At 31.3% G+C, this 108,219-nt stretch carries 107 protein-coding genes, 1 other RNA gene and 2 riboswitches (1 of these 110 running past the window's edge); of the genes, 90 read left to right on the forward strand and 18 right to left on the reverse strand.

Annotated elements, in window-relative coordinates; translation table 11 throughout:
- The 8 genes from comGC to gcvPB all read left to right on the forward strand — a co-directional run.
- On the forward strand, window positions 1-270 hold the 3' portion of the coding sequence (gene comGC / locus LQ609_RS04880) for a competence type IV pilus major pilin ComGC (protein WP_107509991.1). Its footprint begins 48 nt before the window's first position; 270 of the gene's 318 nt are visible here — the last part of the coding sequence; its start codon lies off the left edge, out of view; it ends in the stop codon at window positions 268-270.
- On the forward strand, window positions 270-695 hold the full coding sequence (comGD, locus tag LQ609_RS04885; RefSeq protein WP_078356559.1) for a competence type IV pilus minor pilin ComGD: 426 nt from the start codon (window positions 270-272) through the stop codon (window positions 693-695). The genes comGC and comGD overlap by 1 nt, the downstream gene beginning before the upstream one ends.
- Window positions 685-963, forward strand: coding sequence for a competence type IV pilus minor pilin ComGE (gene comGE, locus LQ609_RS04890; RefSeq protein ID WP_237687667.1), 279 nt, complete (start codon window positions 685-687; stop codon window positions 961-963). The genes comGD and comGE overlap by 11 nt, the downstream gene beginning before the upstream one ends.
- The gene (gene comGF / locus LQ609_RS04895; RefSeq protein ID WP_078356561.1) at window positions 938-1,372 is read left to right on the forward strand and encodes a competence type IV pilus minor pilin ComGF; all 435 of its coding nucleotides are present in this window, start codon (window positions 938-940) and stop codon (window positions 1,370-1,372) included. The genes comGE and comGF overlap by 26 nt, the downstream gene beginning before the upstream one ends.
- Before the next feature lie 237 nt (window positions 1,373-1,609).
- Window positions 1,610-2,098 (forward strand): shikimate kinase, encoded by a 489-nt coding sequence (locus tag LQ609_RS04900; protein ID WP_239734389.1) that lies wholly within the window; start codon window positions 1,610-1,612, stop codon window positions 2,096-2,098.
- A 16-nt stretch (window positions 2,099-2,114) separates the two neighbouring features.
- A riboswitch (glycine riboswitch) is annotated at window positions 2,115-2,210 on the forward strand.
- A gap of 80 nt (window positions 2,211-2,290) precedes the next feature.
- On the forward strand, window positions 2,291-3,379 hold the full coding sequence (gene gcvT, locus LQ609_RS04905) for a glycine cleavage system aminomethyltransferase GcvT (protein WP_078356564.1): 1,089 nt from the start codon (window positions 2,291-2,293) through the stop codon (window positions 3,377-3,379).
- 11 nt (window positions 3,380-3,390) lie between these two features.
- Window positions 3,391-4,734 carry an aminomethyl-transferring glycine dehydrogenase subunit GcvPA gene (gcvPA, locus tag LQ609_RS04910; RefSeq protein ID WP_078356565.1) on the forward strand — a complete coding sequence of 448 codons (1,344 nt, stop codon included), beginning with the start codon at window positions 3,391-3,393 and terminating at the stop codon, window positions 4,732-4,734.
- Complete coding sequence (gcvPB, locus tag LQ609_RS04915; protein ID WP_078356566.1) at window positions 4,727-6,202, forward strand: aminomethyl-transferring glycine dehydrogenase subunit GcvPB; 1,476 nt, start codon at window positions 4,727-4,729, stop codon at window positions 6,200-6,202. Before gcvPA ends, gcvPB begins: the two co-directional genes overlap by 8 nt.
- A 39-nt stretch (window positions 6,203-6,241) precedes the next feature.
- Here the strand turns inward: gcvPB and LQ609_RS04920 are convergent, their stop codons facing one another.
- Complete coding sequence (locus LQ609_RS04920) at window positions 6,242-6,622, reverse strand: rhodanese-like domain-containing protein (protein ID WP_239734390.1); 381 nt, start codon at window positions 6,620-6,622, stop codon at window positions 6,242-6,244.
- A gap of 120 nt (window positions 6,623-6,742) precedes the next feature.
- Between LQ609_RS04920 and LQ609_RS04925 the strand changes: the two genes are divergently transcribed.
- The gene (locus LQ609_RS04925; protein ID WP_078356568.1) at window positions 6,743-7,573 is read left to right on the forward strand and encodes a lipoate--protein ligase family protein; all 831 of its coding nucleotides are present in this window, start codon (window positions 6,743-6,745) and stop codon (window positions 7,571-7,573) included.
- A gap of 121 nt (window positions 7,574-7,694) precedes the next feature.
- On the opposite strand, the gene LQ609_RS04930 is transcribed toward LQ609_RS04925, so the two are convergent.
- The 3 genes from LQ609_RS04930 to LQ609_RS04940 form a co-directional block, all read right to left on the reverse strand.
- On the reverse strand, window positions 7,695-7,886 hold the full coding sequence (locus LQ609_RS04930) for a hypothetical protein (protein WP_182476993.1): 192 nt from the start codon (window positions 7,884-7,886) through the stop codon (window positions 7,695-7,697).
- A 207-nt stretch (window positions 7,887-8,093) separates the two neighbouring features.
- A complete protein-coding gene (locus tag LQ609_RS04935) occupies window positions 8,094-8,306 on the reverse strand; it encodes an SA1362 family protein (protein ID WP_078356570.1) in 213 nt (70 codons plus the stop codon).
- 55 nt (window positions 8,307-8,361) lie between these two features.
- A complete protein-coding gene (locus LQ609_RS04940; RefSeq protein ID WP_078356571.1) occupies window positions 8,362-8,952 on the reverse strand; it encodes a hypothetical protein in 591 nt (196 codons plus the stop codon).
- A gap of 99 nt (window positions 8,953-9,051) precedes the next feature.
- Here LQ609_RS04940 and LQ609_RS04945 point away from each other — a divergent pair, with 99 nt between their 5' ends.
- The 13 genes from LQ609_RS04945 (at window position 9,052) to LQ609_RS05005 (ending at window position 20,850) form a co-directional block, all read left to right on the forward strand.
- Complete coding sequence (locus LQ609_RS04945; protein ID WP_119634231.1) at window positions 9,052-10,107, forward strand: M24 family metallopeptidase; 1,056 nt, start codon at window positions 9,052-9,054, stop codon at window positions 10,105-10,107.
- Between the two features lie 25 nt (window positions 10,108-10,132).
- The gene (efp, locus tag LQ609_RS04950) at window positions 10,133-10,690 is read left to right on the forward strand and encodes an elongation factor P (RefSeq protein ID WP_078356573.1); all 558 of its coding nucleotides are present in this window, start codon (window positions 10,133-10,135) and stop codon (window positions 10,688-10,690) included.
- 146 nt (window positions 10,691-10,836) lie between these two features.
- On the forward strand, window positions 10,837-11,286 hold the full coding sequence (gene accB / locus LQ609_RS04955; protein WP_078356574.1) for an acetyl-CoA carboxylase biotin carboxyl carrier protein: 450 nt from the start codon (window positions 10,837-10,839) through the stop codon (window positions 11,284-11,286).
- A gap of 1 nt (window position 11,287) precedes the next feature.
- The gene (accC, locus tag LQ609_RS04960) at window positions 11,288-12,646 is read left to right on the forward strand and encodes an acetyl-CoA carboxylase biotin carboxylase subunit (RefSeq protein WP_107510049.1); all 1,359 of its coding nucleotides are present in this window, start codon (window positions 11,288-11,290) and stop codon (window positions 12,644-12,646) included.
- Between the two features lie 12 nt (window positions 12,647-12,658).
- On the forward strand, window positions 12,659-13,018 hold the full coding sequence (locus tag LQ609_RS04965; protein ID WP_078356576.1) for an Asp23/Gls24 family envelope stress response protein: 360 nt from the start codon (window positions 12,659-12,661) through the stop codon (window positions 13,016-13,018).
- Window positions 13,019-13,076: 58 nt separating this feature from the next.
- Window positions 13,077-13,466 carry a transcription antitermination factor NusB gene (gene nusB, locus LQ609_RS04970; RefSeq protein ID WP_078356577.1) on the forward strand — a complete coding sequence of 130 codons (390 nt, stop codon included), beginning with the start codon at window positions 13,077-13,079 and terminating at the stop codon, window positions 13,464-13,466.
- A 15-nt stretch (window positions 13,467-13,481) separates the two neighbouring features.
- The gene (xseA, locus tag LQ609_RS04975; protein ID WP_239734391.1) at window positions 13,482-14,807 is read left to right on the forward strand and encodes an exodeoxyribonuclease VII large subunit; all 1,326 of its coding nucleotides are present in this window, start codon (window positions 13,482-13,484) and stop codon (window positions 14,805-14,807) included.
- Between the two features lie 31 nt (window positions 14,808-14,838).
- Complete coding sequence (gene xseB / locus LQ609_RS04980; protein WP_237687672.1) at window positions 14,839-15,030, forward strand: exodeoxyribonuclease VII small subunit; 192 nt, start codon at window positions 14,839-14,841, stop codon at window positions 15,028-15,030.
- The gene (locus tag LQ609_RS04985; RefSeq protein ID WP_208143786.1) at window positions 15,011-15,889 is read left to right on the forward strand and encodes a polyprenyl synthetase family protein; all 879 of its coding nucleotides are present in this window, start codon (window positions 15,011-15,013) and stop codon (window positions 15,887-15,889) included. The genes xseB and LQ609_RS04985 overlap by 20 nt, the downstream gene beginning before the upstream one ends.
- A 60-nt stretch (window positions 15,890-15,949) precedes the next feature.
- Window positions 15,950-17,818 carry a 1-deoxy-D-xylulose-5-phosphate synthase gene (dxs, locus tag LQ609_RS04990; RefSeq protein ID WP_078356580.1) on the forward strand — a complete coding sequence of 623 codons (1,869 nt, stop codon included), beginning with the start codon at window positions 15,950-15,952 and terminating at the stop codon, window positions 17,816-17,818.
- A 149-nt stretch (window positions 17,819-17,967) separates the two neighbouring features.
- The gene (gene ahrC / locus LQ609_RS04995; RefSeq protein WP_078356581.1) at window positions 17,968-18,420 is read left to right on the forward strand and encodes a transcriptional regulator AhrC/ArgR; all 453 of its coding nucleotides are present in this window, start codon (window positions 17,968-17,970) and stop codon (window positions 18,418-18,420) included.
- 17 nt (window positions 18,421-18,437) lie between these two features.
- A complete protein-coding gene (gene recN, locus LQ609_RS05000) occupies window positions 18,438-20,114 on the forward strand; it encodes a DNA repair protein RecN (RefSeq protein ID WP_078356582.1) in 1,677 nt (558 codons plus the stop codon).
- Between the two features lie 22 nt (window positions 20,115-20,136).
- On the forward strand, window positions 20,137-20,850 hold the full coding sequence (locus LQ609_RS05005) for a response regulator (RefSeq protein ID WP_078356583.1): 714 nt from the start codon (window positions 20,137-20,139) through the stop codon (window positions 20,848-20,850).
- A gap of 9 nt (window positions 20,851-20,859) precedes the next feature.
- On the opposite strand, the gene LQ609_RS05010 is transcribed toward LQ609_RS05005, so the two are convergent.
- Entirely contained in the window at window positions 20,860-21,123 is a 264-nt protein-coding gene (locus LQ609_RS05010; RefSeq protein ID WP_078356584.1) for a DUF2627 family protein, read from the reverse strand.
- Window positions 21,124-21,243: 120 nt separating this feature from the next.
- Between LQ609_RS05010 and LQ609_RS05015 the strand changes: the two genes are divergently transcribed.
- The 9 genes from LQ609_RS05015 (at window position 21,244) to LQ609_RS05055 (ending at window position 30,707) form a co-directional block, all read left to right on the forward strand.
- Window positions 21,244-22,134 (forward strand): phosphate acyltransferase, encoded by an 891-nt coding sequence (locus LQ609_RS05015; protein WP_078356585.1) that lies wholly within the window; start codon window positions 21,244-21,246, stop codon window positions 22,132-22,134.
- A gap of 210 nt (window positions 22,135-22,344) precedes the next feature.
- Window positions 22,345-23,445 carry a Glu/Leu/Phe/Val dehydrogenase dimerization domain-containing protein gene (locus tag LQ609_RS05020; protein ID WP_078356586.1) on the forward strand — a complete coding sequence of 367 codons (1,101 nt, stop codon included), beginning with the start codon at window positions 22,345-22,347 and terminating at the stop codon, window positions 23,443-23,445.
- Complete coding sequence (gene buk, locus LQ609_RS05025) at window positions 23,445-24,506, forward strand: butyrate kinase (protein WP_239734392.1); 1,062 nt, start codon at window positions 23,445-23,447, stop codon at window positions 24,504-24,506. Before LQ609_RS05020 ends, buk begins: the two co-directional genes overlap by 1 nt.
- 11 nt (window positions 24,507-24,517) lie before the next feature.
- Window positions 24,518-25,930, forward strand: coding sequence for a dihydrolipoyl dehydrogenase (lpdA, locus tag LQ609_RS05030; RefSeq protein WP_239734393.1), 1,413 nt, complete (start codon window positions 24,518-24,520; stop codon window positions 25,928-25,930).
- A 14-nt stretch (window positions 25,931-25,944) separates the two neighbouring features.
- Window positions 25,945-26,943, forward strand: coding sequence for a thiamine pyrophosphate-dependent dehydrogenase E1 component subunit alpha (locus tag LQ609_RS05035; RefSeq protein ID WP_078356589.1), 999 nt, complete (start codon window positions 25,945-25,947; stop codon window positions 26,941-26,943).
- Window positions 26,936-27,919: an alpha-ketoacid dehydrogenase subunit beta gene (locus LQ609_RS05040; RefSeq protein ID WP_078356590.1), complete on the forward strand. Its 984-nt coding sequence runs from the start codon at window positions 26,936-26,938 to the stop codon at window positions 27,917-27,919. The genes LQ609_RS05035 and LQ609_RS05040 overlap by 8 nt, the downstream gene beginning before the upstream one ends.
- A gap of 11 nt (window positions 27,920-27,930) precedes the next feature.
- The gene (locus LQ609_RS05045) at window positions 27,931-29,211 is read left to right on the forward strand and encodes a dihydrolipoamide acetyltransferase family protein (RefSeq protein ID WP_239734394.1); all 1,281 of its coding nucleotides are present in this window, start codon (window positions 27,931-27,933) and stop codon (window positions 29,209-29,211) included.
- A gap of 74 nt (window positions 29,212-29,285) precedes the next feature.
- Window positions 29,286-29,723 (forward strand): BrxA/BrxB family bacilliredoxin, encoded by a 438-nt coding sequence (locus LQ609_RS05050; RefSeq protein WP_078356592.1) that lies wholly within the window; start codon window positions 29,286-29,288, stop codon window positions 29,721-29,723.
- An 18-nt stretch (window positions 29,724-29,741) separates the two neighbouring features.
- Window positions 29,742-30,707 carry an aromatic acid exporter family protein gene (locus LQ609_RS05055; RefSeq protein ID WP_078356593.1) on the forward strand — a complete coding sequence of 322 codons (966 nt, stop codon included), beginning with the start codon at window positions 29,742-29,744 and terminating at the stop codon, window positions 30,705-30,707.
- A 106-nt stretch (window positions 30,708-30,813) separates the two neighbouring features.
- On the opposite strand, the gene prli42 is transcribed toward LQ609_RS05055, so the two are convergent.
- Entirely contained in the window at window positions 30,814-30,915 is a 102-nt protein-coding gene (gene prli42, locus LQ609_RS05060) for a stressosome-associated protein Prli42 (RefSeq protein ID WP_157946502.1), read from the reverse strand.
- Window positions 30,916-31,010: 95 nt separating this feature from the next.
- Here prli42 and LQ609_RS05065 point away from each other — a divergent pair, with 95 nt between their 5' ends.
- Window positions 31,011-32,126, forward strand: coding sequence for a M20/M25/M40 family metallo-hydrolase (locus LQ609_RS05065; RefSeq protein WP_078356594.1), 1,116 nt, complete (start codon window positions 31,011-31,013; stop codon window positions 32,124-32,126).
- Between the two features lie 110 nt (window positions 32,127-32,236).
- Window positions 32,237-33,640 carry an NADP-dependent phosphogluconate dehydrogenase gene (gndA, locus tag LQ609_RS05070; protein ID WP_107509685.1) on the forward strand — a complete coding sequence of 468 codons (1,404 nt, stop codon included), beginning with the start codon at window positions 32,237-32,239 and terminating at the stop codon, window positions 33,638-33,640.
- Window positions 33,641-33,933: 293 nt separating this feature from the next.
- On the opposite strand, the gene LQ609_RS05075 is transcribed toward gndA, so the two are convergent.
- Window positions 33,934-34,794 carry an effector binding domain-containing protein gene (locus tag LQ609_RS05075; RefSeq protein WP_078356596.1) on the reverse strand — a complete coding sequence of 287 codons (861 nt, stop codon included), beginning with the start codon at window positions 34,792-34,794 and terminating at the stop codon, window positions 33,934-33,936.
- Between the two features lie 28 nt (window positions 34,795-34,822).
- Window positions 34,823-36,307, reverse strand: coding sequence for a glucose-6-phosphate dehydrogenase (gene zwf / locus LQ609_RS05080; RefSeq protein WP_078356597.1), 1,485 nt, complete (start codon window positions 36,305-36,307; stop codon window positions 34,823-34,825).
- A 194-nt stretch (window positions 36,308-36,501) separates the two neighbouring features.
- Between zwf and rnz the strand changes: the two genes are divergently transcribed.
- Entirely contained in the window at window positions 36,502-37,419 is a 918-nt protein-coding gene (rnz, locus tag LQ609_RS05085) for a ribonuclease Z (RefSeq protein WP_239734395.1), read from the forward strand.
- A gap of 107 nt (window positions 37,420-37,526) precedes the next feature.
- Here rnz and proC read toward each other — a convergent pair whose 3' ends face one another.
- Window positions 37,527-38,342: a pyrroline-5-carboxylate reductase gene (gene proC / locus LQ609_RS05090; protein WP_239734396.1), complete on the reverse strand. Its 816-nt coding sequence runs from the start codon at window positions 38,340-38,342 to the stop codon at window positions 37,527-37,529.
- Between the two features lie 139 nt (window positions 38,343-38,481).
- Between proC and LQ609_RS05095 the strand changes: the two genes are divergently transcribed.
- Window positions 38,482-39,237, forward strand: coding sequence for an SDR family NAD(P)-dependent oxidoreductase (locus LQ609_RS05095; protein ID WP_078356600.1), 756 nt, complete (start codon window positions 38,482-38,484; stop codon window positions 39,235-39,237).
- A 59-nt stretch (window positions 39,238-39,296) separates the two neighbouring features.
- On the opposite strand, the gene LQ609_RS05100 is transcribed toward LQ609_RS05095, so the two are convergent.
- A complete protein-coding gene (locus LQ609_RS05100; protein WP_208143793.1) occupies window positions 39,297-40,208 on the reverse strand; it encodes an aldo/keto reductase in 912 nt (303 codons plus the stop codon).
- A 76-nt stretch (window positions 40,209-40,284) separates the two neighbouring features.
- Here LQ609_RS05100 and LQ609_RS05105 point away from each other — a divergent pair, with 76 nt between their 5' ends.
- The 3 genes from LQ609_RS05105 (at window position 40,285) to xerD (ending at window position 42,374) form a co-directional block, all read left to right on the forward strand.
- Complete coding sequence (locus LQ609_RS05105; RefSeq protein WP_078356602.1) at window positions 40,285-40,827, forward strand: NUDIX hydrolase; 543 nt, start codon at window positions 40,285-40,287, stop codon at window positions 40,825-40,827.
- A gap of 100 nt (window positions 40,828-40,927) precedes the next feature.
- Window positions 40,928-41,368 carry a ferric iron uptake transcriptional regulator gene (fur, locus tag LQ609_RS05110; RefSeq protein WP_016912376.1) on the forward strand — a complete coding sequence of 147 codons (441 nt, stop codon included), beginning with the start codon at window positions 40,928-40,930 and terminating at the stop codon, window positions 41,366-41,368.
- 94 nt (window positions 41,369-41,462) lie between these two features.
- Entirely contained in the window at window positions 41,463-42,374 is a 912-nt protein-coding gene (gene xerD / locus LQ609_RS05115) for a site-specific tyrosine recombinase XerD (RefSeq protein ID WP_078356603.1), read from the forward strand.
- A gap of 89 nt (window positions 42,375-42,463) precedes the next feature.
- Here xerD and LQ609_RS05120 read toward each other — a convergent pair whose 3' ends face one another.
- A complete protein-coding gene (locus tag LQ609_RS05120; protein ID WP_203153300.1) occupies window positions 42,464-42,967 on the reverse strand; it encodes a DUF309 domain-containing protein in 504 nt (167 codons plus the stop codon).
- Window positions 42,968-43,064: 97 nt separating this feature from the next.
- Here LQ609_RS05120 and LQ609_RS05125 point away from each other — a divergent pair, with 97 nt between their 5' ends.
- The 9 genes from LQ609_RS05125 (at window position 43,065) to LQ609_RS05165 (ending at window position 51,915) form a co-directional block, all read left to right on the forward strand.
- Window positions 43,065-43,799: a segregation and condensation protein A gene (locus LQ609_RS05125; protein ID WP_078356605.1), complete on the forward strand. Its 735-nt coding sequence runs from the start codon at window positions 43,065-43,067 to the stop codon at window positions 43,797-43,799.
- Entirely contained in the window at window positions 43,786-44,343 is a 558-nt protein-coding gene (gene scpB, locus LQ609_RS05130; RefSeq protein WP_078356606.1) for an SMC-Scp complex subunit ScpB, read from the forward strand. Before LQ609_RS05125 ends, scpB begins: the two co-directional genes overlap by 14 nt.
- Window positions 44,344-44,345: 2 nt before the next feature.
- Window positions 44,346-45,083, forward strand: a complete 738-nt coding sequence (locus LQ609_RS05135; protein ID WP_078356607.1) for a pseudouridine synthase — start codon at window positions 44,346-44,348, stop codon at window positions 45,081-45,083.
- Between the two features lie 117 nt (window positions 45,084-45,200).
- The gene (gene resA / locus LQ609_RS05140) at window positions 45,201-45,737 is read left to right on the forward strand and encodes a thiol-disulfide oxidoreductase ResA (RefSeq protein WP_078356608.1); all 537 of its coding nucleotides are present in this window, start codon (window positions 45,201-45,203) and stop codon (window positions 45,735-45,737) included.
- A 13-nt stretch (window positions 45,738-45,750) separates the two neighbouring features.
- Window positions 45,751-47,394, forward strand: a complete 1,644-nt coding sequence (resB, locus tag LQ609_RS05145; protein ID WP_239734397.1) for a cytochrome c biogenesis protein ResB — start codon at window positions 45,751-45,753, stop codon at window positions 47,392-47,394.
- Window positions 47,387-48,604 carry a c-type cytochrome biogenesis protein CcsB gene (gene ccsB / locus LQ609_RS05150; protein ID WP_239734398.1) on the forward strand — a complete coding sequence of 406 codons (1,218 nt, stop codon included), beginning with the start codon at window positions 47,387-47,389 and terminating at the stop codon, window positions 48,602-48,604. Before resB ends, ccsB begins: the two co-directional genes overlap by 8 nt.
- 27 nt (window positions 48,605-48,631) lie before the next feature.
- A complete protein-coding gene (locus tag LQ609_RS05155) occupies window positions 48,632-49,339 on the forward strand; it encodes a response regulator transcription factor (RefSeq protein ID WP_107509695.1) in 708 nt (235 codons plus the stop codon).
- A complete protein-coding gene (locus LQ609_RS05160; protein ID WP_078356612.1) occupies window positions 49,339-51,078 on the forward strand; it encodes an ATP-binding protein in 1,740 nt (579 codons plus the stop codon). The genes LQ609_RS05155 and LQ609_RS05160 overlap by 1 nt, the downstream gene beginning before the upstream one ends.
- Window positions 51,079-51,155: 77 nt before the next feature.
- Window positions 51,156-51,289, forward strand: a riboswitch (FMN riboswitch).
- Window positions 51,290-51,366: 77 nt separating this feature from the next.
- Window positions 51,367-51,915, forward strand: coding sequence for an ECF transporter S component (locus tag LQ609_RS05165; RefSeq protein ID WP_119634241.1), 549 nt, complete (start codon window positions 51,367-51,369; stop codon window positions 51,913-51,915).
- A gap of 163 nt (window positions 51,916-52,078) precedes the next feature.
- On the opposite strand, the gene LQ609_RS05170 is transcribed toward LQ609_RS05165, so the two are convergent.
- The gene (locus tag LQ609_RS05170; RefSeq protein ID WP_016913182.1) at window positions 52,079-52,327 is read right to left on the reverse strand and encodes a ferredoxin; all 249 of its coding nucleotides are present in this window, start codon (window positions 52,325-52,327) and stop codon (window positions 52,079-52,081) included.
- A gap of 104 nt (window positions 52,328-52,431) precedes the next feature.
- Here LQ609_RS05170 and LQ609_RS05175 point away from each other — a divergent pair, with 104 nt between their 5' ends.
- The 5 genes from LQ609_RS05175 (at window position 52,432) to LQ609_RS05195 (ending at window position 58,243) form a co-directional block, all read left to right on the forward strand.
- Window positions 52,432-53,388 (forward strand): helix-turn-helix domain-containing protein, encoded by a 957-nt coding sequence (locus LQ609_RS05175; protein WP_239734399.1) that lies wholly within the window; start codon window positions 52,432-52,434, stop codon window positions 53,386-53,388.
- Window positions 53,369-54,742, forward strand: a complete 1,374-nt coding sequence (locus LQ609_RS05180; protein WP_239734400.1) for a RecQ family ATP-dependent DNA helicase — start codon at window positions 53,369-53,371, stop codon at window positions 54,740-54,742. The genes LQ609_RS05175 and LQ609_RS05180 overlap by 20 nt, the downstream gene beginning before the upstream one ends.
- Window positions 54,743-54,834: 92 nt before the next feature.
- Window positions 54,835-56,427, forward strand: coding sequence for a LysM peptidoglycan-binding domain-containing protein (locus LQ609_RS05185; protein WP_239734401.1), 1,593 nt, complete (start codon window positions 54,835-54,837; stop codon window positions 56,425-56,427).
- 24 nt (window positions 56,428-56,451) lie between these two features.
- On the forward strand, window positions 56,452-57,093 hold the full coding sequence (locus LQ609_RS05190) for a CBS domain-containing protein (RefSeq protein ID WP_078356617.1): 642 nt from the start codon (window positions 56,452-56,454) through the stop codon (window positions 57,091-57,093).
- Between the two features lie 163 nt (window positions 57,094-57,256).
- The gene (locus LQ609_RS05195) at window positions 57,257-58,243 is read left to right on the forward strand and encodes a YpdA family putative bacillithiol disulfide reductase (RefSeq protein ID WP_078356618.1); all 987 of its coding nucleotides are present in this window, start codon (window positions 57,257-57,259) and stop codon (window positions 58,241-58,243) included.
- A 46-nt stretch (window positions 58,244-58,289) separates the two neighbouring features.
- Here the strand turns inward: LQ609_RS05195 and LQ609_RS05200 are convergent, their stop codons facing one another.
- The gene (locus LQ609_RS05200) at window positions 58,290-59,258 is read right to left on the reverse strand and encodes an asparaginase (protein WP_078356619.1); all 969 of its coding nucleotides are present in this window, start codon (window positions 59,256-59,258) and stop codon (window positions 58,290-58,292) included.
- A gap of 75 nt (window positions 59,259-59,333) precedes the next feature.
- Between LQ609_RS05200 and cmk the strand changes: the two genes are divergently transcribed.
- From cmk to LQ609_RS05350, 30 genes are all read left to right on the forward strand, one after another.
- Window positions 59,334-59,987: a (d)CMP kinase gene (cmk, locus tag LQ609_RS05205; RefSeq protein ID WP_078356620.1), complete on the forward strand. Its 654-nt coding sequence runs from the start codon at window positions 59,334-59,336 to the stop codon at window positions 59,985-59,987.
- Window positions 59,988-60,065: 78 nt separating this feature from the next.
- Entirely contained in the window at window positions 60,066-61,223 is a 1,158-nt protein-coding gene (rpsA, locus tag LQ609_RS05210) for a 30S ribosomal protein S1 (RefSeq protein WP_078356621.1), read from the forward strand.
- A gap of 109 nt (window positions 61,224-61,332) precedes the next feature.
- A complete protein-coding gene (gene der, locus LQ609_RS05215; RefSeq protein WP_078356622.1) occupies window positions 61,333-62,643 on the forward strand; it encodes a ribosome biogenesis GTPase Der in 1,311 nt (436 codons plus the stop codon).
- An 18-nt stretch (window positions 62,644-62,661) separates the two neighbouring features.
- On the forward strand, window positions 62,662-63,666 hold the full coding sequence (locus LQ609_RS05220) for an NAD(P)H-dependent glycerol-3-phosphate dehydrogenase (protein ID WP_078356623.1): 1,005 nt from the start codon (window positions 62,662-62,664) through the stop codon (window positions 63,664-63,666).
- Window positions 63,667-63,683: 17 nt separating this feature from the next.
- Window positions 63,684-63,890 (forward strand): DUF2768 domain-containing protein, encoded by a 207-nt coding sequence (locus tag LQ609_RS05225; protein WP_078356624.1) that lies wholly within the window; start codon window positions 63,684-63,686, stop codon window positions 63,888-63,890.
- Window positions 63,883-64,608 (forward strand): hypothetical protein, encoded by a 726-nt coding sequence (locus LQ609_RS05230; protein ID WP_115337424.1) that lies wholly within the window; start codon window positions 63,883-63,885, stop codon window positions 64,606-64,608. The genes LQ609_RS05225 and LQ609_RS05230 overlap by 8 nt, the downstream gene beginning before the upstream one ends.
- 127 nt (window positions 64,609-64,735) lie before the next feature.
- Entirely contained in the window at window positions 64,736-65,008 is a 273-nt protein-coding gene (locus tag LQ609_RS05235; RefSeq protein ID WP_016912122.1) for an HU family DNA-binding protein, read from the forward strand.
- A gap of 131 nt (window positions 65,009-65,139) precedes the next feature.
- Complete coding sequence (locus LQ609_RS05240; RefSeq protein ID WP_078356626.1) at window positions 65,140-65,610, forward strand: hypothetical protein; 471 nt, start codon at window positions 65,140-65,142, stop codon at window positions 65,608-65,610.
- A 43-nt stretch (window positions 65,611-65,653) separates the two neighbouring features.
- The gene (locus tag LQ609_RS05245; RefSeq protein ID WP_078356627.1) at window positions 65,654-66,358 is read left to right on the forward strand and encodes a demethylmenaquinone methyltransferase; all 705 of its coding nucleotides are present in this window, start codon (window positions 65,654-65,656) and stop codon (window positions 66,356-66,358) included.
- A 12-nt stretch (window positions 66,359-66,370) separates the two neighbouring features.
- Window positions 66,371-67,333 carry a polyprenyl synthetase family protein gene (locus LQ609_RS05250; protein WP_078356628.1) on the forward strand — a complete coding sequence of 321 codons (963 nt, stop codon included), beginning with the start codon at window positions 66,371-66,373 and terminating at the stop codon, window positions 67,331-67,333.
- Window positions 67,334-67,408: 75 nt separating this feature from the next.
- Window positions 67,409-67,861, forward strand: a complete 453-nt coding sequence (gene ndk / locus LQ609_RS05255) for a nucleoside-diphosphate kinase (RefSeq protein ID WP_078356629.1) — start codon at window positions 67,409-67,411, stop codon at window positions 67,859-67,861.
- Between the two features lie 120 nt (window positions 67,862-67,981).
- Window positions 67,982-69,148, forward strand: a complete 1,167-nt coding sequence (aroC, locus tag LQ609_RS05260; RefSeq protein WP_078356630.1) for a chorismate synthase — start codon at window positions 67,982-67,984, stop codon at window positions 69,146-69,148.
- Window positions 69,149-69,156: 8 nt separating this feature from the next.
- Window positions 69,157-70,230 (forward strand): 3-dehydroquinate synthase, encoded by a 1,074-nt coding sequence (aroB, locus tag LQ609_RS05265; RefSeq protein ID WP_078356631.1) that lies wholly within the window; start codon window positions 69,157-69,159, stop codon window positions 70,228-70,230.
- A gap of 16 nt (window positions 70,231-70,246) precedes the next feature.
- A complete protein-coding gene (locus tag LQ609_RS05270; protein ID WP_078356632.1) occupies window positions 70,247-71,485 on the forward strand; it encodes a tetratricopeptide repeat protein in 1,239 nt (412 codons plus the stop codon).
- Window positions 71,486-71,497: 12 nt separating this feature from the next.
- On the forward strand, window positions 71,498-72,031 hold the full coding sequence (locus tag LQ609_RS05275) for a YpiB family protein (protein ID WP_078356633.1): 534 nt from the start codon (window positions 71,498-71,500) through the stop codon (window positions 72,029-72,031).
- Entirely contained in the window at window positions 72,031-72,471 is a 441-nt protein-coding gene (locus LQ609_RS05280) for a DUF2487 family protein (protein ID WP_203153295.1), read from the forward strand. The genes LQ609_RS05275 and LQ609_RS05280 overlap by 1 nt, the downstream gene beginning before the upstream one ends.
- 293 nt (window positions 72,472-72,764) lie before the next feature.
- A complete protein-coding gene (locus LQ609_RS05285) occupies window positions 72,765-73,268 on the forward strand; it encodes a Rieske (2Fe-2S) protein (RefSeq protein ID WP_078356635.1) in 504 nt (167 codons plus the stop codon).
- A gap of 13 nt (window positions 73,269-73,281) precedes the next feature.
- Window positions 73,282-73,956 carry a menaquinol-cytochrome c reductase cytochrome b subunit gene (gene qcrB, locus LQ609_RS05290; protein ID WP_016912349.1) on the forward strand — a complete coding sequence of 225 codons (675 nt, stop codon included), beginning with the start codon at window positions 73,282-73,284 and terminating at the stop codon, window positions 73,954-73,956.
- A 37-nt stretch (window positions 73,957-73,993) separates the two neighbouring features.
- The gene (locus LQ609_RS05295; RefSeq protein WP_078356636.1) at window positions 73,994-74,782 is read left to right on the forward strand and encodes a menaquinol-cytochrome c reductase cytochrome b/c subunit; all 789 of its coding nucleotides are present in this window, start codon (window positions 73,994-73,996) and stop codon (window positions 74,780-74,782) included.
- A 48-nt stretch (window positions 74,783-74,830) separates the two neighbouring features.
- A complete protein-coding gene (locus tag LQ609_RS05300) occupies window positions 74,831-75,424 on the forward strand; it encodes a DUF1405 domain-containing protein (protein WP_078356637.1) in 594 nt (197 codons plus the stop codon).
- A 53-nt stretch (window positions 75,425-75,477) separates the two neighbouring features.
- Window positions 75,478-76,164, forward strand: a complete 687-nt coding sequence (locus tag LQ609_RS05305; protein ID WP_078356638.1) for a zinc metallopeptidase — start codon at window positions 75,478-75,480, stop codon at window positions 76,162-76,164.
- Window positions 76,165-76,372: 208 nt separating this feature from the next.
- A complete protein-coding gene (locus LQ609_RS05310; protein WP_078356639.1) occupies window positions 76,373-76,687 on the forward strand; it encodes a nucleotide pyrophosphohydrolase in 315 nt (104 codons plus the stop codon).
- A 19-nt stretch (window positions 76,688-76,706) separates the two neighbouring features.
- The gene (gene bshA, locus LQ609_RS05315; protein WP_078356640.1) at window positions 76,707-77,828 is read left to right on the forward strand and encodes an N-acetyl-alpha-D-glucosaminyl L-malate synthase BshA; all 1,122 of its coding nucleotides are present in this window, start codon (window positions 76,707-76,709) and stop codon (window positions 77,826-77,828) included.
- A gap of 1 nt (window position 77,829) precedes the next feature.
- Window positions 77,830-79,041, forward strand: coding sequence for a CCA tRNA nucleotidyltransferase (locus tag LQ609_RS05320; RefSeq protein WP_078356641.1), 1,212 nt, complete (start codon window positions 77,830-77,832; stop codon window positions 79,039-79,041).
- The gene (locus LQ609_RS05325; RefSeq protein ID WP_107509660.1) at window positions 79,028-79,996 is read left to right on the forward strand and encodes a biotin--[acetyl-CoA-carboxylase] ligase; all 969 of its coding nucleotides are present in this window, start codon (window positions 79,028-79,030) and stop codon (window positions 79,994-79,996) included. Before LQ609_RS05320 ends, LQ609_RS05325 begins: the two co-directional genes overlap by 14 nt.
- A gap of 10 nt (window positions 79,997-80,006) precedes the next feature.
- The gene (locus tag LQ609_RS05330; RefSeq protein ID WP_239734402.1) at window positions 80,007-82,700 is read left to right on the forward strand and encodes a helicase C-terminal domain-containing protein; all 2,694 of its coding nucleotides are present in this window, start codon (window positions 80,007-80,009) and stop codon (window positions 82,698-82,700) included.
- A gap of 62 nt (window positions 82,701-82,762) precedes the next feature.
- Window positions 82,763-84,055, forward strand: a complete 1,293-nt coding sequence (asnS, locus tag LQ609_RS05335) for an asparagine--tRNA ligase (protein WP_078356644.1) — start codon at window positions 82,763-82,765, stop codon at window positions 84,053-84,055.
- A 76-nt stretch (window positions 84,056-84,131) separates the two neighbouring features.
- Window positions 84,132-84,824 (forward strand): DnaD domain-containing protein, encoded by a 693-nt coding sequence (locus LQ609_RS05340; protein WP_078356645.1) that lies wholly within the window; start codon window positions 84,132-84,134, stop codon window positions 84,822-84,824.
- Window positions 84,814-85,482, forward strand: coding sequence for an endonuclease III (gene nth / locus LQ609_RS05345; RefSeq protein ID WP_078356646.1), 669 nt, complete (start codon window positions 84,814-84,816; stop codon window positions 85,480-85,482). The genes LQ609_RS05340 and nth overlap by 11 nt, the downstream gene beginning before the upstream one ends.
- Entirely contained in the window at window positions 85,479-85,826 is a 348-nt protein-coding gene (locus LQ609_RS05350) for a YpoC family protein (protein ID WP_208143809.1), read from the forward strand. Before nth ends, LQ609_RS05350 begins: the two co-directional genes overlap by 4 nt.
- 592 nt (window positions 85,827-86,418) lie before the next feature.
- On the opposite strand, the gene LQ609_RS05355 is transcribed toward LQ609_RS05350, so the two are convergent.
- The gene (locus tag LQ609_RS05355; protein ID WP_078356648.1) at window positions 86,419-88,764 is read right to left on the reverse strand and encodes a transglycosylase domain-containing protein; all 2,346 of its coding nucleotides are present in this window, start codon (window positions 88,762-88,764) and stop codon (window positions 86,419-86,421) included.
- Window positions 88,761-89,387 (reverse strand): Holliday junction resolvase RecU, encoded by a 627-nt coding sequence (recU, locus tag LQ609_RS05360; RefSeq protein WP_239734403.1) that lies wholly within the window; start codon window positions 89,385-89,387, stop codon window positions 88,761-88,763. The genes LQ609_RS05355 and recU overlap by 4 nt, the downstream gene beginning before the upstream one ends.
- A 168-nt stretch (window positions 89,388-89,555) precedes the next feature.
- Here recU and LQ609_RS05365 point away from each other — a divergent pair, with 168 nt between their 5' ends.
- From LQ609_RS05365 to LQ609_RS05385, 5 genes are all read left to right on the forward strand, one after another.
- A complete protein-coding gene (locus LQ609_RS05365; protein ID WP_078356650.1) occupies window positions 89,556-89,885 on the forward strand; it encodes a DUF1798 family protein in 330 nt (109 codons plus the stop codon).
- On the forward strand, window positions 89,882-90,442 hold the full coding sequence (locus LQ609_RS05370; protein ID WP_078356651.1) for an SLOG family protein: 561 nt from the start codon (window positions 89,882-89,884) through the stop codon (window positions 90,440-90,442). The genes LQ609_RS05365 and LQ609_RS05370 overlap by 4 nt, the downstream gene beginning before the upstream one ends.
- A gap of 13 nt (window positions 90,443-90,455) precedes the next feature.
- Window positions 90,456-90,770, forward strand: coding sequence for a cell division regulator GpsB (gene gpsB / locus LQ609_RS05375; protein WP_078356652.1), 315 nt, complete (start codon window positions 90,456-90,458; stop codon window positions 90,768-90,770).
- Window positions 90,771-90,817: 47 nt separating this feature from the next.
- An RNA gene (gene rnpB, locus LQ609_RS05380) (RNase P RNA component class B) lies at window positions 90,818-91,187 on the forward strand.
- Between the two features lie 81 nt (window positions 91,188-91,268).
- Window positions 91,269-92,393 carry a THUMP domain-containing class I SAM-dependent RNA methyltransferase gene (locus LQ609_RS05385; protein ID WP_078356653.1) on the forward strand — a complete coding sequence of 375 codons (1,125 nt, stop codon included), beginning with the start codon at window positions 91,269-91,271 and terminating at the stop codon, window positions 92,391-92,393.
- Between the two features lie 83 nt (window positions 92,394-92,476).
- Here the strand turns inward: LQ609_RS05385 and LQ609_RS05390 are convergent, their stop codons facing one another.
- Together LQ609_RS05390 and LQ609_RS05395 are read right to left on the reverse strand one after the other, a co-directional pair.
- Window positions 92,477-94,129, reverse strand: a complete 1,653-nt coding sequence (locus LQ609_RS05390; protein ID WP_239734404.1) for a b(o/a)3-type cytochrome-c oxidase subunit 1 — start codon at window positions 94,127-94,129, stop codon at window positions 92,477-92,479.
- Window positions 94,126-94,605, reverse strand: coding sequence for a cytochrome c oxidase subunit II (locus LQ609_RS05395; RefSeq protein ID WP_239734405.1), 480 nt, complete (start codon window positions 94,603-94,605; stop codon window positions 94,126-94,128). The genes LQ609_RS05390 and LQ609_RS05395 overlap by 4 nt, the downstream gene beginning before the upstream one ends.
- Window positions 94,606-94,890: 285 nt before the next feature.
- Between LQ609_RS05395 and LQ609_RS05400 the strand changes: the two genes are divergently transcribed.
- Together LQ609_RS05400 and LQ609_RS05405 are read left to right on the forward strand one after the other, a co-directional pair.
- Window positions 94,891-98,319, forward strand: a complete 3,429-nt coding sequence (locus tag LQ609_RS05400; RefSeq protein WP_239734406.1) for a dynamin family protein — start codon at window positions 94,891-94,893, stop codon at window positions 98,317-98,319.
- An 11-nt stretch (window positions 98,320-98,330) separates the two neighbouring features.
- Window positions 98,331-99,215, forward strand: a complete 885-nt coding sequence (locus tag LQ609_RS05405; protein WP_078356657.1) for a 5'-3' exonuclease — start codon at window positions 98,331-98,333, stop codon at window positions 99,213-99,215.
- A 31-nt stretch (window positions 99,216-99,246) separates the two neighbouring features.
- Here the strand turns inward: LQ609_RS05405 and LQ609_RS05410 are convergent, their stop codons facing one another.
- Window positions 99,247-99,654, reverse strand: coding sequence for a ribonuclease HI family protein (locus tag LQ609_RS05410; RefSeq protein ID WP_078356658.1), 408 nt, complete (start codon window positions 99,652-99,654; stop codon window positions 99,247-99,249).
- 452 nt (window positions 99,655-100,106) lie between these two features.
- Between LQ609_RS05410 and LQ609_RS05415 the strand changes: the two genes are divergently transcribed.
- On the forward strand, window positions 100,107-108,219 hold an 8,113-nt coding region (locus tag LQ609_RS05415; RefSeq protein ID WP_239734407.1), incomplete at its 3' end, for a Rib/alpha-like domain-containing protein.

Here is a 108,219-nt window from a genome sequence, read left to right on the forward strand (position 1 = left end):
GAAATGTTGATAGTACTTTTAATCATAAGTATCTTGTTGATTATCATCATTCCTAACATTAGTAAGCAATCGGAAACAGTTAAAAGTACTGGTTGTCAAGCTCAAGTAAAGATGGTAGCTGGACAAGTTGAAGCTTATACGTTAAAGCATGATGCTAAACCGAATTCTGTAAATGATTTAGTAAGTGATGGTTATATCAATGATAAACAGCTTACTTGTAAATCAGGCGAAAGAATAACTTTGCAAAATGGCGAAGTAGTTGCTAATTAATGTGCAATAAAGGATTTACTTTAATTGAAATGATATTTGTAATTTCAATTTTAAGCATGATTATGATGTTAACAATGTTCTTATCAATTAATGCAATCGATAAAGTTGATTTAACAAATGGAATATATGATTTAGAAACAAAGTTAGAGTATTTAGAAACAAAATCTATTGCTACAAAAAAGCCGATTTTAGTTTGGTTTAAACCTAATTCAGAGAAAATTTATTATCAAATAGAAAGAAATCAAATTCAGACACTTACTTTATATAAAGGAAATATTTCAAAAGATAATAAGTTTACTACGTTAGTATATGATGGTGAAGGAAATATCAATCAGTTTGGTACTTTGAAAATCATTTTTAACAACAAAAAATATAAAATTATATTTCGGATTGAGAAAGGGAGATATAGAATTGTTGAAGAATAATAACGGGTATGTTTTTATAGATTTTATGCTTTCGATATTTATTATCATGTTATTGAGTGGAACTTTATTACCATTAGTGACTTCTTTAAATAAAAATATTGAAAAAGAACATAATAAAATAAAACTATATCAGTTGTTATATCAAACGATTCAATCTCCCAGCGATGATTTTAAATATGATGTAAATCGATATAAATATTTAAATTTAAAAAATCAAATTTGCTTGGAAGATGAAATGAAAAATGAAAAAGTTTGTGTTAAAAAATAATAAAGGGTTTACTATGATCGAGATGTTGCTGTCTTTATCATTTTTATTAATTATACTCGCGCTTATACCTATATTAATTAAAAGTATTTATACTTTAAAAGATAATGCTATCGACCATACTAATTACGAATTAATCATGTTTAGAAAAGATTTATCTGAAGAAATTGAAGATTGTAAGGTTATCATCGATTATTCAAACACGAGGATAAAATGTATTCGCAATAAAAACTCAACAGAATACACTTTATTAAATTCAAAAATTTTTAAAAGTATAAACGGTAAAGGTAATATTACATTACTAAATAATGTTGAAAGATTGAATATACAGCAATTACATCAAAATACCCTCAAATTAGATTTACTGATTAGGAAGGGTGACAAAAAAGTTCATGAAGAAATTTATATTTAAAAATGAAGGATTTATTCTGCCTTTTGTACTAGGGATATTATTTATTTATTCAGCTTTTCTATCATTTTATTTAGTTCAATATAGTTATAAATTAAATATTTATCATAATTTAGAGCAGTACTATCAACGAGAAATAAAAATAATTTTAAATAATAAATAATATTAGACTTTTTATTTTCTGAATAATGAGATAGAATAAAGTTTAAGTTGAAATGTAACAACTAAGGAGTAGATTTAATGTCGATAGTGTTAGTTGGTTTTATGGGTGTTGGCAAAACAACGATAGGTAAATTGTTAAGTGAACATTATGACAGGCCTTTAGTAGATATAGATACTTATATCGTTGAAATTACACAATTACCAATTCCACAAATATTTGAAAATTTTGGTGAAGCATATTTTAGAGATTTAGAATATAAAGCTTTGCACAAATGGATTGGTAAAGATGTTATTATTTCAACTGGTGGTGGTATTATAGAATCTGAACTTTCGAAAGATATTTTGAAAGATAATTTGAATACATTCTGGTTAAAATGTGATATTGAAATACTATTTAATAGAATTAATCATGATAATAATAGACCGAATGCAAGAGGTAAATCTTTAAATGAATTAAAAACCTTGTATTCAAAACGAGAATTAAGTTATAATGAAATCGCATACAAACATATTGATGCAAGCAGACCTGAAGAAGTAGTTGCAAGTGAGATTATTGAATCTTTATAAGCATATATAATTGCGAATGATCAAAGTTAGAGAGAGTGAATGTTATATTCATCGCCGAAGGAGCAAACCATTTTTGAGTGAATCTCTCAGGCAAAAGGATAACTTTGTGACGCATTCCTGAAGAGTACTTCAACAGGGTAGCGAAAGCTACCCTGTTTTTTTATTATACATATTTAGAAGGGGAGAGGTATGATGACTACAGAATTAAAGAAAACACCTTTATATCAAACATATATCGATCAAGGTGCTAAAGTTATTGATTTTTCTGGTTGGGCATTACCAGTTCAATTTTCAAGTATTAAAGAGGAACATAATGCTGTAAGAACAAAAGTTGGCATCTTTGATGTTAGCCATATGGGTGAAATTATTGTTACTGGTGAAGAAGCAGATCAATTTGTTCAATATGCTTTAACAAACGATTCTTCAATTTTAAATGAAACGAAAGCACAATATACAACACTTTGTAACGAAAAAGGTGGGGTTGTTGATGATTTAGTTATATATAAATTGGATGAATCAGTTTATTTCTTAGTTGTTAATGCTGGTAATACTGATATAGATTTTGAATGGTTACAAAAAATTGAAGGATTTAATGTAAACATTGAAAATAAATCTTCAGAATATGGTCAATTAGCTATTCAAGGACCAGAAGCTCGCGATTTAGTTCAAAAATTAGTAGATGTAAATGTAAGTGAAATGAAAATGTTTGAGTTTCAACAAAAAGTTAGTTTATTTGGTAAAGAAGTTATTTTGTCACAATCAGGTTATACAGGTGAAGATGGTTTTGAAGTATATTGTCAATCTGAAGACACTAAAGAAATTTGGGATGGTTTCATAAGTGAAGGCGTCGTGCCTTGTGGTTTAGGCGCTCGCGATACACTAAGATTAGAAGCTGCTCTACCGCTACATGGTCAAGACTTATCTGAACAAATCACACCTTATGAAGCAGGTATTGGATTTGCAGTCAAACCGTTAATTGAGGCAGATTTTATTGGTAAGTCTGTACTTAAAGACCAGAAAGAAAATGGTGCAGAAAGAAAATCAATTGGTATTGAAGTGATTGATAAAGGCATACCTAGAACGGATTATAAAATTTTAGATGTTGATAGTAATGAAATTGGATATGTCACATCAGGCACTCAATCGCCATCAACTGGAAAAGCAATAGCGATGGGATTAATCAAGAAAGAAGCGTTTGAACTAGATAAAGACATTTTAATTCAAGTAAGAAAAAGACAAGTAAAAGCTAAAATTGTAAAAAAATCATCATTTAAATCATAGGAGTGAATAAAATGGGTCACCGCTATATACCTTTAACTGAAAAAGATAAATCAGAAATGTTAGATTTCATAGGTATTAAATCTGTAGATGAATTGTTTACTGATATACCTGAATCTGTAAGATTTAATAAAACACTGAATATTAAAGAGAAAAAACCAGAAACTACATTATTAAGAGAATTATCACAAATTGCTAATAAGAATATTACGAGTGAAACACATGCGTCATTTTTAGGAGCAGGTGTTTATGATCACTATATACCGACTGTAGTAGATCATGTCATCTCTCGTTCTGAATTTTATACTGCATATACACCATATCAACCTGAAATTTCTCAAGGTGAATTACAAGCTATATTTGAATTCCAAACATTAATATGTGAATTAACAGGAATGGATGTAGCAAATTCGTCAATGTATGATGGAGGTACTGCTTTTGCAGAAGCTGCAGTACTTGCTGCAGGACACACAAAAAAGAAAAAAGTAATTGTATCTAAGTCAGTACATTACCAGTCTATAGAAGTGCTTAAAACATATACTAAAGCCCAAGATATTGAAGTTGTCGAAGTTGACTTAGACGGCACAGTAACTGATTTGGATAAATTAAAAGAAGTTATCGATGATGATACTGCAGCTGTTTGTGTTCAATATCCGAACTTCTTTGGTTCATTAGAAGATTTAGAAGCAATTAAACAATTGATTGAAGATAAAAAGGCATTGTTTATCGTTTCTAGTAATCCATTAGCACTAGGTTTAATTACACCTCCTGGAGAATTTGGAGCAGATATCGTCGTTGGGGATGCTCAAGTATTCGGTATTCCAGCCCAATACGGTGGCCCACATTGTGGTTATTTTGCATCTACTAAGAAATTAATGCGAAAACTACCAGGTCGTTTAGTTGGTCAAACACAAGATGAAGATGGTAATAGAGGCTTTGTGCTAACACTACAAGCTCGTGAACAACATATAAGAAGAGATAAAGCTACTTCAAATATTTGTTCTAACCAAGCATTGAATGCTTTGGCTGCATCAGTATGCATGAGTGCATTAGGTAAAAATGGTGTATATGAAATGGCAAAACTAAATATGGAAAATACGACGTATATGAAACGTAAAATGCAAGAAGCAGGCTTTGAAGTACTAGAAAGTATTTCATTTAATGAATTTGTTGTTAAATTTAATAAATCTATTAGTGACATCAATAAAGATTTATTAGAAGAAGGTATAATAGGTGGTTTTGATTTAGGATTTATGAATGACGACTTTAAAAATCACATGCTAATTGCCGTAACTGAACTAAGAACTAAAGATGATATTGATACATTTATCCAAAAAGTAGGTGAATATAGTGCGTAAACCATCAAGTGAATTAATTTTTGAAAGATCTAGAAAAGATAGATTTGCATATTCATTACCAGAAAAAGAAGTTGAAACACAAAATGTTCAAGAAATACTAGGAGATAAATTTACTAGAAAACAAAAAGCCGAGTTGCCAGAGGTTAGTGAATTAGATTTAATGCGACACTATACAGAATTGTCGAATAAAAATCATGGTGTAGATACAGGTTTCTATCCTTTAGGTTCATGTACTATGAAATACAACCCTAAAATAAATGAAAAAGTAGCAAGAATGTCTGGATTTGCTAATGCACATCCATTACAAGATGTATCAACAGTACAAGGATCACTAGAAATAATATACGACTTACAAGAACATTTAAAAGAAATTACTGGAATGGATGAAGTAACATTACAACCTGCAGCCGGAGCTCATGGTGAATGGACTGCACTATTAATGATTAAAGCCTTCCACGAAGCAAATAATGATTTTAATAGAACTAAAGTAATCGTTCCAGATTCTGCACATGGTACGAATCCAGCATCAGCTAAAGTAGCAGGATTTGATACTGTTACAGTTAAATCAAATGAAAAAGGGTTAGTAGATATAGAAGATTTAAAACGAGTTGTAGGTGATGACACTGCTGCAATTATGTTAACAAATCCAAATACATTAGGTTTATTTGAAGAAGATATTGTAGAAATTAGAGAAATCGTCCATCAAGCTGGTGGTAAACTTTATTATGATGGTGCAAATCTAAATGCCATAATGAGTAAAGTAAGACCAGGAGACATGGGGTTTGATGCAGTACATTTAAACTTACACAAAACGTTTACTGGACCACATGGTGGCGGTGGACCTGGATCTGGACCTGTTGGCGTTAAATCAGATTTAATACCATATTTACCTAAACCAACAGTTGTGAAAGAAAATGATTCTTACAAATTCGAACATGATATGCCAAATTCTATTGGTCGAGTTAAGCCATTCTTCGGTAATTTTGGCATTTACTTAAGAGCCTACACTTACATTAGAACGATGGGGCCAGATGGATTAAAAGCTGTTTCTGAAACAGCAGTTCTAAATGCGAATTACATGTTGAGAAGATTACAAGATCATTTCGATACGCCATATACGCAACATTGTAAACATGAATTTGTAATAAGTGGTTCTAGACAGAAAAAACTTGGTGTAAGAACATTGGATATTGCAAAACGACTATTAGATTTCAATTTCCATCCACCTACAATCTACTTCCCAATAAATGTGGAAGAATGTATGATGATAGAACCAACAGAAACTGAATCAAAAGAAACTTTAGATGCTTTTTGTGATACTTTAATACAAATTGCAAAAGAAGCGGAAGAGAATCCAGAAACAGTCTTAGATGCACCACATACTACTGTTATAGGACGTTTAGATGAAACACAAGCAGCTAGAAAACCTGTTTTAAAATTTGAGTTGCTAAAAGAAGAAAAAAATTAATAAAAAAGGATGAATTCAATTAGAATTCATCCTTTTTTATTATTTAGACTTAACTTTCCCAGTCCATTTTTTATATCCGCCTTTAAGCATGTACAAGTTTGTATAACCTTTTTTCTTCATCATTCTTGCAGCTCTGGAACTTGCTACACCATTTGCATCACAAAAATAAATAGGTTGGTCTTTACGTAACCCTTGGTATCTTGTACGAAAGACACTCATTGGTATGTTTCTTGCCCCGATGATATGACCATATTCAAAATCAGCCTTTTCACGTAAGTCGATAACTTGTGCCTTCCTTAAACCCTTGTGAAACTCATTTTGATCTAATTCTTTAACTGCGCGCTTATTCAATGAATAGTTAATTGCCATATAAATGATAATCAAGACTAGGACTATGAGCGCGATGTACCAATAATTCATGGTCTAATTCCTCCCAATTCAAGTCGATACTACTATTATAAGATTTCTTGTGAGATTTATCAAAATTTTTTTGCTAAAATAGACAAGTATATAGAATTAATTGAATAGGAGTTTTTAATTGTGAAAGAAACTTGGCACTTTATAAACACAAAATCAAATGATCCATACTATAATATGGCAGTAGATGAAGCACTCATGAACTTCGTAAGCAGAGGAGAAATAGACCCTGTAATCAGGTTTTATACATGGAACCCTGCAACATTATCTATAGGGTATTTTCAAAAACTAACTAAAGAAATAGATATTGAGAAAGTTAAAGAAAAAGGTTATGGACTTGTTAGACGTGCAACAGGTGGTAGAGGCGTCTTACACGACAAAGAACTGACATATAGTGTTATCGTTCCAGAATCGCATCCAAATATGCCTAAAACAGTTACAGAAGCATATAGAGTAATATCAGAAGGATTATTAGAAGGATTTAAATCATTAGGCTTTGATGCTTATTTTTCTATTCCTAAGACAAAAGAAGCAAGAGATAAATTAAAGACACCTCGGAGTTCAGTTTGTTTTGATGCACCAAGTTGGTATGAACTTGTAGTAGAGGGTAGAAAAATAGCAGGGAGTGCTCAAACGAGACAAAAGGGTGTTATTTTACAACATGGATCTATTTTACAAGATATAGATGTAGACGAATTATTTGATATGTTCATATATAGAAATGATAGATTGAAAGATAAAATGAAAGCAGCATTCGTGGATAAAGCAGTGGCCATAAATGATTTAGCTGACAGACATATTACTATTGAAGAAATGGAACAAGCATTTCATGATGGATTTAAAAAAGGGTTAGATATAGAATATAAGCCTTTGAACTTTACGGATGAACAACTAACAGAGATTAAACAATTAGAAGAAAAATATAAATCAGAAGAATGGACGTATAGAAAATAAAGGACATATTAATATTCATATTCTTACATTGCGCATTAGTCGAATAGTAAAAAAAAGAGACCACAGAGGTCTCTTTCAGTTTGTTTTTTGTTTTAATAAGTATGTTTTATTAAATTTAAGCTTAAACTGCGTTTAAACTAGGCTGTTCTTTTGCATCGCCAAATCGTCTTTCTACTGTTTGACTTCTTAATTTATATGCTTTTTTAATTGTATCTATAAATCTTAAATCTTCGATTATGTCTAAATCATCTTGCCAAACATGTCTACGGATTTCTCTAATATAGGTTTTGTTTTCCGTACATTTATTTAACATAGAATCAACTCCTAAATTAAATTTCATCTATATTATAAAATAATTTGTTAATATTTGGCATTTTTTTGCGCTGACTCCTGCGGGAAAAGCATGATTCGAAGACTACAGGCTGAGAACATGCCCGCGGAAAGCATGCGCATAAAAAAATGCCGGCAAAGTCTAAGACTTTGTCGACACTCTGAAAAGAGACCACAGAGGTCTCTTTTTTTATCTATTTCTACGCTTTTGTTTACGCATAGCTTTCTTATATTTTCTTTGATCTGGTGTTAAGAAGAAGAAATAGTAAATCAAATAAATGATTAACCCAAATATTATGAGTGAAATAATCATTCTAATAAATCCCATTATAAAGAAATCAAGGTTCATAATTAACCCGAATAGTGCCACTGCAATAATTAAATAAAATAAAACATTTTTCATAGAATCTCACCTTAATTTGTTAGTCTATTAAATATAGCACAAATCAACTTTGTACTCACTTAATTTGTCCTATTTCTTTGTCTAAATTATTTAACTGATTGATTGATTTTTCTACTGCTTTTTTATCTTTCTTATTATAAGCTTCATTTAAATCTTTAAATACTTTTTCGATTCCATTGGATAATTTTAGCATACTTTTATGCAAATCTTTATAATCTTCCGGGATAGATTTCCCTTTCATTTCGTCTTTATATTTATTTGTAATAGTCTTTTGATCATTATATATGTTATCAAGTTCACTTTTTGTATCTTCATCATTAAACTTAGTTGTTACATCTTTTTTGATTTTGTTGTAACTCGAGATATTTGTCTTAGTTTCATTCACAAAACGAGTTGATGATTTTAAATATTGAGTTGTAAATTGTTTGGTAGATTGTTTTTTAGTTTGTTTTATTGAGCTTTCTATACTCGATTCTTTTTGTTTATATGTTTTGTTTTTATCTTCTAAATCTAGAACTTCTTGTTTATGTTTTCTATTATCGCTTTTTAATGTTGATTTCTTTTCTTCTAGTTGTTGAACTTTATCATTACCACACGCTGATAATACAACTGAACTTGCCATGATTGCTATTATTGTTTTTCTCATGTTTATTAACTCCCAATGTTTTACTGTGAAAAATTTATTGTATGTATGCTATTATTTTAATGTATATAGATTTATTGTACAAATAGAAAGGGGATAAATATGAAAATTAATAAATTGAGACAAGTTATGAATCAAAAAGGATTAGATGCAGTAGTCATACTTTCACCATATAACTGTAGATATCTTTCTGGATTTACTGGTACTAGTGGTAGTCTGTTAATTACACAAGATGATTCCCAATTAATTACAGATTTTAGATATATTCAACAAGCAAATGATCAAGCTAAAGATTTTGAAGTTATAAATCAAGAAGGTCCAATGTTAGCAAAAATAAATGAATTAATTGAACAAGGTAAGTATAAAAAAGTTGGTGTTGAAGCTGATTTAATAACTTATAATAATTATCAATCATTGAATACAGAAAATGTTGAGCTTTCTTCTATTGAAGGTGTAATTGAAACGATTAGAATGATTAAAGATGAATTTGAAATTAAACAAATTCAAAAAGCTGCTGATATAGTAGATGAAACATATGAACATATCCTTAAATGGATTAAACCAGGGATGACTGAAAATGAAGTAAACAATGAAATGGAAATGTTTATGAGAAGTAAAGGGGCTACTTGTTCATCATTTGATACAATAGTTGCTTCAGGTCATCGTGGTGCACTACCTCATGGTGTAGCAAGTAATAAAGTAATTGAACATGGTGACATGATTACATTAGATTATGGTGCACTATATGAAGGATATGTAAGTGATGTGACGAGAACATTTGCGATAGGTGAACCGAAAAAAGAAATGAAAAAAATATATAATATTGTATTAGAAGCTCAATTAGCTGCTTTAGAGCAAATTAAACCAGGTATGACAGGTAAAGAGGCAGATTCAATTGCGAGAGATATTATTAAAGGATATGGTTATGGAGATGCGTTTGGTCACTCTCTAGGGCATGGAATTGGCTTAGAGGTGCATGAAGGACCTGGACTATCCCAAAAATCAGATATTGTACTTGAAGAAAATATGTGTATAACATTAGAACCAGGTATATATATAGATGGATTAGGTGGAGTTAGAATAGAAGATGATGTATTAGTTACAAAAAATGGCTTACAACGCTTTACTAAAACTTCAAAAGACCTTATTATTTTATAAGAAGGTATAAATAGGAGGAAAATGAATGATTTCAGTTAATGATTTTAAAACAGGTTTAACAATTAAAGTTGAAAATGGGATTTGGAAAGTATTAGATTTCCAACACGTAAAACCAGGCAAAGGTGCAGCTTTTGTTCGTTCTAAATTAAGAAATTTAAGAACTGGTGCGATACAAGAAAAAACTTTCAGAGCTGGCGAAAAAGTAGAAAAAGCTCAAATTGAAAACAGTCGCATGCAATATTTATATGCAAATGGTGATAGCCATGTATTTATGGATAACGAAACTTATGATCAATTAGAATTACCAGAGGAAAGATTAGAATACGAACTTAAATTCATTAAAGAAAATATGGAAGTTCATATTCAATCTTATGAAGGCGAAACAATTGGTATTGAATTACCAAATACAGTAACATTACAAGTAACTGAAACTGAACCAGGTATCAAAGGTGATACTGCTACAGGTGCAACTAAACAAGCGACAGTAGAAACTGGTTACAGCTTAAATGTTCCTTTATTTGTTAATGAAGGAGATTTACTTGTTATAAACACTACTGATGGTAGTTACGTATCAAGAGGTTAATCAGAAAGAATAAATGATAAAATGATCAATAGATATAAATTCTATTGGTCATTTTTGATTAAATATTAAAATCTCTTGAATTGGTATGACCACTAAAGTAAAATGTATGAAGTGTAAAGAATTAGAATTTAAAAGGAGATTTTCAAATGAACTTAAAACAAATTAAAGAATTAGTTGATGTACTAGACAATTCTTCTTTAACTGAAATTGACATTAATGATAAAGATTTTAAATTAACTTTAAAAAAAGAAATTAAGCAAGAAATTATTTATAGCCAAGGTACTTCGAACGTAGTTGCTGAACAACCACAACAAATTTCTCAACCTTCTCCTCAACAAAATGTTGAAGCAGAGGCACCAAGTGGTTTAACTATTAATGCACCAATGGTAGGAACATTTTATAAATCCCCATCTCCAGACGAAGGTCCGTATGTACAAGTAGGCTCACATGTTGATGCTGATTCAACTGTTTGTATTTTAGAAGCTATGAAACTATTTAATGAAATACAAGCAGAGGTTTCTGGAGAAATCACTGAAATATTAGTTGAAGACGGACAAATGGTAGAGTATGGCCAACCGTTATTCAAGGTGAAATAATATGAAAAAAGTATTAATTGCTAATAGAGGGGAAATAGCTGTAAGAATCATTAGAGCTTGTAGAGAGCTAGACATACAAACAGTTGCAATTTATTCAGAAGCTGATAAAGATGCATTACATACTCAAATTGCAGATGAAGCTTATTGTGTAGGACCAACACAATCTAAAGATTCATACTTACATGTACCTAATATTATTTCAATAGCAAAATCAACAGGATGTGATGGCATCCATCCAGGATATGGTTTCTTAGCTGAAAATAGTGACTTCGCTGAAATGTGTGAAGCGTGCCAAATTAAATTTATTGGACCTAGTTACCAATCTATACAAAAAATGGGTATAAAAGATGTAGCTAAAGAAGAAATGATTAAAGCTGATGTACCTGTTGTACCTGGTAGTGAAGGTCTAGTAGATACAGTTAAAATTGCAAAAAGATGTGCTAAACAAATTGGATACCCTGTAATAATTAAAGCAACTGCCGGTGGTGGTGGTAAAGGTATACGAATAGCGCGAAATGAAGAAGAACTTGTAACTGGATTTAGAATGACTCAACAAGAAGCTGAAACAGCATTTGGTAATAAAGGGCTTTACTTAGAAAAATTCATCGAAAACTTTAGACATATAGAAATACAAGTAATGGGCGATTCGGAAGGTAATGTTATCCATCTAGGAGAACGTGATTGTACGATTCAAAGACGTATGCAAAAGTTAGTAGAAGAATCTCCTTCTCCAGTTCTTTCAGAAGTTATGAGAAAAGAAATGGGTGAAGCGGCAATTAGAGCAGCAAAAGCTGTTAATTATGAAAACGCAGGAACGATTGAGTTTATTTACGATTTAGATGCTGAAGCATTCTATTTTATGGAAATGAATACACGTATTCAAGTTGAACACCCAGTAACAGAGATGGTTACGGGTATGGATTTAGTTAAGTTACAACTTAAAGTTGCCAGTGGTGAAACTTTACCATTAACACAAGATGAAGTTACTTTAAATGGGCATGCAATCGAGTTTAGAATTAACGCTGAAAGTCCATTTAAGAAATTTATGCCTTCTCCAGGTAAAATTAATCAATATTTAACACCAGGAGGATTTGGTGTTCGAATAGATTCAGCTTGTTACACAGGTTATACAATCCCGCCATATTACGATTCAATGGTAGCTAAACTAATCGTGCATGGTAAAGACCGAACTGAAGCTATACAAATAGGTAAAAGAGCGTTAACAGAATTTTTAGTTGCAGGCATTGATACGACTATCCCATTCCATTTAAGATTGTTAGAAAACGATGTGTTTGAATCAGGTGATTTTAATACCAATTTCCTAGAGATTCATGATATTATAAATAATGAAGATAAATAGGGAGGGATTCAAGTGGCTAAAACAATTGAGAATGAAAAGCCTTCTTTAGGTAAAATCGAGATTGCACCAGAAGTAATTGAGGTAATAGCGAGTATTGCTACTACTGATATTAAAGGTGTATCTCATATGCAATCCGTTTTTAATAAGAATTCCCTAGAAAAATTCGGGAAAAAGAATTTTGGTAAAGGTATAAAAGTCGATATAAAAGATGAAGGCATCTATATTAATGTTTATTGTACATTTGATTATGGTACAAAAATTTCTGAAACTGCACGAAAAGTTCAATCAGAAATTAAACAAGCATTAAATACGATGACTGCATTAACTCCTAAAGAAGTTAATGTTCATATCGTTAATATACATTTCCAATAATAAAAAATGATTAATTAAGAGGATGCGTGCATCCTCTTATTCTTTGAAGGAGAAGAATATGAAAAGAACAGAATTAAGAGAACTTGTCTTTAAAACACTATATCAATTAGAAAATAATAAAACAGAATTAACGGTAGAAGAAGCAATTAACTACTTAGTTGATGATTTCAAAGGTGAACAATATTTATATGTTAAGAATTTTGTTAATGAAGTCACTGACAAAAAAGAAGAGCTTGATGAAATATTCAAACCTCATTTGAAAAATTGGACATTAGAACGTCTGCTTAAAACAGATCGTATCATTTTAAGAATGGCATCATATGAATTAAATTATACAGATACACCGCAGAAGGTAATTTTTAATGAAGCAGTTGAAATTGCCAAAATATACAGTGATGACGATCATTATAAATTTATAAACGGTGTATTAAGCAGTTTATCAAAATAATAAAGAGTGATATAAATGGATAAATATTTATCAGTTACAGCTATAACAAAATATATCAAATATAAATTTGATCAAGATCCGCATTTACAAAATGTATTTATAAAGGGTGAAATATCAAATTTCAAAAGACATTCAAGTGGACACCTTTATTTTGCTTTAAAAGACGATAAAGGTGTATTAAGTGCGATGATGTTTAAGTCAAATGCTAATCAACTGTCATTTGAACCTAAAGAAGGCGACCAAGTGTTAATTGAAGGACGTATTGGTATATATGAATCTAGAGGATCGTATCAAATATATGTTCAATCGATGCAATTAGATGGTGTTGGTCTTTTATATGAGAAATTTGAAGCGCTAAAAAAAGAATTAATGGAAAAAGGATATTTTAATAGCGAACATAAACTAAATATTCCTAAGTATCCTAGAAAAATAGCTGTATTAACTGCGTCTACTGGGGCAGCAATTAGAGATATTTGTTCTACCTTAGACAAACGCTATCCTCTTGCTGAGCAAGTATTGATTAGCACACTAGTACAAGGTAAAGAAGCTAAGGATAATATCATTAACAATATACAACAAGCTGACGCAATGGACGTTGATGTTATTATCGTTGGTCGTGGTGGTGGATCTATTGAAGATTTGTGGAGTTTTAATGAAAGGGAAGTTGTAGAAGCAATTTATAACTGTTCCACACCTATTATTTCTGCTGTAGGTCATGAAACAGATACCACTTTAAGTGATTTTGTAAGTGATGTTAGAGCAGCTACACCAACACAAGCAGCTGTGATAGCGACACCAGATATTAATGCACTATATCAACTAATTGCTAATGCTCGTCAATATTTAACAAAACATGTTACTCAAAGTATTCAACAAGATAAACAAAAACTAAAGCAGCTCTCATCATATTATAAATTGAAGACACCTTCATTATTATATGATCAAGAAACACAGAAATTAGACGATTATCAAAAACAATTAACTAGAAATTTAGAACAAACTATTTTACAAAATAAACATAAAATAGATCTATTGCAAAATAAATTGAGAATAGCTCCAATCTATAATAAAACAACACAATATAGACAGGATTATGACAGATTAAATATTATGCAAAATCAGCTTATCAACAGGATTATTACACAGAAAATGCAAATACTTAAAAGCAAGTTGGCCCAATTAGATGCACTGAGTCCAACGCAAATTATGCTTAGAGGTTATTCAATAATTAAAAAAAATGATAAAATCATTACAAGTAAAGATGATTTAAATGTAGAAGATGACATTACTATCAATTTAAAAGATGGTAAAATAGAAGCTAATGTAAAAGAAATTAGGTGACAATGTGGCTAAAGAACAAACTTTTGAAGAAATGATGGTTGAATTAGAAAAAGTCGTAGGTAAACTAGATGAAGAAAATATTTCATTAGAAGAATCTATTGAACTTTATCAACGTGGAATCGAATTAAGTAGTAAATGTGAATTGAAACTTAAAGAAGCTGAAGAAAAAGTAAATAAACTTGTTCAAAAAGAAGGTGATTCAGATGAGTCAGATCATGAATAATTATGTAGACAAATTTAATGAAGCTATAAAATCTACAAAGCTTAATCCAGTAGTTGAAACTAAGCTAGAAGAAAGCATGAGATATTCATTATCAGCTGGTGGTAAACGTATAAGACCTGTTTTACTTTTAATGACATTATCGATGCTTAAAATTGATATCAAAAAAGGTATGGAAACTGCGAAAGCACTAGAAATGATACATACTTATTCTCTAATACATGATGATTTACCTGCTATGGATAATGATAATTTCAGACGTGGTATGAAGACAAATCATAAAGTTTATGGAGATGCTACTGCAATACTTGCTGGAGATGCATTATTAACTAAAGCATTCGAACTTATTACTAAAGATATATATTTAGGCTCAGAAGAAAAAGTTAAAATTATTAGATTGCTTTCAGAATCAGCTGGTCATCAAGGAATGGTTGGTGGTCAAGTACTAGATATGGATAGTGAAGATAAAGAAATATCACTAGATACTCTACGTAAAATTCATAGATATAAAACTGGCGCACTCATACGTTTCTCTGTAGTTGCTGCTTGTACAATAGCAAAAGTTAATAGCAAAACATTTTTATTACTAGATTCTTTTAGCCAAGAGTTAGGTTTGATCTTTCAAATTAAAGATGATTTATTAGATATTGAAGGTGACTTTGATAAAATCGGTAAATCAGTTGGAAGCGATGAAAATAATAATAAAAGTACTTATGTTTCACTCTTAGGTAAGACAAATACTAAAGTTGCTTTAGAACAACACGTAAATCAAGCATTGTATTTACTTGAACAATTAGAAGATAAATATAATATTGATGAACTGAAATCACTTACTCAATTATTTGCAAATAGAGAAAATTAAAAACAGTAAACTAAAGCGTTAGATCGTTTCGTAAGAAATAGTGCTGAAGGTGGTTAAACAATGGATGTATCTAGCATAAAAAATCCATCCTTTATCAAAGATTTATCTAATCAAGAACTTGAACAGTTAAGCAGTGAAATTAGAAAATTTTTAATAGAAACATGTTCAATAACTGGTGGACATATTGGAGCTAACTTAGGTGTGGTTGAATTAACGCTTAGTTTGCATAAACATTTTAATAGTCCTATAGATAAAATTATATGGGATGTTGGACACCAATCTTATATTCATAAAATTTTAACTGGTAGAGGTCATGAATTCAATTCTTTAAGACAATATAAAGGTTTATGTGGATTTCCTAAAACGAAAGAGTCTCGGCATGATGTATGGGAAGCTGGGCATAGCTCTACTTCATTATCAGCTGCTATGGGGATGGCAAAAGCACGTGATATTTTAGGAAACACAAATCATGTTGTACCTGTTATTGGTGATGGTGCTTTGACAGGTGGGATGGCACTTGAAGCACTGAACCATATAGGACATGACAAAACTAATTTAACGATTATATTAAACGATAATGAAATGAGTATAGCGCCTAATGTAGGTGCTATGCATAATATGTTTGGAAGAATTAGAACAAATCACAACTACAATAGGTTTAAGTTTGATGCTGAAAGTTTTATGAATAGACTTCCTGGTGGAGATCGTTTAAGAGTTTCAGCAGACAAAATAAAGGATAGTTTAAAGTATTTAGTTGTTGATGGTATATTTTTTGAAGAATTAGGCATTAAATATATCGGACCAGTCGATGGCCATAATTTCAAAGAATTAGATGAAGCTATCAATACCTCTAAACAAATAAATAAACCTGTGTTAATACATGTTGTAACTAAAAAAGGTAAAGGCTATAAACCTGCTGAAGTAGATACTATTGGTACTTGGCATGGTCTTGGACCCTATAAACTTGAAACTGGTGAGGTTATTAAAGGTAATGAAGAAGGACCAGCTTGGAGTGCATTAATGAGTAATCAAGTTCTAGAGTACGCTAAACAAGACAAACGTGTTGTTGCTATTACACCTGCAATGCCAGTAGGTTCAAAACTAACTAAGTTCCAGCAAGAATTACCAGATCAATTTTTTGATGTTGGTATTGCCGAGCAACACGCCGTTACGATGGCAGCTGGATTAGCAACTCAAGGTATGAAACCGTATGTAGCGATTTATTCAACATTTATGCAACGTGCGTATGATCAATTATTACATGATGTAGATAGACAGAATTTAAACGTATTATTTGGTGTTGATAGAGCAGGTCTTGTAGGTGCGGATGGTGAAACACATCAAGGTGTGTTCGATGTTGGATTTTTAAGTCAATTTCCGAATTTTACTATTATGATGCCTAAAGACGGTAATGAAGCAATTGATATGGTAAATACAGCATTTAAAACAGATCATGGTCCTATGGCTATAAGATATCCTCGTGGAAATGCTCCTATGCTAAGGGATACTAAAGAACATGAAATTTTAGACATTGGCACATGGACGTATGAACGAAAAGGAAGTAATTTATCTTTAATTAGTTATGGTCCAACTGTTAATTTCATTTCTGATATTGCAGATGAATTATTAAAAGAAGGTATTAATGTTAATGTCATTAATGCACGATTTATTAAGCCTATGGACTTTGAAATGCTACATGAATTAGGTAAAGAGTCTATGCCTATTATTACGATAGAAGAATCAATGTTAACAGGTGGATTGGGTAGCCAAATAGCAACTTTCTTAAAAGATCATGATTATAAGAATGTATTACGTAGAATTGGTATTGATAATGAATATATCGAACATGGTGATGTAGATTTATTATTAGAAGATATAGGTATCTCTAAAGCAAAAATTAAATCACTTGCAAAATCTTTAATAAAATAATATTTATAAACATATGAATAATTATATTGAAAGTGACGCTTTAGTAGTTCTAAAGCGTCTTTTAATATATTAATAGCGCTTACATTACTATTTTTGTTAATTTTATGCTATTATAAGTGTATAAATATTCATTAACAGAGGTGTATGAAATGGCGAACAAAACAATGCGTCAAATTAAGATAAGAGAAATAATTTCTAACGAACAAATAGAAACTCAAGAAGAGCTCGTAAAGCGATTAAATGAATACGAATTGAATATTACACAAGCTACGATTTCTCGTGATATAAAAGAATTACAACTAATAAAAGTTCCAGCTCCTTCTGGTCAATACATTTATAGTTTACCTAGAGATAGAAAATATCATCCGATTGATAAATTAGGTAGATATTTAATGGATTCATTCGTTAAAATTGATGGTGCGGATAATTTATTAGTATTAAAGACATTACCAGGCAATGCTCAATCAATTGGGGCAATCATTGATCAAATTGATTGGACAGAAGTTATTGGTACTATTTGTGGAGATGATACTTGTCTTATCATATGTAAAGATACAGATGCTGCTGAAGTTATCACTGATAGAATTTTTAATATGCTTTAAAGGAGATTTTAAATACTATGTTACAAGCACTTACGATTAAACAATTCGCTATAATTGAATCTTTAGAAATAAATTTTTCAGATGGACTAACTGTATTAAGTGGTGAAACAGGCGCTGGTAAATCTATCATTATAGATGCAATCGGCCAATTAGTAGGTGCAAGAGCATCGCAAAGCTTTGTAAGACATGGTGAGCAAAAGGCGACTATAGAAGGCGTATTTGATATTGATAATGTACCAAACGTAAATAAAATCTTAAATGAGTTAGATATTGATTACGATGAAGATTTTTTGTTTGTAAAAAGAGAAATCTTCTCATCTGGTAAAAGTATTTGTAAATTAAATAATCAAAATGTTACTTTATCTGATTTAAAAACCGTCATGCAAGAATTATTGGATATACACGGACAACATGAGACGCAAGTATTATTAAAGCCTAAGTATCACTTATCTCTGCTTGATGATTTTGCGGATGGGACTTATCAATCAGAAATTGATCAATTTGAAAAAGCTTTTCATTCTTATCGTTCGAAAAAGCAAGAATTAGAAAAATTAGAATCTCAAGATCAAGCATTACTACAACGATTAGATTTAATAAAATTCCAACGTGATGAATTACAAGATGCAGACTTAAAAGAAGATGAAATTGACTTTTTAAATAAAGAAATTAAAATGCTTCAAAATCATGAAAAGATTAACGAAAGTCTTAATAAAGCACATTTCTTACTGAGCAGTGAAGAGAACATTACGGATAAAATATATGAACTCAATCAAGAGATTCAACATATTAATGATATTATTCCAGATAAATATACATCGTTTAGTGAAGAACTAGATCAAATGTATTATACTTTGGAAGACTACAAACATGAGTTATATAATGAATTAACATCAAATGATTTTGATGAGTCATTATTAAATGATTATGAATCACGTTTAAATGTACTCACAGATTTAAATCGTAAATATGGTAAGAGTATAGCCGAATTAATAAAATATAGAGATAAAATTGATGATGAAATATTTAAAATTGAAAATTATGAACAAAGTACAACGCAGTTAAGAGATGAAATAAATAATTTATATGATGATGTAATGAAATATGGTCAAGTGCTTTCAACAAAGAGAAGACAAGTTGCTTTGAAGTTAAGAGATAGATTAGTAGAAGAAGTTCAAAATCTACATATGCAAGATGCAAATATAGAGATAACTTTCACTAAAACTAAACCTAGCGCTTATGGATTAGAAGAAGTTGAATTTTTAATTAGTCCAAACAAAGGTGAACCACTAAAAAGTCTAAATAAAATAGCTTCTGGTGGTGAACTATCTAGGATTATGCTTGCATTAAAAAGTATATTTGTATCATCAAAAGGACAAACTGCAATATTATTTGATGAAGTTGATACTGGTGTATCTGGTAGAGTAGCTCAAAAAATGGCAGAAAAGATGCATCAAATTTCGCAATCTTTACAAGTAATTTGTATATCACATTTACCACAAGTGGCTGCAATATGTGATAATCATTTATATATAACTAAAGAAACAGTAAACGATCGAACAACTACTTCAATCAAACAATTAAATGGTGAAGATAAAATAGATGAAATAGCAAGAATGATTTCAGGTGTTGAAGTTACAGAATTAACTAAACAACATGCTAAAGAAATGATTTTACAAAATAAAAATTTAAAATAAAATGATTTGATAGGGTGTTAGCATGGTAATTAAGGTAGCAATTATAGAAGACTCGAAAGCATATGTAAGTGAAATGGCTCAGTATCTAAAAAATCATGATATTGAGATAGTTAATATTGGATACAATGGTAAAGAAGCTCTTGATATTTTAAGTGGAGAAGCTTTCGATGTTCTTCTACTAGACTTAATCTTGCCACATATTGATGGTATGACTTTGCTTAAAAAATATATTAACCCAAATAAACAATATAAAGTAATATGTATGAGCGCATTCGTAAGCGATGATGTATTAAAAGAATCTGTTTCATTAGGTGTAGATTACTTTCTAATTAAGCCTATTGAATTTGATGTCTTACTAAATACAATACAACGCGTATTAAATACAAGTGAAACAAATATTTCTGAAATAGACGCTTTAGATTTATTACTTGAAAAGATAGGCTTTTCATATAATTTGAACGGTTATAAATATATTAAATGTGGTGTTCATTTAATGCTTAAACATACACACAAAATGCAATTAACTAAAGAATTATACCCACTTATTTCAGATTATTATGACGTTCAAGCTAATAATGTAGAGCGTTCAATCAGACATGCAATTAAATTAGCTTGGGAAAAAGAATTAAAAACGTATTGGTATAATAGTGAAAAATCTTACTTAAGACCAACAAATGGTGAGTTGATTACGCATCTTTACAAAAAGTATAAAGAAACACAAAATGAAAAAAACTGATAAATCAAATTATGATTTATCAGTTTTTTTTGTATTATTTTTTTTCATAAAGTGTTCTTGCGCTCTTTTATTTTTCTTTTCACGATGTAAAATATATCCACCAATAAAAATAACACCGAATACGAAAAATATGAATCCTAAGAAAAATTGCAGCCAGATAAATTGTAATTGTGGAACAAGTTCACCAAAAACTGCGTCTCTCATCCACTTAATACCTAATCCTGCTATTATTCCTGGTATTACTAAAATGAGTAATGCAATGTACTTTTGCATAAGTTAAAACTCCTATTGATTAATAACTTATATTATATATGAGATAATGATTAAAAGTAAACATTGAAAAAATGGAATAATCATCAAAATTTGATTATGATATTAGAAGGAGGGGATTAAATGCAATTTAAAGATATGATAAATCAAGGTCAAAATATTTCAGCAACAATTGCAGTTTGTAAATCAAATGATGAAGGGGTTATTAAAGCAATAGTTAAAGCTATAAAATACACTCAAGCGAATTTTATATTATTTGATGAACAGCCGCAAGATGAGTTGATTAGATCATTCAATTTAACCCATGATGAATTAAATAGAATTAAAATTATACAAACAGATGATGAAGCACATACTGTTTCTGAGTGCGTTAAATCAGTAGATGAAGGACAAGCTGATTTAATAATGAAAGGTCTAATAGATACTTCTACTTTATTAAAAGAAGTGTTAAATAATAAATATAAATTAAAAACAACAGATAGAATGAGTCATATTGCATTATTTAATATTCCTGAATATCATAAAATGCTAACTGTATCAGATGTTGCGATGAATATTGAACCTAATGTAGAACAAAAAATAGATATTACGACGAATTTAATAACATGTCTACAAAAAATAGGTATTCAATCTCCAAAAATAGCAGTTTTATCTGCAATTGAAAAAGTGAATCCTAAAATGAAGTCCTCGGTAGATGCTGATGCAGTTGTTTCAGGAATTCGAAATAAAATGGCAAATCTAGAAATTGAAGGCCCAATGGCATTTGATGCTGCAATCAATAAAAGAGCTTCGATTATTAAAAATATAGATTCTGAAATTTCTGGTAATGTTGACGGTGTTGTAGTGCCGCAAATTGAAAGTGGTAATATTTTATATAAATCGCTCGTGTATTTATCAAAAGCAGATGTAGCTTCTGTGATTATTGGTGCAAAAATACCAATAATTTTAACGTCCCGTTCAGATTCTTCTCGAGATAAATTCCATTCGATTTGTAGTGCTTTAATGCTTATTTAGTATATTATAATAATAAATAAATAACTATACTCCATTAAAGTGTTAAATGGAAGTGTTTACATTGCTTTTATATCAATTTATTTTGAATTTTCTAAAAATTTTTACTTCTTGAAAGCGCTATCATTTTTCGTTAATTTATTTGATAAATAAAACATTTGATGTAAAATTAGATTTAGAGTTAATATATTAAAGGATGAAAAGGGGATTATTATGTTATTTGAAACGATTGAGAAATATGACTATGAACAAATTGTATTTTGTCACGATAAAAGTTCAGGATTAAAAGCGATTATTGCGATACATGATACAACATTAGGGCCAGCACTTGGTGGTTGCAGAATGTGGCCATATGAAAATGAAGAAGAAGCAATCAATGACGCATTACGCCTTTCAAGAGGTATGACATATAAAAACGCTGCTGCAGGATTAAATCTTGGTGGAGGTAAGACAGTAATCATCGGAGATCCTAAAAAAGATAAATCAGAAGCTTTATTTAGAGCTTTAGGTAGATATGTAGAAAGTTTAAATGGCAGATACATAACAGCTGAAGACGTAGGTACAACTGAAGATGATATGGATATCATTTTTGAAGAGACTGATTATGTAGTTGGCCTATCTGAAAGTCATCAATCAAGTGGTAATCCGAGTCCAAAAACATCTTTAGGTGTATTTGTTTCAATGAAACGTGCTGCTAAAGAAGCGTTTGGTACAGATGAATTAGATGGAAAAACTGTTGCAGTACAAGGTGTAGGACATGTTGCTTATGATTTATGTCGCTATTTACATGAAGCTGGTGCTAAATTAGTTGTTACAGATATTAATCAAGAAGCTATAGATAGAGTTTTAAATGATTTTAATGCTACAAGTGTAGGTATTAACGATATCTATGACGTAGATGCAGATATATTTGCACCATGTGCACTTGGTGGCGTATTAAATGATGATACAATTAATCGTTTAAAAGTTAAAGCTGTTTGTGGTAGTGCAAATAATCAATTACAAGATATTGATAAACACGGTGCTCAATTAGAAGAAAAAGGTATTGTATATGCACCAGATTTCGTAGCTAACTCTGGTGGTGTTATTAATGTAGCAGATGAATTAGATGGCTATAATGAAACACGTGCTATTTCAAATATTGAAAAAATCTATGATCAAATGGATAAAGTATTTGAAATTAGTAAAAGAGATAACATTACTACAGCTCGCGCTGCAGAAATTTTAGCAGAAGAACGTATTGATCAGTTGATGAAAGTAAGAAGTAATTTCTTAAAAACGGAAAGATCAATTATATCTAGAGGTAAAAACTAATGAAAAAAATTCTTGTACTTAATTTAGGAAGCACATCATCTAAAGTTGCAGTATTTTCTGATTATGATATGTTATTTGAAGATGTTATAAGACATAATGTCGATCAAACAAATCTTCCGTTAATTGATCAAGTCCCATTTAGACTTGAAAGTATCAAGAAATCATTAGAACAACACCAAATAACTCTACAAGCTATAGATGCTATAGCTTGTAGAGGCGGTGTTTTAAAGCCGATAGAAGGTGGCACTTATTTAATAAATAACATAATGTATCATGATTTAAAATCATTTAAATATGGGTTTCATGCGTCTAATTTAAGTGGTGTTATAGGATATGAACTATCTCAAGAACTCAATATAGATTCTTATATTGTAGATCCTGTTGTAGTAGATGAATTACTTCCTGAAGCAAGGATAACTGGAATAAAAGGTATTGAAAGAAGAAGTATTTTCCATGCACTAAATCAGAAGTCCGTTGCTAAACAATATGCAGATGGAATTGGTAAAAATTACGAAGATATAAATGTCATCGTAGCTCATCTTGGTGGTGGTATAAGTATAGGCGCTCACAGAAAAGGTAGAGTTATTGAAGTAAATGATGGTTTATTAGGTGAAGGACCACTTAGTCCTGAAAGGGCAGGTTCTATACCAAATGATGCGCTATTAAAATGGGCGATTGACCATGACTACAACTCTATAGAAGCAAATAATGAACTGAGTAAAAATTCTGGCTTATTATCATACTTTGGTACTAATGATTGTCTTAAAGTTGAACAATTAATGGAAAATGGCGATAAAGCAGCGAAATTAGTATTAGATGCTATGTGTTACCAAATTTCGAAATCAATCGGTTCTTGTGCAGTTGTACTTGAAGGTCAAGTGGATCAAATTATTATTACAGGTGGCTTAAGTTATTCAAAATATATAATAAATAAAGTAAAACAATATGTATCTTGGCTACAAAATGTTACTATATATGAAGGTGAAAAAGAAATGCATGCCCTAAATGTTGGTGTTTTGGACCTCTTTTACGGTAAAATTAGTACCAAGTCATATGAATAAGGAGTAATACTATGTCTAAAGAATATGATTTAGTAATTCTTGGTGGAGGAACTGCAGGTTATGTATCTGCAATACGTGCTTCTCAACTTGGAAAAAAAGTAGCAATAGTAGAGAAATACAAAATTGGTGGGACATGTTTGCATAAAGGTTGCATTCCGACGAAATCGTATTTAAAAACAGCTGAAATTTTAAGATATATTAACCATTCGAATGAATATGGTATAAAAACAGCTTCAGCAGATTTTGAAATGACAGATATCGTTGCGAAAAAAGATGAAACAGTTTCAACTATGTACAGTGGTGTTCAAAGCCTGATGAAGAAATATAAAATAGATATTTATGAAGGGAATGGCACAATACTAGGACCTTCACTGTTTTCACCTCAAGCTGGAACAGTTTCCGTTGAGTTTGAAAATGGAGAATCAGAACTTCTTGTGAACAATAATGTGCTTATAGCAACTGGATCTCGACCTGTTGAATTACCATTTTTAAAATTTAATCATCATACAGTCGTTTCTAGTGACGATATGATGCAATTAGAAAGTTTACCTCATAATATTTTAATTATAGGTGGTGGTGTAATTGGTCTTGAATTTGCTTCATTATTGAATGATTTAGGAGTAGTAGTTACTGTCATTGAAGCAGGTGATTCTATCATTCCTAATGAGCAACAAGAAATTAGTAAGACAATTAAACGCTCATTTGAAGAGAATGGTATTAAAATATATGAAAAATTGCCATTGTCAGAAGAAAATATTCTTGTCCAAGATAATCATGTTGAAGTTCAGATTCAAGATAGTAACGAAACCTTTGATAAAGTATTGGTCGCTGTTGGTAGAACACCAAACACTGAAGAGCTTAGCTTAAACAATACTAAAATAAAAACTGATGATAAAGGCTATATAATTACGAATGATGTTTATCAAACTGATGATAAACATATTTATGCTGTTGGAGATGTAATTGGTAATTACCAATTAGCCCACGTTGCAACAAAAGAAGGGACAATTGCGATTGAACATATGTTCGATCAAAATCCAATTTTGTTAGACTATTTAACAATACCTAGATGTATTTATACAAATCCAGAGGTGGCTTCAATTGGCATGACTGAACAAGATGCTAAAAATGAAAACATTTCTTTTAAAAAATTTAAAGTGCCATTTAAAGCTATTGGCAAATCTGTAATTGAGAACAATGGATTAGGTGAATGTATTTTAATTAAAGATATTGAAAATGAAAAAGTGCTCGGTATTCATATGATTGGTGCTAAAGTAACAGAATTGATTAATGAAGCAGCTCTATTTACATTTATGAATGGCTCAACTGAAGAATTAGCAACTACTGTACATGCACATCCATCTATAGGAGAAGTGCTTATGGAATTAGGACTAAAATCTGAGAATCGTGCTATTCACGTCTAAAGAGGAGAGATTAGATGTTAGATTATAAGACTGTCGGATTAACGCATGAAGACTTAAAAGAAATTTATAAATGGATGTTATTAGGAAGAAAAATTGACGAAAGAATGTGGTTACTAAACCGTGCGGGTAAATTGCCATTCGTCATTAGTTGCCAAGGTCAAGAAGCAACTCAAATTGGTACATATTTTGCTTTGAAAGATGAAGATGTATTAGCACCTTACTATAGAGATTTAGCTCTAGTAACTGCGCGTGGTATTTCAGCTGAAGAATCTATGTTAGCTGCATTTGCAAAACAAGGTGATACGTCAAGTGGTGGTAAGCAAATGCCTTCACACTTCAGTAAAAAAGATTTAAATATCCTAACACAAGGATCATGTGTTACTACACAAGTGCTGCATGCAGTTGGAGCAAGTTTGTCATTAAAAATGGATGGCAAAAAAAGTATTGCTCTTGCGACTCTTGGTGAAGGTAGTACGAGTCAAGGTGATTTTCATGAAGCTATGAATTTTGCAGGTGTCCATAAATTACCTTATATTTGTATCATTGAAAATAATAAATACGCTATCTCAGTACCAAGTCACTTGCAATATGCGACAGATGACCTGTCGTCAAGAGCAGCAGGTTATGGTGCTTTTGGAGAACAAGTTGATGGTAATGACCCAATAGCTGTTTATGAAGCTGTTAAGCGTGCAAGAGAACGTGCAATAAATGGTGAAGGACCAACCTTGATTGAAGCTCTATGTAGTAGGTTGACGCCTCACTCATCAGATGATGATGATAATTATCGTCCTTCAGATGAAATGAAACTTGAAAAAGAAAATGACTGTATGATTAAATTCAAAGAATATTTAGTTGAAAATGAAGTTGCTAATGATGCGTGGTTTAATCAAATTGAAGAAGAAATTAAACAGGAAATAAATACTGCTACAAAAAATGCTGAAAAAGCACCTTATCCACTACCTGAAGAAGCTTTAACACATGTATATGATCAAGGAGGCGAAAAAAATGCCTAAGTTATCTTATCTTGATGCAATTAATCAAGCAATGGACCAAGCAATGGAAAAAGACAATAATGTATTTGTAATTGGAGAAGACGTTGGCCTTAAAGGTGGCGTATTTGGTGCTACTAAAAATCTATATAATAAATACGGTAATGGCAGAGTGTTAGATTCACCATTAGCAGAATCTAATATTGTGGGTGCTTCAATTGGAGCGGCTATGATGGGAAAAAGACCTGTAGCAGAAATTCAATTTGCTGAGTATATCGTTCCAGCGACTAATCAAATCATTAATGAAGCTGCAAAAATTAGATATAGATCAAATAATGATTGGGATTGTCCGCTTACGATAAGAAGTCCTTTTGGTGGAGGAATTCACGGTGCGCTTTATCATTCCCAAAGTATTGAAAGTATATTTTGTTCAACTCCAGGTTTAAGAGTTGTTATTCCATCAAGTCCATATGATGCTAAAGGCCTATTACTTGCATCAATAGAAGACAACGATCCTGTATTGTATTTTGAACATAAAAAAGCTTATCGATTATTAAAAGAAGAAGTACCTGAAGAATACTATACTGTGCCATTAGATAAAGCGGATGTTAAACGAGAAGGATCTGATATTACAGTGTTTACGTATGGTTTATGTGTAAACTATGCACTTCAAGCAGCTGAAATATTATCAACAGAAGGTATCGATGCTGAAATTGTGGATTTACGTTCAATATATCCATTAGATAAAGAAACTATTATTAATTGTGCGAAAAAGACTGGTAAAGTATTGGTTGTTACAGAAGACAATTTAGAAGGTAGTGTTATAAGTGAAGTTTCAGCTATAATAGCTGAAAACTGTTTGTTTGACTTAGATGCGCCAATAGCAAGACTTGCAGGTCCAGACGTACCAGCTATGCCATTTTCACCGCCAATGGAAGACTTCTTTATGATGAATCCAGAGAAAATAGAACAAAAAATGAGAACATTAGCTGAATTTTAGGAGGTTAAATTATGGACGTAAAGATGCCGAAACTTGGAGAAAGTGTTCATGAAGGTACAATCGAACAATGGTTAGTTAAACCCGGAGATACGATTGAAGAATATGATGCATTATGTGAAGTGATTACAGATAAGGTTACAGCTGAAGTACCTTCAACATATAGTGGTACAATTAAAGAAATCGTTGTCGAAGCAGGCGAAACTGTTGATGTTGGGACTGTTATTTGTCGTATGGAAGTAGAAGGCGATATTCCAACAGATGAAAATGTTGGTTCTTCTGAAGTAGTTCATGATAGCTTACAAGTAGCAGAAACTGATCAAGAAGATAATGTTGCTAACAAAAATAATTCAGATAATAAATTAAATAATGGTCAATATTCACCTGTTGTATTTAAATTAGCAAGTGAAAACAACATTAATTTAGAGAATGTAAAAGGTACTGGCAACCTAGGTAGAGTGACAAAGAAAGATATTTTAAATGCGATTGAAAATGGTACGGTTGATGTATCTAACACTCAACAAAATGTTGAAGAAAAAACGACTGAAGTATCCAATGCGAGTTTCCAAAACGTATCAAACGAAAGTACAAATATACCTGGAGATTCTGTTCCTATAAATGGCGTAAGAAGAGCAATAGCTAATAAAATGGTTCAAAGTGTTAATGAAATTCCACATGCTTGGATGATGGTTGAAGTAGACGCTACAGATCTTGTTAAAACAAGACAGCATCATAAAACTTCCTTCAAGCAAAATGAAGGTTATAATTTAACATTTTTCGCATTTTTTGTTAAAGCTGTAGCAGAAGGTTTGAAAAAATATCCAATGCTTAATAGTACTTGGGCGAATGATGAAATTAAAATTCATAAAGATATAAACGTTTCTATAGCAGTTGCAAGTGAAGATAAATTATACGTTCCAGTTATTAAAAATGCAGATGATAAATCTATTAAAGGTATTGCAAAAGAAATAAATGATTTAGCTACTAGAGGTAGAAAACATCAACTCACTTCTCAAGATATGCAAGGTGGAACTTTCACTGTGAATAATACAGGTTCATTTGGATCTGTTTCTTCTATGGGAATTATTAATTACCCTCAAGCAGCTATTTTACAAGTAGAATCAATAGTAAAAAGACCAGTCGTTGTAAATGATATGATTGGCATACGCGATATGGTCAATTTATCTTTATCAATTGATCATAGAATATTAGATGGTTTAATGGCTGGTGAATTTTTGAAATATGTAAAAGAAAGAATACAAAGCATGACTGTTGAGAACACTTCTATATATTAATGAAACCTTGTCATTGTTTTAACTTTAATTCTCCTGTAAAATAGACTTATCTATTATTACAGGAGGCTTTTTATATGGAAATGGATTTCAATTTATATATGAATGATGTAGTCAGTTCTGCTCGAAATGAGATTGAATCAGCAGGTTACAAACAATTAACATCAAAAGAAGAAGTTGAAGAAACTTTTAATAAACCAGGAACAACATTTGTGATGGTAAATTCAGTTTGTGGATGTGCAGGTGGTATAGCTAGACCAGCAGCTCAACACGCACTACACTATGATAAATTACCTGATCAATTAGTTACAGTATTCGCTGGTCAAGATAAAGAAGCTACAGAAACTGCTAGAGATTACTTTGAAGGTTATCCACCATCAAGTCCATCATTTGCATTTCTTAAAGATGGAAAAATTGTTAAAATGATTGAAAGACATGAAATTGAAGGACATGATCCAATGAGTGTTATTACAAACATTCAAGCATTATTTGAAGAACATTGTGCAGAATTATAAAGGATTGGTTAATTTCCTATGCAAATAAAACCGTATAGAATTGGTTATAGAACTTTAAAGACTGCCTTAGGGATGACATTAGCTGTCATCCTTTCTCAGTTAATAGGATTAGATAATTACGCTTCAAGTGCAATTCTCGTTGTACTTTGCATTAAAGATACAAGGATCAAGTCTTTTGAAGCAGCTATATATCGTTTTATAGCGTGTTTCATAGCGATAATGATAGGATCTGTATTTTTCACATATTTAGGTAGCACACCTATAATATTAGGGATAATGGTTTTATTATTTATTCCAGTCACAGTTATGGTAGGCGTTCAAGAAGGAATTGTAACGAGTTGTGTTATAATTTTACATTTATACATGGCTAAAACAATTGATTTTCACTTAATCATAAATGAAATTTTATTACTAATTATAGGTATCGGTATTGCATTAATCATGAATATGTTTATGCCTAGTTTAGATCATAAACTCAATCAATATAAAAGAAAAATTGAAGATGACTTTATTATTATTACTTTTGTATTTAGTGAATCCTTAAAAGACCCTAACAAAAAAATAAATACACCTTCATTTGATCAAGTATCTCAAAATATTAAAAAAGCTAAATCATTAGCGTTCAGAGAAGTTAAAAATCATTTTGTTAGAAATGAAAATTCTTACTATCATTATTTTGATATGAGACAAGAACAACTCTCATTATTGAAACGCATGAAAAATTTGATTGAATCAATGCAACACAGTAATCACGCTCATTATTTATGTAGTGAATTAATGCTTGATGTTTCTCAGAATGTTCAAAGTAAAGATTACTCATTAATGAGATTGCATAGTTTATACGAAATAAAAATTAAATTACAATCTATAGACTTACCTAGAACTCATGAAGAACTCGAAAGTATAGCAGCACTCATTCAATTATTAAATGAAGTTGAGGAATATTTATTAATCAAATCACAATTTGGTAGTTTGAAAAAATAGTAAGTTTATAAGTTAATATTTTAAAAAAATCACCCAATCCGAAAATGAATTCAATGGATTGGGTGATTTATTTTGAGAAAGATAATTATATCTCGCTATTTTTAGTTTATGATAGTAGAAATGGCAAAACACCAGATAGTACTAATGCTGCAACTATTGCTACTAACATTACTATGATGACTATTTTACGAACTTTCTTGTTTAGCATGGAAACCCTCACTTTGAACAATAATTTTGTATATATTTATTAACTATTATACACTAGTTAATGAGATATTTAAATAAATGAAATGAGGGACCATCATGATCAATGAAGAAAGATTACTTAATACATTCTTAGAATTAATAAAAGTTGATTCTGAAACTAAAAATGAAAGAAAAATTGCTGACTTACTTAAACAAAAATTTACTGAACTAGGTTTAGAAGTTAAAGAAGATGATTCAGCAACTGAAACGGGTTATGGGGCAGGAAACCTAATATGTAAATTAAAAGGTCAGGATAGTAGCAAAACTCCAATTTATTTTACAAGCCATATGGACACAGTAACTCCTGGGAATAATATTGAACCGGAACTACGTGAAGATGGTTATATATATTCAAAGGGTGAAACAATCTTAGGATCAGATGACAAAGCTGGATTGGCAGCGATATTAGAAGCAATCAAAGTTATGCAAGATGACAATATCAAGCATGGAGATATTGAATTTATCATTACTGTTGGCGAAGAATCAGGACTAGTAGGTGCTAAAGCATTAAACCCTGAAGACATAAATGCTAAATTTGGTTATGCAATTGATGCTCCTGGTAAAGTTGGAACAACAGTTGTTGCAGCTCCAACTCAAGCTAAAATTGAAACAATTATTAAAGGAAAAACTGCTCATGCTGGATTAGAACCAGAAAAAGGAGTATCTGCAATAAATATTGCTGCTAAAGCTATTAGTCATATGAGTTTAGGAAGAATTGATGAAGAAACGACTGCTAATATTGGTAGATTTGAAGGTGGTACAGCTACTAATATCGTTAGTGACCACGTATATATACTTGCAGAAGCTAGATCATTAAATGACGAAAAAATGAATCAACAAGTATCACATATGAAAGAAGCTTTTGAAAAAACAGCAGAAGAATTTGGTTGTACTGCTGAAGTAAATGTACAAATCATGTACCCAAGCTTTAATTTATCTGAAAAAGATGAAGTTGTAAAATTAGCTATTAAAGCGTCAGAAAAAATAGGTCGTCAACCAGAACTTGTAAAATTAGGTGGCGGTTCAGATGGTAATATTATAAGTGGATTTGGAATACCTACTGTAGTATTAGGTGTTGGATACGAATATATTCATACTAAAAATGAACGTATGCCAGTTGAAGAATTACAAAAAATTACAGAGCAAATAGTCGCAATATCTGAATTAGCATAAAAAACACTAATGTAAACGTATTCATTTAATTTTAAGGTGCTATAAGACGCGAAACCAATTCAAATTATGTTAAAATATACTAGAAAATGAAAAAAAGTGAGGTTAATTTCATGACACAACAAATAGGCGTAGTTGGTTTAGCTGTAATGGGTAAAAACTTGGCTTGGAATATTGAATCACGTGGCTACTCAGTCTCAGTATATAACCGTTCTAAAGAAAAAGTCGACCAAATGGTTGAAGAATCAAAAGGCAAAAATATACATCCGAACTATTCTATTGAAGAATTCGTAGATTCATTAGAGAAACCAAGAAAAATTTTACTTATGGTAAAAGCTGGTGAAGCAACAGATAAAACGATTGATAGCTTATTACCATTATTAGATAAAGGCGATATTCTTATTGATGGTGGAAACACGAACTATTTAGATACTATTCGTAGAAATCAATTCTTAGACGAGAGTGGAATAAACTTCATCGGTACTGGCGTTTCAGGTGGAGAAGAAGGTGCATTAACTGGACCTTCAATCATGCCTGGTGGACAGAAAGAAGCTTATGATTTGGTAGCACCAATTTTAGAAAGTATTTCTGCAAAAGCATCTGACGGATCACCATGTGTGACATACGTTGGACCAGATGGTGCGGGACACTATGTAAAAATGGTGCATAACGGTATTGAATATGCCGATATGCAATTAATTGCAGAAAGTTATGACTTAATGAAACGTGTATTACACATGGATCATAAAGAAATTGCAGAAACATTTAAGTCATGGAATACTGGTGAATTAGAAAGTTATCTTATCGAAATTACTGGTGAAATCTTTAACAAATTAGATGAAGATGGAACACCATTAGTTGAAAAAATTATGGATAAAGCTGGACAAAAAGGTACTGGTAAATGGACTTCAATTAATGCTTTAGAATTAGGAATTCCATTGACTATTATTACTGAATCAGTATTTGCTAGATTTATTTCATCATTTAAAGATGAAAGAGTTAAAGCAAGCACTGCATTTAATCCAGAAGTTACAGAATTCGATGGAGATAAAGAGGCATTCTTAGAACAAATCAGACAAGCACTTTATATGAGTAAAATTTGTGGTTATGCTCAAGGGTTTGCTCAAATGAAAACTGCGAGTGAAACAAATAACTGGGACTTGAAATTAGGCGAATTAGCTATGATTTGGAGAGAAGGTTGTATCATTCGTGCTCAATTCTTACAAAAAATCAAAGAAGCTTATGATAATGATAAAGATTTAACAAACTTATTATTAGATCCATACTTCAATGATATTGTTGCTAAATATCAAGGTTCATTAAGAGAAGTGTCAGCAACAGCTATAAAAGCTGGTATTGCAACACCAGGTTTCTCTTCAGCTATAAACTATTTCGATAGTTATAGATCAGAAGATTTACCAGCCAACTTAATTCAAGCACAACGTGATTACTTTGGTGCACATACTTATGAGCGCAAAGATAAAGAAGGTATTTTCCACACTGAGTGGACTAAATAATTAGAGCTTGGAACATATTTCCTAACTCAAAATAAATAAGCATATCACTAAACTGATTTTTTAAAGTTTACAGTGATATGCTTATTTTTTATAAAATCTTTCGATTTTGTTCGTGCATTTGCCAGAGGGTATGGTTCGAGCCTGTAGTCTCTCACGCATACTATTCCCTCAGGCGTCCGCACTTTACAAAATCGTTGTTCATATTTATTTTTATACAAAAAAAGCACTTTCGTATAATTTAATTAATAATAATAAAAACTAAATTAACGAAGTGCTTTCACTTATCATTTTGATTAATTCAATCTTTTATGATCGATTGGAACCCATAGTTGTACTTTTGATATTTCCTGATTAAAGTTAACATCTAATGGGTAAACTTCTACGTAAAAGTCATCATGCAAATAGGGCATTTTAAGTTGCCATTGATTTTCAATATGGTGCCAAGCTTCACTTACTACAAAATCTAATTCACCTTGTAAATTAAATGTTGCGAAGTGATGTCCAGGTAAATAGTAATTATCTAAATGACCTGGGTAGCGATCACTAGGAACACCCACAAATACTTCTAGTCCATCTATAAGTGGTCTTCTAACAATAAATAATTGATGGGGTTTTACATCATTATATTTAATGAAATCTTCGATATATTTATTTTCTAATAACATTTCTAATAAATCAGGTATTAAAAAATGATTATCTAATTCGTTTGAATGATAATGATGATTCTTACCAACTAATTTTAAATCATCTTTATACTGTAATGAATAATTTAAAGGTTCCGTCTCAGTTGCTGTTAACTTTATAGATACACGTTTTTTGATTTTTAACATAGATTGATGTGTCTTAGTTTGTAAAGGACTTATACCATGATATTCATTATAATCATGTGCGAAAGTGTTAGCGTCTTTATAGCCATACTTAAGTGCAATATCTAGTATTCTTGAGTGACCACCAAGTATATCAAAAGCCGCTTCTGTCATTTTTCTCGCATTTTGATATTCAATAGGCGTCATACCAATCACCATTGTAAATGTTTGATTCAAATGAAATGGTGATTTGTCTACATGTTCACTTAAAGTTTGCAAATCAATATTGCTCAGTAAATGGTCTTCTATGTACACAATCGCTCTCTGTAAAACTTTAATTACTTCCAATGTTCAGTCACTCCTGTTGGTAGAAAGATTAGTTAATATCGTCCCACCATTTAAATCCATCAATAGACAATAATAGCTGACTTTTTATTGGTCCATTAGTGCCAGCTCTATAATTTGGGAATGGTGCTTTATCATTGTCCCACACATTTTGTATTACATCTACATATTTCCATGTAGCTTTTAGTTCTTCCCAATGAGTGAAGTTGGTAGCATCGCCTTTAAGACAATCAAATATTAGATTCTCATATGCATCTACGGTGTTCATCTTATCTTGAGCACTCATTGAATATGATAATTGTACTGGTTCAGTTTCAATGCCTTGAACTTGTTTTTTAGCATTTAAATGTAATGATAAACCTTCATTAGGTTGGATGTTGATAACTAATAAATTTGATTCTAATTCTGAATCACGGTCATAATATAAGTTCATAGGTACTTCTTTAAATTCAACAATAACTTGAATACCTTTTTTCTTCATTCTTTTACCAGTTCTAATAAAGAATGGTACGCCAGCCCATCTAAAGTTATCGATTAATAATTTACCTGCAACGAAAGTAGGTGTGTTAGAATCATCAGCCACTTTCTCTTCTTCTCTATAACTTTTAACTTGTTCTCCGTCAATTTGACCTTTGTCATATTGTCCTCTAACAAAGTTTTGTTTTACTTCTGATTCATTTAGAGGTCTTATAGAACGTAAAACTTTTACTTTTTCATTTCTAACGTCTTCACTATTTAAACTAATAGGGGGTTCCATTGCTAATAAAGCTACCATTTGTAACATGTGATTTTGGAACATATCTTTAAGTGCGCCACTATTTTCATAATAGCCTCCACGATCTTCGACACCTAAAATTTCAGATGAAGTTACTTGTACGTTTGAAATGTATTTATTATTCCATAATGGTTCAAACATAGCATTAGCAAATCTTAACACTTCAATGTTCTGAACCATATCTTTGCCTAAGTAGTGGTCTATTCTATATATTTCTTCTTCTTTAAATGAACGTCTTATTTGTATATTTAATTCTTCTGCAGATGCTAAATCAGTACCAAAAGGTTTTTCTATAATTAATCTTTTAAAACCATCAGTCTCAGTTAAGCCAGATGATTTTAAGAAGTCAGTTACAGTTCCGAAAAATTGAGGTGCCATAGCTAGATAAAATAATCTATTGCCTTCTAATTGATATTTAGAATTTAATTCATTTGAAAAAGTTAATAACGCTTCATAACTAGAAGGGTCACTCACATCATGTGATTGATAAAATACATGTTCCATAAATTCATCTAATTTATCTGTATCTTGAACATGCTTTTCTACTGAAATTTTAATTTCATTTCTGAATTTTTCAGTAGACCAATCTCTTCGTCCAACACCAATAATTGCAATGTGGTCATCTAGTTGGTTTTGTTGATATAAATGAAAAATAGATGGGAATAATTTACGATGACTTAAATCACCTGTTGCCCCAAATATTGTAATTAAACATGGGATATTTTTAGTTTCGGTTGTCATTTATTTACCTCGATTCTCTAACTTTGTTGCTTTTTACAATATCATTTATTATAACATGTTACTAATTGATATTCTTCAATTTAAACTGTTAATTTTCAATTTATTCAGTAATTTGTATAATAACAGGTTTATTTATGTATTTTTATAAATCACAGTTAAGAACATGTTATAATAATTTCGTAAGGAGGAAGACGATGGAACTAACATTTTTAGGCACAAGTGCCGGACTGCCGACTAAAGAAAGAAATACACAATCTATTGCCTTTAATTGCCTTCCACATGAAAATCAAATTTGGTTATTTGATGTAGGAGAAGCAACTCAGCACAGAATATTGCATACAGGCATAAAGCTGGGTAAGGTAAGTCACATATTTATAACGCACTTACATGGTGATCATATATTTGGATTACCTGGATTATTAACGAGTCGTTCCTTCCAAGGTGGTAAAGATAAACCGTTAACGATAATAGGGCCAAAAGGAATTGCAAAATTTATTCATACGGCTCTAGAAATATCACAATCAAATTTAAATTATCAAATTACAGTAAATGAGTTTAATACAGAAACTGAATTAAATGTAGATAGTTTTCATATTCAAGCTTTGCCTTTAAAGCATGGTATTTTATCTGTTGGTTATAGAATTACAGCACCAGACATAGAAGGTAAATTAGATGTAGAAAAGCTTAAGGCTTTAGGTATTGAACCTGGCCCAAAATATCAAGATGTTAAAGCTAATGAAACATTCGAATATAATAATCAAACTTATCAATCAAAAGATTTCAAGGGACCAAAGAAGAAAGGTAAAGTTATCACGATATTTGGAGATACTATGCCTTGTCAAAATGAACTAATTCTAGCTAAAGATGCAGACGTAATAGTGCATGAAACGACATATATAGAAGGCGATAAAAATTTAGCTAATTCTTATTTTCATAGTCATATTGATGATGTATTTCAATTAATGAGAGATGAAAACGTTAAAAAAGGATTGTTCACACATTTATCTAATCGATATGAACTAGAAGATATAAAAGAAATAGAACAATCCTTAATAAAAAATACAGATCAAGAATTTTACTTTGTAAAAGATTATGATCATTTTCAAATATAAATAAGAAGTCTTCTATAAATATGTAGTAATAACTATTGAGATAAAAACAGATTAGGCTTAATCGAAAAAAAGATGAAAGTATCGTATTGATACTTTCATCTTTTTTATTAATCTTCTTCAGCTTCAGCAAGCTCGATACTTCTTTTTACAGCAGCATTCAAACAATCTAAGAAAACAGCTTCGATATCATGATTACTTAAAGCATTTAATCCTGCTTGTGTTGTACCACCTTTAGATGTAATGTTTTTACGTAATTGATCCATTTTTAAATCTGAACGTTCGATCATTTTACCTGTACCAATAATTAATTCTTTTATAGACTCTTCAACTTGTGATTGTTCGATACCAAGTTTAGTACCAGCATTTACATATTGTTCAAATACGTGGTATAGAAATGCAGGACCACTACCTGTAATGGCAGTTACTTGATGTAAATGGTCTTCTTTTACTTCTAAAGCAGTACCAAATGCTTCGATAAGCGTTAATACTTCTTGTTTAGAATTTGGACCAAAGTTAGTTGAGAAGCTAATTCCTGTAACAGAATGCCCAACGTGTGCATTTGTATTCGGCATAATTCGTGCTATTGGATTTTCAACTTGCAAATTCTCTCTAATATAACTAATTGGTAAACCAGCCATAATTGAAATGAATTTGTTGTCTTTTGTGATGTAAGGTTTAATACGTTCAGCTAATTTTAAAAAGTCATAAGGCTTAGTACTTAAGAAAACATAATCAGCATCTTTTAATAATTCTTCATCATCATAGCTATAACTCACGCCTAATGTGTCATGATAACCTTCTAATTTTTCCAGATTAGATTTGTTTGTTAAAAAAATTCTTTCAGGCTCAATTGATTTACTGTTTACTATTCCTGTAAAAATTGCATTTGCCATATTACCAGATCCATAAAAAACTATTTTCATAATAAAACCACTCACTTCCATAAGAATTCATTTTAATTATAAAGTAATTAAAACTTATGTCAAAAGTGCTTGTATATAATTTAGCAGTTAGAAAAATTTGTGATACATTAAATATAATAAGCAAAAAAGGATGATTGTAATGCTAGGTAAACATTATATGCTAACAGGAGCAACGGGTTCATTAGGAGAAAATATAATTCAAGCTCTCAATAAACATGGAGCATATGTATCAATAATTGTTAGAAACAAAGAAAAAGCAAATAAGTTAAAAGCTAAATATAAAAATATATTAGATGTATATATACTAAATATGAATGATTTAACTCAAATTGAATCTTTTATAGTATCAGAAAATATAAAATATGATGGCATTATTAATAATGCAGGGTTAGGTTATTTTAAATCAAACGAAGCGCATACTACTGAAGAAATTAAGGAAATATATAATATCAACCTCATAAATCTTATTATTTTAATAAATAAAATTATGCCTAATTTAAAAAGAGGTTCCTCAATAGTGAACATTTCGTCTATTTCTGCAAAGGTAACAACGCCATACGGAAGTCATTATGCGGCATCTAAAGCAGCTTTAAGTAGTTTTACGAACGCACTTAGATTAGAAAGAGAAGATTTGCATGTTCTAACAGTTCATCCGGGTCCATTTAAGTCTCAATTTCATTTAAAAGCGGATCCTACAGGAACATTTCAAAAACTTACAAAAAATATTCAACTTGATGTCGATGAATTAGCAGAAAATATTGTTAGAGGAATGATAAAAAAGAAAATAGAAATTAATGAACCACAGTGGATGGATTTTGGTTTGAGATTTTATCAATTAGCGCCAAGAACATTCGAAAAGATATTTAAAAAAGGGTTTTTAAGCAAAAAAATATAAAACACGCCCAATCCAAAATAAATGAATTTGGATTGAGCGTGTTTTGTTTGTCTTAAATTTTATGATAAGTGATTTGTATACTCTAGATTCTTAACGATTGCTCTTGCATGTTTGATTTCTTTTTCTGTTAATGATTGGTTATAGTTTTGAATACTATCTTTAAGTTGATCTGGTGAGCTTGCACCTGTAATAATTGACCCGAGTGCATTGAAAGACTTCAAATAATTGAAAGTGACTGCTGACAAATTATCATATTCTTTATTGAGCTGAGAAATCGTGTCTGAAAGATCATTATAATTGTATTCTAATAAACCATCTTTGAATTTTTTATTTAGTATTTCAGTGGATTTGCCTGTTAATAAACCTTTGGATACTGGGCCTCTCGCTAATATTTTTACATCATGTTGATCTATTTTTTCTAATAAATCTTCTGGTCTATTATCTAAAAGACTAAATTGCATCATGATTGTCTCAATATTACTATTTTCTAAATAATAATCAATGACGTTTGGTCGGATAGAAGAAATACCATATGCTTTAATTAAACCTTCTTCTTTCAATCTTTCAAATGCTTCGATTGATTCGTCTTTATTATCTTCAATTGTACCACCATGTAACATATATAAATCTAATTGTTCAATGTTTAATCTTTGTAATGATGCTTTAATGCTATTCATTATATGCTCTTTAGAAGGATCCCAAAAGTGTTCTTTTGTTTCTTTGTTAAAATGATTTCCAACTTTCGAACCTATAACAATACCATTTTGATCTTGATATTTCTTTAAAATTTTTCCTACTATTTTTTCATTTTCACCGAAATCATATAAGTCTGCTGTATCAAAATAAGTGATACCTTGTTGAATGGCTTCATCTATAATTGTTTCAGCATGATTTGAATCTGTGCCTAAACTCATACAACCTAAGCCAACTTCTGAAATTTCAATGCCACTTTTTAATATATTTTTTTGCATATTGAAGCTCCTTTCGCTACACTTTATATATTAAGTTTAGCAGATAAATTATTTAAATGAAAAGAGGGGCACTTGAATGAAATTAACAGAAGAAACGATATCGAAAGAAAATATATATAATGGAAGAATTATCAACCTTGAAAAGCATAAAGTTAAATTACCAAATGGTAAAACAAGTGAACGTGAAATTGTTTTACATAATGGGGCAGTTTCAGTACTAGCAATAACACCAGAAAATGAAGTTATTGTTGTAGAGCAGTTTAGAAAAGCTATGGAGAAAACTTTGATTGAAATACCAGCCGGTAAATTAGAAGTTGGAGAAGAAAGAGAAAGTGCTGCTTTACGTGAATTAGAAGAAGAAACAGGTTATATAGCTGATAAATTAGAACTTATAGGTGAAGTTTATGGGTGCCCAGGATTTTGTAACGAAAAAGTGAGTATATATATCGCTAAAGATTTAACGGAAGGAAAAGTTAATTTAGACGAAGACGAATTTCTACACTTAAGTAAAATACCAGTAGAAAAAATTAAATCACTTTTATTGTCACAAGAGATTGAAGATGCTAAGACAATGATCGCATTTCAATACTTATTACTAAATTATAATCATTCTAAATAAAAGGGCATTTTCTCTTGCTTTTTAATCATATTATTGGTATTTTAGTATACGAATACAATTCTAATTGATAATGATTTTATTTAAGAAAGAAGGTGTCAAGTTGGAAGAACGTATACAACGTGTGAAAGAACAATTACACAAAGCTTCCTACAAACTAACGCCGCAAAGAGAAGCGACAGTTAGAGTACTACTTGAGAATGAAGCCGATCATTTAAGTGCGGAAGATGTTTACTTAAAAGTTAAAGATAAGGCACCTGAGATTGGATTAGCAACTGTTTATCGAACACTTGAACTTTTAGCTGAACTAAAAGTAGTTGATAAAATTAACTTTGGTGATGGCGTTGCAAGATTTGATTTGAGAAAAGAAGGTGCAAAACATTTCCATCATCATATGGTATGTATGGAATGTGGAGCAGTTGATGAAATTGAAGAAGATTTATTAGAAGACGTTGAACGTCGTGTTGAGAAAGAATTTAACTTTAAAATTTTGGACCATCGATTGACTTTCCATGGTGTTTGTCATAGATGTCGTGAAGAATAAATCTATATATTTTGACGTTACTAAAAGAAGTTACATACTGATTTTAGTGATGTCTTTTTTTATGGTAAAATAGTGACAATAACGAGGTGAGTATATGGATCAAATCATAAATGAATTCATAGATTTTATAAGATTAGAAAAAGGGTTAAGTCAAAATACAATTCAATCTTATAAACGAGATTTAACACAATATAATAAATATATAAATGAGCATAAAGTTAGTCACATTGATAATATAGACCGTATTGTTATTCAAAAATATTTTGCTCATTTAAAAGAAGAAGGAAAATCTTCTAAAACAATTGCTAGATTAGCAGCTACTATAAGAAGCTTTCACCAGTTTGCAATTAGAGAAAAGTATGCTGTAAAAGATCCAACAATTCTTATTGAAACACCGAAATACGAACAAAAACTTCCAGATGTCTTAAGTGAAGAAGAAGTTAACCAGTTACTTACATTTACGCATATCACAAACGAGAGAGACGAACGTGATAGAGCAATGCTTGAATTACTTTATGGTACAGGCGTAAGGGTAACAGAGCTCATTCAATTAAAAGTAGAAGATGTAAATTTGACAATGGGATTTATAAGAGTATTTGGTAAAGGGAATAAAGAAAGAATTGTACCTCTTGGTGATCATTTAATGGCTGTGTTGAAACGTTATATACAAGAAGTGAGACCGAATTTATTGAAGAAACAAATAACAGATGTATTATTTTTAAATGCTAGAGGTACAGCTTTAACTCGTCAAGGATTTTGGAAAATATTAAAAAAAATCGGATTTGAAAAAGGTATTACTAAAACTTTAACGCCACATACTTTACGGCATTCGTTTGCAACACATTTGTTAGAAAATGGAGCAGACCTTAGAGCTGTTCAAGAAATGTTAGGACACTCTGACATTTCAACAACTCAGCTCTACACACATATTTCTAAAAAACAAATAAGAGATATGTACTTGAATTACCATCCGAGAGCAAAAAAGGAGATTAAGCATGAAGAATAATAAATCACAAAATAATGAAACGAAAAAATATAGAACATTAGCTGTTCTATTAACTTTTGCAATAGTGTGGGGATTTGTTTATTGGTTATTTATAGTTTAGAATGACGTTGGTTGTAAGCTGAATTTCTGCTTTCTATAACTTCCGTACGGTCACGAAGCAGATGATGATGCTTAATATAATCTGATACATCTTTATTATAGTTAAAATCAAAGTCATCATAAGTACTTTCTAAAGCTTGGTAACATGCTTTAGTTAATGGAAGCTGTATATTGCGATATACTTTACCTTGATCAATTCGCATGATTTGCGACTTAATAATTGATACATAAGGTGTCTTTTCAATACCTAAGTGGTGAAATTCATCATTAGCCTCTGCGATTTGCAAAGATTTTTTATATGTTTTAAGTGCGCCAGTAATATTTCCACGTCTATAGTGATAACAAGCAGTAGAAAATAATATTAAACTAACTATTGAGTCGTTTTTACTAAAATTCTCATATTCTTTCCAATGTTCTTCTAAAATATCGTGACATTCAAAGTAATGTCTTAAGACATGGAAATGATAATGAAATGACATAACTTGTGTTTCCATTTTAAATCCCTCTTAGCATAGAATCTTTATATGTAATCATGGTATAATAATTTTTAGGTTTATGCACGTAAAAGGAATAGAAATGAGGAAGTTTTAAATGTATGAAGTAAAACTTGATGCCTTTGAAGGACCTTTGGATTTATTACTTCATTTAATACAGAAATACGAAATTGATATTTATGATATACCAATGAAGGAACTTACAGAACAATATTTAAGTTATATACATCAAATGAAGATATTAGAAATTAATGTGGCAAGTGAGTATTTAGTTATGGCATCAGAATTGTTAATGATAAAAAGTAAATTATTATTGCCTACACAACCTTCTGACATTGATGAATTTGAAGATGATCCAAGGGAAGATTTAGTTAAACAGTTAATAGAATATCAAAATTATAAAGAATATGCAGAATTGTTAAATGTTAAAAAGAATGATAGAGAACATATATTTATTAAAAAACCTGCAGATTTGTCCAAATTTGAAGCGGTACACGATAAACGTGCACCATTAGATTTAGATATGACGGATTTAATTATTGCATATCAACGAACAAAGAGAAGACAGAGATTTAATAAACCACAGCATGTAACTGTGAGTGAAGATAGTTATACAATTGAGATGGCTACTGCAAATGTTAAAGATCAACTCTCGCGTTGTAAAAGTTTTAATTTTTTCGAAACTTTACCACCTGATTTGAATACAAATGTTTTAGTAACAATGTTTTTAGCAATATTAGAAATGATGAAATTAAGACAAATTGATGTTTTTCAACAATATCAATTTGGAGAAATAACTATAAATCGAGGCGTGAACTATGTCAGTGAGTAAATTAGGATTATTAGAAGGATTATTATATTCATTAGGTGATGAAGGAATTGAAACAAACCAATTATGCGAATTGCTGGAAATTACACCATCACAATTGAAAGATTTAGCCGCTGAATATGAAAGAGAAACATTGCAAATTATATTTTATGGTAACAAGTGTATTTTAACTGCTAAACCAGTTATGCATGCATATCTTGAAAAGTTAATGATAGACAATATGAATACTAAGTTATCGCAAGCAGCTTTAGAAACTTTATCAATTATTGCATATAATCAACCTGTTACAAGAAGTGATATTGAAGTAATTAGAGGCGTGAATTCCGACGCTTCTGTAAAAACATTAATTGCTAAAGGTGTAGTAGAATCAAAACATAATGAACAATCTAGAAGTCAATTACTTTATACAACTGATTACTTTTTAAATGTTTTTGGTCTTACTTCTTTAGACGATTTACCTAAATCAACGAACGAAGAAAATGAACAAGAAGAAATGGATTTGTTTTTTAGTAGCATGAATGAAAAACAAAATAATGAGGAGCAATAAATATGAGCGAAGAATTAGAAAGATTACAAAAAGTAATCGCAAAAAGTGGATATACTTCACGTAGAAAAGCTGAAAAATTAATCGAAGAAGGACTTGTATATGTCAATCATAAACAAGTTAAAGAACTAGGTACTAAAGTGAGAGATTCAGATTATATAGAAGTTGAAGGTATTCCTTTAGAAATGCCTGATAAATTATATATATTATTCCATAAACCAACAAAAGTAATCACAAGCGTATCTGATGATAAAGGTAGAACAGTTGTAACAGATTTTTTCAAAGAAATTAAAGCAAGAATTTTTCCTGTTGGTCGTTTAGATTATGATACTTCTGGATTACTAATTTTAACAAATGATGGGGAATTCACTAATTTAATGACACATCCTCGTTATAAAATTCAAAAAAAATATGTAGCGAAATTAAAAGGCTATTTATTGAGAGAAGAAGTTAAACAACTAGAAAAAGGGATACAACTTGAAGATGGTTTAACACAACCAGCAATCGTTAAAGTGAAAAGTCAGGATAAAGAACGCAATGTAACACATGTTGAAATTACGATTACTGAAGGTAGAAATCGACAAGTTAGAAGAATGTTTAGTCACTTTGGACATGAAGTTGTGAAACTATCACGAGTTGAATATGGACCTTTAAATTTAAAAGGGTTAAATGCAGGTCAAGGTAGAACAATGTCACCACATGAAATAAAAGTATTAAGACATTTAGCACAAGATGGTAAATAAACTGTAAACGTTCACAATAATGCCACTAATCTGCTTTTTAGTCATGATATACTATACAAAACACCATAACATTTTACATGTATGGTTTTTTTATTGTGTTAGGGAGGATAATAATAAATGAAGAAAAAACAGAAGACTATACTCCAAATTGTTATTACGGCGGTTATTCTTCTCGCAATTATATTTACAGTATGGTCTAGCCTTACTAAAGATAATGATAAAATTGCTCAAGTAGGAGATGAGGCTCCTCTATTTGAACTTGAAACTGTTGATGGAAAAAAAGTTAACTTAAAAGATTTTCGTGGAAAAGGCGTATTAATAAATTTCTGGGGAACATGGTGTGAACCTTGTAAACGTGAAATGCCTGAACTTGAAAGACAATACCAAAACTATAAAGATAACGGCGTAGAAGTCATTGCTATACATGTAAGAAATAATCCACAACAAATTAAACAATATTTAAGTTCATTAAAAGAAACACCATCATTTAATGTTGCGATGGATAATGATAATTTGGTCACTGATGCATATGGAGTAAACCCATTACCTACAACTATTACTGTTGATAAAGATGGTAAAGTTAAGTCTAAGCATACTGGTGAACTTTCTAAAAAACAAATCATCAAAGAAATGGAAATGGTCAAAGTGAAATAGAGGGGGATTTAAGGTGAGTAACAAGCAAATTATTTGTGAGTGTGGGCATAAAAACCCTGAAGGTACTCAACTCTGCTTAAACTGTGGTCGTTTAATAAATGACGACTACGATAAGAAAAAAACAACTGACGTTATGCGTTATGATGGCCAAGCAATACGTTCAAAGACTAAGAATAGAACAATTTTAGATCGTGTCTGGAATTTCTTTGCTTCAATTAAAACTGGGGTTACATTACTTATAATAACTGTTGTAGCAGCATCAATAGGTACTATATTCCCGCAAGAATATTTCATTCCTATGAATGTTAATCCAGAACAATATTATTATGAACATTACGGATCGTTAGGATTGTTATACTACAAATTAGGATTTCATAATTTATATACTTCATGGTGGTTTTTAATTTTACTTGGCTTAGTTGCCTTTTCAATTATTACATCTAGTATAGATAGAGGTATACCATTACATAAGTCTTTGAAAAATCAAAGAACAAAAAAACACAGCACATTTTATAAACGTCAAAGATTAAACATGTCTACTAGAAGTGAAGTTGACTTAGATAGTATTGGTAAATCATTTAAAGAAAAAAGATACAAAGTAAAACAAGAAGACAATCATTTGTTACTTGAAAAAGGTCGCTTATCTAGATATGGTCCTTACATTAATCATACAGGACTTATTATATTGTTATTCGGTGCTATGCTTAGATTTTTACCAGGCTTTTATTTAGATGAAATGGTTTATGTTAAAGAAGGTGAAACTAAACCTGTTCCTGGAACTGATAGAGCATATTATATAAAAAACAATGACTTTATATACGAAGAGTATGATCAAAAGTCTCAATCTAATACAAATGCGGAATCAATCGATCCAAGTTTAAATAAAATTGCTAAAAATTATGAGACTAAAGCTACGTTATACAAGAATGATCAACAAGATGTTATAGGTTCGAAAGCAAACTTAAAAGAAGTAGTTACAGATTCTATAAAAGTAAATCATCCATTAACATATGACAATTTGCAATTTTATCAAAGTAGCTTTGATAATTCTTTATTAAAAGATATGACTTTTAACTTAAAAACGAAAGACGGAAAATCTTTAGGTGAATCATTTACTGTTAATTTGGAAAGTCCTAAAAAGGAATATAAACTTACTGATGATTTAACAGTAAAATTAAGAAGTTATGCACCAGACTATGAAAAAATAGAAAATGGTGTATTAGCTACTAAATCACCAAATCCAAATAATCCTGCTTTTGTGTTTGAAGTTACTAAAAAGGGTGAGAAACCTGAATTTAGTTTCTTGAGAATTAAAGAATCAGAAGATATATCAAAAGGCAATCAATATGATGTGAAGTTCGCTAATGCTACGAATCAATGGGCAACTGTGTTAGCAGTTAAAAAAGATTTAACATTACCAATATTATTTACTGGATTTGTCATTTTCTTAATTGGCCTAGCAGTTGGTTCATATATTAATCACAGACGTATTTGGATTAATAGTGACAATGGTGAATTTAATATTGCAGCCCATACAAATAAGAATTACTATGGATTTAGTAAAGAGATCAATCAAGTATTAGATAAACATCAAATTTCACATATCAAAGATACAAAAGAAGATATTCACGAAAGCAAGGAGGCAAATAATGGATAAAGATTTATTTTTAAATATTAGTAATATTAGTTTATATTCGGCATTTATACTATATTTAATAGCAATTGTGCCATTTTCTTTTTCAGTTCGTTCATCTAAAAAAAGAGCTGAAAAAATTGGAATTATTTTAACAGTTGTTGGTTTCGTATTACAAATTATTTACTTTCTTACGAGATGGATTGCTGCTGGTCATGCACCAGTTAGTAATATGTATGAATTTTTAACGATGTTTGGAATCATGATGGTAGGAGGATTCCTTGTTATTTATTCAATTTACAAAACACCAATTCTTGCACTATTCGTACTACCAATTGCAATGTTACTAATTGCATATGCAAGTATGTTTTCTAGAGATGTATCACCATTAATACCTGCATTACAATCTAGTTGGTTAGCAATACATGTAATCACAGTAACGATTTCTTACGGTATATTATCTATTAGTTGTGTTGCTGGTTTAATATATTTATTTGCAGCAGTTGATCCAAAAGAAAAAACGATACATAGCTTCTTTGTTGAAGTGATTATGTATTTCGTTGTAATCATCATAGGTTTTATTTTAACAACTGTAATCATGAAAGATATTGTTGGATATGATGACACATTCTTCTTTATTGATAAAAACGACAGTAATTCTGTACAACATTACCATTTACCTGCATTTGTGACACAGCAAGACAGCTTGCTTGTTGATCATGTTTCAGGAAGTGATTATGAACCAATTGAAAGAAACGATATATTGAGCTGGATTAAAATTGAATTACCAGCCGTAATCAATGCTCAGAAACTCAATACAGTAATATGGTCAATTGTGATTGGTTCTATCTTGTATGGTATACTGAGATTGATTTTAAAAGGAAAAACATTGTTCAGTCTAATGAAACCATTGACGAAAAAAGTCAATCTATCCTTAATGGATGAAATAGGATATCGAGCAGTTATAATAGGATTTCCTTTATTTGCTCTGGGTGGTATTTTATTCGCGAGCATTTGGGCTCAAATGGCATGGAGTAGATATTGGGGATGGGATCCTAAAGAAGTATGGGCACTCATCACATTCTTGTACTATGCGATATTCCTACACTTAAGATTAGGGAAAGGTTGGGAAGGTCGCAAATCAGCATGGTTAGCTGTTGGTGGTCTTGCAATTATCCTATTTAATGTTATTGCAGTTAACTTAATTGTAGCTGGTTTACATTCTTATGCTTAAAAATTGCTAGAAGGGAGTTAAGCAAGTATGACAGATCGTATTTTAGTTGTAGATGATGAAGATAGAATTCGCAAGTTAGTAAAAATGTATCTTGAAAGAGAAGGTTATGAAACAGATGAAGCTGAAAATGGACAAATTGCGTTAGATAAAGCTTTAAACGAAGATTATGACTGTATATTATTAGACTTAATGTTACCCGAAATAGATGGGATTGAAGTATGTAAAAGAGTTAGAGAAACAAAATCAACACCTATTATTATGCTTACTGCAAAAGGAGAAGAAAATAATAGAGTAGAAGGTTTTGAAATTGGAGCAGATGACTATATTGTAAAGCCATTTTCTCCAAGAGAAGTTGTATTACGTGTTAAAGCTCTGTTAAGACGTACAACTAATCATTCTGTTGTTAATCAGACAAGTACTGCTAAAGATTTAATTGTATTTGAAAATCTAGTGATTGATAATGACGCACATCGTGTGCTAGCTGATCACAAAGAAGTAAATTTAACGCCTAAAGAATATGAATTATTATTGTACTTAGCAAAATCACCAGATAAAGTATTTGATAGAGAACAACTTTTAAAAGAAGTATGGCATTATGAGTTCTACGGAGATTTAAGAACTGTTGATACTCATGTAAAAAGGTTACGAGAAAAGTTAAATCGCGTTTCAGAAGAAGCAGCTCAAATGATTCATACTGTTTGGGGCGTTGGCTATAAATTTGAGGTTCCTGAATAATGAATCGGTTAAATAGTGTGGTTGTAAAACTGTGGTTATCTATTATTTTAATAGTAACGACAGTTTTACTTTTATTAAGCGCCTTTCTTATAACTTTTTTGCAATCATATAATACTTCAACAACCGGTGAAAACTTATACAATAATGCCAGTAAAATTGAACGTTTACTTCTTAACTCACATGAGAAGGAATCTGTAATTGATTATGCTAAAGAATTAGTAGAAGATCCTGCTGGACTGATTATAATTAAAAACAAACAAGATTTAACTAAACAATCAGAAGATCCACTAAAAGATGTCATGATTGATGAAATAAGAACAAATCAATCTTTTGATAAAGTTTTTAACAATGATGAACACGTTTTAAAAGAAATTAAACTATCATATAAAGGTGAAAAACATCAATACATCTTATTAGGTTATCCATCTCAAGCTTTCCAAGAAGATGAGGCAGGTATATTTTTATTTCAAGATATTAATTCCATAAAAGAAGCTCAAAACGTAGTAACACTTAGTATATTAGTCTCTGCAATTATATTGTTAATAGTCAGTACAGTATTTGCCTTTTTCTTATCTAATAGAATTACTAAGCCACTTATACAACTTAAACATGCAGCATTTAAAGTTGCAAAAGGACATTATACAGAGAAAGTTCCTATCTATACTCGTGATGAAATAGGTGAACTTGGATTAGCATTTAATAAAATGAGTAAAGATATAAGAACAAACATTGATGACGTTAAGTCAAAAAATAATATCCAAGAAAAATTGATTAATTCTATGATAGATGGCGTGCTCGGGATAAACGATAAAAATGAAATAATTATCTCAAATTCGAAAGCAGATACATTTTTACAGGAAATTAGAGAATATGCACATGTTGATATATCTACTCAAAGAAATGAAACATTTAAAGATAAAAACACTCAATTCTTTGAATACGAATTAGGACATAAATATTATGTTGTTATATCAACATATATTGATAGCATTCAAAATGATGGTTCATCAGGAATTGTTGTTATTATTCGTGATATGACTGATGAACACCATATGGATCAAATGAAAAAAGACTTTATAGCGAGTGTTTCTCATGAGTTAAGAACACCTATTTCTATGCTACAAGGTTATACAGAAGCAATAGTTGATGGTATCGTGACAGAACAAAAAGATATAGATGATTTTCTTTATATCATTTTAGATGAATCTAAAAGATTGAGCAGATTAATTAATGAACTTTTAGAAGTTGCTAAAATGGATGCTGAAGGGATTAAAGTCAATTTAGAAGCATTTAATATTTCAACACTTATTAATAAAATTGACACTAAATTTTTACCACAAGCAAAAGAAAATGGACTAAATTTATCATTTGAACATCTTGGTGATGCTACAAATTGGTATGGTGATAGCGATAGAATCGAACAAATTTTAACAAATTTAATAGATAATGCTATGAGGTATACTCATCAGAACGATTCAATTGAAGTGATTTTTGATGATACACAAGAAGAAGACTTTGTTATTATTGTTAACGATACTGGAGTAGGTATTGCAAAAGAGCACTTAGAGCAAATATTTGATCGATTTTATAAAGTGGATGCATCTCGTACGAGAGGTAAACATGGTACAGGACTTGGCTTATTTATTGTACAAAAGATTATTGATGCTCATGATGGTACGATTAATGTTAAAAGTGAAGAAGGTAAAGGAACTCAATTTACAATTACTTTACCGAAATAAAATGATTGTGAGTAATTTTGATGAAAATTGTTTAGTAATGTGCTAATATATGAATCATAAAAATAAAATTTAATAAAATTCATCTTCGGGGTTTGGTGTAATTCCATACCGGCGGTTATAGCCCGCGACCTGATACGTAAATATTTATGTATTGGCTGACTTAGTGAAAATCTAAGGCCGACAGTTAAAGTCTGGATGGGAGAAGATGGAGGAAAAATCTAGTTAATACTAGGTTTATTTAGCTATTGCTTTCCTCCTATTCTTACGAGATGAATAGGAGGAGTTTATATGTCTAACGATAACAAAACAAAGCGCTTACTCACTGTAAGTATGCTTATTGCAATTAGCTTTATTTTAATGTTTATAAAATTTCCATTGCCATTTTTACCGCCATATTTAACTATGGACTTTAGTGATGTACCAGTACTTGTTGCAACATTTGCTTTTGGTCCTGTATCGGGTATTTTGGTTGCATTATTCAAGAACGTATTGAACTTTTTAATTGTATCTCATGAACCTATAGGTAACACGGCAAACTTTCTAGCTTCAATCTGTTTAATTATACCAACATACTATTTTTACCGTATTAAAAAAAATAAATTGTTTATGGGCTATGGCTTATTAACAGGAACAATTTTAATGACGATATTTATGAGTTTAATGAACTATTTTGTTTTATTACCTTTATATGGTCAAATTATGAATTTAGCAGACTTAACACATAATTTAAAATTAATTGTCTCAGCAGGGATCATCCCATTTAACTTAATAAAAGGTATCGTGATTTCTATTATATATATACTGATATTTGATAAACTTAAAACGATTATAAAGTAAATGAAATTCAAATAGAACACCCAATCCAAAATTGATTGCAATGGATTGGGTGTTTTTTTATAATGTTATTAAATAAAAAAAGAGTAGAAACCATTTGTTCAATGAATTTCTACTCCCTTATGTGTAAAGATTGTTATATTCTAAAATCTTAATTTAATCTATATTATTCGAATTTAAGTGCGTCTCCGTCAAACGATTCATCTGCTATTTTAATTGAATCTGTAGGACAACCTTCGAAAGCATCTTCCATATCTTCGAGTAACTCTTCAGGAACAGCTTCGATTCCCTTATTGTCGTCTAATATTACGTAGGCGATTCCCTCGTCGTCATAATCATATATATCGGGGGCAGCTGCTCCACATGCACCACATGCGATACATGTATCCATATCTACTATTGTGTATTTAGCCAAAATTTTCGCCTCCTTTAAAAAACATGCTACACTTATTATACATACTTATTTTAGTGATAACACTTATATTTTTCAACATTTTTATATTAATTGAGGTGATTTATTTGAAAGAATTAATTTTGAAAGCCCTTTCTATGAAACATGAAAATAAAACGCATAAAAGTATTTATAATATTTTAATTGGAAAGAAAACACATCAGACCTATTTTGATGCTAGTATTGAGCATTTAAAATTATATTATGGATGTCTACCAAATTTAAAATACAATGATTTCGAAATGATAGTTGAACAAGAACCAATAAAAAATCAAAATCCTATTGTAGGTAATTTTTTCTATCAACAAGCTATTCAAGCAGTAGGCACTATATTATTGTTAATACAAATGATTAGCCAGAGAAAACATGAGCATTTCTCTTACCAACCTATTATTAATGATAAAACAATTCAATTCAAAGCAAAAGAATTATACATATCTATTAACAATCATCACGAAGAAGAATTTATAAAAGAAGTTAATCAATTATTTGAAGATATAGATCATTATTTTAGTGGAATTTATGTTCATTATTTATTAGCTGGTTATCGTGAAACACCATATACAACAGAACAAATATCACAGATTGAAGAAATATCCATAATCGAATTAAAAGAACGCTTAGTAGAAGAATATCAGTTGATACAAATTACAATACAAAATCAAGAAAGATATCCAATTTTATCACAAATTAAATTTCAACCTAAATTACATCAGCAAACTTTGTCGACATATCAATTGTTAAATCAAACATACGATATCGAACAATTAGCTATTATGAAAAATGTTAAAACTCATACAATTCACGATCATATAATAGAAATGTATATTAAAGGCTATTTAACTGATATGAACATGTACATAGATGACATTAAATATTCAAAATTTGTAAATGTCTTTGAAGATAAACCAAATCAAAATTTAAAATATTATTATGAAACTTTAGGCGAATTTACTTATTTTGAAATTAAATTAATGTATGTTTGCTTTGCAATGGAGGGATTAAATGCTACAAGAAGAACTTAAAAAGTATTTTGGATATGAAACATTTAGAAGTGGCCAACAAGAAACAGTTCAAAATATATTAGATGGTCACGATGTACTAAGTATCCTTTCAACAGGTGCTGGAAAAAGTTTGTGTTACCAACTACCAGCATATATCACGGGAGGTAGAGTACTGATAATATCACCTTTAATTTCATTAATGGATGATCAAGTTGTTCAAATGAAATTAAATGGAGAAAAGAATGCAGTCGCAATACATTCTGCTTTATCGATGGATGAGAAACAAGACATATTTAAACATTTAGAGAATTATCAATTTATATTTTGTAGTCCAGAATTTATTTATGAAGAGCATAACTTCAAATATTTTAAATCAATAAATTTAAAATATATTGTATTGGATGAAGCACATTGTCTGAGTGAGTGGGGATTTGATTTCCGACCACACTATGCATTGATTTCAAAAGTGACGCAACACTTTCTTCATTCTCAAGTTATTGCTTTAACTGCTACTTTAACCAAAAAAATGATAATAGACATTCAAGAAATAACAAAAAGACAATTTGAAATACATAAAGAAGGTTTAAATCGTTCAAATATTATGTATCATCATTTTAATTTTGAAAGTGAAGAAGAAAAAGATAAATTTTTATTAAATGAAATTAAAGAGACGGGACCAACAATAATTTATGTATCTTCCAAAAAAAAGTGTCATGAACTAGCTGATATGATTTATAAAGAAGGATATTTAACGGGTATTTATCATGGCGATTTAGATTATCAAGAGAGAACTACAGTTCAAACACAATTTATTAATAATGACATTAAGATAATCGTCGCAACGAGTGCTTTTGGAATGGGCATAAACAAACAAGATGTTAGAACAGTTATTCATTATCATTTACCAACTTCACCATCTAAATTTGTTCAAGAAGTTGGTAGAGCAGGTCGAGATGGAGAACAGTCACAAGCAATCAGTTTATTTACACCACGTGATTTACTTATACTTAATCATTTAGCTAATGATCATGGAATTGATATAGATATGCTTAATTTATATGAACAAGGGTATCAGTTAAATGAGGAGGTTACGATGAATATAAAGTTCCTTCTTGAGCTATATCCTATCAATAAATTAAAAGCTAAAATACAAGCTGAGCAAGATCAAAAAAGTTATGCATTTAATTACATGAAAAATTATGCTCAAATTGATAGTTGTAGAAGGCTTTATTTAATGCAATATTTTAACGAGAAAGTCATGCAAAATGAGAACTGCTGCGATAATTGTAACAATGCAAATTTAATAAAATTGCCTAATATTAAAGAAGTAAAGAGAAAAACAACATATCAAATTAGATTAAATGCAATATTTTAATAGGATTGCTTTACTTGATAAGTTGAACAGGGATATAATAAAGTGTAATTCAATATAATTGAAATCAATAAGTTAATGATGAGGTGAGTTTATTGTCTAAAGATAATTTTAAAGACGAATTTGAAAAGAGTCGTCAACCGATAGAACGACCTGAAGACAAGGTAAAGAAAGAAGAAATAAACAACGAAGAGACGAACAATAATAGTCAATCTAATCGGAAAGAAGTAGAAGATTCAAAACAAGATAATAAGCAACAAAGTAAAAAAGAACAGCATTATCCTCCAAGAGGTGCATTAAGAAGACAACGAAGAAAAGAAGAAGCAAATAAACAGAGTTCAACTTCAGATACTCCGAAAGAACAAGAAACTAAAGAAGAACCTACAACATCTAATAAAGCTGCAGTTGGAGCAACTGGTGCAGATTCAGGCGTTTCAAATAATAATGTTAGTAAGAAACGTCCGAAAAAATCTTTAACTGACAAACCTGAACAACAACAGAAACCAGAAAATGATAAAAATAGCAAAAAAGGTGCTGCCGCAGCTGCCGGTGCAGGAGCAGTTGGAGCTGGAGTAGCAGCCTCAGCAAAAAATAAAGACAATCAAAATCAAGAAAAGCAAGATGATAATAAACATGCTGAAAATGATAAGTCTAGTAAGAAAAAAGGTGCTGCCGCAGCTGCTGGAACAGGTGCAGTTGGAGCAGGAGTAGCAGGTTCAGCAAAAAATAAAGACAATCAAAATCAAGAAAAGCAAGATGATAATAAACATGTTGAAAATGATAAGTCTAATAAGAAAAAAGGCGCTGCCGCAGCTGCTGGAGCAGGAGCAGTTGGAGCTGGAGTAGCAGCCTCAGCAAAAAATAAAGACAACAAAAATCAAAATAAACAAGATAGTAATAAACACGCTGAAAATGATAAGGCTGGTAAGAAAAAAGGTGCTGCCGCAGCTGCCGGTGCAGGAGTAGCTGGAGCTGGAGCTTCTGGTGGAGGAACGCCTCCTAATGGTGGTAACAACGGTCAAAGTGGTCATAATGGAGACGATGGTAATTCTAATAAATTTAAAAAAGCTTTAATACCTATTATTGCGGCTATTCTTATTTTAGGTGCCCTAGCTCTATTCCTTGGCATGTATTTAAATGGTGCAAATAAAGATAATGGTAAAGAGCTTGCTGAAAAAACTGAACAAACAAACAGTGATACTAAGAAAAAAGCAGATGAACAAACCGAAAAAGACCGAGCTAAAAAAGAAGATGAGAAAAAATCTGAAAACAATGATAAAAAATCAAGTGATTCAGATAAAGATAGTAACTCAAATGCTTCTAGTGATTCTGCAAACAATTCATCAAACAACACAAATGAAAACAATTCTGATGAACAAAATAACCAAGCTAATCAAGACCAAAGTCAAAACAGCGACAATAGTATGAATCAATACAACGAAAGTGCTGAAAATGAAGATGTACAAAATGCCGCACAAGATGCAGCAAATAATCAAGCAAATCAAAACACGCAAAATAATCAAAGTCAATCGCAAGAAGCTCATACAGTAACAGGAAAAGAAAACTTATACCGTATAGCTATTCAATATTATGGAAGTGGTTCACCTGAAAATGTAGAGAAAATTAGACAAGCAAATGGTATTTCTGGCAATGAAATATCACAAGGTCAGAACTTAGTAATACCATAGACATATACAAAAGGGGATGGATTTATGTATTTAACGAATATAATGATACCGAAAGAAAAATGTTACATTGCTCATCCAAAAGATACGATTCACTCAGCTCTCGATAAGTTGGAACATCACGGGATTGATGGCTTACCAGTTGTAGCTGATGGAAAGTATATAGGAATGATCACAAGATATAGTATTTTTAGACATTATTTCTTTAAAAAAGAAAATGTATCTAGAGATAACTTTATAGCGGATACATTAATCGAAGAAATCTTAACATTAGATTTACACTCATTAAATGAAAATCTTGTAGTTGAAGAGTCACTACTTAATTTGCAAGATTTTCCGATTCTTGCAGTAGTAAATGATGAAAAAGATTTTCTTGGGGTAGTTACAAGATATGATGTTATGGAACAATTTAAGTCAGCTTTCGGTATGAAACAAAAAGGGGTTAGAATTGCTATTACATCAGTTGAAGCTGAAGGTAGAATTAAGCGATTATCAAGTATTATAGCTAAATATAAATTAAATACGATTTCATTTGTAACATTTGATGAAACGGATAAGATGTATCGTAGAATGATTATTAAAGTTGAAAAATCAAATAATATTAATAAGTTTATCAAGTACTTATCTAAAAATGGATTTAAAGTTCTAGATGTAACTGAAGACAATTAATATCAGCAGCCAACAATGAGTAATTTTGTTGGCTGTTTTTTTTATTTAATTCTTTATAAATTGTTTGTTTACCTGTGTTCTTTGTTTAATTTAGAAACAATTTATTTTAATAATCTCTCTTTATTGATATAATGATTGAGGATATTATAAGGAGTGAAGGTACATGCAAGAATATGAAAGTTTAATAATCGGTGGAGGTCCATGTGGATTAAGTGCGGCAATCGAACAAAAAAGAAGAGGTATTAATACAGTTGTAATTGAAAAAGGTAATGTAGTAGATGCAATTTATAATTACCCAACTCATCAAACCTTCTTTTCTTCAAGTGATAAACTTGGAATCGGGGATGTACCCTTTATCGTAGAAGACTTAAAACCTAAAAGAAATCAAGCACTTGTTTATTATAGAGAAGTCGTTAAACATCATCAGCTTGATGTTAGAACATTTGAAGAAGTGTTAGCAGTTAAAAAAGTGGATAATAGATTTTTAGTCTCTACAACTAAACAAACCTACAAAGTTAGATTTTTAACAATTGCAACTGGATATTATGGGCAACCTAATTCATTAGAAGTAGAAGGGCAAGAGTTAAGTAAAGTTATGCACTACTTTAAAGAAGCTCATCCTTATTTTAATCAAGATGTCGTTATAATTGGTGGAAAAAATTCTGCAGTAGATGCTGCAATTGAATTAGAGAAAGCTGGAGCAAAAGTAACAGTTCTATATCGTGGTTCAGAATATTCTAAGAGTATTAAACCATGGATATTGCCTAACTTCGAATCGCTTGCAAACCACGAAAAAATTACAATGCATTTTAACAGTGAAGTAGAACGCATCGATGAAGAAACATTAACTTTCTCTAAAGAGGGAAAATCTCACACTATTAAAAATGATTTTGTATTTGCGATGATCGGTTATCATCCAGATTATAAGTTTCTAGAATCATGTGGCGTTGAAACCATTACAAACGAATTTGGAACAGCTCCATCATTTAATAAAGATACGATGGAATCCAATGTTGAGAATTTATATATAGCTGGAGTTATTGCAGCTGGAAATGATGCTAATACTATTTTCATAGAAAATGGGAAGTATCATGGTGGTACAATCGCACAAGACATAGATAGAAAAAAACAAACACCACTAGAATCATAAAAAAACACCCTGTTATTGGTATTAAACCTTATAACAGGGTGTTTTTTTATGAGAAATATTGAACGAGTTCTTCTTTTGTTAAATTATTACTTAGTCCTACTAAAAGTTTCAATCTTGCTTTTTGGCCATTTAACCCATTCGACAAAATAATGCCCATTTGCTGTAGTTGATATCCGCCACCTTCATATGCGTATATACCACCAACAATTCCGTTAAATGATCGAGAAACCATCACTACAGGTATTTCCGCTTCTATTAAGCTTTTTATACCTTCTAATGCTGTAGGAGGCATATTACCTTGCCCAAGTGCTTCTATAACTAATCCGTCATATTTATAGTCGACGAAGAAATTGAATAGGTCACTAGATATATCCATATGTGCTTTTACAATACCTATTTTCATATCAGGATTAATTTCTGTATATTTCTTATTAAGAAATGGCTGGTGATGAAATATTACATGCGTTTTTGTGACACTTCCTATTGGTCCATAGTTTGGACTTTGGAAAGTACTCGTATTTGATGTGTGTGTCTTTGTAACGTTTTTAGCTGTATGGATTTCGTCATTAAATACTACCATTACGCCTTTATTTTTAGCATCATCAGTTGATGCTACTTTCAATCCTGAAACATAATTATATAAACCGTCAGAACCTATTTCATTGGAAGATCTCATAGCACCTGTTAAAATTATAGGTAACTGAGTATCTATTGTTAAATCTAATAAATATGCAGTTTCTTCTAACGTATCAGTACCATGAGTAATAACAAAAGCATCATATTCATCATTCTTGATAGATTCGCATATGATATTTTTCAATTTAATAATATATTGATTGTTCATATGTGGAGAAGGTACTTGAAATGGGTTGATTTCTGTAATATCACCTAAAGATTGTATAAACTCTTGATGTCTGTGCATTGGATGTTCTGAATTTGTTTCTACTTTACCTGTATCTTTGTCTTCTGACATACTTATTGTTCCACCTGTATGTATAACTAATATTCTCTTCATTTCTTTCCTCCTATTCATATGATTATAGTTTATGATAAAATATATAGGATTAAAGAACAAGAGAGGTTAATACAAATGAAGAAAATAAATATTGCAATAGATGGTCCAGCTGCTGCTGGTAAAAGTACAATCGCTAAATTAGTAGCGCAAAAATTTAATATGATTTATGTAGATACTGGTGCTATGTACAGAGCAATAACACTATATTACATTGAACAAGAAACTGAAGATTTTGACCGACTTGTTAAAGAGATTGATTTGAAAATAGTTTTAGATAATGGTCAGAGAGTTATTTTAAATGGTGAAGATGTCTCAGAAAGAATAAGACAAAATGATGTAACGCAAAAAGTTTCTTACGTTGCTTCTAAAGAACCAGTCAGAACATTTTTAGTTAATGAACAACAAAAGTTAGCAAATGAAAAGAATGTTGTAATGGATGGTAGAGATGTAGGAACTACGGTATTACCAGATGCAGAGCTTAAAATATATATGATTGCATCTGTTGAAGAACGTGCTTTAAGACGTTTGAAAGACAATGAATTAAGAGGGATTGAATCAGATTTAGAATCTTTAAAATTAGATATCGAACGTCGTGATCAATATGATATGAATCGTGAAATCTCACCTTTAGTTAAAGCTGAAGATGCTATAAGTATTGATACAACCGGATTAACTATAGAAGAAGTGACAAATAAAATTTCAGAATTAGCAAAAAGTAAAATGAACTAAATAGTTCGAATTTCTTGACAATTTAGCTTCTTTATAAGAAGTTATTATTATGATATTTATTTAAAGGAGGCAATTTTGATGACGGAAGAATTCAACGAATCCATGATAAATGAAGTGCAAGAAGGTGACAAAGTAAAAGGTACTGTACAACAAATAGAAGATAAACAAGTAGTTGTACACATAGAGGGTGGTAAGTTTGATGGCATCATTCCAATAAGCCAACTGTCAACTCAACACATCGAAACAGCCAACGAAGTCGTCAATATTGGTGATGAAATCGAAGCGTTTGTAACTAAGATTGAACAAACCGAAGATAGTGGTCATTATATATTATCAAAACGTAAATTAGACGAGAACTTATCATACGAGAAACTACAAAAAATCCTTGATGAAGATGGAACAATCGAAGCTGAAGTAACAGAAGTTGTAAAAGGCGGTTTAGTTGTAGATGCAGGTATTCGCGGTTTCATACCCGCTTCATTAATATCAGTTAACTACATTGAAGATTTTTCAAATTATTTAGGTAAAGTATTAACACTTAAAATTGAAGAATTAGATCAAACTAACAACAGAGTTATTTTAAGTCATAAAAAAATTGAACAAGAGTCTTTAAGCTCACAAAAAGAAGATTTCTTAAACAATTTATCTCAAGGTGATGTATTAGAAGGTAAAGTAGCAAGAATAGCTAACTTTGGGGCTTTTATTGATTTAGGTGGAATAGATGGATTAGTACATGTTTCCGAATTATCACACGATCATGTTAAATCACCAGAAGAAGTAGTTACTGTTGGAGATACAGTTAAGGTTAAAGTTCGTGCTATTGATAGAGACGCTGAAAGAATTTCTTTATCAATCAAAGATACTTTACCAAGTCCGTTTGAACAAATAGATAATAATTTCTCAGTTGGAGATATAGTACCAGGTAAAGTAGTTCGATTAGCACAATTTGGCGCATTTGTGGAAATAGGTGCAGGTTTACAAGGTTTGGTACACATTTCACAAATCAGTCACGAACATATAGGTAAACCTGATGAAGTTTTAGAAAAAGGACAAGATGTACAAGTTAAAATTTTATCAATAGATAAGGATGAAGAAAGAATCTCTTTATCAATTAAAGATACAATTGAACAAGAAACAGATTATGATGAGTCTTATTTAAATCAAACAAATTCTGATGATGATAATCCAACATTGGGTGATGTCTTCGGAGATAAATTAAAAGATTTTAAATTATAATCCTAAAAAGCCATTCAAATAAACTTTGAATGGCTTTTTTTAATTCCATAGGCTAAACTGTGATGATATGTTAAAATAAAAAGGATTATGAATGAGAGGAAGTAGGTTTATGACGAAACCCATTATAGCAATTGTAGGTAAACCAAATGTAGGGAAATCTACAATTTTTAATAGAATTGTTGGAGAAAGAGTATCAATTGTTGAAGATACACCAGGTATTACGAGAGACAGAATATATTCAAGTGGTGAGTGGTTAACACATGACTTTAATTTAATTGATACTGGTGGCATTGACTTAGGCGATGAGCCATTCCAAAAACAAATTAGAGCACAAGCAGAAGTAGCTATAGATGAAGCGGATGTAATTATCTTCATGGCAAATGGTCGTGAAGGTGTAACTCAAGCTGATGAAATGGTAGCTAAAATATTATACAAATCAAATAAACCTGTTGTATTAGCAGTTAATAAAATTGATAACCCTGAGATGAGAAGTGAAATTTATGACTTTTATTCATTAGGTTTCGGGGAACCATTCCCAATTTCAGGTTCACATGGTTTAGGATTAGGAGATTTACTAGATGAAGCAGCTAGACATTTTCCTGAAGATGACGAACCTGATTATGATGATGAAACAATTAGATTATCACTTATTGGACGACCAAATGTTGGTAAGTCTAGTTTGATAAATGCTATTTTAGGTGAAGAACGCGTTATTGTATCACCAATAGCAGGTACTACAAGAGATGCAATTGATACTTTATATACTTATGATGAACAAGAGTACGTATTAATTGATACTGCAGGAATGAGAAAAAAAGGTAAAGTGTATGAAAGTACAGAAAAATATTCTGTATTAAGAGCACTTAAAGCTATTGAAAGATCAAACGTTGTTCTTGTCGTAATTGATGCAGAAGAAGGTATTATTGAACAAGATAAAAAAGTTGCTGGCTATGCACATGAAGCTGGTAAAGCAATAGTTATAGTAGTAAATAAATGGGATACTGTAGAAAAAGACTCTAAAACGATGAAAAAATTCGAAGAAAAAGTTAGAGATAACTTCCAATTCTTAGATTATGCTCCAATTGCATTTGTTTCTGCTTTAGAGAAATCACGATTAAGAACATTATTCCCATTAATAACAATGGCAGATGAAAACCATCGTAAGCGTGTACAAAGTTCTACTTTAAATGAAGTTATTACAGATGCTGTTGCAATGAATCCAACACCTACAGATAATGGAAGAAGATTAAATATTTTTTATGCAACACAAGTTGCAATCCAACCTCCAACATTTGTAATATTCGTTAATGATGTTGAATTAATGCACTTTTCTTATAAACGTTTCTTAGAAAACCGCATAAGAGATGCATTCGGTTATGAAGGAACGCCAGTTCATTTAATATCTAGAAAAAGAAACTAAATTAAAGGATTGATAAATATGTCAAATATTACTGTGTTTGGTACAGGAAGTTGGGGAACTGCATTAGCTAACGTATTAGCTGACAATCAACATGATGTACTAATGTGGGGGAAAACTGAAAATACAATCAATGAAATTAATAAAGAACATACTAATTCAAAATATTTAAAAGAAATTACAATCAATGAAAACATTAAAGCTTCTACAAGTTTAAAAGATGCTGTTCATCATTCTTCAATATTTATTATTGCTGTTCCAACTAAAGCAATTCGTGAAGTTGCAGAAAATATAAATCAAATTGCTGATGGCAAGAAAGTATTTATACACGTGTCTAAAGGTATTGAACCTGTAACTTTTAAAAGAATCTCTGAAATGCTTGATGAATCAATTGATTCTAAATTAAATGGTGGAATTGCTGTATTATCAGGTCCTAGTCATGCTGAAGAAGTTGCAATTAAGCATCCTACGACAGTGTCAGTATCCTCAGAAAATGAAGAAGTAGCAAGACTTGCACAAGATTTATTTATGACGGATTATTTCCGTGTTTATACGAATAATGATTTGATCGGAATAGAAATTGGTGGCGCTTTGAAAAATATCATCGCTCTTGCTGCAGGTATTACTGATGGAATTGGATATGGGGATAATGCTAAAGCAGCACTTATTACTAGAGGTTTAGCAGAAATCACGCGTCTAGGTGTTAAAATGGGTGCAGATCCGATGACATTCCTTGGACTTGGAGGCATTGGTGACTTAATAGTAACGTGTACATCCGTACATTCAAGAAACTGGAAATGCGGTAACATGTTAGGCAAAGGTGCAACATTAGACGAAGCTTTAGAAGAAATGAATATGGTAGTTGAAGGTGTAAGAACAACTGAAGCTGCTTACAATTTAGCTAAAGAATATGATGTAGAAATGCCTATTACATCTGGTCTTTATAGAGTATTATTTGAAGATTATCCTGTTTCAGAAGGTGTTAAAGATCTTATGGAACGTGACAAAAAGTCAGAGAATATTTAAGCAAGTGGGGTAATGAAATGTTTGATATATCAAGAATGGATTTAATGTGGGTGTCTTTTTATTCGATAGGTTTTATGATTTTATCAATTATACTCGTATATTTATCAAGATTTAAATTTAAAAACAAAATAATTAGTGGAATTACTATGTTTCTAGCAGTTGTTTCTCTTATATTTGCTGGTATATTTATGATTGTTGTATTAGGTGGATCTAGCCATGCATAACTATAAAAAAATTACGATACTTATACTATGTTGTTCATTATTTTTAACTGCATGTGCATTTCCCGATAAAGAAAAAGAAGAAAATCAAGTTCCAGCTAATGATCAATTAAATATGGTTCAAACGGCAGTTGATGAATATCAGAAAGCAAGCAATGGATTATTACCGCTTAAAGAAAGAGATGACAGCTACTCAATTTATTTAAAACACCCAGTAGATTTTAATAAATTGAAGCCAAAGTTCTTATCACAATTACCTGGTAATTCATTTGAAAATGGTGGTATATATCAATATGTCATTATGGATGTCGATAAAGATCCAAAAGTACACTTAATTGATTTAAGAACATCTGAAGTATTGAAAGATCTTAGAATTAGAATTGATGCGAGTGGTGAACCGTTACAACTTGGCAAGAAAGTTGCACCAAACGTCTACGAAATTGATTACAAAAAGTATGGCTTTAAAAAAGCACCTACAGTTCCTAGTCCATATAGCAATGAAAGATTACCTGTTTATATGAACGGAGGGAATGATTTTGTAATTGATTACCGTTTAGATTTAGCAAAAGCTATAAAAAAAGAAAAATCACTACCTAAACCAGGTACAGACATTCGATACTTACTATATAAAGATACGCCTATACTACCGGCATATTCACCAGAATTTACAATAAATAACAAAAATGAGCCTGTTTTTAAATCAAATGTGAAAAAATATTAATAAAATTATAGAAAATATACATTTATGGCTTGTAAATCGTTGCAGTGGCACTGGTTGATGTGTTAAAGTCTTAACATAATGGTATTTATACATATCATTAGATAACCTTTTGGGAGGTGAAATTGAAATGAACAAAACAGAATTAATTAACTCAGTAAGTGAAAAAGCTAATTTAACTAAAAAAGAAGCTGGTCTTGCTGTAGACGCAGTGTTCGAATCAATTCAAAAATCTTTATCTGACGGTGAAAAAGTACAATTAATTGGTTTCGGTAACTTTGAAGTACGCGAAAGAGCTGCTCGTAAAGGACGTAACCCACAAACTGGTAAAGAAATTGATATCCCTGCAAGTAAAGTTCCAGCATTTAAAGCAGGTAAAGCATTAAAAGATGCAGTTAAATAATTGATTGTGTCAAAGCCCTTTTAAAGGGCTTTTTTTATTTGTCTTATTTCTTTAAATGAAATAAATATATGCATTTTCAATTACTTAAACTTAGTGTTAAGATATATAGGTGATAATGTTGAGGTGATAAGATGGATAAAATTGAAAATATTTATAATTATGAAATTTCTAATTTATTAAAAGGCGTTAAAAATAAAAATATACCTGCAGTTAATCCTATTATTGCAGATGTATTAAATGATATTAACATTGATATACATGCGAAATTAGCTACAATATCTATTGATGCCTCAATGCGCTTTTTAAACCGAATCGGTGAAGCAAATGTATCTAATCAAGATATCTTAATAGGAGATCTTGTTAGTGCATATTTCTATAAATGTGCTACATTAAATAAGGATTTAATATTTTTAGATACAATGACTAAAGCAATCAGCAAACAAAATGAATTAAAACAAACTTTAGCAAATGAAAATATGACACTTGATTCAACGAAAATAAAAGAAATTGAATCTATTTTCATTACAACTCTAATAGATTATTATGAAATCAATATGGATAAAGAACAATTAAAAGATGACATTTATGCATATTACTACTAAATAAAAATGACTATATTTTTAAACTTAAAGGAATGAATACTAAATGGATAATAAATCTAAATCAGAACATGTACATGATGTTTTCCAAAACATTTCAGGAAAGTATGATACATTAAATAATATTATAAGTTTTGAACAGCATAAAAGATGGCGTAAATACACGATGAAACAAATGAATGTTAAACCTGGATCTAAAGCTTTAGATGTATGTTGTGGAACAGCTGACTGGACTATACAACTTAGCCATGCTGTAGGCCCATACGGAGAAGTTGTAGGGCTAGACTTTAGTGAGAACATGTTAGAAGTAGGTAAGAAAAAAACGGATAATATGGCTAATATACATTTGATTCATGGTGATGCTATGAATTTACCATTTGAAGATAATGAATTTGATTATGTAACAATTGGATTTGGATTAAGAAATGTTCCAGATTACAAACATGTATTAAACGAACTTAAAAGAGTGGTAAAGCCTGGAGGTATGGTTGTATGTTTAGAAACGAGTCAACCAACAATGCCAGTATTTAAACAATTGTATAGATTCTATTTCAAGAATATCATGCCATTATTTGGGAAGCTATTTGCAAAGTCTTTACAAGAATACAATTGGTTACAAGAGTCTGCCGAAAATTTCCCTGGCAAAAAAGAATTAGCAGAAATGTTTGCGGATGTAGGATATGAAAGAATTAAAATTAAGAGCTTTACTGGTGGCGTTTCAGCGATGCATTTAGCTTATAAACCTAAATAACAAGGTGATTACATGTATGACAAAACAAAAATTCATATAAATAAAGAAGTAAAAGAAATAGAAAGACAATTGAATAATTATATAGATAGTGAGCAAACAACTATAAATGAAGCTTGCCAATATTTATTAACTTCTGGTGGTAAACGTATACGTCCGCTGTTTACTTTAATCGCAAGTCAATTTGGTGAGCAATATTCAAAAGATGTAATCACAGTAGCTACAACACTTGAGCTTATACATATGGCGAGTTTAGTTCACGATGATGTAATTGATAAAAGTGACAAACGAAGAGGTAAGCCTACAATTGCAAAGAAGTGGGATGTACAAACTGCAGTTATAACTGGTAATTACTTATTATCACAATCATTAAATGCTGTAAGTACGATTGAATATCCGAAACTTCACGAACAATTAGCACAAGGAATTATTGAAGTTTGTAGAGGTGAATTATTTCAATTTGAAGATCAATTTGTTTCAAACCAATCTATAACGAATTACTTGAGAAGGATAAAGCGCAAAACAGCATTGCTTATTTCATTGTCTACTGAATTAGGTGCATATGCTGCTAGAGCAGATGATGTAACTGTAAAAAAATTAACTAAAATTGGTTATTATATCGGTATGAGTTATCAAATTGTTGATGATATATTGGACTTTACAAGCACTGAGAAAAAGTTAGGTAAGCCAGTTGGTTCAGATTTAAGAAATGGACACCTTACTTTACCAGTATTATTAAGAATGAGAAATTCTTCTGAATTTAAAGAGCGTATTAATCAATTACATGTTGAGAGTCCAGCAGAAACCTTTGATTCATTAGTAGAAGAAATTATAGCATCTAATGAATTGCAAAAGGCAAAAGAAGTCAGCAATAATTATTTACTGAAAGCAGAAAATTTAATCAATACATTAAATAATGAATCAGGGAAAAAGATGCTTTTAGAAATAATTGTAAAAATAAGAGATAGAAACCATTAGAAAGCGCTTGCAACTCCTTGTAGTCAATGATAAACTTATCTTGGATTTACATAAAACAAAGGTAGGGATTACGCAATGGAAAGAACTTTTTTAATGATTAAACCTGATGCAGTACAAAGAAATTTAATTGGTCAAGTAGTTTCACGACTAGAACAAAAAGGATTAAAATTAGTTGCAGCAAAATTATATCAAGCTAATGAAGATTTAGCTAAAGAACATTATGCTGAACATGTTGAAAAACCTTTTTTCAATAAACTAGTGAGCTTTATTACATCTGGCCCAGTATTTGCAATGGTAGTTGAAGGTAATAATGTAGTTGAAGTTACAAGAACAATTGTTGGTGAAACAAACCCTGCTAAAGCAGCTCCAGGTACTATAAGAGGGGATTATGGTATTGATTTAGGAAGAAATATTATTCATGGTTCTGATTCAAATGAGTCAGCAGAACGTGAAATAGGTTTATGGTTTGATAAATCAGAACTTAATAATTATAAATTAAACAATGAAAATTGGGTATATGAAAAATAATTACGAGAAAGGAATCGTTTAACAAATTTTTGTTAAACGATTCCTTTCTTTTTTGTTAATTTAACGCGTTAAATATGATATGATTAATTTTATATTTAATTAACAGTAGGGAGAGATTATATGCGTTATTTAACATCTGGTGAATCACATGGACCGCAACTAACTGTAATTATAGAAGGTGTTCCAGCTAACTTAAAAATTGACGTAAATGAAATTAATGAAGAAATGTTCAAACGTCAAGGAGGTTATGGTCGCGGTCGTCGTATGCAAATTGAAAAAGATGCAGTAGAAATAGTTTCTGGTGTGAGACATGGTTATACTTTAGGTAGCCCTATTACGCTCATCGTGAAGAATGATGACTTTAAACACTGGAGAAAAATCATGGGTGCTGACGCATTAACTGAAGAAGAGTTAGATAATATGAAAAGAGTTATCACTAAACCTAGACCTGGTCACGCAGATCTCGTAGGTGGTATGAAATATAATCATAGAGATTTAAGAAATGTACTTGAACGTTCATCTGCGCGTGAAACTGCTGCAAGAGTTGCTGTTGGTGCAGTTTCAAAAATCTTACTAAAAGCCTTAGATATAGATATTTATTCTAGAGTTATTGAAATAGGTGGCGTAAAAGACGATTTTGAATATACGCTTGAAGAGGTTAAAGAAAACATTGACCATAACGATGTACGTTGTATTAATGATGAAGTAGCTGAAAAAATGAGAAACCGAATTGACAAAGCGAAAAAAGATGGAGACTCAATCGGTGGTATAGTCGAAGTAGTTGTTGAAAATATTCCTGCTGGTATCGGAAGTTATGTACATTATGATCGCAAACTTGATGGGCGTTTAGCTCAAGCTGTGGTTAGTATTAATGCCTTCAAAGGCGTAAGTTTTGGTGAAGGGTTTAAAGCTGCTGAGAAACCAGGTAGTGAAATTCAAGATGAAATTGCATACGATAATGAAAAAGGATACCACCGTTTATCAAATCACCTTGGCGGACTAGAAGGTGGTATGTCGAATGGTATGCCAATTGTTATAAACGGCGTAATGAAACCAATACCTACACTATATAAACCATTAAATTCTGTTGATATAGATACCAAAGATAGCTTTAAAGCAACAATTGAAAGATCAGATAGTTGTGCAGTCCCTGCAGCAAGCGTAGTTTGTGAACATGTCATTGCATTTGAAGTTGCTAAGGCAATTACGGAAGAATATCAATCAAATCATATTGACCAATTACAAGATGCAGTTAAAAATCATCGTAATTGGAATTTAAATTTCTAGGTGATGAAATGATTTTTGAAACTACTTACAATGACAACAACTATCCGATTATATTAAAGCAAAATGCACTTGCAGAGATAAATCATTTTTTAAAAGAAAACGAACAAAATATCGTTCTAATTGATCAAGATGTTTATAGATTCCATAAAGATTATATTAAAGCAAACCTTGAAAATCAGGAAATTAAATTTATAACTATTATGAGTGGTGAAGCTTGCAAACAAATGTCGTACTTCGAATCGATTAGCGAAAAAATATTGTCTTTAAATATTAATAGACAGTCACAATTGATTGCTATTGGTGGAGGAGCCACAGGAGACTTTGTTGGTTTTCTAGCAGCTACTTTATTACGTGGAATTGATTTTATACAAGTTCCTACCACATTACTTGCACATGATTCTGCAATTGGTGGCAAAGTTGGAATAAATGCTTCAGTCGGTAAGAATTTAATTGGCGCATTTCACAGACCTCGCGCTGTGATATATGACTTAAACTTCTTAAATACATTACCACATACAGAAATTAGAAGTGGTTTTGGAGAAGTATATAAACATGCTATTTTAAACAGTGAAACTGATACATGGCATTTAATGGATCAATATCCATCTATTAAAGAACTGTCACGTCTTGAGAATATAGATACCTTTTTAAAAATGGGTATAGAAACAAAATTAAAAATTGTCATTGAAGATGAGTTCGAAGGTGGCGTACGTAAACATTTAAATTTAGGACACACTTTTGGACATGGTTTAGAATATTTAACTAAAATTGCTCATGGTGAAGCTGTTATGATAGGTATTTTATTCCAAAAAATCATAAATAAAAATAGAAATCTCTTTGATAACCAAGAATCTATTCATATATTTATTAATTATTTAAAAGAACTTGGATATCCACTTAGCATCATAAATAATGCTAATATTGAGCTGATTTTTGACTATATGAAAAAAGACAAAAAGAATATTGGACAAACGATTCAAATGGTTTTACAAGAAGGCGAAGCTTCGTTTACAATTGAATCCGTTTCTAAAGATGAAGTATTAGATGCATTTATAGAACTTAAATCTCTAATAAATGAATAGAAGGAGTCCTTTAAATATGGAAGATGTATATAAAGTAATTGACGATATTCATATGAAAAATATCGAACAATTAGATGAGAAAGTAAATAGAGTTTTACAATCTGACGATCATGATGCTTTATTTATGTTAGGAGAAACATTATATAAATATGGAATAGTCGATCAAGGTGTAAAAATATTTGAAGAACTTTATTTACTTTATCCAGATGAAAATGAACTACTCGTTTATTATATAGAAGGTCTTATCGACCAAAATGACTTAGATAAAGCACATGAAGTTCTATATAATAGCCCCCATTCAACAGAAAAATTAATGCTAGAAGCTGATTTATATCAACAACAAGGATTATTCGAAGTTGGAATTGAAAAACTTATTGAAGCAAAAGAAATTGAACCAGATGACATCGTTATTACTTTTGCTTTAGCTGAAATGTATTATTATGACGGTCAATATTTAAAAGCAATGTCTAATTATGAAACGATTACGCAAACAGGTGAAGATATTATAAATGGTATATCTATTTATTCACGTATGGCTGATGCGAGTTTACAAAGTGGTGCATATGAAGAAGCGATTAAATATTATGAAAATGTTTCTGAAATGGATATGACTGCTGAAGATTATTTCAAACAAGCAATAAGTTATCAAAAAAATGACTTAACAAGAGAAGCAATTAAACAACTTGAGAAGCTTCTACAAAAAGATCCCGACTTTATGCAAGCTTACCATTACTTACTTCAAATTTACGAATCTGAAAAAGATTATGAAAAAGCAATTGAAATAGGTAAAGAAGGTCTTAGATTAAATGCATATTATAAAGAATTAATGACTGATACAGCTAGACTAATGTTAACAACAAATGACGAACATGGTGCAATTCTTTTACAAGATGCTTTAACAGTTGATCCATCTTATACAGAAGCTGCAATTATTCTTGCTGATTATTATCGTGAAAAAGATAACACAACTGGCTTAATTAACTTGCTAACTTATGTTGACCATGAAGACATCGATCCAATAGTAGCTTGGCATGTTGGGTATGCATTCGGAGAAGAAGAAAGAGATAAAGAAGCACAGCATTTTTACGAATTAGCTTATCCAGATTTAACACAAAACATTGACTTCTTAAATGACTATTACCATTATTTAATAGAAATTGGAAATGTAGAAACTGCTAAAAATATATTAGAGTCTGTTCGCAAACTCGATCCTGAGAATCCTTATTGGGACCAAGAATACGAAAGACTATTATAAGTAGGGTTAAATATGAATCATACATGGCTTAACTATGAAAAACAGCGGTTCATTGAATATATATTGTATCAATATGATTTTAAAATTGCTGAAAGTGTATGGATATTAAATTTACTTAAAAGTAGTCCAAAATATTTATCAAATATAACTTTTGTTAGTGAATTATCTAATAATCGAATTCTATCTATTAGTACTTCCCAATCTAAACAATTACCATTATTGTATTGTAAAGACCAATTTTGTATAGAAAATGGTCGACAAATCTTTCATGATATAAGATTGGATAATACAGAACTTAATGTCTTACTATATTTAAATAAAAATGACGATCGCTTAAATAGATTGCTGCTATTACAAATGTTAGTTGACTATTATGGAGAAGATAAAGATATACGTTCATTTAACAATAACAATAATTCACTTCATCATTGGGGACAACTAATCAGAAATGAGATTGATAAATCATTAGATAATAATGATCAAGACACATTTTTAGAGATGTCTAAAATATTGCAATTCATTAATGAGTTGGAGGAACATCAGTAATGTTATTTAATCACATTGACTTAAAAGAATTAAAAAACAACTTAGAATATATAGATACAGCAATTATTCCAGTTTCAAATATCGATATGAATCATCAATTATTAACTTCATGCGATAAAAATGAAACAGTACAATTAGTTGGAATGCTAGCAGAAAAACAATTTAAAGGTAGATTACTACTAACTCCTACATTTTTTACAAGTGGAAATCAATACGACCATGTAAATTCATTTGTGCAAAGCTTAAATGAATATGGACTTAACAATATAATCATTTTAAGTAGTGAAAAAATAAATATAAATTCTGAGATTGAATATTATACGGTTAACACAATCCCAATGAGTGATCTAGACGATGAAATGAAACGTACACTTATAGAAGATGAAGTTAAACAATTTATGAAATTCATCATAAAATCTTGGAATAAATCAAACTCTTAATTTTTGTAAATAATAAGCATATCACTCAACTGATATTTTCAGTTATGCAGTGATATGCTTTTTATTTTGAGTATGTCTTAGATAATTTTTTCAAAAAGTACTCTTCAAAAATCACTTTTATCGCCAAAAAATGTCCATAAAAATTAAAGCCTTTTCATATTTTTGAACTTTCTTAGTTAAAACCTTAATAAATAAAATATAAATTGTGACAAAGCGTTGACCGTCTTGAAATAATAGGCTAAAATTAAATTGTCCTAGTTATAAAAGAACGATTAATAGAGGGGGGAATCTGAATGAGCCAACGTGTCACACGACGCCAATTTTTAAACTATTCATTAATGGGTGTTGGGTCATTTATGGCTGCTGGTATGATTTTACCTATGGGTAGATTTGCGCTTGATCCTGTTTTCAAAGCGGATGCACAAGGCGATTTGATTGCTACAGGCGTAAAGGAGTCAGAACTTGGCAAAGAGCCTATAAAAGTGGACTTTAAATTCGAGCAAGAAGATGCTTGGTATACGAGTGAAGTTACAGAATTCGCTTGGGTATACAAAGATGGAAAGGAAATTGTAGCTTTATCACCTGTCTGTAAACATTTAGGATGTACAGTGACTTGGAATGGTGATGACTCAAATCCTAATCAATTCTATTGTCCATGTCATAACGGCCGTTACGAAAAGAATGGTAAAAACATTCCTGGTACGCCACCATTAGCACCACTTGATCAATACGAAGTAAAAGTTAAAGATGGCATTATTCAAATCGGCAAAAAACACGAAAACGAATTAGCTAAATAAGGAGGGATTAACAATGATAGATAAAATCTATGATTGGGTCGATGACAGACTTGATATTACACCAATTTGGCGAGATATTGCTGATCATGAAGTGCCAGAGCATGTTAACCCTGCTTATCACTTTTCAGCTTTCGTTTATTGTTTTGGTGGTCTAACGTTTTTCATTACTGTTATACAAGTTTTATCAGGCATGTTTTTAACGATGTATTATGTTCCAGATATCGTTAATGCTTGGAAATCAGTTTACTATCTACAACACGATGTAGCTGCTGGTGTTATCGTACGTGGTATGCACCATTGGGGAGCAAGTTTAGTAGTAGTAATGATGTTTTTACATACACTCCGTGTATTCTTCACAGGGTCTTACAAACAACCTAGAGAATTAAACTGGGTTGTAGGTGTTTTAATATTCTTCGTAATGCTTGGATTAAGTTTTACTGGATATTTATTACCTTGGGATATGAAAGCACTTTTCGCAACAAAAGTAGGTTTACAAATTGCAGAATCAGTTCCTATCATTGGGCCGTGGGTTAAGACATTACTAGCAGGGGATGCCGAAATAGTTGGTGCACAAACTCTAACTCGTTTCTTTGCGATACATGTATTCTTCCTACCAGCTGCACTATTCGCGTTACTGGCAGCACACTTTATAATGATCAGAAAACAAGGTATTTCAGGTCCACTATAAAAATAACGTGAATAAATGAAAAAGGAGGTCATGCGACATGCATCGCGGTAAAGGGATGAAGTTTGTTGGTGACTCAAGAATTAAGTCATACGACAAACCAAAGTTAAATAGAGATTACTCAGAATTTCCAGGTCGTACAGAAAGTTTCTGGCCTGACTTTCTATTAAAAGAATGGATGACTGGTGCAGTTTTCTTAATTGCATACTTATGTTTAACAGTTGCTCATCCATCGCCACTTGAACGTGTGGCAGATCCATCTGATACTGGTTACACACCATTACCAGACTGGTATTTCTTATTCTTATATCAAATACTTAAATATACATTCGCATCTGGTCCTTATAATACATTTGGGGCAATCGTCTTACCAGGTATTGCTTTTGGTGCTTTATTATTAGCTCCATGGTTAGATAGAGGCCCTGAACGTAAATGGACAAAGAGACCATTTGCTTCTGGTTTCATGTTAATTGCAATTGCTATCTTATTCTATACAACATGGGAATCAAGTTATTACCATGATTGGAAACAACAAGCTAAGCAAGGTGAAATCGTATTTTCTAACTTAGATAAATCCGATCCAGTCTACACAGACATTATCAAGTCAAACTGTACAAGTTGTCATGGTGGTGAATTGACTGGTGGACAAGGTCCAAACTTAGTAGAATCGAAATTACCAAAAGAGGGCGTACAAGGATTTGTAGAAAAAGGTGCAGGTAAAATGCCTAGCTTTAAAGATACACTTTCAAAAGATGAAATCGATAAAGTTTCTAAATACGTTGCTGATTTACACGAAACAGATGCGAACGGTAAAGAATTGAAAAAATAATTATTAAAGCCACCATTTTATGGTGGCTTTTTTCAAAGGAGTTACATAATGGCATTTTGGAGATACGTTATGGGACAAAAATCAGTGCTCATAACTCTATTTATTGCAAATCTACTCGGAACAATTTATGGATATATTTGGTATGGAGGACAATTGTTAGAAAGTAAATGGTATTTTTGGCCATTCATACCTGATAGTCCAACAGCAACATTCTTCCTAGTCATTGCCATTGCAGCTATTTATTTCAATAAACATTTAGGTTTATTTGAATGTTTAGCATTTGTGACATTAATTAAATATGGTGTATGGGCAGTGGTGATGAACTTATTTGTCATGATTCACTATGAACAACTTCTTCCTATGGCAATCATGCTAATGACATCTCACGGGCTTATGGCAATCCAAGCATTTATGTTTTATCCTACATTTAATATAAAAACTTGGCATATTGTAATAACGATGATATGGGTCTTTCATAACGATGTAATAGATTATGTGTATCATCAATATCCTGTATATAGCATGTTAAGTCAGTATGAATCACATATTGGATATTTTGCATTTTGGCTAAGTATAATCGCTTTTCTCCTTTTAATTTATTTACAAAAAAACATAAAAATACGTTCGAAATATTTGACGTAGGGGTCATCACTCCGTAATATAATAACTAACAGGGATATAAAGGAGGAAGTAATTTGTTTTCATTCATTATTTATTTTGTGATTATTATGCTTGTCCCTATGTACTTCCAATTTAAAGTAAAATCAACTTACAATAAATACTCAAGAGTACGTTCAACAAGCGGTAAAACGGGTAAACAAGTGGCTGAAGAAATACTAGCAGCTAATGGTATTCATGATGTAGAAGTATTACAAGGTGAAGGGTTCTTATCAGATCATTTTGACCCATCTAAAAAACGTGTAGTTTTATCACCATCAAACTATCAACAACCTAGCGTAGCAGGTACAGCGATTGCAGCTCACGAAGTAGGACATGCAATACAACATGCTCAAGGTTATGGTTTCTTAAAGTTTAGAACAGCTTTAGTACCACTTGCTAGTTTAGGTAGTTCGTTATCTTATATTATTATTTTAGCTGGTATCGTATTAACAGCAATGAGCAGTACATTCGGAACAACATTATTATGGGTTGGTATCGTATTTATGTCATTCGCTGTATTATTCTCAATCATTACATTGCCAGTCGAATTTGATGCAAGTAAACGGGCGATGCGCCAAATTGAAAAACTAAACATGGTCAATCAACAAGAATATAGACATGCTAAGAAAGTTTTATCAGCCGCTGCGATGACATATGTCGCTGCAACAGCAGTAGCAGTAGCCGAGTTAGCAAGATTTATTCTAATGGCACGTAACAGTTAATTCGTATTACTAACTACCGATTTAAGTTATAAACTTAAATCGGTAGTTTTTTATTTTCAATTTCATAATGAACTATAAATTTTAAAATTATATGCATCAAAATCTATAGTCAGTTTATAACATTGTCATTATGTACGTTAATCATATATAATTTTAATATGTGAGCACTTTTATAAATTAATATAAAAGATAAGTGAGGGGGATTTGTATGGATATGCAAGAAATGCAAAAAGAAGTAGATACTTATATTTCTCAATTTAAAACTGGCTATTTTTCACCATTAGCTAACTTAGCGAGATTAACAGAAGAAGTTGGAGAATTGGCTAGAGAAATCAACCATACTCATGGAGAAAAGAAAAAGAAATCTACTGAAGAAGAAAATACAATTGAAGCTGAATTAGGCGATAATTTATTTGTATTAATTTGTTTAGCAAATTCATTAAATATCGATTTAAATAAAAGTTTTGAAGATACTATGAATAAATTCAATGTAAGAGATAAAGATAGATTTGAACGAAAATAAGTTTTTATGGAGGCATAATATGAAAATCGGTATTACTTGTTATCCGTCAATGGGTGGTTCAGGTATAGTAGCTACTGAACTAGGATTGGAAATGGCAAAAAGAGGTCATGAAGTTCATTTTATTACTTCAAATATGCCTTTTAGAATGAGAGAACCTGTTCCAAATGTTACTTTTCATCAAGTTGATGTGAATCAATATTCTGTATTCCAATATCCACCATACGATATAACATTAAGCGCAAAAATTGCAGATGTAATAAATGATTACGATTTAGATATTTTACATATGCACTATGCCGTACCACATGCAATATGTGGTATTTTAGCTAGACAAATATCAGGAAAAGACGTAAAAATTATGACTACATTACATGGCACTGATATAACTGTATTAGGTTATGATACATCGTTGCAAAGTGCTATTCGCTTTGGAATTGAAAAAAGTGATGTCGTTACAAGTGTAAGTGATAGTTTAAAAGAAGAAACATACGAAGTGATAGGACCCGATAAACCAATTAAAACAATATACAACTTTGTACAAGAAGATAACTTTCCTCAAGTTTATAATACAGATTTAAGAAGTAGATACGGAATTGAAGAAGACGAGAAAGTTATTACTTTTGTATCAAATTTTAGAAAAGTTAAACGTGTTCATGACGTAGTAGATACTTTTTATAAAATAAACAAAAAGGTTAAATCTAAATTGCTTTTAATAGGGGATGGACCTGAACTACAAGTTGCTAGAGAACAAATCAAACATCTCAATATAGAAAATCATGTACTATTTTTAGGAAAACAAGATGAAGTCAATATATTCTATCAGATGTCAGACTTAACTTTGTTAATGAGTGAAAAAGAAAGCTTTGGCTTAGTACTGTTAGAAGCTATGCTAACTGGTGTCGTTCCTATTGGTACTAATGCTGGTGGTATTAAAGAAGTTATTAAAAATGGCGAAACAGGATACACTGTAGATGTTGGTGATACTGATAAAGCAAGTGAGCATGCAATTGAACTTTTAACTAATCATACACTTTATAAAAATATGCAAGAAGCTATGGTAGCAGATGTGAAGGAACGTTTCTCATCAAAAGTGATTGCTGATCAATATGAATCTTGTTACAACAATATGTTAGGAGATTAATATGAGCGCTAATCAAGTTTTTGAAGATGCCAAATGGATAATTGAAGCACTTGAAAATCAAGGCCATCATGCTTACTTTGTCGGAGGATCTGTAAGAGATTACTTAATGGATAAACATATTTCTGATGTAGATATAACAACAAGTGCTTTACCAGAAGAAGTGGAATCAATCTTTGATAAAACTTTACCAATTGGAAAAGAACACGGTACGATAATTGTATTAGGAAGTGGTCAACAATTCGAAGTAACCACGTTTAGAAAAGATGGAGATTATGTTGATCACAGAAGACCTACATCGGTACAATTTGTAACAGATTTATATGAAGATGTTGCAAGAAGAGATTTTACGATGAATGCAATTGCTATGGATAAATCATATCAACTGCATGATTATTTTAATGGATTGAAAGATATTAACAATAAAATAATAAAAGCTGTAGGTACACCTATTGATAGAATGGAAGAAGATGCTCTACGTATAATGAGAGGTGTAAGGTTTCAAGCTCAAACAGGATTTAATATTGATGATGAAACAAAAGAAGCTATGAGCCAATCAGCACATTTATTAGATAAAATTGCAATCGAAAGAATTGTCGTTGAATTAAAAAAGATGATTTCAGGCAATTATGTATACCATATTATTCAAACCATGAAAGACATGGCAATTTTTAAATATATACCATTTTTTAAAATTATCAATTTGGAAACAATTTTTATACCACAACATTCAAATTTCGAACTATGGATTGCTTCATTATGCTATATATATCATTTAGAACTTTCGAGTTTAAATCATTTGAAAATAAGTAATAAAGAGAAACATGAAATAATTTCTTATTATAATCTATTTAATGAATTTGAAAATAGAAACATTTCAAAAGTTGAAATGACTAGTATGATTTATAATTATGGCAACAATAAAGTAAACAAAGTCATACAATTTATATATGAAAATAATCAATCACTTAATATACAATTTCATCCTACAATAATGAATACTATTTTAGTAAATGAAATTTATGATAAACTACCTATATATGATAAGTCAGATTTAAGTATTAATGGTCAAATCATCATGAATGAATTTAATAAAAATGGTGGGCCATGGATAAAAGATATATTAAATAAAGTAGAGCAAGCAGTAATTTTAAATAAAGTGAATAATACACAAAATGAGTTAATAGAATGGGTGCGAGAGAATGTCGAAATATAAACGTGAAATTGTTAGTTATTTATATCAAAATGATGAATATTTATCAGGTCAACAAATTGCTGAGACTTTAAATTGTTCACGTGTTACTGTAAAAAAAGTAATTGATCAACTTAGAAAAGAAGGATTTCAAATTGAATCCATTTCAAATAAAGGTTATAAAATTGCGAGTATTCCTTCCATTTGGCAAGAAGACATTGTTAATATTGAACTTAAAGACAACGCATTGTTGAATCAAGCAATCGTTCAAACTCAAGTTGATTCTACTCAAATACTTGCTAAATCTTATATTAATGAGATAAATAATCATTTTGTAGTATTAAGCGATGAACAGACTAAAGGAAGAGGGAGATTTAATCGTGAATGGTCCTCTCTAAAAAGCAAAGGCCTGTGGATGTCAATCGTATTAAAACCTGACATAGCTATTCAAAAAATGTCGACATTCAATTTATTTATTAGTCTTGCAATTCAAGAAGTGATTGAACAACATTATAATATACAATGTAAAATAAAATGGCCAAATGATATTTATATTGGTAATAAAAAAGTATGTGGATTTTTGACAGAAATGATTGCCGATACGGATGGTGTTCATGCAATCATTTGTGGAATAGGTATAAATTTAAATCAGACTCAATTAGAATTTGATAAAGTAAATCAATCACGTGCAACGAGTTTAAATTTAGAGAATGGTAAGCCTATAGATCCTTATCAATTTCTAACATTACTAATTAAAGCAATTGAACAGAGATATGACCAATTCTTGAATTTACCATTTAGTGAAATTAAAGCATTATATAAAGAAAAAAGCATGATCTGGAATAAAACTTTAACTTATACTGAAGGTAAAAAACAAATCGTTGGGCGAGCAATAGATATACAAGATAATGGGTTCTTAACTGTGATATCTGAGGATGGCAATTTACATCAATTTATGAGCGCAGATATCGAAATATAGGAGAGATAATATGGCGCAAAGATACGCTGTCGTAGATTTAGAGACAACTGGAAACCAAATACAATATGATGAAATTATACAAATTGGTATTACATTTATAGAAGACCAACAAATTGTAGATACTTACCATACATATGTTAAAACTGATTTGGAAATTCCATCTTTCATCCAGGCATTAACAAATATAAATGAGTTAGATTTACAAGATGCGCCATATTTTGACGAGATTAGTAAATCTTTATTTGTAATGTTAAAAGACTGTGTGTTTGTAGCGCATAACGTTTTATTTGATTTGAACTTTTTAAAGGCTCATTTTGAAAAATATCAAATAGAATTTGAACCAAAATTAATAATAGATACGATGGAACTCTTTAAAATTGCTTTTCCAACTGAAGAAAGCTATCAGTTAAGTGAATTAAGCCAATCTTTAAAAGTCGATTTGAATCAAGCACATAGTGCAGATGAAGATGCTAAAGCAACAGCTTTATTGTTTATAAAAGCTATTCAAAAAATAAAAGATTTACCTATAGATACTGTTAAACAACTTTACTATTTATCAAAGTCACTGAAATATGACTTGAAAGATATTTTATTTGAAATTGTTAGAACTAGTCAAAATACAGTGACAAATTCAAGCAAAATAAAAAAATATCAAAATATCAACTACTTAAAGCAAACACCTATACGTAAATCGAAAAATAGTGAAATTATAACAATTGATGAAGCCTATGATAGAATTCTTAAAACATTTAATTTTGATTATCGTAAAGAACAATATCAATTAGTTCAACAATTATTTGATTCTTTAATGCATAATGAAAATGCGCTAATCGAAGCACCTCTTGGAAGTGGAAAATCGATGAGTTTTGTACTTGCTTCACTGCTTTACTATTTAGAAACAGGAGAACATATACTTGTTTCAACTCATACAAAATTATTACAAAATCAACTACTAGAGCAAGAGTTCAACAAAGTGTTGAATGCATTAGATCTTGATTTAAAGGCAATGATTATAAAAAGTAAAGATCATTACATTTCACTAGGCTTAATTTTAAACATTCTTCAAGATGATACTGATAATTATGAAGCAACGATTTTAAAAATGCAGTTATTAGTTTGGATTTTAGAGACTGAAACTGGAGATATTGAAGAGTTACATCTAAAAGGAGGACAAAAAGTATTCTTTGACCAAAAAAGAACAACTTATGTTCCATTTAAAAATGACATTCATTATTATCAATTTATTAAAGAGAGTGCTCAAAGTGTTGAGATAGGTATTACGAATCATGCGCATTTATTGCAACATAGTACTGAAGACACTGTTTATCAATTGTTTAAACATATAATTGTAGACGAAGCACACCGTATACAAGACTATGCACTTAACCAAGTTACTGATAATTTAAGTTATCAACATATTAAATATCACCTTGGTTTATTAGGTAAAAATGAACAAGAAAAATTATTTAGAAGATTAGATAAATTAGAAAACAGAAGAATTATAGAGCAATACCCAATAGATCCCATTGATATTTATCAATTAAAAAAAGATATCGAATTATTACATGAACAAAATGAAAATTTATTCGATGAATTAATGGATCAAATCAATCAAAAGCATAAATCTCAAAATGATGACGAACAACAAATTCATTATATCTATGATATCGATGTTACGAAGCTATCTGAAATATTCAAACTACAAATCGGTACGATTAATCAAATTTTATCTAGATTCAAATCTTTTACACATGCTCATGTGAAAGCATTCAAAAAAGAATTGATTTATATATATCATCAGTATACTAAGATATATAACGTTATTAAATCGGGGCAAGTACCATACGTATCAATTAAAAAGTTAACTCAAAAATCTACACTTTCTCTTTTTGTTAAAAAAGAAGAAGTTAAAGATTTACTTAATCAAGTATTTATTGAGCAATTTAATAGTAATGTTTTCATTTCAGGAACATTAACTGTAAATGAGTCGTTTACATCGTTTAAATCTATGTTTCCTAAAAATATTGAATTCAATACATACTATTTGAATGATATTTATGATTTGAAAAATCAAGCAGCATGTTTTGTTCCTAAAAATATGCCGAGTTATCAGTTCCATAATCAAGATGACTATATTGAAACAATTGTTCATTACTTATCTACATTTGTAAGTGAAACAAATCAAAAATGTTTAGTATTATTCACGAACTATTCAATGCTTTATCAAGCATACCGTTATATGGAAGAACTTGAAATATTTGATGACTATGTATTATTAATGCAACAACAGCATTCACATGTTTATAAAATTGTTCAACAATTTAATCAATTTGATAAAACAATTTTACTTGGGACATTATCTTTCTTTGAAGGTTTTGATTATCAATCTTCAGGAATTAAATGTGTCATGATGACTAAATTACCGTTCATTCATCAAGATGACCCTAGATACCATTTGATGAAAGATGAATTTGAAAATCCTTTTAAAGACTTTGTATTACCTGATGCCGTTACTAAATTTAGACAAGGTATCGGTAGATTAATTAGAAATAAAAATGATCAAGGATTGTTAGTATGTTTTGATAGAAGAATTTTAGATAGTAATTATAGTAAATTTTTCATAAATGCTTTAGGCGAAATACCGGTTATAGAAGGCGATATAAATAATTTCCAAGATAAATTAAGAAAATATCCAAACAGATAGCAGTTATATAGATAATTTGATAAAATGACTATAGGTAATTTATTTGAATAGGAGAAATATAAATGAATATTACGATTAAACAAGCAAAAGATTATGTCAATCAAGAAGTGACAATCGGTGCTTGGATTGCAAATAAGCGATCTAGTGGGAAAATAGCATTCTTACAATTAAGAGATGGTACAGGATTTATGCAAGGTGTTGTAGTAAAAGCAGAAGTATCAGAAGATATTTTTAAACTTGCTAAATCATTAACTCAAGAAACATCAGTATTTGTAACGGGAACAATTACAGAAGATGAGCGTTCTAAATTTGGATATGAAATGCAAGTAAGCTCAGTAGAAGTCATTTCAGAATCACACGATTATCCTATAACGCCTAAAAACCACGGAACAGAATTCTTAATGGACCATAGACATTTGTGGTTGCGTTCTAAACGTCAACACGCTGTTATGAAAATTAGAAATGAAATTATTCGTGCTACTTATGAATTCTTTAATGACAATGGATTCACTAAAATAGACCCACCAATTTTGACTGGTAGTGCACCTGAGGGTACGAGTGAACTATTCCATACAAAATATTTCGAAGAAGATGCATTCTTATCACAAAGTGGACAATTATACATGGAAGCTGCTGCTATGGCACATGGTCGAGTTTTCAGTTTCGGTCCAACATTTAGAGCTGAAAAATCTAAAACAAGACGTCATTTAATTGAGTTCTGGATGATTGAACCAGAAATGGCATTTATGAAACATGATCAAAGTTTAGAAGTTCAAGAAAATTATGTACATCATATTGTGAAATCAGTATTAGAAAATTGTACTTTAGAATTAGACTTACTTGAAAGAGATACTTCTAAATTAGAAGCCGTTTCAACACCATTCCCAAGAATCACTTATGATGATGCTGTTGAGTTCTTGCATAAAGAAGGCTTTGATGATATTGAATGGGGCGATGATTTTGGCGCACCACATGAAACAGCAATTGCAAATCATTATGATAAACCAGTATTTATTATCAATTATCCAACTAAGATTAAACCATTTTACATGGAACCAAATCCTGAAAATCCAGAAACAGTACTATGTGCTGACTTAATTGCACCTGAAGGTTACGGTGAAATTATTGGTGGTTCAGAAAGAATTAGTGACTTAGATTTAATTAATCAAAGAATTAAAGAACATGGATTAGATCCAGAATCATATAGCTATTACACGGATTTAAGAAAATATGGAAGTGTACCTCATAGTGGCTTTGGATTAGGTCTAGAAAGAACAGTAGCATGGTTAAGTGGAGTTGAACATGTTAGAGAAACTTCACCGTTCCCACGCTTATTAAATCGTTTATATCCATAATAATCAGGCTGGGACATATTAATTGTCTCAGCCTCTAATCATTTGGCATTATTTCAATCACAAAGTAGGTGAAAAGATGTATTCCAGCGAAATGTTAAAAGAAAAACCGGTCATTATTCAACGCGCTTTATTTAATCATTACGTAAAGTTAGGTTTAAATGAAAAACAATTTGTTATATTAGTAAAATTATTAGATCAAGAAAATGAGCGAAATTTGCAACCACCATTAGAAAATATTCAACAAGGAACAAGTTTGTCTATTCAAGAAGTAAGTCATGTCATTAATCAACTTTCACAGCTAAAATGTATTGACATTAAAATTGAAAAAGATGAGCAGCATAAATATAATGAATTCATATCGTTTGAACCATTATTTGAACAATTAGCTTTAATAATGAATGAAGTAAAGCAAGAAGATACTGTTGAAGATCAAAACAGTCAATTCAAAAAATTATTCCATGAATTTGAATCTACGTTTGGACGTCCTTTAACACCACTTGAAGTTCAAACATTAAATCATTGGATTGATACTGATCACCATTCTAATGAACTTATACAAAGTGCACTAAATGAAGCGCATAGTTTAGACAAGCTAAGCTTCAAATATATTGATAGAATTTTATTAAATTGGAAGAAGAAAAACATTACAACTGTTCAGTCTTCAAAAGAAGAAAGTGAGAAATTTAATCACAACAAAAAATTAAAACAAAATGTAAATTCAATACCGATTTTTGATTGGGTGAACGGGGAGAATCCTTATGATAAGTAAAAAAAGAGCATTAGAAATGATGGATGTCATAGATGAAATGTTTCCTGATGCTGAATGTGAGCTTGTACACGACAATCCTTTTGAACTAACAATTGCTGTATTGCTATCTGCACAATGTACAGATGTTTTAGTTAATAAAGTCACTAAGTCGCTTTTTCAAAAATATAAAACACCTGAAGACTACTTAAATGTGAGTTTAGAAGAATTACAAGATGATATTAGATCAATCGGACTATTTCGAAATAAAGCAAAAAACATTCAAAAATTATGTCAATCACTGTTGGATAATTATGACGGCATTGTACCTAGTACACATTTAGAGCTAGAATCTTTAGCAGGTGTTGGCCGTAAGACGGCAAACGTTGTAATGAGTGTTGCATTTGGAGAACCTTCTCTTGCGGTTGATACACATGTTGAAAGAGTTTCAAAACGTCTAGCAATATGTAGACAAAAGGATAATGTACGACAAGTAGAAGATCGCTTATGTAGTATTATACCAAGAGAAAGGTGGACTAAAAGCCATCATCAGTTAATTTTCTTTGGTAGATATCACTGTGTTGCACGCAAGCCTAAATGTGAAGCATGTCCATTGCTGGCTGATTGTAGAGAAGGTCAGAAAAGATTAAAAGCAGGACTAGTAAAGGTTGATGAAGCATGATAGAAAAGAATGATTTTATAATATTAGAAGAACAAATAGAACCACTTGTAAAAAACAAACAATTAAAAAGTAATGAAGCTCACGAACTCTTAGATCAATATTATGCACTTATCATAGCTTATATAGAACAAATCAACCAAATAGAGAAATTTGAAATAAAAGGTATCCATGACTATCCAGTTATACCAATGAACTTTGAAGAAAGATATCAATATATAAATGATAGAATTTATCACTTTATGGGTTATAGACAGATGGTAACGCTTAAAGATGAACTTATTAAGATGAATGCAAGACATCAACTTAAACTTAAAAGAGAAGCAAGATTAAAAGAAGATAAATAAAAGTATTTGATCATGTGGATTATTATATAAGCATATTACGTAACTGATTTTTTAAAGTTAACAGTGATATGCTTATTTTTTTATATCTTTTGATTTTGTTCGTGCATGCTTGCCTAGGGGTATGGTTCGAGCCTGTAGTCTCTCACGCATACTTTTCCCTCAGGCGTCAGCACTTACAAAATCGTCGTAATAACCATATTTATATAGAAAAATGGTAATTCTAAGAGTTAGCTAAATGATTATCATTAAAATACTAGGACATTTATGTCAAAGGTAATTAATCTTAAGTGTCTATATTTACATAAGTTGAGAGAAGTGTAAGCAAGGGTATCTATATTTACACAAGTCGAAAGAAGTGTAACTAAGGATACCTATGTTAACACAAGTCGAAAGAAGTGTAAGCAAGGATACCTATATTTACACAAGTCGAAAGAAGTGTAACTAAGGATGCCTATGTTAACACAAGTAGAGAAAAGTGTGAGCAAGGGTATCCATATTCACACAAGTCGAAAGAAGTGTAAGCATGTGGATAAAAAATAAGAGCAGAAATTCATTTTAATAATGAATTTCTGCTCTTATTTTTTAGTAGTCGTTAATCATTTTCAGCTTCTTTGGCGGCTTCTTTAGCTGCGCTCGAACTGGAACTGCTTGAACTATTATCACTAGAATCTTCGGAAGTAGGTGCTTCAGTTGTTTGTTCTTCTGTTGTTACTTCTTCAGTATTAGTTGATTGTTGTTGAGTTGTACTTTGTGTGTTAGATGATCTTGATGTATTTGAGTTTGTTTGTGGTTCATTTGTTGTTACATTATTATTATTGTTTGAGAAATTATAGTTATTTTGATTGTTATTGTTACTATCATTACTATTGTCAGTACTTGGTGCTGAGCTACTTGTTGTTTGGTTATCTTCATTACCTGCAACACTTAGGCTCTTACCACTACCTGTTACTGAATCAGGTTTTTCGAAGTCTGCACCATCATAACTTGATATTTGTGACATTACATCTTTAAATAACATTTGTGGTTTAATTTGTTCATCGTGTCCTAAGAATGAATTTTCACCGTAATCTTTAACTTTATTGAAGCCCATCCAAACGGACATTGTGTACTGAGGTGAATAACCTGTAATCCAAACATCTTTGGCTGCATTTTCAGGTAATTGATATTCATTATATACTTCATCACCATAAGTACCTGTACCAGTTTTAGCTGCTACATTTACTCCGTCAACGCCATAACCATAAGCAGAACCATATGCATCGAAAGTACCTTTAAGCATTTCAGTTAACATATATGCTGTGTAATCTTCCATTGCTTTATGACTATCACTTGAGAATTTAATTGTTTCATCATCTTGTGTTACAACTTTTCTAATTGATTTAGCTTCGTTATATGTTCCGCCATTACCCATACTTGCAAATGCTGAAGCGAGTTGAGTAGGGGAGAATTCAGATTGTGAACCACCTAGTACTTCTGAAGGTCCTATTTCTTCTTTATAATTTAAATTAACTTTAGATGCAAAATCTTTAACTGCTTTTTCACCAGCATTTTGATTTGTTTCTTGCCAAGCTTTCAGTGCTGGTATGTTATATGATCTTGCTAATGCATCTGCCATTGTCACTGATCCGTGGCCATTGCCATCATAGTTCTTAAATACACTACCATTAATGCTGTATTCTTTTTCATCTTGGAACTTATGATTTGTAGCATATTGCATATTTTCTATTGCTGGACCATAAGATAAAATTGGTTTTAATGACGAACCAGTTGGATGTAGGTCTGTTGCTTGGTTTCTATCTACAACATCTTTATAATCTTTACCACCGCTAATACCAACGAGTTTACCAGTTTTAGTATCTATAATGGATGAACCAGTAATTTGGTCTTTGTTTTTATAGAAAGTACCGTTATCTACAGCATCTTGTAATTTCTTTTGAACATCTTTATCCATGTTTGTGTAGATTTTATTTCCGTTTGTCATAATATCGTTTAAAGATTGTCCTTTAAATGCTTTATTCTCAGTAATTTCTTGTTTAACAAAATTAATATATGAAGCGTACTCGTTATCTGGTGTTTCTGTCATAGCTTCATTTCTTTCTTCTACCGTTCTTTGAACTAAGTTCTTATCGATAGGTGTATCTTGTGCTTCTTTCATTTCTTCCTTAGAAATTCTACCATGTCTTTCCATTAAATAAAGTACTGTGTCTTTACGTTTTTCAGCACCCTCAGGATTGTCATAAATATTATATTGGTTTGGAACTTGTGGTAAACCAGCTAAATATGCTGTTTCTGCTAAGTTTAAATCTTTTAGTTTTTTGTCAAAATAATACTTAGCTGCAGTTTGTGAACCATAAATACCATCTGAGTAATAGATTTTGTTTAAATACATTTCAAAAATTTCATCTTTTGAATATTCTTGTTCAAGTCTATATGAAAGGTATGCCTCTTGAGCTTTTCTTTCAATTGATTTCTTATCTGTTAAGAATGAACGTTTTACAACTTGTTGTGTAAGTGTTGAGGCACCTTGAGATCCAAATCCACCTGTAAAGTTTTTCAATACTGCGCCAGATAAACGTTTATAATCTAATGCACCATGATCATAAAACCGATTATCTTCAGTTGCTAGAACAGCATCTTTTAATTGGTCTGGAACTTCGTCAAATTTAACATGTTCTCTTTTTTGTCCCATATAAAGGGTTGTTACGAGTTCATTGTTTTTATCGTAAATTTTAGTTGGCAACTGGTCTTTAAGTGCACTTTCATTGAAAGCAGGAGCTTTCCAAGCATAATATGCAAATAAGAGAACACCTACTATTACCATTGCCAAGAATGCAAGTGCGAGAATACCAAACACCTTAATTATTGTTCTTTTAATATTCCTCTTTTTCTTAGGTTGTTCTTTGTTATTTTTACTATTAGAAGCTTTTGATTGACTCATTTGAGCGCCTCACTTTCTATTTTTATCAATTGATCAACTATTTTTATGTAGTTAATTCTTGGTCTAAATTGGATTGGAATTAAATATCCATCATTTTCAATTTCTTTAAGTGTAATGGACTTTTTCCCACCAGTTTTATATCTGTCCCAATATACCATAAATTCCCTAAAAGGCAATAAAAATACGCTATCATGATAGCTGAATTTTATCAATAAAAAACATATACCTTTTTGGTTTGAAACTTGTTCCATATGTGATACTTGATGGTCGTGAATATTATTTAATGGGAAACTTGTTTTATTTTTGGTTTCTTTAGCTTCAAAATCAATATAGTATCCATTATAAACACCATTGTAATCTGTTGTTGAAGGTTTTCTAAAATATGCTTCTTTAATGACAGCTTTTTGTCTTTTAGGATAATCTACATCAACAATTTGAATAGGTGTCGGTTTCTTATGGATAACAGCAATATTTTCTAATCTGAAATATTGATTTGATTTATCAATTTCCTCTTCTAAATTCATACCCCGTTTACCATATTTTATTTTACTATACTTTGTGGAGTCTTGACTTAAGACTTTAGAAGTATCTTTTGATACTTTTTTACCATTTGGGTAGTTCAAATTCATCACCTATCTTCATATCATAAAACTCTAAATATTATACCTTATTTCATTATAAGTTACAAAAGTTTTTTATGATACAAATATATTCTAGAACTTTTCTAGTTATGTTATCATTTTATCGTGGGGATTTTTAAAACACAAACTTCATTGATAGTAGGGATAATTATGTTATTAAATCTTATAAATAAATTGAATGATATGCAGCAAATATTTAAAAATGCTAAAGATGATCATGAATATGATTTTTATAATGATGTCGTCCCATTTGTTGAAGTGGTTGACGAGTTACTAGATAAACTTTCTTCGCAACAACAAGAAATTCTAAAATTACAGTATATGAACGAACAAAAGTTTTATTTACTAATTGATAACTATAAAGAATTATCAGTTGAATGTCATTATAAAAGAACGAGTAAAAAAATGTTTCTAGAGAAACATAAAGCAGTACAACACGATTTGAATTATATTCATACACATTTAGGTGATTTGTCATGACATCCATATACTTTACTGGCTATAAACCTTTTGAACTCAATATATTTAAAGATGATCAGCCTGAAGTTAAAGTGATCAAAGCATATATTAAGGAAATCATTGAACAAGAAATTGAGGAAGGTATGGAATGGGCAATAATATCTGGTCAGCTTGGCTTTGAATTGTGGGCAGCTGAAGTTACAATAGAAATGAAAAGTAAATATCCTCAATTGAAACTTGCAATTTTAACACCATTCTTGAATCATTTTAATAAATGGAATGAAACAAACCAACATAAATATCAAAGTATTGTTGCTCAAGCTGATTACGTAAATGCTATTCATCAAAATGAATACCAAGGAGCATTTCAATTCCAACAAGCAAATGATTTTATTTTGGATAATACCGACAAAACCATTTTATTCTATGATGACGAACAAGAAGCTTCACCAAAGTACTTCAAAAGTAAGTTAGTTGATTTTGCTGAAAAGACAAATTATACTTATAATGTTATTACGTTCATCGATTTACAAGACTTTATGGAATTTAATTATAATAATGAAAATGAATCTTATTAAATGAGGTGTAAATATGGCTGATGTAACATTAAAACTATCTGCTAAAGATATTTATGAAAAGGAATTCGAAAAAAGTTTAAGAGGCTTTAAAACTGAAGAAGTAGACGCTTTTTTAGATGACATTATTTCAGACTATCAAAAGATGGCTGACTTAAATAATGAAGTACTAAAGTTAACAGAAGAAAATTCTAAACTAAAAAAAGAAATCGAAGAGTTAAGATTGCGTGTTGCTTCAGGAAGACCACAAGGTTCACAACAATATAATTCTAATAATGTAGATATATTAAAGAGAATCTCTAATCTTGAAAAAGCTGTATTTGGTGAATAAATTATAGTTATTTTTCTCAGTTTATGCTATAATTCTAAGTCGAGTGGTATTTCGGATAATCGCTACATTATGTAGAGGAAAGTCCATGCTCACACATTCTGAGATGAATGTAGTGTTCGTGCTTGGCGAAACAATAAGCCAAGGCAATTAATTGACGGCAACGAAATAACCTAAGTTATTTATAATATGGTTAAAGTAGTTTGAAAGTGCCACAGTGACGTAGCTTCTACAGAAATGTAGAAGGTGGAACGCGGTAAACCCCTCGAGTGAGCAATCCAAAATTGGTAGGAGCACTTCTTTGACGGAAATGAACGGAATGAGAAGGTATGTAATCATACAGACAGATGATTATCACTGGCGTACGAGTGTAACTAGTACACGTTAGCAGTACTAAAGGACAAAACATGGCTTACAGATTTATCACTTACTAGTGTCGCTCTCCCAAGTAGGAGAGCTTTTTATTTGTAAATAATAATTTAAATATAAAGGAGTATATACATGTATCAATTACTCGCTACTAGTCCCATGGGATTAGAATCAATTGTTGCTAAAGAAGTTCAAGAATTAGGATATGAGACGACTGTAGAAAATGGTCGCGTATTATTCGAAGGTGACGAAAAAGCAATTGTTAAAGCAAATTTATGGTTAAGAACTGCTGATAGAGTCAAAATAGTAGTCGGAAGATTTAATGCAACAACTTTTGATGAACTATTCGAAAAGACAAAGTCACTACCATGGGAAAATGTTATTGGAGCTCAAGGCATGTTTCCAGTACAAGGCAAAAGCGTTAAATCTAAATTATTTAGTGTATCTGACTGCCAAGCAATCGTTAAAAAAGCGATAGTTGAAAGACTTAAACATGTATATAGCATTAAAGGTTGGATTGATGAATCTGGTAGTAAATATCAAGTAGAAGTATCATTGTTAAAAGACGAAGCGTTATTAACAATTGATACATCAGGTTCAGGACTTCATAAAAGAGGTTATCGCTTAGCACAAGGTGAAGCTCCAATGAAAGAAACGTTAGCAGCTGCACTCGTAAGATTAACAAACTGGAGTGGAGAAACACCATTTATAGATCCATTCTGTGGTTCAGGTACTCTTGCAATTGAAGCAGCTCTAATAGCTCAGAACATTGCACCAGGTTTCAATCGTAGCTTTGCAAGTGAAGAATGGGATATCATTCCAGAAGGCTTATATGATCAATTAAGACAAGAAGCAGATGAAGCAGCTTTATATGATAAAGAGATTGATATTGTGGCTAGCGATATAGACCCTAGAATGGTAGAAATAGCGAAAGCAAATGCTGTAGAAGTTGGACTAGGCGATATAATTAAATTTACTGTTCAAGATGTACATGATTTAGTAGTACCAGAAGGACCTGTTTCAATAATAGGGAATCCACCATACGGAGAACGTATAGGTGAACGAAGCGAAGTAGAAGCAATGTACAAACATTTAGGTGAAATATTAAACAAGAATAACCAAGTTTCATTATATATGTTAACGAGTTATAAAGAATTCGAACCTTTAGTAGGTACAAAAGCTACTAAGCGAAGAAAATTATTTAACGGTTATATCGAATGTACTTACTATCAATATTGGGGTAAGCGAAGTAAATAAAACATAAATAAAAAGATGAAACATCCAATTGTGGGTGTTTCATCTTTTTTGTATGAAGCGTACTTAATAAAATTTCAATTTACTTACCAAAGTTTACCTTCACCTAATCCTTTAGCGCCTGGTGGTGGATCTATAAACATTTGACCAATCGGAACTGTATAAGCTATTAGAATTAATAATACAGTAATGATGATTAGGAATCTCCAATTTTCGACAAGTTTAGTTACTGGTTGTTGCTCATCTAATGCTTCCGCAATTGGATATTCTTCTTCTCCTTTTGGTGATAAGAAAGTTAAGTGTATAAATATCATTACAACTAATATAATTGAAATAAATAGAATTGTTCCCCCAACGGCTTGTAAAACTTGATACGGGATCCACTCTGCCGCTTGTTTAGCGCCACCATATTCAGAAAAAGTCGATCTTCTTGGAGCACCTTTAAATAAACCTACATAGTGCATTGCACCACTCATAATTGTCATTCCGATAGCCCAAGTATAACCTTGTATAATTGCTAATTTATTAGTAAATTTAGTCAATTTTCTACCTGTACAATGAGGTATCAACCAGTACATTATGCCGAAGAAAGTTAATATAACAGCTGATGCGATTGTTAAATGGAAATGTCCAGTTACCCAAATCGTATTGTGTATAAGACCATTCATTTGTGCTGAAGCATTTACTAAGCCTCCAGCACCACCAGGTATAAATGCCAACATACCTAAGAAAGGTAATACAAATCTTGCATCGTTCCAAGGTAAAGATTTAAACCATGTAAATAATCCTTTATATCCTAAAGAACGCCCATGATGCTCGAAAGTTGCAAATAAACTAAATGCTGTCATAAATGAAGGTACTACTACCATAAATGTTAGAACTACTTGTAAATACTTCCATATATCATCAATTCCAGGTTCAACTAATTGGTGGTGTATCCCAACAGGAATACTGAAGAATAAGAAAAGCATAAATGACATTCTTGCTAAGTTATCTGAGAATGCTTTGCCGTTTATTACTTTCGGTACAATTGCATACCAACACATATAAGCTGGCAATAACCAGAAATAAACTAATGCATGTCCAAAATACCAAAATAATGTTCTACTTAAAGACACATCAACTCTTTCAACTAAACCTAAAGACCATGGTATTAATTGAAAAAGCACTGTTGCTGCAACCCCTAACGAACATACAATCCACATTACTCCATTTATTGCTACCATATAACTAAGTAAGGGAGATTTCTTACCTGGATAAGTTTTCTTAAATTCTCTATATTTCAAAATTTGGCCAATTACAGAAATCCAACTACCTACAACGACTAAAGCCATACCTACATAGAATATGACGTGTGCTTGTAATGGTGCATAAAAAGTATATAAAACTGTTGCCTTATTAAGTAACACCATTGTAGCAGCCATAAGCGTTCCAACAATCATAACAAAAAAGCCAATCCATCCTAATTTTCTTTGTACGGATGTTAAATGTCCACATGTTTTGGCTACTGCTGAATATTGAAACCCTAAAATAAAGAAAGTTGTAAGTACAAGTGCTAAAACAATACCGTGTACAGTCAAAATTTGATAATAAGAAATATTCTTAGGTAATTGTAATAAACCTGATCTTACGAAAGTTTGTAATAAACCTGCGAGTCCCCCTAGAATTAAACAACCAATTGCCACATACATATGTGCCATAACGAGTTTACTGTCTGACTTATTTAAACGTGTTATCATTTTTTATCCACAACCTTTATCATCGACTTCATATCTGCATGACCGACACCACAATATTCATTGCAGATGATCAAATATTCGCCTTTATCATTAAATGTCTTTGTATATTTACTAATGTGTCCTGGTTCAAGCATCATGTTAACGTTTGTTCCAGGTAAACTGAAGCCATGCAAAGTATCTTTACTTGTTGCAATGATTTTTACTTTCGAACCTTTAGGTATTTCTACTTTCCCAGGTTGATAATTAAAAGCTGAAGCGACTATTACTAGTTCATAGTCATAATCTTTATCATCCACTTTATTGAGACCCGGCTTATTAAAAGGTTCAATTTGATCGACTTTATCTGGATTTACATACTCTCTACCAGAAGCGGCTGGCTTATGTCCATTATGTAATCCAGTGATTATTAAAATTGCGAGAAACAATACTAAAGAAGCTGTTCCTATGGTTAACCATAACTTTTCATATTTATGCACAAATTTCACCCCTTACATTCTTATCAAAAATAAAATAAAACAAATCACCCATAATACTGCAAAAATTCCTCCCAATGTAAAAACTGAGTAGAGCGTGCCTCTTAGGTCGAGATCATCATGTGAATGGTCATCAGTTTTATTACTAAGGTCATTTTTTTGGACTGTCATATGATTCATCCTTTCTTATATTCTCTTCATTATTTATAATAGAATAGAGATAGAAAAAATAATGTGATGTAAATCACATTATTTAAATTATTTGTGCATAAATGAAGGGGAATTAAAATGGAAAGTAATCAAGAATCATTAGATTTACTCTATAAACTAAAAAAAGAAATTGAAAAATCATCAAATCAACAATTGATTAAACAAATCAATGAAATGATTAAGAAAGTATATAATGAACAATATACTGTTAGCTTTGTAGGTCATTTTTCAGCTGGAAAATCTACATTAATAAATAATGTTATCGGCCAAAGCATATTACCGAGTTCACCAGTGCCGACAACGAGTAATACCGCACAATTAATTTCATCAAATAAAAATAGTATTTCCGTCAATTTAAGTGATAACCAATATACAGTGGTGAATAACCAAGAAGATGTCAAAAGATTAAATACTGAAGATCGTAAGGTAGAATCAATCGAGATAGAGTTTACTTCTGATAAATTTAATAAAGGTTTCACTTTTCAAGATACGCCAGGTGTAGATTCTATGAGTGACAACCATAGAGAAAGTGCATTTCAATATTTACTGACTTCGAATTATGTTTTTTATACAGTAGACTATAACCACGTACAATCAGATATGAATTTCAATTTCATTAAGTCTCTTAACAAATTAGATATACCTGTTATTTTGCTAGTGAATCAAGTAGATAAACATGATGAAAATGAAATACCTTTTGATATATATAAACGTAGAGTTAATAAAGCAGTAACAGATTGGAAACTTAATTTAGAGAAAATATTCTATGTATCAAAGTATGAAACACCAAACAATGAAAAAGTTGAATTCAATGAATACATTCATCAACTTGATCAAAACAGAACTGAACATCAAGTATTTATTGAACGCGTAACAAATTATATTAAACAAGAGCAATTAGAATATATAAATCGTCATATGGAATCTATTCTTTCAGACATTGAATCAACTGAAGAAACATTTGATGAAGATTATCAAACATATAAAGAAAAATTCAACGTTCAAAATGAACAGTCTCTTATTCAAAATAAAGATCAATTCACATCAAATTTAAAAGAAAAGCGAAAAGAAATATTAGATAACGCTTATCTAATGCCTTACGAAATGAGAGAAACGATTCGTGTTTATTTAGAAACGACAGCTAAAGATTATAAAGTAAAAGGGTTATTCAACAAAGATAAGAAAAAAGAACTTATTCAAGAAGAAAAGTTAAATACGGTAAAAGAAGAATTAGATTTAAAAATACATGATGAAATAACAAAAGTATGGATTAAATCATTAGAACGTCTTAATAAATACATTAAAGATTCCAATCTTTTCGAAAAAATTATCAACCAACAATATACAATTTCTAAAGAAGAACTTGCTGAACATGTCCAAGAGCAAACGTCTATTACGAATGATTATGTAATTATATATACGAAAGGTATAGTAGATATCATCACTAGAAAAGTTCGTAATGATACAAATCAACTTATAGAAGAAATTGTGAATTCAAGTGAAGTGCATAATGAAACTAATGAAGATGCAAACCAGCTAAGTGAATATGAAGAATATATTGAATTCAAAAATTTAAAATCTTCTCTTATAACAAATAATTACCAGCACTACTATATTCATCTGGATGAATCTATTGATAAGTTAATTGATAGACATTTTGTACGTATTGAAGAAATAGATTTAGGAAATCAAATTGAGAAGAAACATCAATATAAAGTAGAAAGCTCAAAACAAAAAGAAAGTAATCTCGTTAATATAAATGAAAAATTAACAAAGTTGAAAAATCTTCCATTATTTGAAGGTGAAGTAGAAAACATTCATAACCAAGTTCAGCGTATAGAAAATAACATTACAAAAATCGCGGTATTTGGTACATTCAGTGCAGGGAAAAGTAGTTTAATTAATGCTATTTTAAGAAATCCTATATTATTAAGTTCACCAAACCCAACTACTGCAAGTATTACTGAAATTAGTTATGGAACAAAACAAGAAGTTACTTTTAAAACTTATTCTCAATTACTCGAAGAAATTAATCATATAACAGAATTTGCGAATAAAAATTATGATTCTATTGAGTCTTTTATAGAAGATAAAAATATAAAACAACATCCTTCTTTATCGAGTAATCATATAGCATTTTTTGAAGCTATTGAAACAAACTTCAAATATTATGAAGATACACTGAAAAAAGAGAAAGCCACTGAGTTTAAACTTGAAGAATTAGAAAAACTAACTGCAGATGATACGCACGCAGCATTTGTGCATAAAATTAATTTAAGACTTGAAGAAGAATGGTTAAAAGATAAAATTATTATCGATTCACCTGGATTAAATTCTAATAACCAAAGACACACGAGAGAAACTGAACAAATAATAGCTTCAAGTGATCTTATAATATATGTTAGCTATTACAACCATGCCTTTACAGATAAAGATGGCGAATTTTTAACTTATATGAGAGATATGAATAATTTGCAACAAACACAAGGATTAAAATTCGTTATTAATGCAATTGACTTAGCTGAATCCGAAGAAGATAAAAATGCAGTTATTTCATATGTCGAGTCCTCATTAGATGGATTAAACATTAAACCTGAATGTTATCCTGTATCTAGTAAACTCGCTATTAAAAATTATGACGACTATTTCAATAATTTCATGAACGCAATAGATCATTTTGTTAAAGTTGAAAGTAAAACTGTTCTACAATCTCAAGTAGAATCAAGAATTAATCAATTGATTAGTGAACTTGAAAGAATGGTCCATACGTATAGACAAGATAAAGCACAACTAGAAAAAAGAAATACTACATTACTTAAATATAAAGAAAAACAAAACTTCACTAATCAAATAGTTGTAAAATCGCATCATCAACTAGAAAAAGAAATTCATGATCAACTTTATTATTTGAAAGACCGATTAAATATACAACTAAACGATATTGTGAAAAAACATTTTAATACTTCTACTGTTACAGATGATTTTAAACAATCACTTCAAACAAGTACAAAACAATATGTCGATGATTTAAATCAAAAATTAAGTTTAGAAAGTTCACTCATAGTTGAAAGATTAAAGAACTTTTATTCAAGAACATTTGATGATTTGCTTACACCAACAATCGTTGAATTAAACGAAGCGTCAATATTAGTATCAAAGTTCAAACATGATTTTATCAATGAAATAAATCCAGAACCGATAAACATCAATATTCAAGACATCTCTAACCAAACAATTAGCTCCATTTCGAAAAAAGATTTGTTAAAAACATCTAAAGCTAAGGACGTACAAACATCAATATTAAATGATACAATGTCGTTATTAGATCAACCAATCGTCTACTTTAACAATGCTTTAACTAAAAATCTTGAAGGCTATGATAACTTAGCTGAACATTATATAGTAGATTACAACAAAGAAACGATTAAACTGATAGAATCATATTTATCTGTTAACATAGATAATAATGTCATAGAACAAATCGAAAAAGTCTTAAAAGAGATATAGAGGAGAACAAAATGGGAAATAAAATATTATTAATAGATGGAATGGCTTTATTATTTAGACATTTTTATGCTACAAGTATCCATAAGCAATTTATGAGAGATTCAAAAGGGATACCCACAAACGCGGTACAAGGTTTCGTTAGACATACGTATACAGTTATTAACGATATACAACCTTCACATGTTGCAGTATGTTGGGATATGGGTTCAAAAACATTTCGTAACGACATGTTTGAAGCTTATAAGTCTAACCGAGTTGCACCACCAGAAGAGATGATACCTCAATTTGATAGAGCGAAAGAGATTGCTGAAAAATTAGGAATGTTTAACTTAGGTATAACTAATTATGAAGCGGATGATGTTATCGGTACGATTAGTAAGAAGGCACAAGAAAAAGGGTACGAAACATACGTAGTAAGTGGTGACCGTGATTTATTGCAATGTATTGATACAAACGTTAACATCTGGCTAACAAAAAAAGGATTCAATATATATAATAAATATGATATCCATAAATTTAGAGAAGAATATGGTCTTGAGCCACATCAATTAGTAGATGTAAAAGCATTTATGGGTGACACTGCTGACGGATATCCAGGTGTTAAAGGAATAGGTGAGAAGACTGCAATAAAACTTATTCAACAATATCAATCAGTTGAAAATGTTATAGAAAATATTGATGAATTAACTGCAGGACAACAAAATAAAATCATCACATATAGAGATGATTTAGCCATGTCCAAACGACTAGCTCAAATTCATACAGATGTACCACTTGAAACAGAAGACTTATTAAATAAAATGACATACAACCATCATATAGAAAATTCTATTAATATTTGTAATGAACATGAACTGTTTGTTTCAAGTAAATATTTAATGAATAACTTTTCATAATAATAACCGCCAACAATGTAGTTGGCGGTTATTATTTTTTATTTCGTTTTTTCAAATGCTTTCTTAATGCAGTTTGTGCTAATTGGTTAGCTTCTTTATTTTGTACTCTTGGTATCCATTTAACAAATACTAAATCAAATTTCTGTTGCAATTGTTTATATTCATTAAAATACGATTTAAACATTTCATTCTTCACAAAATTTTTCTCTATACTATCACCAATCAATTTTGAATCTGTATACACTAGAGCATTATTAACATTTAATTCAGCAGCATGCTTAAGTGATAAGATAAATGCTTCCCACTCAGCACGATGGTTATCCATCAATCCTAAACTTTCCGTAAAATAATGCCTCTCATTATCTACTATAATTACAATTCCACATGTACTTTCTCCAGGATTACCTTTAGTCGCTGCATCAAAATAAATTTGTGACACTAATATCATCTCTTTCAATTAAATTCATCATTATATCTAATTTACATGAACATCTAGCATAGTTCAATTAAATACAAGTGAGCATACAGGAATAATATTTGAATACGACATACTATAAAGAAATATTATAGCTCTTAAAATTTATATAAATATTTTATAGAGATTTAAAAATATAGTATTTTATTCGCACAATAAAGATGATATAATATTTTGGAACAAAATTTAATTTTGTTCCATATCAAATATGTGAATAGTTTATATGGAAGGAGAGTAATTTAATATCACCATTCACATATTGCTAGTGTGAAACTTAGCTCATATATCTTAGATTCATTTAGAGATTTTTTGAACACATTACTAGTGAGATAAAAATAAAATAGTTACATAAGAATCATCGTATGAGTAAAGTAGCACTCCAATTTAAATTATTATCTATGAAAAGGAGATTGCTAATGGACAATCAACGGCGATTACAAAAGTTTAGTATTCGAAAGTATACTATTGGTACATGCTCAATATTAATCGGCACACTTTTATTTCTTGGTAATCCATCAGATAAAGCTTTTGCATCAGAAAAAAATATAGATGTTACCAATCAAGAAGAATCAGTAAAACCTACAGAAACAACAAATGATACAAGTAATGAACTATCAAATCAAAACACAAACGAAAATGTAGAACAGAATAATGAAGCACCAACTGATAAAATAAAAACAAATGAACAAATAGAAGAACAATCTATAGTTGAAGAAACAGATAATCAAACTTCAAAAGTGGAGAATGAAACAACACAAGAAGAAAAAAATACAGAAAATTCAACTTATAAAGAGGAAAACACATTAAACAAAGATACGATTGTTACTAAAGAAAATAATAAAGAATTAGATAAACCTGTAAATAATGTAAACCAATCTATCAAGGCGTCAACTACGACAAATTCAGTAGATCAACATAATTCATCACCTCAACAAACGCCACATTCAGAAATAAAAACAAATTTAACTGAACCTGAAAATAATAAAAAAACAATTATAGTGAAAAACAATTCAAATGAAGCAATTCAAAATAGAAATAATAATGAGATAAATAACACAAATAATAATGATAATAATGTGACACCTAAAATAGTTAAAGCTACTGAAGTCCGTACTAATAAAATGACTGTTGAAGAATTTAAGAAATTAAGTCCAAGAGAGATTTTTTCAATTGATTTTGAAGAACTTAAGAAGTTAAATATTCAAACTTTCTATTCTGATTTAACAAGAGCACAACAAAAAGCATTAGCGTTAAATAAATCTTTCCAATCATATTACGGAAATATTTATCCTGCTCCTAGTTTATCAATGTTTAGAGCTGCTCAAGGACCATATCCAACAGGTATTGCTCAAGAATATGACTTTGGTCCTCTGGGCGATAGAGACTTTGGTGGTAATAACCAAGGAGACCAATTCCACTTACTTGCTGCTATGCAATTAGAAAACGTAGCACGTGAAGGTGATAATGCGGTTATAAGATATAAAATTAGATTCAATGACAACAGTGCCAATAGAGGAAGTATGAAATATTATTTCGCTGCAAGTGAAGGAAATATTAAAATTCTTCGTTTAGAAAAAAATGGACAAAGTATAAATACAAACAATGTTTATACCGAGGATTTAAATAAGACATTTAAATTAAAGAGACCTCAAATATATAATGATATAACAAGAGATTTCATCCATCCTCTTACATCACAAGTTAAAGTAGTTTATGGAAAACGTTCTGATAAAATTATTGTGGAATTTGAAGTAAGAGTACCATTAACAACTTTACTTTCAAAATATGAAGACCCAACAGATACATCAACTGGTGATCATAAATTCAAATCATTTGTTATTGGTGCTGGTGGATTGAATACTGCTATTAGAAACAAACAAAATACATTTAGAGTTAGAGGTGTTTATAACACCACTATTAGTCCTACTATTCATACAGATCTAACTGAAAAAGCTAATACCAAAACTCCTGTTGTTGTATATTCATTACCAGGATTAGCAATTAAATTATACGATAAAAGTAATAATGTAATTGGTGAAGGTATTGTCCAATCAAATGGTAAAGCACCTATAACACCGACAGTAGATATTCCTGCCGGAGATGTTACAGCAAGAATAGTAACCAAAGGAAGAGAATTGTTTCCGAGTGCTCCAAAAGTCGCTACTCGTAAAGAAACAGATGCAGATAGACATAATCCAACTGCTATTAACCAAACAGTAGAGATAAATGAAACACCATCTGTCGATCAATCAATCAGTTTACCTTCTGGAACACCAAATGGTACAAGATATGAGTATATAACACAAATAGATACGCAAACTGTAGGTGATAAAAACGCTACAGTACGAGTAACATACCCAGATAACAGTTACGATGATGTGCCAGTAGTAATTGAAGTTATAGACACGACACCACCTGTAGCTCCAACTCTACAAAATAAAACTAATGAAAAAGATGTAGCTATACAACCAATAACAATTCCTAACGCGACAGATAATAGCGGTGATGTAGAACCAACTAGCATAACAGGTTTACCTCCAGGGCTAACTTATAACAGTCAAACTAAGCAAATTACCGGTACACCAACAACTGAAGGTACAAGTAGAATATCTGTTGAATATGTAGATCCAAGTGGAAATAGTATAGGTAAAAATTTCAAATTCACCGTTGTAGATACAACACCTCCAAATAAACCTGTCATTCAAACAGACTTAACTGGTAAAGCTGGTACGACTCCAACTATTGCTGTTAACGCTGAACCAAGATCTAATGTAAAATTATACGATAAAGATGGCAATAAGATTGGTGAAGGGGTCGCAAATGATCAAGGTGTTGCTCAAATAACACCGACAACTCCTTTAACTGAAGGTAATATCACAGCGAAAGCGACCGATAATGCAGCTACACCAAATACCTCTGTTGCTTCTGATCCAATCAAAGCGACAGATACAACGCCACCAGCTAAACCTGTCATCACAACAGACTTAACTGGTAAAGCTGGTACAACACCAACTATTTCAGTTAATGCAGAAGCAGGATCTAATGTTGAATTATTCGATAAAGATGGAAATAAAATTGGTCAAGGTGTGGCGAATAATCAAGGTGTGGCAGAAATTACACCAACAACACCTTTAACTGAAGGTAATGTCACAGCGAGAGCAACCGATAACGCAGAATCACCAAACACTTCTGTCGCATCTGACCCAATCAAGGCTACAGATACAACGCCACCTGCTAAACCAGTTATCATAACAGATTTAGCAGGCAAAGCAGGAACTACGCCAACTATTTCTGTAAATGCAGAACCAGGTTCTAATGTTGAAATCTTTAATAAAGACGGAAACAAAATTGGTGAAGCTAAAGCGAATAATCAAGGTATCGCTCAAATTACGCCGACTACACCACTGTCTGAAGGTAATATTACAGCGAAAGCAACAGATAATGCGGAAATACCGAATACGTCTGATGTTTCAGATCCAGTCAAGGCAACAGATACGACGGCTCCGGCTAAACCTGTCATTACTACAGATTTAACAGGCCAAGCTCATATGACGCCAACTATTTCTGTGAATGCAGAAGCAGGATCTAATGTTGAATTATTCGATAAAGACGGAAATAAAATTGGTGAAGCTAAGGCGAATGACCAAGGTGTCGCTCAAATTACGCCGACTACGCCACTGCCTGAAGGTAATATCACAGCGAAAGCAACGGATAATGCGGAAACGCCGAATACTTCTGTCGCTTCTGACTCAATGAAAGCAACAGACACAACAGCACCGGCTAAACCTGTCATTACTACAGACTTAACGAATAAAGCTGGTACAACTCCAACTATTTCTGTAAATGCTGAACCTAATTCAAAAGTTGAAATCTTTGATAAAGACGGAAATAAAATTGGTGAAAGTAAGGCTAACAACCAAGGTATCGCTCAAATAACATCTACAATGCCATTACCTGAAGGTAATATTACTGCTAAAGCGACAGATAATGCTGAATCACCGAATACTTCTGACGCTTCTGATCCAGTCAAGGCAACAGATACAATACCTCCAGTTAAACCTGTTATCATAACAGATTTAACAAGCAAAGCAGGAACTACGCCAACTATTTCTGTAAATGCTGAACCTAATTCAAAAGTTGAAATCTTTGATAAAAGTGGAAACAAAATTGGTGAAGCTAAGGCGAATGATCAAGGTGTCGCTCAAATCACGCCGACTACGCCATTACCTGAAGGTAATATTACGGCCAAAGCAACGGATAACGCAGAAACACCGAATACTTCTGATGCTTCTGATCCAGTCAAGGCAACTGATACGACTGCTCCGGCTAAACCTGTTATTACTACAGACTTAACTGGACAAGCTTATATGACGCCAACTATTTCTGTGAATGCAGAAGCAGGATCTAATGTTGAATTATTCGATAAAGACGGAAATAAAATTGGTGAAGCTAAGGCGAATGACCAAGGTGTCGCTCAAATTACGCCGACTACGCCACTGCCTGAAGGTAATATCACAGCCAAAGCAACGGATAATGCTGAAACGCCGAATACGTCTGACGCTTCTGATCCAGTCAAAGCAACAGACACAACAGCTCCGGCTAAACCAGTTATAACAACTGACTTAACGGGTAAAGCAGGTACTACAGAACCAATTACAGTCACTACTGACCCTGGGTCAAATGTAGAATTATTTGATAAGGATGGAAACAAAATTGGTGAGGGTATCGTAAATGACCAAGGTGTGGCTGAAATTACGCCAACTAGACCATTACCTGAAGGTAATATCACAGCGAAAGCGACAGATAATGCAGAAACACCGAATTCGTCTGATGCTTCTAATCCAATCAAGGCAACAGATACAACGGCTCCAGTTAAACCTGTCATCATAACAGATTTAACAAGCAAAGCAGGAACTACGCCAACTATTTCTGTAAATGCTGAACCTAATTCAAAAGTTGAAATCTTTGATAAAAGTGGAAACAAAATTGGTGAAGCTAAGGCGAATGATCAAGGTGTCGCTCAAATCACGCCGACTACGCCATTACCTGAAGGTAATATTACGGCCAAAGCAACGGATAACGCAGAAACACCTAATACTTCTGATGCTTCTGATCCAATCAAGGCAACTGATACGACTGCTCCGGCTAAACCTGTTATTACTACAGACTTAACTGGACAAGCTTATATGACGCCAACTATTTCTGTGAATACAGAACCTAATTCAAAAGTTGAAATCTTTGATAAAGGTGGAAACAAAATTGGTGAGGCTGTCGCAAATAATCAAGGTATCGCTCAAATTACGCCGACTACACCATTACCTGAAGGTAATATTACTGCGAAAGCGACTGATAATGCTGAAACGCCGAATACGTCTGACGCTTCTGATCCAGTCAAAGCAACAGACACAACAGCTCCGGCTAAACCAGTTATAACAACTGACTTAACGGGTAAAGCAGGTACTACAGAACCAATTACAGTCACTACTGACCCTGGGTCAAATGTAGAATTATTTGATAAGGATGGCAACAAAATTGGTGAGGGTATCGTAAATGACCAAGGTGTGGCTGAAATTACGCCAACTAGACCATTACCTGAAGGTAATATCACAGCGAAAGCGACAGATAATGCAGAAACACCGAATTCGTCTGATGCTTCTAATCCAATCAAGGCAACAGATACAACGGCTCCAGTTAAACCTGTCATCATAACAGATTTAACAAGCAAAGCATGGACGACAAATTCGATTGTTGTAAATGCTGAACCTAATTCAAAGGTTGAAATCTTTGATAAAAATGGCAATAAGATTGGTGAGGCTGTGGCGAATAATCAAGGTGTGGCTGAAATTATGCCAACAACACCATTACCTGAAGGTAATATCACAGCGAAAGCAACGGATAATGCAGAAGCACCTAATACATCTGACGCTTCTGATCCAGTTAAGGCAACTGATACAACGGCTCCGGTTAAACCTGTCATCACAACTGATTTAACTGGTAAAGCTCATATGACACCAACGATTTCTATAAACGCTGAACGAGGTTCTAATGTTGAATTATTCGATAAGGATGGCAATAAAATCGGTGAGGGTGTCACAAATGATCAAGGTGTCGCTGAAATTACGCCAACTAGACCATTACCTGAAGGTAATATTACGGCGAAATCGACGGATAATGCGGAATCACCAAATACATCTGATGCTTCTGACCCAATCAAAGCGACAGATACAACGGCTCCGGTTAAACCTGTTATCACTACAGACTTAACAGGCCAAGCTCATATGACGCCAACGATTTCTGTGAATGCTGAGCCAGGTTCTAATGTTGAATTATTCGATAAAGATGGCAATAAGATTGGTAAGGGTGTCACAAATGATCAAGGTGTGGCTGAAATCACGCCAACAAAACCATTACCTGAAGGTGATATTACAGCGAAAGCAACGGATAATGCGGAATCACCAAATACATCTGATGCTTCTGATCCAGTCAAGGCAACTGATACAACAGCGCCAGTTAAACCTGTTATCACTACAGACTTAACAGGCAAAGGTGGTACGAAAGATCCTATTGTAGTAAACGCTGAACCTCATTCTAAAGTAGAATTGTTCGATAAAGATGGTAATAAGATTGGTGAAGGCATCGCCAATGATCAAGGTGTTGCTGAAATTACACCAACTATTCCATTACCTGAAGGTAATATCACAGCTAAAGCGACAGACAATGCGGAAACGCCAAATACGTCTGATGCTTCGGATCCAGTTAAATCAAAAGATATAACACCGCCAAGTAAACCTCTGATTCAAACAGACTTAACTGATAAAGGTGGTACAAAAGATCCAATTACAGTGACTACTGACCCTGGAAATAAAGTTGAAATCTTCGATAAAGATGGCAATAAGATTGGTGAGGGTGTCGCTAACGATCAAGGTGTCGCTGAAATTATACCGACAACGCCATTACCTGAAGGTAATATCACAGCCAAAGCAACGGATAATGCAGAAACACCGAATACGTCTGATGCTTCTGACCCAGTAAAATCAAAAGATACAACACCACCAAGTAAACCTGTCATTCAAACAGATTTAACTGATAAAGGTGGCACAAAAGATCCAATTGTAGTAAACGCTGAATCTCATTCTAAAGTAGAATTGTTCGATAAAGATGGTAATAAGATTGGTGAAGGCATCGCTAATGATCAAGGTGTTGCTGAAATTACACCAACTATGCCATTACCTGAAGGTAATATCACAGCCAAAGCAACGGATAATGCGGAAACGCCAAATACGTCTGACGCTTCTGACCCAATCAAGGCGACAGATACAACTGCGCCAACTAAACCTGTGATTCAAACAGACTTAACTGATAAAGGTGGTACGAAAGATCCAATTACAGTGACTACTGATCCAGGATCTAAAGTAGAATTGTTCGATAAAGATGGCAATAAGATTGGTGAGGGCATCGTCAATGATCAAGGTGTCGCTGAAATTACGCCAACTATGCCATTACCTGAAGGTAATATTACGGCGAAAGCAACGGATAATGCAGAAACACCGAATACGTCTGATGCTTCTGACCCAGTAAAATCAAAAGATACAACACCACCAAGTAAACCTGTCATTCAAACAGATTTAACTGATAAAGGTGGCACAAAAGATCCAATTGTAGTAAACGCTGAACCTCATTCTAAAGTAGAATTGTTCGATAAAGATGGCGATAAGATCGGTGAGGGCATCGCCAATGATCAAGGTGTCGCTGAAATTACGCCAACTATGCCATTACCTGAAGGTAATATCACAGCCAAAGCAACGGATAACGCAGAAACACCGAATACGTCTGATGCTTCGGATCCAGTCAAAGCGAAAGATACAACACCTCCAACTAAACCTGTTATTACTACAGACTTAACTGATAAAGGTGGTACGAAAGATCCAATTACAGTGACTACTGATCCAGGATCTAAAGTAGAATTATTCGATAAAAATGGCAATAAGATTGGTGAGGGTGTCGCTAATGATCAAGGTGTCGCTGAAATTACACCGACAACGCCATTACCTGAAGGTAATATCACGGCTAAAGCGACAGATAATGCGGAAACGCCGAATACGTCTGACACTTCTGAACCAGTCAAATCGAAAGATACAACGCCGCCTACTAAACCTGTGATTCAAACAGATTTAAATGATAAAGGTGGTACAAAAAATCCAATTACAGTGACTACTGACCCTGGAAATAAAGTTGAAATCTTCGATAAAGATGGCAATAAGATTGGTGAGGGTGTCGCTAACGATCAAGGTGTCGCTAAAATTACACCGACAACGCCATTACCTGAAGGTAATATCACAGCCAAAGCAACGGATAATGCAGAAACACCGAATACGTCTGACACTTCTGAACCTGTCAAATCGAAAGATACAACACCTCCAACTAAACCTGTTATTACTACAGACTTAACTGATAAAGGTGGTACGAAAGATCCAATTACAGTGACTACTGATCCAGGATCTAAAGTAGAATTGTTCGATAAAGATGGCA

It is taken from the genome of Mammaliicoccus sp. G-M28 (assembly GCF_022386595.1).
Taxonomy (GTDB): domain Bacteria; phylum Bacillota; class Bacilli; order Staphylococcales; family Staphylococcaceae; genus Mammaliicoccus; species Mammaliicoccus fleurettii.

Bases quoted from the DNA above. Each gene is read 5' to 3' on its own strand.
- nusB (WP_078356577.1), top strand. From the start codon at position 13,077: ATGAAAAGAACAGAATTAAGAGAACTTGTCTTTAAAACACTATATCAA.
- LQ609_RS05050 (WP_078356592.1), top strand. From the start codon at position 29,286: ATGGAAATGGATTTCAATTTATATATGAATGATGTAGTCAGTTCTGCT.
- xerD (WP_078356603.1), top strand. From the start codon at position 41,463: ATGGATCAAATCATAAATGAATTCATAGATTTTATAAGATTAGAAAAA.
- LQ609_RS05095 (WP_078356600.1), top strand. From the start codon at position 38,482: ATGCTAGGTAAACATTATATGCTAACAGGAGCAACGGGTTCATTAGGA.
- LQ609_RS05100 (WP_208143793.1), bottom strand. From the start codon at position 40,208: ATGCAAAAAAATATATTAAAAAGTGGCATTGAAATTTCAGAAGTTGGC.
- asnS (WP_078356644.1), top strand. From the start codon at position 82,763: ATGAATATTACGATTAAACAAGCAAAAGATTATGTCAATCAAGAAGTG.
- xseB (WP_237687672.1), top strand. From the start codon at position 14,839: ATGATGGTTGAATTAGAAAAAGTCGTAGGTAAACTAGATGAAGAAAAT.
- prli42 (WP_157946502.1), bottom strand. From the start codon at position 30,915: ATGCTAAACAAGAAAGTTCGTAAAATAGTCATCATAGTAATGTTAGTA.
- lpdA (WP_239734393.1), top strand. From the start codon at position 24,518: ATGTCTAAAGAATATGATTTAGTAATTCTTGGTGGAGGAACTGCAGGT.
- gcvT (WP_078356564.1), top strand. From the start codon at position 2,291: ATGACTACAGAATTAAAGAAAACACCTTTATATCAAACATATATCGAT.
- LQ609_RS05320 (WP_078356641.1), top strand. From the start codon at position 77,830: ATGAGCGCTAATCAAGTTTTTGAAGATGCCAAATGGATAATTGAAGCA.
- LQ609_RS05010 (WP_078356584.1), bottom strand. From the start codon at position 21,123: ATGCAAAAGTACATTGCATTACTCATTTTAGTAATACCAGGAATAATA.
- LQ609_RS05325 (WP_107509660.1), top strand. From the start codon at position 79,028: ATGTCGAAATATAAACGTGAAATTGTTAGTTATTTATATCAAAATGAT.
- LQ609_RS05245 (WP_078356627.1), top strand. From the start codon at position 65,654: ATGGATAATAAATCTAAATCAGAACATGTACATGATGTTTTCCAAAAC.
- nth (WP_078356646.1), top strand. From the start codon at position 84,814: ATGATAAGTAAAAAAAGAGCATTAGAAATGATGGATGTCATAGATGAA.
- scpB (WP_078356606.1), top strand. From the start codon at position 43,786: ATGTCAGTGAGTAAATTAGGATTATTAGAAGGATTATTATATTCATTA.
- LQ609_RS05200 (WP_078356619.1), bottom strand. From the start codon at position 59,258: ATGAAGAGAATATTAGTTATACATACAGGTGGAACAATAAGTATGTCA.
- LQ609_RS05065 (WP_078356594.1), top strand. From the start codon at position 31,011: ATGATCAATGAAGAAAGATTACTTAATACATTCTTAGAATTAATAAAA.
- LQ609_RS05190 (WP_078356617.1), top strand. From the start codon at position 56,452: ATGTATTTAACGAATATAATGATACCGAAAGAAAAATGTTACATTGCT.
- LQ609_RS04985 (WP_208143786.1), top strand. From the start codon at position 15,011: ATGAGTCAGATCATGAATAATTATGTAGACAAATTTAATGAAGCTATA.
- LQ609_RS05120 (WP_203153300.1), bottom strand. From the start codon at position 42,967: ATGGAAACACAAGTTATGTCATTTCATTATCATTTCCATGTCTTAAGA.
- LQ609_RS05225 (WP_078356624.1), top strand. From the start codon at position 63,684: ATGTTTGATATATCAAGAATGGATTTAATGTGGGTGTCTTTTTATTCG.
- LQ609_RS05220 (WP_078356623.1), top strand. From the start codon at position 62,662: ATGTCAAATATTACTGTGTTTGGTACAGGAAGTTGGGGAACTGCATTA.
- comGF (WP_078356561.1), top strand. From the start codon at position 938: ATGAAAAAGTTTGTGTTAAAAAATAATAAAGGGTTTACTATGATCGAG.
- LQ609_RS05275 (WP_078356633.1), top strand. From the start codon at position 71,498: ATGAATCATACATGGCTTAACTATGAAAAACAGCGGTTCATTGAATAT.
- LQ609_RS05040 (WP_078356590.1), top strand. From the start codon at position 26,936: ATGCCTAAGTTATCTTATCTTGATGCAATTAATCAAGCAATGGACCAA.
- LQ609_RS05365 (WP_078356650.1), top strand. From the start codon at position 89,556: ATGTTATTAAATCTTATAAATAAATTGAATGATATGCAGCAAATATTT.
- proC (WP_239734396.1), bottom strand. From the start codon at position 38,342: ATGAAAATAGTTTTTTATGGATCTGGTAATATGGCAAATGCAATTTTT.
- LQ609_RS05105 (WP_078356602.1), top strand. From the start codon at position 40,285: ATGAAATTAACAGAAGAAACGATATCGAAAGAAAATATATATAATGGA.
- LQ609_RS04900 (WP_239734389.1), top strand. From the start codon at position 1,610: ATGTCGATAGTGTTAGTTGGTTTTATGGGTGTTGGCAAAACAACGATA.
- gcvPA (WP_078356565.1), top strand. From the start codon at position 3,391: ATGGGTCACCGCTATATACCTTTAACTGAAAAAGATAAATCAGAAATG.
- ccsB (WP_239734398.1), top strand. From the start codon at position 47,387: ATGGATAAAGATTTATTTTTAAATATTAGTAATATTAGTTTATATTCG.
- LQ609_RS05300 (WP_078356637.1), top strand. From the start codon at position 74,831: ATGGCATTTTGGAGATACGTTATGGGACAAAAATCAGTGCTCATAACT.
- LQ609_RS05155 (WP_107509695.1), top strand. From the start codon at position 48,632: ATGACAGATCGTATTTTAGTTGTAGATGATGAAGATAGAATTCGCAAG.
- LQ609_RS05330 (WP_239734402.1), top strand. From the start codon at position 80,007: ATGGCGCAAAGATACGCTGTCGTAGATTTAGAGACAACTGGAAACCAA.
- LQ609_RS05165 (WP_119634241.1), top strand. From the start codon at position 51,367: ATGTCTAACGATAACAAAACAAAGCGCTTACTCACTGTAAGTATGCTT.
- LQ609_RS05390 (WP_239734404.1), bottom strand. From the start codon at position 94,129: ATGATAACACGTTTAAATAAGTCAGACAGTAAACTCGTTATGGCACAT.
- dxs (WP_078356580.1), top strand. From the start codon at position 15,950: ATGGATGTATCTAGCATAAAAAATCCATCCTTTATCAAAGATTTATCT.
- accC (WP_107510049.1), top strand. From the start codon at position 11,288: ATGAAAAAAGTATTAATTGCTAATAGAGGGGAAATAGCTGTAAGAATC.
- aroB (WP_078356631.1), top strand. From the start codon at position 69,157: ATGATTTTTGAAACTACTTACAATGACAACAACTATCCGATTATATTA.
- LQ609_RS05370 (WP_078356651.1), top strand. From the start codon at position 89,882: ATGACATCCATATACTTTACTGGCTATAAACCTTTTGAACTCAATATA.
- LQ609_RS05295 (WP_078356636.1), top strand. From the start codon at position 73,994: ATGCATCGCGGTAAAGGGATGAAGTTTGTTGGTGACTCAAGAATTAAG.
- ndk (WP_078356629.1), top strand. From the start codon at position 67,409: ATGGAAAGAACTTTTTTAATGATTAAACCTGATGCAGTACAAAGAAAT.
- LQ609_RS05035 (WP_078356589.1), top strand. From the start codon at position 25,945: ATGTTAGATTATAAGACTGTCGGATTAACGCATGAAGACTTAAAAGAA.
- LQ609_RS05125 (WP_078356605.1), top strand. From the start codon at position 43,065: ATGTATGAAGTAAAACTTGATGCCTTTGAAGGACCTTTGGATTTATTA.
- LQ609_RS05400 (WP_239734406.1), top strand. From the start codon at position 94,891: ATGGAAAGTAATCAAGAATCATTAGATTTACTCTATAAACTAAAAAAA.
- buk (WP_239734392.1), top strand. From the start codon at position 23,445: ATGAAAAAAATTCTTGTACTTAATTTAGGAAGCACATCATCTAAAGTT.
- efp (WP_078356573.1), top strand. From the start codon at position 10,133: ATGATTTCAGTTAATGATTTTAAAACAGGTTTAACAATTAAAGTTGAA.
- LQ609_RS05235 (WP_016912122.1), top strand. From the start codon at position 64,736: ATGAACAAAACAGAATTAATTAACTCAGTAAGTGAAAAAGCTAATTTA.
- LQ609_RS05135 (WP_078356607.1), top strand. From the start codon at position 44,346: ATGAGCGAAGAATTAGAAAGATTACAAAAAGTAATCGCAAAAAGTGGA.
- zwf (WP_078356597.1), bottom strand. From the start codon at position 36,307: ATGACAACCGAAACTAAAAATATCCCATGTTTAATTACAATATTTGGG.
- recN (WP_078356582.1), top strand. From the start codon at position 18,438: ATGTTACAAGCACTTACGATTAAACAATTCGCTATAATTGAATCTTTA.
- LQ609_RS05195 (WP_078356618.1), top strand. From the start codon at position 57,257: ATGCAAGAATATGAAAGTTTAATAATCGGTGGAGGTCCATGTGGATTA.
- LQ609_RS05350 (WP_208143809.1), top strand. From the start codon at position 85,479: ATGATAGAAAAGAATGATTTTATAATATTAGAAGAACAAATAGAACCA.
- LQ609_RS05240 (WP_078356626.1), top strand. From the start codon at position 65,140: ATGGATAAAATTGAAAATATTTATAATTATGAAATTTCTAATTTATTA.
- LQ609_RS05045 (WP_239734394.1), top strand. From the start codon at position 27,931: ATGGACGTAAAGATGCCGAAACTTGGAGAAAGTGTTCATGAAGGTACA.
- LQ609_RS04920 (WP_239734390.1), bottom strand. From the start codon at position 6,622: ATGAATTATTGGTACATCGCGCTCATAGTCCTAGTCTTGATTATCATT.
- der (WP_078356622.1), top strand. From the start codon at position 61,333: ATGACGAAACCCATTATAGCAATTGTAGGTAAACCAAATGTAGGGAAA.
- LQ609_RS04935 (WP_078356570.1), bottom strand. From the start codon at position 8,306: ATGAAAAATGTTTTATTTTATTTAATTATTGCAGTGGCACTATTCGGG.
- LQ609_RS05005 (WP_078356583.1), top strand. From the start codon at position 20,137: ATGGTAATTAAGGTAGCAATTATAGAAGACTCGAAAGCATATGTAAGT.
- resA (WP_078356608.1), top strand. From the start codon at position 45,201: ATGAAGAAAAAACAGAAGACTATACTCCAAATTGTTATTACGGCGGTT.
- LQ609_RS05230 (WP_115337424.1), top strand. From the start codon at position 63,883: ATGCATAACTATAAAAAAATTACGATACTTATACTATGTTGTTCATTA.
- LQ609_RS05285 (WP_078356635.1), top strand. From the start codon at position 72,765: ATGAGCCAACGTGTCACACGACGCCAATTTTTAAACTATTCATTAATG.
- aroC (WP_078356630.1), top strand. From the start codon at position 67,982: ATGCGTTATTTAACATCTGGTGAATCACATGGACCGCAACTAACTGTA.
- comGD (WP_078356559.1), top strand. From the start codon at position 270: ATGTGCAATAAAGGATTTACTTTAATTGAAATGATATTTGTAATTTCA.
- LQ609_RS05180 (WP_239734400.1), top strand. From the start codon at position 53,369: ATGCTACAAGAAGAACTTAAAAAGTATTTTGGATATGAAACATTTAGA.
- LQ609_RS05280 (WP_203153295.1), top strand. From the start codon at position 72,031: ATGTTATTTAATCACATTGACTTAAAAGAATTAAAAAACAACTTAGAA.
- LQ609_RS05355 (WP_078356648.1), bottom strand. From the start codon at position 88,764: ATGAGTCAATCAAAAGCTTCTAATAGTAAAAATAACAAAGAACAACCT.
- LQ609_RS04940 (WP_078356571.1), bottom strand. From the start codon at position 8,952: ATGAGAAAAACAATAATAGCAATCATGGCAAGTTCAGTTGTATTATCA.
- xseA (WP_239734391.1), top strand. From the start codon at position 13,482: ATGGATAAATATTTATCAGTTACAGCTATAACAAAATATATCAAATAT.
- LQ609_RS05250 (WP_078356628.1), top strand. From the start codon at position 66,371: ATGTATGACAAAACAAAAATTCATATAAATAAAGAAGTAAAAGAAATA.
- bshA (WP_078356640.1), top strand. From the start codon at position 76,707: ATGAAAATCGGTATTACTTGTTATCCGTCAATGGGTGGTTCAGGTATA.
- LQ609_RS05020 (WP_078356586.1), top strand. From the start codon at position 22,345: ATGTTATTTGAAACGATTGAGAAATATGACTATGAACAAATTGTATTT.
- qcrB (WP_016912349.1), top strand. From the start codon at position 73,282: ATGATAGATAAAATCTATGATTGGGTCGATGACAGACTTGATATTACA.
- LQ609_RS05270 (WP_078356632.1), top strand. From the start codon at position 70,247: ATGGAAGATGTATATAAAGTAATTGACGATATTCATATGAAAAATATC.
- accB (WP_078356574.1), top strand. From the start codon at position 10,837: ATGAACTTAAAACAAATTAAAGAATTAGTTGATGTACTAGACAATTCT.
- LQ609_RS05405 (WP_078356657.1), top strand. From the start codon at position 98,331: ATGGGAAATAAAATATTATTAATAGATGGAATGGCTTTATTATTTAGA.
- rpsA (WP_078356621.1), top strand. From the start codon at position 60,066: ATGACGGAAGAATTCAACGAATCCATGATAAATGAAGTGCAAGAAGGT.
- LQ609_RS05385 (WP_078356653.1), top strand. From the start codon at position 91,269: ATGTATCAATTACTCGCTACTAGTCCCATGGGATTAGAATCAATTGTT.
- LQ609_RS04930 (WP_182476993.1), bottom strand. From the start codon at position 7,886: ATGTTAAATAAATGTACGGAAAACAAAACCTATATTAGAGAAATCCGT.
- LQ609_RS05055 (WP_078356593.1), top strand. From the start codon at position 29,742: ATGCAAATAAAACCGTATAGAATTGGTTATAGAACTTTAAAGACTGCC.
- LQ609_RS05340 (WP_078356645.1), top strand. From the start codon at position 84,132: ATGTATTCCAGCGAAATGTTAAAAGAAAAACCGGTCATTATTCAACGC.
- LQ609_RS05015 (WP_078356585.1), top strand. From the start codon at position 21,244: ATGCAATTTAAAGATATGATAAATCAAGGTCAAAATATTTCAGCAACA.
- LQ609_RS05160 (WP_078356612.1), top strand. From the start codon at position 49,339: ATGAATCGGTTAAATAGTGTGGTTGTAAAACTGTGGTTATCTATTATT.
- gndA (WP_107509685.1), top strand. From the start codon at position 32,237: ATGACACAACAAATAGGCGTAGTTGGTTTAGCTGTAATGGGTAAAAAC.
- LQ609_RS05310 (WP_078356639.1), top strand. From the start codon at position 76,373: ATGGATATGCAAGAAATGCAAAAAGAAGTAGATACTTATATTTCTCAA.
- rnz (WP_239734395.1), top strand. From the start codon at position 36,502: ATGGAACTAACATTTTTAGGCACAAGTGCCGGACTGCCGACTAAAGAA.
- gpsB (WP_078356652.1), top strand. From the start codon at position 90,456: ATGGCTGATGTAACATTAAAACTATCTGCTAAAGATATTTATGAAAAG.
- cmk (WP_078356620.1), top strand. From the start codon at position 59,334: ATGAAGAAAATAAATATTGCAATAGATGGTCCAGCTGCTGCTGGTAAA.
- ahrC (WP_078356581.1), top strand. From the start codon at position 17,968: ATGGCGAACAAAACAATGCGTCAAATTAAGATAAGAGAAATAATTTCT.
- LQ609_RS04945 (WP_119634231.1), top strand. From the start codon at position 9,052: ATGAAAATTAATAAATTGAGACAAGTTATGAATCAAAAAGGATTAGAT.